This window comes from Streptomyces sp. NPDC005302 (assembly GCF_040607345.1).
In the GTDB taxonomy this organism is placed as follows: domain Bacteria; phylum Actinomycetota; class Actinomycetes; order Streptomycetales; family Streptomycetaceae; genus Streptomyces.
Window position 1 is genome coordinate 57,672 of the sequence record NZ_JBEXGN010000005.1, and the last position, 115,343, is coordinate 173,014.

The 115,343-nt window shown below is 72.8% G+C and carries 96 protein-coding genes and 1 tRNA gene (2 of these 97 cut by a window edge); 55 read left to right on the top strand and 42 right to left on the bottom strand.

Translation table 11 applies throughout. From position 1 onward, the window contains the following. On the bottom strand, window positions 1-216 hold the 5' portion of the coding sequence (locus tag ABZT74_RS08985; RefSeq protein WP_356172824.1) for a TIGR03767 family metallophosphoesterase. The gene continues 1,569 nt to the left of window position 1, outside the view; only the first 216 of its 1,785 coding nucleotides appear in the window; it begins with the start codon at window positions 214-216; the stop codon falls past the left edge of the window. A 598-nt stretch (window positions 217-814) separates the two neighbouring features. Between ABZT74_RS08985 and ABZT74_RS08990 the strand changes: the two genes are divergently transcribed. Beyond that, window positions 815-4,123: a S8 family serine peptidase gene (locus ABZT74_RS08990; RefSeq protein WP_356434069.1), complete on the top strand. Its 3,309-nt coding sequence runs from the start codon at window positions 815-817 to the stop codon at window positions 4,121-4,123. Between the two features lie 188 nt (window positions 4,124-4,311). Here the strand turns inward: ABZT74_RS08990 and ABZT74_RS08995 are convergent, their stop codons facing one another. Both ABZT74_RS08995 and ABZT74_RS09000 read right to left on the bottom strand, forming a co-directional pair. Further along, complete coding sequence (locus tag ABZT74_RS08995; protein ID WP_356433843.1) at window positions 4,312-5,124, bottom strand: hypothetical protein; 813 nt, start codon at window positions 5,122-5,124, stop codon at window positions 4,312-4,314. 1 nt (window position 5,125) lies between these two features. Next, window positions 5,126-5,653 (bottom strand): sigma-70 family RNA polymerase sigma factor, encoded by a 528-nt coding sequence (locus ABZT74_RS09000; RefSeq protein ID WP_355863386.1) that lies wholly within the window; start codon window positions 5,651-5,653, stop codon window positions 5,126-5,128. Window positions 5,654-5,958: 305 nt separating this feature from the next. On the opposite strand from ABZT74_RS09000, the gene ABZT74_RS09005 reads away from it, so the two are divergent. The 3 genes from ABZT74_RS09005 (at window position 5,959) to ABZT74_RS09015 (ending at window position 9,563) form a co-directional block, all read left to right on the top strand. After that, window positions 5,959-6,984, top strand: a complete 1,026-nt coding sequence (locus ABZT74_RS09005; protein ID WP_356172819.1) for an aspartate-semialdehyde dehydrogenase — start codon at window positions 5,959-5,961, stop codon at window positions 6,982-6,984. A 236-nt stretch (window positions 6,985-7,220) separates the two neighbouring features. After that, entirely contained in the window at window positions 7,221-8,615 is a 1,395-nt protein-coding gene (locus tag ABZT74_RS09010) for a sigma-70 family RNA polymerase sigma factor (RefSeq protein WP_356433844.1), read from the top strand. A gap of 171 nt (window positions 8,616-8,786) precedes the next feature. After that, window positions 8,787-9,563 carry an SDR family oxidoreductase gene (locus ABZT74_RS09015; RefSeq protein ID WP_356433845.1) on the top strand — a complete coding sequence of 259 codons (777 nt, stop codon included), beginning with the start codon at window positions 8,787-8,789 and terminating at the stop codon, window positions 9,561-9,563. 133 nt (window positions 9,564-9,696) lie between these two features. Here the strand turns inward: ABZT74_RS09015 and pepN are convergent, their stop codons facing one another. Further along, the gene (pepN, locus tag ABZT74_RS09020; RefSeq protein ID WP_356172110.1) at window positions 9,697-12,276 is read right to left on the bottom strand and encodes an aminopeptidase N; all 2,580 of its coding nucleotides are present in this window, start codon (window positions 12,274-12,276) and stop codon (window positions 9,697-9,699) included. A 112-nt stretch (window positions 12,277-12,388) separates the two neighbouring features. On the opposite strand from pepN, the gene ABZT74_RS09025 reads away from it, so the two are divergent. Continuing rightward, window positions 12,389-12,865 (top strand): DUF1203 domain-containing protein, encoded by a 477-nt coding sequence (locus ABZT74_RS09025; protein ID WP_356172107.1) that lies wholly within the window; start codon window positions 12,389-12,391, stop codon window positions 12,863-12,865. Window positions 12,866-12,930: 65 nt separating this feature from the next. Here the strand turns inward: ABZT74_RS09025 and ABZT74_RS09030 are convergent, their stop codons facing one another. Next, window positions 12,931-13,896 carry an EamA family transporter gene (locus ABZT74_RS09030; RefSeq protein WP_356433846.1) on the bottom strand — a complete coding sequence of 322 codons (966 nt, stop codon included), beginning with the start codon at window positions 13,894-13,896 and terminating at the stop codon, window positions 12,931-12,933. 154 nt (window positions 13,897-14,050) lie between these two features. On the opposite strand from ABZT74_RS09030, the gene ABZT74_RS09035 reads away from it, so the two are divergent. Continuing rightward, the gene (locus tag ABZT74_RS09035; RefSeq protein WP_356172101.1) at window positions 14,051-14,548 is read left to right on the top strand and encodes a MarR family transcriptional regulator; all 498 of its coding nucleotides are present in this window, start codon (window positions 14,051-14,053) and stop codon (window positions 14,546-14,548) included. Window positions 14,549-14,671: 123 nt separating this feature from the next. Here ABZT74_RS09035 and ABZT74_RS09040 read toward each other — a convergent pair whose 3' ends face one another. From ABZT74_RS09040 to ABZT74_RS09050, 3 genes are read right to left on the bottom strand one after another with little or no spacing between them, the layout of a single operon-like run. Beyond that, window positions 14,672-14,911, bottom strand: coding sequence for a hypothetical protein (locus tag ABZT74_RS09040; RefSeq protein WP_355863369.1), 240 nt, complete (start codon window positions 14,909-14,911; stop codon window positions 14,672-14,674). A gap of 57 nt (window positions 14,912-14,968) precedes the next feature. Next, window positions 14,969-17,140 (bottom strand): 4-alpha-glucanotransferase, encoded by a 2,172-nt coding sequence (gene malQ, locus ABZT74_RS09045; RefSeq protein WP_356433847.1) that lies wholly within the window; start codon window positions 17,138-17,140, stop codon window positions 14,969-14,971. After that, entirely contained in the window at window positions 17,141-17,410 is a 270-nt protein-coding gene (locus ABZT74_RS09050; protein WP_355863365.1) for a hypothetical protein, read from the bottom strand. A gap of 308 nt (window positions 17,411-17,718) precedes the next feature. On the opposite strand from ABZT74_RS09050, the gene ABZT74_RS09055 reads away from it, so the two are divergent. The 4 genes from ABZT74_RS09055 (at window position 17,719) to ABZT74_RS09070 (ending at window position 23,664) form a co-directional block, all read left to right on the top strand. Continuing rightward, window positions 17,719-20,961, top strand: a complete 3,243-nt coding sequence (locus ABZT74_RS09055) for a beta-N-acetylglucosaminidase domain-containing protein (RefSeq protein ID WP_356433848.1) — start codon at window positions 17,719-17,721, stop codon at window positions 20,959-20,961. 110 nt (window positions 20,962-21,071) lie between these two features. Further along, a complete protein-coding gene (locus tag ABZT74_RS09060) occupies window positions 21,072-21,605 on the top strand; it encodes a PadR family transcriptional regulator (RefSeq protein WP_356172096.1) in 534 nt (177 codons plus the stop codon). Continuing rightward, window positions 21,602-22,321, top strand: coding sequence for an ABC transporter ATP-binding protein (locus ABZT74_RS09065; protein WP_356433849.1), 720 nt, complete (start codon window positions 21,602-21,604; stop codon window positions 22,319-22,321). Before ABZT74_RS09060 ends, ABZT74_RS09065 begins: the two co-directional genes overlap by 4 nt. Continuing rightward, window positions 22,318-23,664, top strand: coding sequence for an FtsX-like permease family protein (locus tag ABZT74_RS09070; protein WP_356433850.1), 1,347 nt, complete (start codon window positions 22,318-22,320; stop codon window positions 23,662-23,664). Before ABZT74_RS09065 ends, ABZT74_RS09070 begins: the two co-directional genes overlap by 4 nt. Window positions 23,665-23,778: 114 nt before the next feature. On the opposite strand, the gene ABZT74_RS09075 is transcribed toward ABZT74_RS09070, so the two are convergent. Further along, entirely contained in the window at window positions 23,779-24,315 is a 537-nt protein-coding gene (locus ABZT74_RS09075; protein ID WP_355863356.1) for an HNH endonuclease, read from the bottom strand. A 271-nt stretch (window positions 24,316-24,586) separates the two neighbouring features. Between ABZT74_RS09075 and ABZT74_RS09080 the strand changes: the two genes are divergently transcribed. The 14 genes from ABZT74_RS09080 to ABZT74_RS09145 all read left to right on the top strand — a co-directional run bounded on the left by ABZT74_RS09080 (window position 24,587) and on the right by ABZT74_RS09145 (window position 43,887). Next, the gene (locus tag ABZT74_RS09080) at window positions 24,587-25,690 is read left to right on the top strand and encodes a mechanosensitive ion channel family protein (protein WP_355863354.1); all 1,104 of its coding nucleotides are present in this window, start codon (window positions 24,587-24,589) and stop codon (window positions 25,688-25,690) included. Between the two features lie 366 nt (window positions 25,691-26,056). Continuing rightward, complete coding sequence (locus ABZT74_RS09085; RefSeq protein ID WP_356433851.1) at window positions 26,057-27,268, top strand: ROK family transcriptional regulator; 1,212 nt, start codon at window positions 26,057-26,059, stop codon at window positions 27,266-27,268. Between the two features lie 92 nt (window positions 27,269-27,360). Continuing rightward, a complete protein-coding gene (locus tag ABZT74_RS09090; RefSeq protein ID WP_356172081.1) occupies window positions 27,361-28,698 on the top strand; it encodes an ABC transporter substrate-binding protein in 1,338 nt (445 codons plus the stop codon). Between the two features lie 7 nt (window positions 28,699-28,705). Next, window positions 28,706-29,647, top strand: coding sequence for a sugar ABC transporter permease (locus ABZT74_RS09095; protein ID WP_356172078.1), 942 nt, complete (start codon window positions 28,706-28,708; stop codon window positions 29,645-29,647). A gap of 3 nt (window positions 29,648-29,650) precedes the next feature. Continuing rightward, window positions 29,651-30,544: a carbohydrate ABC transporter permease gene (locus tag ABZT74_RS09100; RefSeq protein WP_355863346.1), complete on the top strand. Its 894-nt coding sequence runs from the start codon at window positions 29,651-29,653 to the stop codon at window positions 30,542-30,544. Window positions 30,545-30,546: 2 nt separating this feature from the next. Beyond that, complete coding sequence (locus ABZT74_RS09105) at window positions 30,547-31,812, top strand: 6-phospho-beta-glucosidase (RefSeq protein ID WP_356433852.1); 1,266 nt, start codon at window positions 30,547-30,549, stop codon at window positions 31,810-31,812. Further along, window positions 31,809-32,831: a BadF/BadG/BcrA/BcrD ATPase family protein gene (locus ABZT74_RS09110; RefSeq protein WP_356433853.1), complete on the top strand. Its 1,023-nt coding sequence runs from the start codon at window positions 31,809-31,811 to the stop codon at window positions 32,829-32,831. The genes ABZT74_RS09105 and ABZT74_RS09110 overlap by 4 nt, the downstream gene beginning before the upstream one ends. Window positions 32,832-33,156: 325 nt before the next feature. Beyond that, on the top strand, window positions 33,157-34,587 hold the full coding sequence (locus ABZT74_RS09115; protein WP_356434071.1) for a hypothetical protein: 1,431 nt from the start codon (window positions 33,157-33,159) through the stop codon (window positions 34,585-34,587). Between the two features lie 14 nt (window positions 34,588-34,601). Further along, window positions 34,602-35,606, top strand: a complete 1,005-nt coding sequence (locus ABZT74_RS09120; RefSeq protein WP_355863338.1) for a glutamate ABC transporter substrate-binding protein — start codon at window positions 34,602-34,604, stop codon at window positions 35,604-35,606. 77 nt (window positions 35,607-35,683) lie between these two features. Continuing rightward, window positions 35,684-37,018 (top strand): hypothetical protein, encoded by a 1,335-nt coding sequence (locus ABZT74_RS09125; RefSeq protein ID WP_355863336.1) that lies wholly within the window; start codon window positions 35,684-35,686, stop codon window positions 37,016-37,018. Between the two features lie 88 nt (window positions 37,019-37,106). Next, window positions 37,107-39,590, top strand: coding sequence for a tetratricopeptide repeat protein (locus ABZT74_RS09130; RefSeq protein WP_356434072.1), 2,484 nt, complete (start codon window positions 37,107-37,109; stop codon window positions 39,588-39,590). After that, window positions 39,591-41,000: a PP2C family serine/threonine-protein phosphatase gene (locus ABZT74_RS09135; RefSeq protein ID WP_356433854.1), complete on the top strand. Its 1,410-nt coding sequence runs from the start codon at window positions 39,591-39,593 to the stop codon at window positions 40,998-41,000. A gap of 99 nt (window positions 41,001-41,099) precedes the next feature. Continuing rightward, window positions 41,100-42,446, top strand: a complete 1,347-nt coding sequence (locus ABZT74_RS09140; protein ID WP_356433855.1) for a VWA domain-containing protein — start codon at window positions 41,100-41,102, stop codon at window positions 42,444-42,446. 73 nt (window positions 42,447-42,519) lie between these two features. Further along, a complete protein-coding gene (locus ABZT74_RS09145; RefSeq protein ID WP_356433856.1) occupies window positions 42,520-43,887 on the top strand; it encodes an FHA domain-containing protein in 1,368 nt (455 codons plus the stop codon). Window positions 43,888-44,004: 117 nt separating this feature from the next. Here the strand turns inward: ABZT74_RS09145 and ABZT74_RS09150 are convergent, their stop codons facing one another. Then, on the bottom strand, window positions 44,005-44,994 hold the full coding sequence (locus tag ABZT74_RS09150; protein WP_355863328.1) for a methyltransferase domain-containing protein: 990 nt from the start codon (window positions 44,992-44,994) through the stop codon (window positions 44,005-44,007). Between the two features lie 154 nt (window positions 44,995-45,148). On the opposite strand from ABZT74_RS09150, the gene ABZT74_RS09155 reads away from it, so the two are divergent. The 4 genes from ABZT74_RS09155 (at window position 45,149) to ABZT74_RS09170 (ending at window position 52,890) form a co-directional block, all read left to right on the top strand. After that, window positions 45,149-45,562: a globin gene (locus ABZT74_RS09155; protein WP_179165238.1), complete on the top strand. Its 414-nt coding sequence runs from the start codon at window positions 45,149-45,151 to the stop codon at window positions 45,560-45,562. Between the two features lie 150 nt (window positions 45,563-45,712). Then, a complete protein-coding gene (locus tag ABZT74_RS09160; RefSeq protein ID WP_356433857.1) occupies window positions 45,713-49,000 on the top strand; it encodes an FtsX-like permease family protein in 3,288 nt (1,095 codons plus the stop codon). A 1-nt stretch (window position 49,001) separates the two neighbouring features. Beyond that, complete coding sequence (locus ABZT74_RS09165; RefSeq protein ID WP_356433858.1) at window positions 49,002-51,809, top strand: FtsX-like permease family protein; 2,808 nt, start codon at window positions 49,002-49,004, stop codon at window positions 51,807-51,809. Between the two features lie 85 nt (window positions 51,810-51,894). Further along, window positions 51,895-52,890 carry an ABC transporter ATP-binding protein gene (locus ABZT74_RS09170; RefSeq protein ID WP_356172048.1) on the top strand — a complete coding sequence of 332 codons (996 nt, stop codon included), beginning with the start codon at window positions 51,895-51,897 and terminating at the stop codon, window positions 52,888-52,890. Window positions 52,891-52,914: 24 nt separating this feature from the next. Here ABZT74_RS09170 and ABZT74_RS09175 read toward each other — a convergent pair whose 3' ends face one another. Genes ABZT74_RS09175 through ettA form a run of 3 tightly spaced genes read right to left on the bottom strand, consistent with a single transcriptional unit; the run spans window position 52,915 to window position 55,724 of the window. After that, entirely contained in the window at window positions 52,915-53,646 is a 732-nt protein-coding gene (locus ABZT74_RS09175; RefSeq protein ID WP_356433859.1) for a hypothetical protein, read from the bottom strand. Beyond that, complete coding sequence (locus ABZT74_RS09180) at window positions 53,643-54,053, bottom strand: thioesterase family protein (protein WP_355863317.1); 411 nt, start codon at window positions 54,051-54,053, stop codon at window positions 53,643-53,645. The genes ABZT74_RS09175 and ABZT74_RS09180 overlap by 4 nt, the downstream gene beginning before the upstream one ends. A gap of 6 nt (window positions 54,054-54,059) precedes the next feature. Further along, window positions 54,060-55,724, bottom strand: coding sequence for an energy-dependent translational throttle protein EttA (gene ettA, locus ABZT74_RS09185; protein WP_355863315.1), 1,665 nt, complete (start codon window positions 55,722-55,724; stop codon window positions 54,060-54,062). Window positions 55,725-55,998: 274 nt separating this feature from the next. Between ettA and ABZT74_RS09190 the strand changes: the two genes are divergently transcribed. Next, window positions 55,999-56,283 carry a DUF1876 domain-containing protein gene (locus ABZT74_RS09190; RefSeq protein ID WP_355863313.1) on the top strand — a complete coding sequence of 95 codons (285 nt, stop codon included), beginning with the start codon at window positions 55,999-56,001 and terminating at the stop codon, window positions 56,281-56,283. Between the two features lie 218 nt (window positions 56,284-56,501). Here the strand turns inward: ABZT74_RS09190 and ABZT74_RS09195 are convergent. After that, window positions 56,502-56,577 (bottom strand) — tRNA-Arg (locus tag ABZT74_RS09195). Between the two features lie 310 nt (window positions 56,578-56,887). Between ABZT74_RS09195 and ABZT74_RS09200 the strand changes: the two genes are divergently transcribed. The 4 genes from ABZT74_RS09200 (at window position 56,888) to ABZT74_RS09215 (ending at window position 63,041) form a co-directional block, all read left to right on the top strand. Further along, on the top strand, window positions 56,888-58,495 hold the full coding sequence (locus tag ABZT74_RS09200; RefSeq protein WP_355863311.1) for a dynamin family protein: 1,608 nt from the start codon (window positions 56,888-56,890) through the stop codon (window positions 58,493-58,495). Between the two features lie 5 nt (window positions 58,496-58,500). Beyond that, a complete protein-coding gene (locus ABZT74_RS09205; protein ID WP_356172041.1) occupies window positions 58,501-60,759 on the top strand; it encodes a YfjP family GTPase in 2,259 nt (752 codons plus the stop codon). A gap of 133 nt (window positions 60,760-60,892) precedes the next feature. Beyond that, a complete protein-coding gene (locus ABZT74_RS09210; RefSeq protein ID WP_356433860.1) occupies window positions 60,893-61,369 on the top strand; it encodes a single-stranded DNA-binding protein in 477 nt (158 codons plus the stop codon). A 259-nt stretch (window positions 61,370-61,628) separates the two neighbouring features. Continuing rightward, complete coding sequence (locus tag ABZT74_RS09215; RefSeq protein ID WP_356433861.1) at window positions 61,629-63,041, top strand: Cys-Gln thioester bond-forming surface protein; 1,413 nt, start codon at window positions 61,629-61,631, stop codon at window positions 63,039-63,041. Between the two features lie 81 nt (window positions 63,042-63,122). Here ABZT74_RS09215 and ABZT74_RS09220 read toward each other — a convergent pair whose 3' ends face one another. Both ABZT74_RS09220 and ABZT74_RS09225 read right to left on the bottom strand, forming a co-directional pair. Beyond that, complete coding sequence (locus ABZT74_RS09220) at window positions 63,123-63,896, bottom strand: YcnI family protein (protein ID WP_356433862.1); 774 nt, start codon at window positions 63,894-63,896, stop codon at window positions 63,123-63,125. A 30-nt stretch (window positions 63,897-63,926) separates the two neighbouring features. After that, window positions 63,927-64,511, bottom strand: coding sequence for a hypothetical protein (locus tag ABZT74_RS09225; protein WP_356172031.1), 585 nt, complete (start codon window positions 64,509-64,511; stop codon window positions 63,927-63,929). Window positions 64,512-64,639: 128 nt separating this feature from the next. Between ABZT74_RS09225 and ABZT74_RS09230 the strand changes: the two genes are divergently transcribed. Beyond that, window positions 64,640-65,599 carry a D-2-hydroxyacid dehydrogenase family protein gene (locus ABZT74_RS09230; RefSeq protein ID WP_356433863.1) on the top strand — a complete coding sequence of 320 codons (960 nt, stop codon included), beginning with the start codon at window positions 64,640-64,642 and terminating at the stop codon, window positions 65,597-65,599. A 42-nt stretch (window positions 65,600-65,641) separates the two neighbouring features. Here the strand turns inward: ABZT74_RS09230 and ABZT74_RS09235 are convergent, their stop codons facing one another. Next, the gene (locus ABZT74_RS09235; RefSeq protein ID WP_356433864.1) at window positions 65,642-66,307 is read right to left on the bottom strand and encodes a DUF2087 domain-containing protein; all 666 of its coding nucleotides are present in this window, start codon (window positions 66,305-66,307) and stop codon (window positions 65,642-65,644) included. Window positions 66,308-66,483: 176 nt separating this feature from the next. Here ABZT74_RS09235 and ABZT74_RS09240 point away from each other — a divergent pair, with 176 nt between their 5' ends. Continuing rightward, window positions 66,484-66,777, top strand: coding sequence for a chaplin (locus ABZT74_RS09240; RefSeq protein WP_356172023.1), 294 nt, complete (start codon window positions 66,484-66,486; stop codon window positions 66,775-66,777). Window positions 66,778-66,852: 75 nt separating this feature from the next. Here ABZT74_RS09240 and ABZT74_RS09245 read toward each other — a convergent pair whose 3' ends face one another. From ABZT74_RS09245 to chpG, 9 genes are all read right to left on the bottom strand, one after another. Continuing rightward, window positions 66,853-67,719: a tyrosinase family protein gene (locus ABZT74_RS09245; RefSeq protein ID WP_356172021.1), complete on the bottom strand. Its 867-nt coding sequence runs from the start codon at window positions 67,717-67,719 to the stop codon at window positions 66,853-66,855. Beyond that, window positions 67,703-68,287 carry a tyrosinase family oxidase copper chaperone gene (locus ABZT74_RS09250; protein ID WP_356433866.1) on the bottom strand — a complete coding sequence of 195 codons (585 nt, stop codon included), beginning with the start codon at window positions 68,285-68,287 and terminating at the stop codon, window positions 67,703-67,705. The genes ABZT74_RS09245 and ABZT74_RS09250 overlap by 17 nt, the downstream gene beginning before the upstream one ends. Window positions 68,288-68,408: 121 nt before the next feature. Then, the gene (locus ABZT74_RS09255) at window positions 68,409-68,927 is read right to left on the bottom strand and encodes a hypothetical protein (protein ID WP_356433868.1); all 519 of its coding nucleotides are present in this window, start codon (window positions 68,925-68,927) and stop codon (window positions 68,409-68,411) included. A 118-nt stretch (window positions 68,928-69,045) separates the two neighbouring features. Then, window positions 69,046-69,678 carry a vitamin K epoxide reductase family protein gene (locus ABZT74_RS09260; RefSeq protein WP_356433870.1) on the bottom strand — a complete coding sequence of 211 codons (633 nt, stop codon included), beginning with the start codon at window positions 69,676-69,678 and terminating at the stop codon, window positions 69,046-69,048. After that, entirely contained in the window at window positions 69,678-70,175 is a 498-nt protein-coding gene (locus ABZT74_RS09265) for a DUF5949 family protein (protein WP_355863241.1), read from the bottom strand. The genes ABZT74_RS09260 and ABZT74_RS09265 overlap by 1 nt, the downstream gene beginning before the upstream one ends. Window positions 70,176-70,339: 164 nt before the next feature. After that, window positions 70,340-70,579, bottom strand: a complete 240-nt coding sequence (locus ABZT74_RS09270; protein ID WP_356172013.1) for a chaplin — start codon at window positions 70,577-70,579, stop codon at window positions 70,340-70,342. Between the two features lie 85 nt (window positions 70,580-70,664). Further along, window positions 70,665-70,967: a hypothetical protein gene (locus ABZT74_RS09275; protein WP_356433872.1), complete on the bottom strand. Its 303-nt coding sequence runs from the start codon at window positions 70,965-70,967 to the stop codon at window positions 70,665-70,667. A 250-nt stretch (window positions 70,968-71,217) separates the two neighbouring features. After that, entirely contained in the window at window positions 71,218-71,883 is a 666-nt protein-coding gene (locus ABZT74_RS09280) for a hypothetical protein (RefSeq protein ID WP_356172007.1), read from the bottom strand. A 230-nt stretch (window positions 71,884-72,113) separates the two neighbouring features. Further along, window positions 72,114-72,353, bottom strand: a complete 240-nt coding sequence (chpG, locus tag ABZT74_RS09285) for a chaplin ChpG (RefSeq protein ID WP_339129423.1) — start codon at window positions 72,351-72,353, stop codon at window positions 72,114-72,116. Window positions 72,354-72,670: 317 nt separating this feature from the next. Here chpG and ABZT74_RS09290 point away from each other — a divergent pair, with 317 nt between their 5' ends. The 9 genes from ABZT74_RS09290 to ABZT74_RS09330 all read left to right on the top strand — a co-directional run bounded on the left by ABZT74_RS09290 (window position 72,671) and on the right by ABZT74_RS09330 (window position 83,795). Beyond that, window positions 72,671-73,837, top strand: a complete 1,167-nt coding sequence (locus ABZT74_RS09290) for a DUF3344 domain-containing protein (RefSeq protein WP_356433874.1) — start codon at window positions 72,671-72,673, stop codon at window positions 73,835-73,837. A 40-nt stretch (window positions 73,838-73,877) separates the two neighbouring features. After that, window positions 73,878-75,077, top strand: a complete 1,200-nt coding sequence (locus ABZT74_RS09295; protein WP_356172001.1) for a glycosyltransferase — start codon at window positions 73,878-73,880, stop codon at window positions 75,075-75,077. Next, the gene (locus ABZT74_RS09300) at window positions 75,074-76,507 is read left to right on the top strand and encodes an exopolysaccharide biosynthesis polyprenyl glycosylphosphotransferase (RefSeq protein WP_356433876.1); all 1,434 of its coding nucleotides are present in this window, start codon (window positions 75,074-75,076) and stop codon (window positions 76,505-76,507) included. Before ABZT74_RS09295 ends, ABZT74_RS09300 begins: the two co-directional genes overlap by 4 nt. Window positions 76,508-76,511: 4 nt before the next feature. Further along, window positions 76,512-77,915 (top strand): O-antigen ligase family protein, encoded by a 1,404-nt coding sequence (locus tag ABZT74_RS09305; RefSeq protein WP_356433878.1) that lies wholly within the window; start codon window positions 76,512-76,514, stop codon window positions 77,913-77,915. Between the two features lie 281 nt (window positions 77,916-78,196). Then, entirely contained in the window at window positions 78,197-80,140 is a 1,944-nt protein-coding gene (locus ABZT74_RS09310) for a lipid II flippase MurJ (RefSeq protein ID WP_356434074.1), read from the top strand. Window positions 80,141-80,192: 52 nt separating this feature from the next. Continuing rightward, window positions 80,193-80,885, top strand: coding sequence for a polysaccharide deacetylase family protein (locus ABZT74_RS09315; protein WP_356434076.1), 693 nt, complete (start codon window positions 80,193-80,195; stop codon window positions 80,883-80,885). Further along, window positions 80,885-81,997, top strand: a complete 1,113-nt coding sequence (locus tag ABZT74_RS09320; RefSeq protein ID WP_356433880.1) for a glycosyltransferase — start codon at window positions 80,885-80,887, stop codon at window positions 81,995-81,997. Before ABZT74_RS09315 ends, ABZT74_RS09320 begins: the two co-directional genes overlap by 1 nt. A gap of 17 nt (window positions 81,998-82,014) precedes the next feature. Then, a complete protein-coding gene (locus tag ABZT74_RS09325) occupies window positions 82,015-82,671 on the top strand; it encodes a lipopolysaccharide biosynthesis protein (protein ID WP_356171984.1) in 657 nt (218 codons plus the stop codon). After that, entirely contained in the window at window positions 82,668-83,795 is a 1,128-nt protein-coding gene (locus ABZT74_RS09330) for a GNAT family N-acetyltransferase (protein WP_356171983.1), read from the top strand. The genes ABZT74_RS09325 and ABZT74_RS09330 overlap by 4 nt, the downstream gene beginning before the upstream one ends. A gap of 22 nt (window positions 83,796-83,817) precedes the next feature. Here ABZT74_RS09330 and ABZT74_RS09335 read toward each other — a convergent pair whose 3' ends face one another. Beyond that, on the bottom strand, window positions 83,818-85,176 hold the full coding sequence (locus ABZT74_RS09335; protein WP_356171981.1) for a glycosyl hydrolase: 1,359 nt from the start codon (window positions 85,174-85,176) through the stop codon (window positions 83,818-83,820). 237 nt (window positions 85,177-85,413) lie between these two features. On the opposite strand from ABZT74_RS09335, the gene ABZT74_RS09340 reads away from it, so the two are divergent. Both ABZT74_RS09340 and ABZT74_RS09345 read left to right on the top strand, forming a co-directional pair. Beyond that, window positions 85,414-86,862, top strand: a complete 1,449-nt coding sequence (locus ABZT74_RS09340) for an ATP-grasp domain-containing protein (RefSeq protein WP_356171978.1) — start codon at window positions 85,414-85,416, stop codon at window positions 86,860-86,862. Continuing rightward, window positions 86,862-88,133, top strand: a complete 1,272-nt coding sequence (locus ABZT74_RS09345; protein ID WP_356171975.1) for an FAD-dependent oxidoreductase — start codon at window positions 86,862-86,864, stop codon at window positions 88,131-88,133. Before ABZT74_RS09340 ends, ABZT74_RS09345 begins: the two co-directional genes overlap by 1 nt. Window positions 88,134-88,207: 74 nt before the next feature. Here ABZT74_RS09345 and ABZT74_RS09350 read toward each other — a convergent pair whose 3' ends face one another. The 3 genes from ABZT74_RS09350 to ABZT74_RS09360 form a co-directional block, all read right to left on the bottom strand. Continuing rightward, on the bottom strand, window positions 88,208-89,185 hold the full coding sequence (locus ABZT74_RS09350) for a chaplin (protein WP_356433882.1): 978 nt from the start codon (window positions 89,183-89,185) through the stop codon (window positions 88,208-88,210). 133 nt (window positions 89,186-89,318) lie between these two features. Further along, window positions 89,319-89,576 (bottom strand): chaplin, encoded by a 258-nt coding sequence (locus ABZT74_RS09355; RefSeq protein WP_356171969.1) that lies wholly within the window; start codon window positions 89,574-89,576, stop codon window positions 89,319-89,321. Between the two features lie 356 nt (window positions 89,577-89,932). Beyond that, a complete protein-coding gene (locus tag ABZT74_RS09360) occupies window positions 89,933-90,349 on the bottom strand; it encodes a rodlin (protein ID WP_356171967.1) in 417 nt (138 codons plus the stop codon). A gap of 250 nt (window positions 90,350-90,599) precedes the next feature. On the opposite strand from ABZT74_RS09360, the gene ABZT74_RS09365 reads away from it, so the two are divergent. Both ABZT74_RS09365 and ABZT74_RS09370 read left to right on the top strand, forming a co-directional pair. Further along, window positions 90,600-91,013: a rodlin gene (locus ABZT74_RS09365; protein WP_355863205.1), complete on the top strand. Its 414-nt coding sequence runs from the start codon at window positions 90,600-90,602 to the stop codon at window positions 91,011-91,013. Between the two features lie 203 nt (window positions 91,014-91,216). Beyond that, complete coding sequence (locus tag ABZT74_RS09370) at window positions 91,217-91,627, top strand: rodlin (protein WP_355863203.1); 411 nt, start codon at window positions 91,217-91,219, stop codon at window positions 91,625-91,627. Between the two features lie 80 nt (window positions 91,628-91,707). Here the strand turns inward: ABZT74_RS09370 and ABZT74_RS09375 are convergent, their stop codons facing one another. The 4 genes from ABZT74_RS09375 to ABZT74_RS09390 form a co-directional block, all read right to left on the bottom strand. After that, a complete protein-coding gene (locus ABZT74_RS09375; protein ID WP_356433884.1) occupies window positions 91,708-93,627 on the bottom strand; it encodes an AMP-dependent synthetase/ligase in 1,920 nt (639 codons plus the stop codon). A 109-nt stretch (window positions 93,628-93,736) separates the two neighbouring features. Further along, window positions 93,737-95,311: a von Willebrand factor type A domain-containing protein gene (locus ABZT74_RS09380; protein WP_356434077.1), complete on the bottom strand. Its 1,575-nt coding sequence runs from the start codon at window positions 95,309-95,311 to the stop codon at window positions 93,737-93,739. Between the two features lie 245 nt (window positions 95,312-95,556). Beyond that, window positions 95,557-96,420, bottom strand: a complete 864-nt coding sequence (locus tag ABZT74_RS09385) for an ABC transporter permease (RefSeq protein WP_355863197.1) — start codon at window positions 96,418-96,420, stop codon at window positions 95,557-95,559. Then, entirely contained in the window at window positions 96,417-99,101 is a 2,685-nt protein-coding gene (locus ABZT74_RS09390; RefSeq protein WP_356433885.1) for an alpha/beta fold hydrolase, read from the bottom strand. Before ABZT74_RS09390 ends, ABZT74_RS09385 begins: the two co-directional genes overlap by 4 nt. Window positions 99,102-99,217: 116 nt before the next feature. Here ABZT74_RS09390 and ABZT74_RS09395 point away from each other — a divergent pair, with 116 nt between their 5' ends. Then, the gene (locus ABZT74_RS09395) at window positions 99,218-99,628 is read left to right on the top strand and encodes a GNAT family N-acetyltransferase (RefSeq protein ID WP_356171957.1); all 411 of its coding nucleotides are present in this window, start codon (window positions 99,218-99,220) and stop codon (window positions 99,626-99,628) included. A 45-nt stretch (window positions 99,629-99,673) separates the two neighbouring features. Here ABZT74_RS09395 and ABZT74_RS09400 read toward each other — a convergent pair whose 3' ends face one another. The 6 genes from ABZT74_RS09400 to iolC form a co-directional block, all read right to left on the bottom strand. Further along, window positions 99,674-101,083 (bottom strand): APC family permease, encoded by a 1,410-nt coding sequence (locus ABZT74_RS09400; protein ID WP_356433887.1) that lies wholly within the window; start codon window positions 101,081-101,083, stop codon window positions 99,674-99,676. Between the two features lie 375 nt (window positions 101,084-101,458). Continuing rightward, window positions 101,459-102,970: a CoA-acylating methylmalonate-semialdehyde dehydrogenase gene (gene mmsA, locus ABZT74_RS09405; RefSeq protein ID WP_356433888.1), complete on the bottom strand. Its 1,512-nt coding sequence runs from the start codon at window positions 102,968-102,970 to the stop codon at window positions 101,459-101,461. Window positions 102,971-102,984: 14 nt separating this feature from the next. Then, window positions 102,985-104,868, bottom strand: a complete 1,884-nt coding sequence (iolD, locus tag ABZT74_RS09410) for a 3D-(3,5/4)-trihydroxycyclohexane-1,2-dione acylhydrolase (decyclizing) (protein ID WP_356433889.1) — start codon at window positions 104,866-104,868, stop codon at window positions 102,985-102,987. After that, window positions 104,865-105,707 (bottom strand): 5-deoxy-glucuronate isomerase, encoded by an 843-nt coding sequence (gene iolB / locus ABZT74_RS09415; RefSeq protein ID WP_355863185.1) that lies wholly within the window; start codon window positions 105,705-105,707, stop codon window positions 104,865-104,867. Before iolB ends, iolD begins: the two co-directional genes overlap by 4 nt. Before the next feature lie 7 nt (window positions 105,708-105,714). Further along, window positions 105,715-106,569: a deoxyribose-phosphate aldolase gene (locus tag ABZT74_RS09420; RefSeq protein WP_356172122.1), complete on the bottom strand. Its 855-nt coding sequence runs from the start codon at window positions 106,567-106,569 to the stop codon at window positions 105,715-105,717. Window positions 106,570-106,691: 122 nt separating this feature from the next. After that, window positions 106,692-107,642 (bottom strand): 5-dehydro-2-deoxygluconokinase, encoded by a 951-nt coding sequence (gene iolC / locus ABZT74_RS09425; protein ID WP_356433890.1) that lies wholly within the window; start codon window positions 107,640-107,642, stop codon window positions 106,692-106,694. Between the two features lie 122 nt (window positions 107,643-107,764). Here iolC and ABZT74_RS09430 point away from each other — a divergent pair, with 122 nt between their 5' ends. From ABZT74_RS09430 to ABZT74_RS09440, 3 genes are all read left to right on the top strand, one after another. Further along, complete coding sequence (locus ABZT74_RS09430; protein WP_356433891.1) at window positions 107,765-108,730, top strand: sugar phosphate isomerase/epimerase; 966 nt, start codon at window positions 107,765-107,767, stop codon at window positions 108,728-108,730. 337 nt (window positions 108,731-109,067) lie between these two features. Beyond that, entirely contained in the window at window positions 109,068-109,268 is a 201-nt protein-coding gene (locus ABZT74_RS09435; RefSeq protein ID WP_081217364.1) for a MerR family transcriptional regulator, read from the top strand. Window positions 109,269-109,392: 124 nt separating this feature from the next. Next, window positions 109,393-109,968: a GNAT family protein gene (locus ABZT74_RS09440; protein WP_355863178.1), complete on the top strand. Its 576-nt coding sequence runs from the start codon at window positions 109,393-109,395 to the stop codon at window positions 109,966-109,968. Between the two features lie 49 nt (window positions 109,969-110,017). Here ABZT74_RS09440 and ABZT74_RS09445 read toward each other — a convergent pair whose 3' ends face one another. Both ABZT74_RS09445 and ABZT74_RS09450 read right to left on the bottom strand, forming a co-directional pair. After that, a complete protein-coding gene (locus ABZT74_RS09445) occupies window positions 110,018-111,061 on the bottom strand; it encodes a zinc-dependent alcohol dehydrogenase family protein (protein ID WP_356433892.1) in 1,044 nt (347 codons plus the stop codon). Between the two features lie 52 nt (window positions 111,062-111,113). Then, a complete protein-coding gene (locus ABZT74_RS09450; RefSeq protein ID WP_356433894.1) occupies window positions 111,114-113,465 on the bottom strand; it encodes an MMPL family transporter in 2,352 nt (783 codons plus the stop codon). Between the two features lie 167 nt (window positions 113,466-113,632). Here ABZT74_RS09450 and ABZT74_RS09455 point away from each other — a divergent pair, with 167 nt between their 5' ends. From ABZT74_RS09455 to ABZT74_RS09465, 3 genes are all read left to right on the top strand, one after another. Then, a complete protein-coding gene (locus ABZT74_RS09455) occupies window positions 113,633-114,307 on the top strand; it encodes a TetR family transcriptional regulator (protein ID WP_356433896.1) in 675 nt (224 codons plus the stop codon). 235 nt (window positions 114,308-114,542) lie between these two features. Then, window positions 114,543-114,782 carry a heavy-metal-associated domain-containing protein gene (locus ABZT74_RS09460; protein ID WP_356171938.1) on the top strand — a complete coding sequence of 80 codons (240 nt, stop codon included), beginning with the start codon at window positions 114,543-114,545 and terminating at the stop codon, window positions 114,780-114,782. 87 nt (window positions 114,783-114,869) lie between these two features. Continuing rightward, a protein-coding gene (locus ABZT74_RS09465; RefSeq protein WP_356171935.1) for a heavy metal translocating P-type ATPase crosses the window boundary here: on the top strand, window positions 114,870-115,343 show its beginning. Its footprint extends 1,770 nt past the window's final position; only the first 474 of its 2,244 coding nucleotides appear in the window; its start codon is at window positions 114,870-114,872; its stop codon lies beyond the right edge, outside the window.

Sequence of the window (115,343 nt, forward strand, 5' to 3'; positions counted from 1 at the left end):
TTCGGGCGGGGCGAGCGGAGTGACGGCCGCCGACCGGGCCTCGGACTGGGCGACGGAGTCGGCGACGGTCTCCCGTCCCGGGGTCGCGGCGTGCGCCGGGGCCCCCGGGCGCAGGGCGAGGCCGACGCCGGCGGAGAGCGACAGGGCTCCGGTGGCGGCCAGCAGGGTGCGGCGGTTGAGAGCGGGTACGGCGGCGACAGAGCGTGTGCGCGACATGGCGCGGTCTCCCCGAGTGCGAACGCGTCGGCTGTGGTCGCGGGGCGGTCGAGACGAACACCCCGCTCACCATGGATGGTTGGCAGCGGGGGTGACCTGCGCGTTAACTCGGCAGCAACGCCCGGCGCCGATCACCGTACGTGGATCTTGGCGCACCCTGTGCGTCCATGGAGCCCTGTCCGAACCGCCCGGGGCCGGTCACTCCGCGTTCATCTTGCGGGGTAGGGGGAGCCTCATCGCCTCCGCGCGGCGCGGCTCCCGCCCCTCGGGACGGCGCGCGCGACGACGCCCAGGCGCGTCCCGCGGTCACCGCACGGAAGGGTCCAGCCACCGCACGTGCACGAAAGAGCGCCGAATCGACAAAGGCAGACACCTGTATCACGCCGCATATCCAACCATAACGGTGTATCAGCGACGTGACGCATGGCGGAAGTACGCCATGGCTTCATCCCGCCTCGGTCAACTCTCCCCAAACAACTGCCCCTTAGGTAAAGCTGAGCGGTCATCCGGGTCCACATACCGGACTGTCGCGACCGGTCCGTCACAACCGGCGGAACCGGACGCTCCACGCTCGTTCCTTTACCTACAAGGGATGCAGATGATCTCCGACCCTCAGCGAGCTCCGATATCCGGCGCGAGACGCGTGGCCCGCATCGCCGTGGCCGCGGGCCTGGTGGCCGCCCTCTCCGCGGCCGGGCCGATACCCATGGCCTTCTCCGCGGCCCAGGCGACGCCCACGGCCGACCCGGGCACCAAGTCCGCCGCCGCCAAGCTCGGTTCGAGCGACGCGGACCTCCTCACCGAGGCCAAGGCCAACGGCGACAAGAACGTCACCATGATGATCGCCACGGCTCCCGGCCGGACCGAAGAGGTCGCCAAGGAGCTGGACGCGGTCAAGGGCGGTTCGGTGGGCCGCTCCTACGACAAGCTCGGCTACGTCCGGGCGACCGTCCCGACGGGCCGGGCGGACGCGGCCATCGCCGCCGCCGCGAAACTGTCCTCCGTGCACGGGATCGACCTGCGCCAGGAGATCGCGCTGGACGACCCGACGCCGAGCGCCGACACCGCGAAGCACGGCAGCAACACCGCCACGGCCACCACGTACCGGGCCCCCGGCAAGAGCACCCCCGCCGAGAACCCGTACAACCCGTCCTTCGAGACGGGTGCCGTCGACTTCGTGAAGGACCACCCGAAGGCGGACGGCCGCGGGGTCACCATCGGCATCCTGGACTCGGGCGTCGACCTCGGCCACCCCGCGCTCCAGAAGACCACCACGGGCGAGCGCAAGATCGTCGACTGGGTGACCTCGACGGACCCGATCCTCGACAGCGACGCGACCTGGCGCCCGATGACCACCCCGGTGGCCGGGCCCACCTTCACGTACAGCGGCCGGACCTGGACGGCGCCGGCGGGCTCGTACGAGATCAGCACCTTCCGCGAGTCGGCGACGGCGGGCGGCGACGCCAAGGGCGACGCGAACCGCGACGGCGACACCACCGACGCGTGGGGCGTGCTCTACGACGCGGCGGCGGGCACGGTCACCGTCGACCTGAACAACAACGCGGACTTCACCGACGACAAGCCGATGAAGCCGTACAAGGACGGCTTCCAGATCGGCTACTTCGGTACCGACAACCCGGCGACGGACGTCGTCGAGCGCCAGCCCTTCGTCGTGGAGATCCGCAAGGACGTCCCGATGGACCCGTACGGCGGCGACTGGGTCGGCCAGAAGCGCGACTTCGTCAACATCGGCGTCATCGAGTCCGAGCACGGCACCCACGTCGCGGGCATCACCTCCGCGAACGGCCTGTTCGGCGGGAAGATGAACGGTGCCGCGCCCGGCGCGAAGATCGTCTCCTCGCGCGCCTGCACCTGGACCGGCGGCTGCACCAACATCGCGCTCACCGAGGGCATGATCGACCTCGTCGCCAACCGCGGCGTCGACATCGTCAACATGTCCATCGGCGGTCTGCCGGCGCTCAACGACGGCAACAACGCGCGCAGCGAGCTCTACACGCGCCTCATCGACACCTACGGCGTGCAGCTGGTGATCTCCGCGGGCAACTCCGGCCCCGGCGCGAACACCATCGGCGACCCGGGCCTGGCCGACAAGGTCATCTCGGTCGCCGCCTCCATCTCCAAGGAGACCTGGGCGTCCAACTACGGCTCGCAGGTGGAGAAGAAGTACGCGCTGCTGCCCTTCTCCTCGCGCGGCCCGCGTGAGGACGGCGGCTTCACGCCGACGCTGACCGCGCCCGGCGCCTCCATCAACTCCACCCAGACCTGGCTGCCGGGCTCCCCGGTCGCCGAGGCGGGCTACACCCTGCCGGCCGGCTACTCGATGCTCCAGGGCACCTCGATGGCGTCGCCGCAGGCCGCGGGCGCCTCCGCCCTGCTGATCAGCGCCGCGAAGCAGAAGGGCCTCGGCCTCACCCCGGCCACCCTGCGCACCGCCCTGACGTCGACCGCCGACCACATCAAGGGCGTCCAGGCGTACGAGGAGGGTGCGGGTCTCATCAACATCCCCGACGCCTGGGACTCGATCCGTGACGGCGCCACCGCCCACGACTACACCGTGAAGGCGCCGGTCGACACCGCGATCGACTACGCGCTGAAGACACCGGGCTTCGGCACCGGCCTGTACGACCGCGAGGGCGGCCTCAAGGCCGGCGAGCGCAAGACGTACGACGTCACCGTCACGCGGACGTCGGGCGAGGACCGGGCGATCCGGCACGAGCTGCACTTCGAGAACAACGCCGAGGGCACCTTCCGCATCGTCGGCTCGGACGAGGTCAGGCTCCCGCTGAACCAGCCGGTGACCGTCAAGGTCCAGGCGGCCCCCCGGTCGGCCGGTCTCAAGAGCGCGATCCTCGAGGTCGACGACCCGCGGACCGAGGGCGTCGACAAGCAGATCCTGTCGACCGTCGTCGTCTCCTCGCCGGTCAAGTACACCTACAAGGCGTCCGGTTCGGTGCAGCGCAACAGCACCACGTCCTACTTCGTCACGGTCCCCGAGGGCGCCTCGGCGCTCGAGGTGGCCATCGGCGGGCTGAAGGACAAGAGCCAGACCCGGTTCATCTCGATCCACCCGTACGGCGTTCCGGTCGAGGACACCGGCACCCCGTACTGCTACAACAACTACCTCGACGGCAACGGCTGCAAGCCCGACGTGCGTTCGTACGCGGACCCGCAGGCCGGCGTCTGGGAGATCGAGGTCGAGGCGCGCCGCACCTCGCCGCTGCTCGACAACCCGTACAAGCTCGACGTCGCCGTGCTCGGCGCGGCGTTCGACCCGGCGGTCGTGACCGTCCCCGAGGCCAAGGTGGGCGTCCCGTCCACCGCCTCCTGGAAGGTGACGAACAACTTCGCCGCGATCGACGGCAAGCTGAAGGGCGGTCCGCTCGGCTCCTCGAAGAGCACCCGGCCGACCATCGCCGACGGCGCGACGCAGACCACCACGGTCGAGGTGCCCGCGGGCGCCGCGTCGCTCGACGTGTCCATCGGCAACGTCTCGGACACCGCCGCCGACCTGGACCTGACGGTGTACGACGCCGCCGGGACGGTCGTCGGACAGTCCGCGGACGGTGACTCGGAGGAGGCCGTCTCCATCGCCTCCCCCGCCGCCGGCACGTACACCGTCGAGGTCGCGGGCTACTCGGTCCCGTCGGGCTCGACCGCGTACGACTACCTGGACGTGTTCTTCTCCAGCGCGCTCGGCGCGGTCACGGTCGACGACTCCACCCCGGTGAAGCTCGCCACCGGCGCCTCGGCCACGGTGTCCGGTTCGGTCACCGCCGCCGCGGCCGCGCCCGAGGGACGCGAGTTCTTCGGGCAGGTCCAGCTGGTGAACGCGCACGGCACCGTCGCGGGCACCGGCAGCGTGAAGATCGAGAAGGTCACGCCGTGACGGCGTAGGCCTCCGGCCGCATGAGCGGTACGGGCACGGGGCGGGCGTCCGGAAACGGGCGCCCGCCCTGTCGTGTGCGCACGGCCGCCACGCGGCACCGGGGCCGTCCGTCACGTCCGCGCCCCGGGCCACCCGTCACCGCCCGCGGCCCGTGCCGGCCGTTCGCCGGCCGCGGGACGGGCGGCCTCTCACTCCCCGCACTCCATACCGCGGGACTCGGGCAGAGCCTTGACGATCCAGGAGCGTTCGCGGGCGATGGCCTCGTCCCCCGTGGTCCAGATGTCGGGGCCGGCCGCGTCGCGCGGGATGCCGACCAGCACCTCGTCGCCCTGGTGCAGCCGGGGGTCGACGTTCCTCTCCATCAGGAAGCTGACCTGCTTCTCGCCCTTGGCCGGCTTGTAGTAGTGGTAGACGTCGAGGGTGATCCGGTCCTGCCCGGTGCCGGGCTCCTGGCTCACCCGGGCGACCGTGCCCTCGGCGATGAGCCGGGAGCAGGCGATGTAGCCCGGCGCGCTGAGCAGACTCCCCGCGCTGTCGCCCCGACCCGTCTTGGCGTCACTGGTGGCGTCTCCGACCCCGGCCCCGCCCTGCGCGACCAGCCAGCCCATGCCGACGACCAGCGAGGCCACCGCGGCCGCCGCGAGGGCGCCGACGGCGAACGCACCGCGTCGCCGGGAGCGGCCCGGGGCACCCGCGGGACGGCCCTGTCCCGGCCGCCCGGTGGCCGTGGACGTCCTGGACCCGGCCGGCCTCCCGGACTTCTCGGACTCCTTCGCCTTCTCGGCCTTCCTGGCCTTCTTCGCGGCGCCGGCGGGTTCGGGGCTGTTCCCCGGGTCCGCCAGGGCGTCCCCGATGATGATCAACTGCTCCCGGAGCATGTCCACGTCCTCGCGGGCCGCACGATGCTCGGCCATGAACACGACGTCGTCGCGGGCGCCCTGGGGCAGTGACGCGTCCGTGATCGCGGCCAGCAGCGCGTCGACCCCTTCGTAGTCGGCCACGTCACACCACCTCGTCCTCGTGCAGGCGGGCGCGCAGCGCGCGGACCGCCGTGTGCAGCCTGCTCTTGACCGTGCCCTCGGGTACGCCGAGTTCGTCGGCGATCTCGCGCACGGGCAGATCGGCGTAGAACCGCAGGACGACGACCTGACGCTGGGCGTCCGGCAGTTCGTCCAGGCCCTGTGCGACGGCGAGCGCGAGCACGCTGGACTCCTCGTCGGAGGGCTGCTCCAACTGTCGCAGCGAGGCGAGGCGTTCCCCCAGCCGCTCCTGCCGGCGCTTGGCCCGGTGCCAGTCCATCGCCAGGTTCGAGGCGACGACCGCCGCCCAGGCCGACACGTCGCGTGGCGCCTCGTCCCCCTTGGCCGCCCGCTCCAGCAGCCGCAGCCGCACCTGTTGGACCCCGTCCGGCAGGTCCGCCTGGGGCACTCCGCCGAGCGCGAGCACGGCCCGCACCCGGCGTTCCTGCGCCGCGTCCAGGGGGTCGTCCGCCCCCGGTGCGCGGCGTGGCTTTCTGCGCAGCACAGCCACCCTCCCCTCCCGCGTTTCCCCTAGGACGCCGGTGCGGGCCGAAACGTTCGGCCCGCTTCGAGTCGTACGTCACACCGGACCGGAAACCATGACGGGTCCCACACCGTACGGCTTGCGGTTCCCCGTCGTCGCGGGACGATTTCCTCGTACCCGGGCGTCCTGCCGCCGCAGGATCGGGCTCCCGGGGCCCTCCGGAGGCGTCCCGTCCCTCGGACGGCGCGACGAAAGGATTGGACACGCGGGCCCGGGTCAGACGCATGATGGAAACGCTGGACCACGTAAAACGCACGCAGAGGGAGTTCGCCGTGAGGGTCGGAATCGTCGGAGCCACCGGTCAGGTCGGCACAGTCATGCGCAGGATCCTCGTCGAGCGGGACTTCCCGGTCGACGAGCTGCGCCTGTTCGCCTCGGCCCGCTCGGCCGGGACGGTCGTCGACGGGATCACGGTGGAGGACGCTTCCACGGCGGACTACTCCGGCCTGGACATCGTGCTCTTCTCCGCGGGCGGCACGACCGCGAAGGCACTGGCCGAGAAGGTCGCCGCGCAGGGCGCCGTCGTGATCGACAACTCCTCCGCCTGGCGCAAGGACCCCGAGGTCCCCCTCGTCGTCTCCGAGGTGAACCCGCACGCGATCGCCGACCGCCCCAAGGGCATCATCGCCAACCCGAACTGCACGACGATGGCCGCGATGCCGGTCCTGAAGCCGCTGCACGAGGAGGCGGGCCTGGAAGCGCTCGTCGTCGCCACCTACCAGGCGGTGTCCGGCTCCGGCGTCGCGGGAGTGGCGGAACTGCACGGCCAGGCCCTCAAGGTCGTCGCCGAGGCGGACAAGCTGACCCACGACGGCGAGGCGGTCGACTTCCCCGAGCCGCAGGTCTACAAGCGCCCCATCGCGTTCAACGTGCTCCCGCTCGCCGGCTCCGTCGTCGACGACGGCCTGAACGAGACCGACGAGGAGCAGAAGCTCCGCAACGAGTCCCGCAAGATCCTGGAGATCCCCGCCCTCAAGGTCTCCGGCACCTGCGTCCGGGTCCCGGTCTTCTCCGGCCACTCCCTCCAGGTGAACGCCCGCTTCGCCCGCCCGCTCTCCGCCGAGCGCGCCACCGAGCTGCTCGCCGGCGCCCCGGGTGTCGTCCTCTCCGACATCCCGACGCCCCTCCAGGCCGCCGGCAAGGACGCCTCGTTCGTCGGCCGTATCCGCCCGGACGAGACCGCCGAGAACGGCCTCGCCCTGTTCGTCTCGGGCGACAACCTCCGCAAGGGCGCCGCGCTGAACGCGGTCCAGATCGCGGAGCTGGTCGCGGCCGAGCTGAAGGACCGCCGGGGCTGACATCGCGGGCCACCGGACGGACGCGGGAGGGGCGGGGCGCTGGTCGGCGCCCCGCCCCTCCCGCGTCCGGCGGCCCGGCACGGTCTCCGGTCCGCGCGGACCTCCGGGCACCCCCGAACGCCTCGGACATCCCCGGCGCCTCGGACCCGGCCGATACGGCGCTTGTGCGGTGCGCCGGGCGCCGCAGCCGATACCGTCACGTCGTCCCCGCGTGACGAAGGAGCCCGGAGGTCCCCGTGGTCGCCGACACCGTGTGCCGCAGCTGTGGGAAGCCCCTGCCCGGACGGGCCGGCCGTACGGGACGCGCCTCCGTGTACTGCTCGGCGGCCTGCCGGCAGAAGGCGTACCGGGACCGCCGGGCGGCACCCGCCGACACCGTGCGCGGACTGATCGACGCGATCGGCCGGCAGGTCGAGGACCTGGTGCCGCAGCCCGCGTCGGTCTTCTACTCCGGCGTGACCGACCTGGCCTCCTCGGTCGGACAGCTGCGCCGCATCGCCCGGGTCGCCCGGGACAGCGCGAAGGCCGATTCCGTCACATCCGACTCCGTGACGAAATCGCCGCCGCCACGCGATCCCGCGGAACCGGCCCCCGACGCCTCCCCCGGACGTGCGGGTGCCCTGCGGCACGGCTCCGGGGCGGACCCCGTCCTCGCCGAGAGCGACTTCGCCGTGCTCGTCGAGCCGTACCGGCGCGAACTGCGCGTGCACTGCTACCGCATGTCGGGGTCCTACGACGACGCGGAGGACCTCGTGCAGGAGACGTTCCTGCGCGCGTGGCGGGCCCGCGAGGGCTACGCCGGGAAGGCGAGCGTACGGACCTGGCTGTACCGGATCGCCACCAACGCCTGTCTGGACCTCCAGCGGCGCACGGCCCGCCGCCCGCAGCGCTACGAGCCGCTCCCCGGCATGAACCACGGCAGCGCCGAGCCGCCGGCCCGCGTCACCTGGCTGCAGCCCTACCCGGACGAGGACCTGCCCTCGGCCGAGGAGCAGCCGGACGCCCACGCCGTCTCCAGGGAGACCCTGGAGCTGGTCTTCCTGGCCGCCATCCAGCATCTGCCGGCCCGCCAGCGCGCCGTGCTGGTCCTGCGGGACGTCCTCGGGCTGTCCGCCGCCGAGACGGCCGAGGCCCTGGAGATGACGGTGGCCTCGGTCAACAGCGCCCTGCAGCGGGCCCGGCCCACCCTGCGTGACCGGCTGCCCCGCCGCCGCACCGAGTGGACCACCGGGACCGACGCCCGGGAGCGGGAGGTCCTGCGCCGCTACATGGCCGCCGCCGAGAGTCTCGACCTCACCCGGTTCACCGACCTGCTCAGCGAGGACATCGCGCTCACCATGCCGCCGAACCCGTTCTGGTTCGTGGGCCGCGACGCGATCACCGAGTTCCTGCGGATCAGCCTGGACCCCGCCTCCCCGATGTTCCTCGGACACTGGCGCCACCTGCCCGCACGGGCCAACGGACAGCTCGCGGCCGGAGGTTACGTGCGGCGCCCGGGCACGACCGTCCACCGCGCCCAGGTCCTGGACGTCCTGCGCATCGAGGGCGACCGCATCGTGGAGATCACCTCGTTCGAGCCGCACCTGTTCCCCGCGTTCGGGCTGCCGCTGCGGCTCCCGGCGGACCGCTGAGCGGTCCGCCGGGAGCCGTCCGGTGAACGGGGCGGCGCCGCATGCCGGGCGCCGACCGATGAGTGGGGCGGGGGCGCGGCGTCTGTATGACCGACACGTACGGCCGACCGGCACGGCCGGCCGAACAGGTCACAGGACCCATACGGCGAACGAACACCTCAGGAGATCACCATGCTGCTCACCGACAAGACCGCGGTCGTCTACGGCGCGGGCGGATCCATCGGCGGCGCCGTTGCCCGCACCTTCGCCCGCGAGGGCGCCCGGGTGCACCTGGTGGGGCGGACGGCGGACACGCTGGAGACGGTGGCCAAGGACATCACGGCGGCGGGCGGGTACGCCGAGACCGCGGTGCTCGACGCGCTGGACGAGGCGGCCGTCGAGGCGCACATCGCCTCGCTGGACGCCCTCGACATCTCCTTCAACCTGGTGACGCGCGGCGACGTGCAGGGCCGGCCGCTGGTCGACCTGTCCGTCGAGGACTTCGTGCGGCCCGTCGAGACCGGCATCCGCACCACCTTCATCACCGCCCGCGCCGCCGCCCGGCGCATGGCCCGGTCCGGCTCGGGCGTGGTCCTCACCCTCGACAGCGGCTCCGCGCACGGCAGTCCGATGATGGGCGGCACCGGTCCGGCGGACGCGGCGATCGACACCCTGGTGCGGAACCTGGCGACCGAGCAGGGACCGCACGGCCTGCGGGTCGTGGGCCTGTGGGCGGCCGGGGTGCCCGAGACGCTGACCCGGGAGAAGCTCGCCGCCGTCGACAGCGACATGAACCTGGACGACGCGGCCCTCCAGGGGCTGCTCGCGAACCTCGCCGGGATGCGCATGACCCGCCGCAACCCGACCCTCGCCGAGATCGCCGCCACGGCCGCGTTCCTCGCCTCGGACCTGGCGGGCGGCATCACGGGCACGTTCGTCAACGTGACGGGCGGGATGGTCCCCCACTGACGGTCGCCCACCGGCGGGGTGACAACGGCGGGCGGAACACGACGGCGGGCGGACGACGGCGGGCGGACGACGGCGGGCGGGGAGACCGGTCCGGTCCCCCCGCCCGCCGTCACGGTTTCCCGTCGGGCACGTCCTAGGCGGTCGCCGCCCGCGCGTCGGCCGCCTGGGCCTTCAGCGCGCGCTCGACGCCGGAGCGGGACTCCGAGACGAGACGGCGCAGGGCGGCGCTGGGCTCGGCCGAGGCCAGCCAGTCGTCCGTCCTGGCGAGGGTCTCCTCGGAGACCTGCACGGACGGGTAGAGGCCGACGGCGACCTGCTGCGCGATCTCGTGCGAGCGGCCGTCCCAGATCTCCTTGACCACGGCGAAGAACTTGTCCGTGTACGGGGCGAGCAGCTCGCGCTGGTCGGTCTGGACGAAGCCGCCGATCACCGCTTCCTGCACGGCGTTGGGGAGCTTGTCGGACTCGACGACCGAGGCCCACGCCTCCGCCTTCGCCTCCTCGGTCGGCCGGGCCGCCCGGGCGGTGGCCGCGTGCCGCTCACCGGCGGCGGTCCTGTCCCGCTCGTACTCGGCGGCGATCTCCGCCTCGTCGAAGCGTCCGACGGCGGCGAGCCGCTCCACGAACGCCCAGCGCAGCTCGGTGTCCACGGCGAGGCCCTCGACCGTCTCTCGGCCCTCGAGGAGCGCCTCCAGGAGGTCGAGCTGCTCGGGCGTACGGGCGGTCGCCGCGAAGGCGCGCGCCCAGGCGAGCTGGTGGTCGCTGCCGGCCTCGGCCGCGCGCAGGTGGGCAAGCGTCGCGTCCGTCCAGCGGGTCAGCAGCGCCTCGCGGGCCGTCGGGTCGGCGTACAGCTCGATCGCGAGCTTCACCTGACGGTGCAGCGACTGGACGACACCGATGTCGGACTCCTTGCCGATGCCGGACAGCACCAGGGCGAGGTAGTCGCGGGTGGGGAGTTCGGCGTCGCGGGTCATGTCCCAGGCCGAGGCCCAGCACAGGGCGCGCGGCAGGGAGGACTCGAAGTCGCCGAGGTGCTCGGTGACGAAGGCCAGCGAGTCCTCGTCGAGGCGGACCTTGGCGTACGAGAGGTCGTCGTCGTTGAGCAGGATCACGTCGGGGCGGCGCTTGCCGACGAGCTGCGGCACGGCGGTCAGCTCCCCGTCGACGTCCAGCTCGACGCGCTCGCCGCGGACCAGCTTGCCGCTGCCGCCGTCGAGGTCGTAGAGGCCGACCGCGATGCGGTGCGGGCGCAGCGTGGGCTCGCCCTGGGCGCCGGCGGGCAGCGCCGGGGCCTCCTGGCGGACGGCGAAGGCGGTGATGACGCCGTCGGCGTCGGTCTCGATCTCCGGGCGCAGGATGTTGATGCCGGCGGTCTGGAGCCACTTCTGCGACCAGGTCCCGAGGTCGCGTCCGGAGGTCTGCTCCAGCGCGCCGAGGAGGTCGGACAGACGGGTGTTCCCGAACGCGTGGGCCTTGAAGTAGGCCTGGACGCCGCTGAAGAACTCGTCCATGCCGACGTAGGCGACGAGCTGCTTGAGGACCGAGGCGCCCTTGGCGTACGTGATGCCGTCGAAGTTGACGAGCACGTCGTCGAGGTCGCCGATCTCCGCCATGATCGGGTGGGTGGAGGGCAGCTGGTCCTGCCGGTAGGCCCACGTCTTCATCGAGTTGGCGAAGGTGGTCCAGGAGTGCGGCCACCGGCTGTCCGCGTGGTGGGCCTGGCAGGCGATGGAGGTGTAGGTGGCGAACGACTCGTTCAGCCACAGGTCGTTCCACCACTCCATGGTGACGAGGTCGCCGAACCACATGTGGGCGAGCTCGTGCAGGATCGTCTCGGCGCGCAGCTCGTAGGCGGCGTCGGTGACCTTGGAGCGGAACACGTACTGGTCGCGGATGGTGACCGCGCCCGCGTTCTCCATCGCGCCCGCGTTGAACTCGGGCACGAAGAGCTGGTCGTACTTCTTGAACGGGTACGCGTAGTCGAACTTCTCCTGGAACCAGTCGAAGCCCTGCCGGGTGACCTCGAAGATCGCGTCCGAGTCGAGGAACTCGGCGAGCGAGGGACGGCAGTAGATGCCCAGCGGCACGGACTGTCCGTCCTTCTCGTACACGCTGTGCACCGAGTGGTACGGGCCGACGATCAGGGCGGTGATGTACGACGAGATCCGCGGCGTCGGCTCGAAGGCCCAGACGTCGTCCTTGGGCTCCGGCGTCGGCGAGTTGGAGATGACCGTCCAGCCGGACGGCGCCTTCACGGTGAACTGGAAGGTCGCCTTCAGGTCCGGCTGCTCGAAGGACGCGAAGACACGGCGGGCGTCCGGCACCTCGAACTGGGTGTAGAGGTAGGCCTGCTGGTCGACGGGGTCGACGAACCGGTGCAGACCCTCACCGGTGTTGGTGTACGCGCAGTCCGCGACGACACGCAGGACGTTGCGGCCCTGGAGCAGCGAGGGCAGGGCGATCCGCGAGTCCTCGAAGACCTGGGCCGGGTCGAGCGGGTCGCCGTTGAGGGTGACCTCGTGGACGGTCGGGGCGACCAGGTCGATGAACGACTCGGCGCCGTCCTCGGCGGAGTCGAAGCGCACCGTGGTCACGGACCTGTAGGTGCCGCCCTCCTGCGCGCCGGAGAGGTCGAGATCGACCTCGTACGAGTCAACGGTGAGCAGCTTCGCGCGCTGCTGCGCCTCTTCGCGGGTCAGGTTTGTGCCAGGCACGCGGTCATCTCCTCGTTATGTGTGGGTTGCGCCATCCTTCCACGGGACCCGCACGGAAGGCGATGTCCGTTTCCCGCCGGTGCCCGGCCCGCGCGGGCGCGAGCCTGGAGCCATGACGACGTACACCGCGCGACCCATCCCCCCGACCGTCCTGAAGGAGCTCCTCGACAGCGACGACGCCGGCCGTCCGGCCGCCCCGCTGACCGATCCGGAGGGCGGCGCGCCGCTGCGCTGCTGCCTGCGCCGCAGCGAACCCGGCGAGCGCATCGCCCTCGTCTCCTACGCCCCGCTGCGCCGCCGGGCCGCGGAGACCGGCACCGACCCGGGCGCGTACGACGAGCAGGGTCCGGTCTTCGTCCACGCCGGCGACTGCGCGGGCCCGGCCGGCGGGGAACTCCCCTTCACGAACGCCCACCGCGTCCTGCGCCGCTACTCGGCCGAGGGGCACATCCTGGGCGGCGAACTGGTGGAGACACCCGACGCGTTCCAGCAGGCCTTCACGACGGCCTTCACCGACCCCGGGGTGTGCCTCGTCCAGGTGCGGGCGGTGGAGTACGGCTGCTTCCTGTACGAGGTGGAACGGGGCTGACGGGCCCACCCCGGGGTGGGGCGTCCGCCCACGGTCCTGGAGCCGCACGCCGGGGACCGCCGGGTTCAGCGCATCCTTTCGGGCACCCTGCCGAGCGGAACCGCGGCGTCGGGGGCCTGCCGCGTGTCCTCGGCCTCCGCCTCGGCGGAAGCGGCGACGGTGGCGGTGGCGGGCCCGCGGGTCCTCAGCTGGCCGAGGACCGTGGCCCCGAACGCCAGCCCCATGCCGGCCAGTTGCGGCGGGGTGAGGCTCTGCCCCAGGGCGGCCCAGCCGATGACCGCGGCGGTCAGCGGCGAGAGCGGTCCGAGGAAGGTGACCTGAGTGGCGGTCAGCCGGCCGATGCCGCGGAACCAGAGCCAGTACGCGATCGCCGTGTTCGCCAGCGCGAGGTACAGGTAGCCGCCCACCGCGCGGCCGTCCAGGGCGGGCGGAGCCCCCTCGGCGACGAGGGCGAGGGGCACGATCAGCAGCCCGCCCGCGGTCAGCTGCCAGGCGGTCAGCGCGAGCGGGCCGACCCCGTCCGGCCGGCCCCAGCGCTTGGTGAGCACCGTGCCCGCGGACATCGACGCGGCGGAGGCGAGCGCCGCGAGGGCCCCGACGGGGTCCAGCGCACCCGCGGTCTTCAGGACGACGAGGCTGACGCCGAGCGCGGCGGCGACGCCGGTGAGGAGCGTGCGCGGGGTCGGCCGCTCGCCGAGCAGCGGCACGGAGAGCCCCGCCACGAACAGCGGCCCGACCGAGCCCACGACGGCCGCCATGCCGCCGGGCAGCCGGTACGCGGAGAGGAACAGCAGCGGGAAGAACGCGCCGATGTTCAGCGCGCCCAGCAGGGCCGCCTTCCCCCACCAGACGCCCCGCGGCAGCACACGGGCGAGCGCGAGGAGCAGCAGCCCGGCGGGCAGGGCGCGCAGCGCGGCCGTGAACAGCGGCCGGTCGGCGGGCAGGAACTCGGTGGTGACCGCGTAGGTGCTGCCCCAGGAGACGGGGGCGAGCGCGGTGAGCGCCGTCAGGGCGAAGCGGTTCGTGGCCATGTATTTAGCTTAGCCCTAAGCTAATCAGCCGCAAGATGCTTGATACTGATCAAGTTGCCGGTGATCCGCTTTCCGGTGACCCACTTGCTTCCGATCCACTCCCTTGCGAGCTACTTTCTTGCGGGCCACCTGCGACGCGGCGGATACTCGCCCCATGAGCACCCCCCAGGACCCCGTCGACGCGATCATCGAGCAGTGGGCCACGGTCCGCCCGGACCTCGACACCGCCGCGATGGAGGTCTTCGGGCGCGTCTTCCGTATCTCGCGGACGCTGGGCGACCGCATGGAGAAGGCCTACGCGCGGTACGGGATCTCGCGCGGGGAGTTCGACGTCCTGGCGACCCTGCGCCGCTCGGACGCCCCGTACACGCTCTCGCCCCGTCAGCTCTCGGCCACGCTCATGCTCACCACCGGCGGCATGACCGGGCGGCTGGACAAGCTGGAGCGCGCCGGGCTGCTCCGCCGGTCCCCCGATCCGCACGACCGGCGAGGCCTCCAGGTCACCCTGACGGACGAGGGCCTGCGGCTGATCGACGAGGCGGTGGGCACCGGACTCGCCGTCCAGACGGCCGCGCTCTCGGCCCTCGACGGCGACCAGGCCACCCAATTGGCCGCCCTGCTGCGCCCGTTGCTGGCCGCGACCACCGACTGAGGCCGCCCGGGAACGCCCGAGGCGCAGCCCCCGGAGGACCCGCGCAAACGCGTCGAGGGAGTCCCCGCACCCGGTGGGTGTGGGAACTCCCTCGACGGAGAGAGGCGGTGGGGCGAGCGGCGCTCAGCCCTGCTTCGGCTGCTTGTGGGACTTGTCCAGGACCATCACCAGGCCGGCGATGACCAGGAACAGCACGATCGGCGCCGCGACATAGAGACCCAGCGTGTCGAGCACGCTCAGCCCGTGGCCGGGGTCGTCACCGTCGTCGCGGGTCAGCGCGAGCGCGGGGGACGACATGAGCAGCATCATCAGCGTCGTACCGGCGGCCAGGGCACCGGCGCGCAGAGCGTTCTTCTTGTCCACGGTGCAAACGTAGCGAACACCTGAATGACGCGCGCGCCCGGGGGTGCCGTACGGAGGTCACGGCCCCCCTCCCGACCCCTGCGAGGGCCCCGCGCCCACGTCGCCGCCGACGGCCCCTCCCGGGCCGCTCTCCGCCCGGACGACCTCCAGGAGGGCGTGCAGCCGGGGTGACGCGGCGAGGTCCTCCAGGGTCACCGGACGGCCTTCGGCGTCGGCGATGGGCAACCGCCAGTTGGGGTACTGGTCCCAGGTGCCGGGAAGGTTCTGCGGGCGCCGGTCCCCGACGGCGTCCGGCAGCCAGACGCCGATCATGTGGGCCGGGGTGCGCAGCAGGAAGCGGTGCACGGCCTGGATCTCGGCCTCCTCGGCCGACGCGGGGCTGCCACCGGTCGTGCCGCGCAGCAGCCCGAGCCGGCCCAGCACGGCGAGCCACTCCCGGGTGTCCGCCGCGGCGGCCGCCCGCTCCTCGTCGAGCGAGCCGAGCAACAGGCCGAGACTGGCGCGCAGTTCGACGTGTTCACCGGTGAGCCGGGCCGCGGTGGACGGCAGGTCGTGGGTGGTGACGGTGGCCAGACAGTCGGCGCGCCAGCTCTCGGGAGGCAGCGGGTGCCCGTCGCCCTCCCAGTCCCGCTCGAACCACAGCACGGAGGTGCCGAGCACACCGCGTTCCTGGAGCGTCTCGCGCACGCCGGGTTCGACCGTGCCGAGGTCCTCGCCGATCACCAGGGTCCCGGCCCGCGAGGCCTCCAGGACCAGGATCGCGAGCATGGCCTCGGCGTCGTAGCGGACGTAGGAGCCCTCGGTCGGCGGCTGCCCCTGGGGGACCCACCAGAGCCGGAACAGGCCCATGACGTGGTCGATGCGCAGCGCGCCCGCGTGCCGCAGGAGGGCGCGCAGGAGGCGGCGGTAGGGGGCGTATCCGGACGCGGCGAGCCGGTCGGGCCGCCAGGGCGGCAGACCCCAGTCCTGGCCGCGCGCGTTGAAGGCGTCCGGGGGCGCGCCCACGGACATGCCGGCCGCGAAGTGCTCCTGCTGCGCCCAGGCGTCGGCCCCGTCCGGGTGGACGCCGACGGCGAGGTCGTGGACGAGACCCACGGCCATGCCCGCGTCGCGCGCCGAGCGCTGGGCGGCGGCGAGCTGGGCGTCGGTGAGCCAGGCGAGCCTGCTGTGGAAGTCGACCCGGTCCATCAGCTCGCCGCGCGCGCGGGCGGTCTCCGGCGAGCGCGGATCGCGCAGCCCGGCGGGCCAGTTCCGCCAGTCGGAGCCGTGCGCCTCGGCGAGCGCGCACCAGGTGGCGTGGTCCTCCAGCGCCTGGCCCTCCTCAGCGAGGAAGTCGGCGTAGGCGGCCCGCCGGCCGGGGCCGAGCGGCACGGCGTGCACCGCTTCCAGCGCCTCGCACTTGAGTTCCCAGACGGCGTCACGGTCGATCAACGCGCCCTTGCTCAGCACGGATTCGCGCAGCTGCTCGGCCCGCTCCAGCACCGTGCGCAGCCGCTCGCGGTCCTCGGCGTACGGGTACTCGGGAATGTCCTCGACGCGCAGGTGCACGGGGTCGGGGAAGCGCCGGGAGGAGGGCCGGTAGGGAGAGGGGTCGGTGGGGTCGCCGGGCACGGCCGCGTGCAACGGGTTGACCTGCACGAATCCGGCGCCGAGCGCGCGTCCCGCCCAGGCGGTCAGCTCGGCGAGGTCCCCGAGGTCGCCCATGCCCCAGGAGCGGCGGGAGAGGAGGGAGTAGAGCTGGACGAGCAGGCCGTACGTGCGTCCGGGCGGCGCGGGCAGCCGGGTGGGGGCGACGACGAGGTGGGCGTCGGCGGTGCGGCCGTCGGGCGCGGTGGCGTGCAGGGTGTGGACGCCGGGGGGGAGGCCCTCGGCGGAGGCGCGGGTCTCGCCCTGTTCGGTGGTGACGCGCAGCCGGGTGCCGTCGGGCAGCGCGTCGACCCCGGCGGGGGCCAGGCCGCCCCAGCAGACCACGGTCGGCGGCAGCAGGCGGCGGGACGCTTCGGTCTCGTGGCGGGCGAGGGAGGCGGTGACGGCGTCCGGGGTGCTCGCGTCGACGCCGAGGGCGGCGAGGATCGCGACGAGCGCGGCGTCCGAGGCGGCGACCGTGCGGTCCGGGGAGGGGCTGTAGGCGGGGGCGACGCCGTGCAGTTCGGCGAGCCGGGACAGGGGTGTCCGCGCTGCCGGTTCCGATGGCGTCCGCTGCGGCTCGGCGGGCCCACTCGATGCCATCTAGAACCCCGACGCGGCGCCGGTGGAGGTGGGCTCGCTCGTCAGGTGCGCGGCGTCGGCCAGCGGCGGCTCGCTGGTCAGGGGTTCCGCGTCGGGCAGCGGGGGTTCGCTGGTCAGCGGCAGCTCCGTGCGGGCGCCCTCCGCGCTGAGCAGGCAGAGGCCGGCGCCCTCGGGCTCGGCGGACGCGCGTCCGCCGCGCTGGCCGGGGACGGACGGCTCCGCGTCGCGTTTGGACAGGGCCGAGAGAAGCAGGTGAGCCGATGCGGCCACGGGGGCCTCCTTGGTCGAGTCGGGTACGGCATCCGAGGGCATTCCGGCGGTCGGCGGCGTGCCGCTGCCGGAAAGGCATGCCCAGGCGGTCACCGCAGCCCTACCCAGTGGGCGCGACGGCAGACGTACACGGACGAACAACGTGCTTCTGGTCACACTCCGCCGCCGTCCCGTCCCTCCGGGCCGCCCTTCCAGGCTGGGGTAATCCTGACACTTCGGCCACTCTCGTTGACACCCTCACCACCCGGATGGTGGGCTCGTCGCCGATCCGGCGCAGTCGCCGGGGAGGCGAGCTACGAGGGGGAAGCGTGCGGCTCCGGCGGGCGAAGGGAACGACCGCACTCGCGTTCGCCGTGGTCGCGAGCGCTCTCGGGACGGCTCCCGTCGCCGTCGCGGCGCCCCCCGACGCGGGTCCCGCGGCCTCCGCTGACGACGCCGGGTCCACCGACGGGGCCGTGCCCTCCGTCTGGCCCCGCCCGCAGTCCGTGCGCACGCACGGCTCCCCGGTCGCGGTCCCCGACGAGGTCGTCCTGGTCACCGGTCCGGCGGGCGCGACCGCGGCCCCGTACGCCCCCGGCACACCGCACACCCCGTTCGCGCCCGGCGTCACCACCGACCAGTACGCGCCGGGACCGCCCACCGCGTCCGACGCCTCCGACGGCACGCTCGATCCGTACGCGGTCCAGGCCTTGCGCGCGGTGCTGCGGGAGGCGGGCGCGCGGAGGATCAGCACCGTGCGCGAGGGTGACGTGCTTCCGGCGCACGCCCTGGTGGTGCGGGTGGGCACCGAGGCGGCGCGCACCGGACGGTGGGGCGCGAACTCCGTCCCCGGCGCCCGGCCGAGCTCCCTGGAGCGTGCCCTCACGGCGCTCGGCGCGGCACCCCGCGCCGATCTCCCCACCGGCGGCTACCGGCTGGCCGTGGGCCGGGTCGACGGCCGCGACACCCTCGCGCTCGCGGGAGTCGGCGAGGACGGCCTGTTCCACGCGGTCCAGACGCTCCGTCAACTCGTGCGCACGGACGGCAGGATCGCCGGCGCCGTCGTCCGGGACTGGCCCGGCACCGGCGCGCGCGGCACCACCGAGGGGTTCTACGGCAGCCCGTGGACCACCGAACAACGCCTCGCGCAGCTCGACTTCATGGGGCGGACCAAGCAGAACCGGTACGTCTACGCCCCCGGTGACGACCTCTACCGGCAGGAGCGCTGGCGGGAGCCGTACCCGGCGGCACAGCGCGCGCACTTCCGGGACCTGGCGGAGCGGGCACGGCGCAACCATGTGACGCTGACCTGGACGGTGGCCCCGGGGCAGGCGATGTGCTTCTCCTCGGACGCCGACGTGAAGGCTCTCACGCGCAAGCTCGACGCCATGTGGGCGCTCGGATTCCGGGCGTTCCAGGTCCAGTTCCAGGACGTCAGCTACAGCGAGTGGCACTGCGGGGCTGACGCGGACACGTTCGGCTCGGGAGCCGCGGCGGCGGCACGGGCGCAGGCGCGGGTGGCGAACGCCGTGGCCCGGCATCTCGCCGCGCGTCACCCGGACGTGGCCGCCCTGTCCCTGATGCCGACGGAGTACTACGAGGACGGGTCGACGGACTACCGGCGCGAGCTGGCGAGCGCCCTGGCCGAGGGCGTCGAGGTCGCCTGGACGGGCGTCGGGGTGGTGCCCAGGACGATCACGGGCGGCGAACTCGCCCGCACCCGCGAGGTGTTCGGCGGCCACCGACTCGTCACCATGGACAACTACCCGGTCAACGACTACGCGCAGGACCGTGTGTTCCTCGGCCCCTACGAGGGACGCGAGCCCGCGGTCGCCACGGGTTCGGCGGCGCTGCTGGCGAACGCGATGCCCCAGGCCGAGGCCTCCCGCATCCCGCTGTTCACCGCGGCCGACTACGCGTGGAACCCGCGGGACTACCGCCCGAAGGAGTCCTGGAAGGCCGCGATCGAGGACCTCGCGGACGGGGACGCCCGGCGGGCCGGCGCCCTGCGCGCGCTGGCCGGGAACGAGGCCTCGTCGGTGCTGGGCGGCGAGGAGTCGGCCTATCTGCGCCCGCTGGTCGAGGCGTTCTGGCAGGCGCGGACGACCACGGACCGGGCCGCGAACGCGACGGCGGCCGGGCGGCTGCGCGCCGCGTTCACGGTGATGCGCGAGACCCCGGAGCGGCTGGCCGGACGCCCGGTCGCGACCGAAGTGGAGCCCTGGACGACTCAGTTGGCCCGGTACGGGGAGGCCGGCGAGACGGCCGTCGACTTGGCCGCCGCCCAGGCGCGGGGTGACGCGACGGCCGCGTGGACGGCGTACCGCGCCCTGGAGCGGCTGCGCGCCGAACTCGCGGCGAGCGGGGTGACGGTCGGCAAGGGCGTGCTCGACCCGTTCCTGTCCAAGGCCCGCTCGGCGTACCAGAGATGGGCGGGGCTCGACAACGATCCGTCGGCTCGGCCCGGCGGACGGCCGAAGCCCGGCGGGGCGACGGACGGGGCGGCACCGAAGGGTGACGGCCGGGCGGACGGCGGCGGGGACGCCCGCGGCGACACCGGCTCCGCGCGGGGCGACGCGCCCCGGGACAACGGCGGGGAGGGGGACGGCGGGACCCGCGGGGAGGCCGACCCCCGCACCCTCACGCTCCCGCACCCCCGCACGCTGACGGCCGTGAGCGTGCTCACCGACCCGGCCGCCACGGGATCCGTCGAGGCGCACGTGCCCGGCGAGGGCTGGCGGCGCCTCGGCCCGCTGGCGGCCGGGGGCGCGACGGAGATCCACACGTCCGATGTGCGCACTGACGCGCTCCGGGTCAGCGGGCCCGCCCGGGACCAGGTACGGCATCTGGTGCCGTGGTTCGCCGACTCCCCCGCCGCCGGGCTGGAGTTGACCCGTTCGACGGCGGACGTGGAGATCGGCGGCACGCGGCGGGTGACGGCCCGGATCACCTCGCTGCGGCCCTCCGACGTCCGCGGCGAGCTGACCGCGAAGGCACCCAAGGGCATCCGGGTCGAGGTGCCGCGAGCGTCCTCGACGCTCCCGCGCGGCGCGGTCGTCGACACCCCGGTCGAGGTCACGGTCGCGCCGGGCACCCCCTCGGGCACGTACGAGGTGCCGGTCACCTTCGGCTCCGAGACCCGCACCCTGACCGTCCGCGCCTTCCCCCGCACGGCGGGCCCCGACCTGGCGCGCACCGGCACGGCCTCCTCGTCCGGCGACGAGACCCCGGACTTCCCGGCCTCCGCGGCCAACGACGGTGACCCCGCGACGCGTTGGTCCTCTCCCGTCGAGGACGGCGCCTGGTGGCAGGTGCGCCTGGCCGAGCCGGCCCGCCTCGGCCGCCTCACCCTGCACTGGCAGGACGCCCACCCTTCCGCCTACCGCGTCCAGGTCTCGACCGACGGCCGCGTCTGGCGCACGGCGGCCACCGTGAACAACGCCCCCGGCGGCCACGAGGAGGTCCGCTTCGACGAGCGCGACGTCCGCTTCCTCCGCGTCCAGGGCGTCGAACGGGCCACCCGGTACGGGTATTCGTTGTGGTCGGTGGGGGTTTACGGGGTCGCGGACTGACCTCCGGTCCGGATCCGCCGACGGGCCACAGCCGCTCTCCCGGTGATCGATTTCGGCGATCTTCCGGCTAGCTATTCACTCAGTACATATATTGAGTACATACTCGCTTCATGAGCACCCGTCACATCTTGCTGGGGCTGCTCGCCGGAGGACCCAGCCATGGGTACGACCTCAAGCGACGGCACGACGAACGCTTCCCGCAGGCACGCCCGTTGGCCTACGGGCAGGTCTACACGACACTGCAACGGCTGGTCCGCGACGGACTCGCGGCCATCGACGGCACCGACTCGGACGGCGGTCCGGAGCGGACGCTGTACCGCTCGACCGGCGACGGCTCGCACGAACTGGCCCGGTGGGCGGGCGAGATCACCCCGCCCGCTCCCTTCGTCACGAACGAGATCTTCGCCAAGGTCGTCGTCTCGATCCTCGCCTCGGCGGATCCGGCCGACTACCTCCGGGCCCAGCGCACCGCGCACATGGAGCGGATGCGCGAACTCACCGCTGTGAAGACGGAGCCCGGCGCCGACCTCGCGACCGTCCTCTCGGCCGACTACGCCCTCAACCACCTGGACGCCGACCTCCGCTGGATGAACACCACCGCGGCCCGGCTCACCCCTCTGACCGCGGAGGTCGACACAGCATGAGCAACCCCCTTCTGGCCGCCCACGGCCTGGTCAAGGCCCACGGGCCCACCCGCGCCCTGCGCGGTGCCTCGATCGAGCTGGCCGCCGGCGAGGTGGTCTCCGTCACGGGACCCAGCGGCAGCGGCAAGTCCACGCTGCTGCACTGCCTGGCGGGCATCGTGCGGCCCGACATCGGCACGGTGGAGTACGACGGTGCGCGCCTCGACCTGCTGCCCGAGAAGCGGCTCAGCGAACTGCGCAGGACGGAGTTCGGGGTGGTGTTCCAGTTCGGACAGCTGATCCCCGAGCTGACGGCCGCCGACAACGTGGCGCTGCCTCTGCTGCTCGCGGGCACACCCCGCTCCGCCGCCCGCGAGCGGGCGGGTGACTGGCTGGAGCGGTTCGGTGTCCGGGAGCAGGAGGCGAAGCGGCCCGGCGAGATGAGCGGCGGCGAGGCCCAACGGGTCGCGCTGGCCCGGGCCATGGCGACGGATCCGAGGATCGTGTTCGCGGACGAGCCCACCGGCGCGCTCGACTCCCTCGCCGGGGAGCAGGTGATGGGCGCCCTGATCCGGACCGCCCGGGAGTCCGGTACGGCGGTCCTGCTGGTCACGCACGACGCCCAGGTGGCGGCGTACGCGGACCGGGAGGTCTCGTTGCGGGACGGCACGGTGCTCGACCACGGCCTCCCGTCGACGGCCCCCGCCGCGCTCCGGGCCCAGGAGGTGTCCCGGTGAGAACGGACCTCGGGCTCGCCCTGCTCCTCACCCGCGGCTCCGACCGGCGGGAGTGGTGGCGCGTGACGCTGACGGCGGCCGGCGCGGCCCTCGCCACCGGACTCGGCCTGACCGCCGCGGCGGTCGTCTCGATCCGCGGAGACCGCTCGGTGCCGGTGGCGCACGGCCTGCTCGACCACCCCGGCGAGCGTTCCGGCGTGGTCCTGGCCCTGTTGCTCCTGCTGGTGCCGGTGCTGGGCTTCCTCGGGCAGTGCGCCCGCGTCGGTGCCGTGCACCGTGACCGAAGGCTCGCCGGGCTGCGCCTCGCCGGGGCGGCACCCGGCCAGGTACGGCGGATCGCCGCCCTGGAGACCGCCCTGGCGTGCCTCGCCGGCTCGGTGCTCGCCACCGGCGCCGCCGCTTCGTACCTGTGGCGCGGCTGGCCGGACCCGCCCGCTCTCCTCTGGGTGGCGTGCACGCTGGTCGCGGTGGCCGTTCCCGTGCTCGGCGCCCTGGTGAGCACCTTCGCGTTGCGCCATGTCGTGGCCTCACCGCTGGGCCACGTGCGCCGGACACGTCCGGCGGCCGGGTGGGGCCCGGGCCGTGTCGCGGTCGTGGTGGCGCTGGTGATCCTTCTCACCGTCCTCGCCCTCGTCCTCGGCCCGAGCCGCTTCGGCGGGTACGAGACGACCCAGGGGTTCGTCCTGATCGTGGTGACTCTCACCGGACTCGGCGCCGTCCGGGCGGCCGGTGTCGCGGCCCGTCTGATCGGCCGCCTGCTCGCGGAACGGACCGAGAACCCCGCGACCCTGATCGCGGCCGAACGGCTGCGGGACGATCCGTGGGCCGGCGCCCGCACCCACGCCGCGGTGCTGCTCGTGACCGTCGTGGCGACCGGTTTCGTCGGTGTACGCCAGGTACTGCTCGACGGCCTCACGGAGCGCGACCCCGGGACGCTCGGCTCGAACCTGTCCTTCTACACCACGGGGGTCGACCTCACCGGTGCGGCGATCCTGATCGCGCTCGCGCTCGCGCTGTCCGGGCTCGCCGTGGGCACCGCCGAGTCGCTGGCCACCCGGCGCCGCGGCCTAGCCGCGCAGGTCGCGGCGGGCGTGCCGCGGAGCGTGCTCGGCCGGGCTCTGCTCCTGGAGACGGCGCTGCCGCTCGCCCCGGCCGTCGCGGTCGCCGGTGCCGGAGGTCTCGTCGTCGGCCTCTGGTACGGACAGCTCGCGGGCCACGGAGCGGTACCGCTCACGCCGCTCGTCGTCCCCCCGGCCGTCTTCGCGGCCTGCCTGCTCGCCGCGGCCACCTCGCTGCCCCTGCTGCGCCGCTCGATGCGGCCCGCGGAGCTGCGCCACCTCTGAGCGGCGCGCGGTCGCCCACGCCCGCCCTCCGGGAGGCACGGGGGTCCTCCCGGCGGGCCGGGCACGGCGTGCCGCGGGTGCGGGTGCGGTGTGCCAACAACAAAGCCCGGATCGTCAGGCTGAAATGCCGTCGATCCGGGCCATCGCGTCGTCCGCGCCGTAAGGCTGCAGGTAGGGCAACCAGCGCGGGTCCCTGTGCCCGGTTCCGATGATGCGCCAGGCGAGCCCCGTCGGCGGGGCGGGTTTGTGGCGCAGGCGCCAGCCGATCTCGACCAGGTGGCTGTCGGCCTTGGTGTGGTTGCAGCGGCGGCAGGACGCCACCACGTTGTCCCAGGCGTGCTGACCCCCGCGGGAGCGCGGGATGACGTGGTCGACGCTGGTTGCGACGCCACCGCAGTACATGCACCGGCCGCCGTCACGGGCGAACAGAGCTCGCCTGGTCAGCGGGACGGGCCCTCGGTAGGGAACCCGTACGAACCTCTTCAGCCGGACCACGCTGGGTGCGGGGACAGTAACGGTCGCGCTGTGCATGAAGGCGCCGGATTCCTCGAGGGAGACCGCTTTGTTCTCCAGGACGAGGACGAGCGCGCGGCGGAGCGGTACGACGCCGAGCGGCTCGTACGACGCGTTGAGGACCAGGACGTGCGGCACGGATGCCTCCTTGTACGCCGGCGGCGCGTGGCTCGCGCCGGGACGATCTGTAGCCAGTCTCTCCTCATGCCTGGTGGAAGCGCCACCATGTCCCGGTAACGGGCTGGGAGTGTTTTCGACCACACCCCCTACATCCCCAGGTGAGCACCGTCTCTCCCCCGCTGAACACAACGATCCACACACGATGCCCCGTTAGTGTGGTGGTTCTGCCCGAACGGCGCCTCTTATGTCCCCGGCCGTGGGCGGACCGCTACGCCTGGAGGTACCTGCTGTGTCCCTGACCGTCCTATCGGCCCTGGCCGCCGCCCCGACCCCGTCGCCGTCCCCGTCGACGACCGGTCGGGTCGCCCCCACGCTTCAGGACGCCCAGGAAAGCGCGACCAACGCCGCGAGCTGGGTCGAGGAGAACTGGTCGACCTGGCTCGCGATAGGTCTGCGCGTGCTGCTCATCGTGGTCATAGCCGCGGTGCTGAGAGTGGTGGTGCGGCGGGCGATCACCAAGCTCATCGATCGCATGAACCGCACGGTGCAGGCCGTCGACGGCACCTCGCTCGGCGGTCTGCTGGTGAACGTGGAGCGCCGCCGTCAGCGCTCGCAGGCCATCGGCTCGGTGCTGCGCTCGGTCGCGTCGTTCCTGATCATGGGCACCGCCGCGCTGATGATCCTCGGCACGTTCGCGATCAACCTGGCCCCGCTGCTCGCCTCGGCCGGTGTGGCCGGTGTGGCCATCGGTTTCGGCGCACGCAACCTGGTCACGGACTTCCTCTCCGGCGTCTTCATGATCCTGGAGGACCAGTACGGCGTCGGTGACACGATCGACGCCGGCGTCGCGTCCGGCGAGGTCATAGAGGTGGGCCTGCGCGTGACGAAACTGCGCGGCGACAGCGGCGAGATCTGGTACGTCCGCAACGGCGAGGTCAAGCGCATCGGCAACCTCTCCCAGGGCTGGGCCACGGCCGGCGTGGACGTCACCGTCCGCGCCTCGGAGGACCTGGACGAGGTGCAGTCCGTCCTGAACAACGTCGCCGAGGCCATGAGCAAGGAAGAGCCCTGGAACGAGCGCCTGTGGGGCCCGATCGAGATCCTCGGCCTGGACAGCGTGCTGCTCGACTCCATGGTGGTCCGGGTCTCGGCCAAGACCATGCCCGGAAAGGCCCTGTCGGTCGAGCGCGAGCTGCGCTGGCGCATCAAGCGGGCCTTCGACGAGGCGGACATCCGGATCGTCGGCGGAGTGGCGGCGGCCCACGAGGAGGAACCGGTCGACCCGTCGGAGAGCGTGGCGGCCCCCTCGGCCCACGCGAACCCGACCTCCGCGCAGTCCCTGGCCGCGGCCCCGATCGTGCCGAGCCCCACACCGCCGAGCACGACCAAGTAGCGCGACAGGACCCGCCCCTAAGAAGGAGGCGGCACCCGGGCACCCCGGGCGCCGCCTCCTTTCGCGTGCGCCTGGGTTCGCGTGCCGCCGTCCCGCGAACGGAAGCGCACGCCCCGTCCCGTCGAACCAGCACCCTCGAACAAGCGCGCCCCGTCTCGAACGGCAGCGCCCCGACCTCGAACAGCGCCGCCCCCGCAGGTAACGAGTCGGTTGCCGCGGGGGTGGTTTCTCTTGACGCCCCCACCCCACCCGGCCTACTTTCCTCGCACCAGCAATAGGAAACTTTCCTAACAATGATCTTGCGGTGGACTTCCGGAAGGCACCCCTGGGAAGCTGGTCGGCCAAGAAGGGCAGGTGGCGACAGACATGGCAGGATCCGCCGGTACGCCGGGCACCCCGCGCGTCCTGCGCGCCATGAACGACCGGGCCGCACTCGACCTGCTGCTCGCGCACGGCCCTCTCTCCCGGACCCGCATCGGCAAGCTCACCGGGCTGTCCAAGCCCACCGCCTCGCAGCTCCTCGCCCGCCTGGAAGCGGCGGGCCTGGTGCTCGCCACCGGCACGAGCGAGGGCCGCCCGGGCCCCAACGCGCAGCTGTACGCGGTCAATCCGGGCGCCGGCCACGCGGCGGGCCTGGACGTCACCCCCGACCGCGTCCTCGCCGCCGTCGCCGACATCACCGGCCGGACGGTCGGCGAGTACGAACTGCCCACCCCCGGCCGCCACCCCGCCCAGCCCGTCGTACGCCAGGTCACCGACGCCCTCGACGGCGCGGTCAAGGCCGCCGGACTGGCCCGGGACGACGTCCGCCGCCTGGTCATCGGAACGCCCGGCGCCTTCGACCCCAACACCGGCCGGCTGCGGTACGCCTCGCACCTCCCCGGCTGGCACACCCCGACGCTGCTCGACGAGCTGGCGGCCGCGCTGCCGATGCCCGTCGAGTACGAGAACGACGTCAACCTCGTCGCCATCGCGGAGCAGCGGCTCGGCGCCGCCCGCGGGCACGAGGACTTCGTCCTGCTGTGGAACGAGGGCGGACTCGGTGCCGCGCTCGTCCTCGGCGGCCGGCTGCACCGCGGCTGGACCGGCGGCGCGGGCGAGGTCGGCTTCCTGCCGGTGCCCGGCGCGCCCCTGGTGCGCCAGGTGACCAAGGCCAACAGCGGTGGTTACCAGGAGCTGGCCGGTTCCCAGGCGATCCCGAAGCTGGCCCGCGCACTCGGCATCAAGGACCTGCCCACGGGTTCGTACACCGAGGTCGCGGCAGCCGTCGTCGAGCGGGCCGCGACCGTCGGGGACGGCCCCTACCGACAGCTCCTGGAGACCTACGCGACCGGTCTCGCCACCGGTCTGGCCTCGCTGGTCTCCGTGCTGGATCCCGAACTGGTCGTGCTCAGCGGCTCGTCGCTCACCGCGGGCGGCGAACCACTGCGCGCCCTGGTCCAGGCCGAGCTGGAGGAGCTGGCCGCGTCCCGGCCGCGCCTCGTGGTCGGCGGCGTCCACGAACACCCCGTACTGCGCGGCGCGTTGGAGAGCGCGCTGGCAGCCACCCGCGACGAGGTCTTCGACACCTCCCGCTGATCCGCACCACCTCTCGACACCCGCACGCCCCCTCGCCTCACCGTCCCGCCCGTCCCCCCTTTCCGCCCCGTCCTTCGCAGGGAGACCTCGCCATGCCCGGAATGTCCCGAAAGGCGGCTGTCGCGCTCGCCGCCTCCGCCTCGATAGCCCTCTTCGCCACCGCGTGTACCGGCCAGTCCGACGGCGGCGGGAGCGACGACGCGTCCAAGGAACAGACGATCAACTTCTGGCACGCGTGGAGCGCGCCGGGCGAGGTCAAGGCCGTCAAGTCGCTGGTCGCCGGCTTCGAGAAGGCGCACCCCAACATCCACGTCAACGTCGTCGCCAACATGACGGACGACAAGATCAACCAGGCGCTGCGGGCCGGCGGTGGCAAGGCGCCCGACGTGATCTCCTCGTTCACCACGAACAACGTGGGCAAGTTCTGCTCCTCCGGCGCGCTCGTCGATCTCAACCCCTTCTTCAAGAAGTCGGGCATCGACCCCGAGACGACGTTCCCGAAGGCGATGAACGAGTACACCCAGTTCGACGGCAACCGCTGCACGGCGCCGCTGCTCGGTGACGCGTACGGCCTCTACTACAACAAGACCGCCTTCGAGAAGGCCGGGATCTCCTCGCCGCCGAAGACCTGGTCGGAGTTCGCGAAGGACGCCAAGAAGCTCACCGTCACCAAGGGCGACTCCTACTCCCAGCTCGGGTTCATGCCGAACTACCACGGCTGGGAGTCCACCACCGAGCACTACTTCGGGCAGTTCTCGCCGACGTACTTCGACAGCAGCGGCAAGTCGAACATCGCCAAGGACCCCGCCTTCACGGCCGGTTTCACCCTCCAGAAGAAGCTGGTCGACGAGCTCGGCGGCTTCAAGAAGCTGGAGACCTACCGCTCCAAGCTCGGTGACGAGTGGGGCCCCAAGCACCCCTTCCACACCGGTCAGGTCGCCATGCAGCTGGACGGCGAGTGGCGGCTCGGCATGGCCGAGGAGGCCAAGCCCGGCTTCGAGATCGGTGTCGCCCCGCTGCCGGTGCCGGACGACCAGGCGGACCAGTACGGCAAGGGCTACACCACCGGCACGATCGCGGGCATCGCGGCCACCAGCAAGAAGCAGAACGCGGCCTGGGAGCTGGTCAAATACATGACCACGGACACGGACGCGGTGGTCGGCTTCGCCAACGACATCCACAACGTGCCCTCGACCCTCGCCGCCCTCAAGTCGCCGAAGCTGAAGTACGACCCGCGGTTCAAGACGTTCCTGGACATCGCGTCGAACCCGAACTCCACGACGACGCCGGCGTCCATCAACGGCGGCACCTACCTCGTGACGCTCCAGCAGTTCGGATACGACTACGAGAGCGGCAGGACGAAGGATCTGAAGGCGGGCCTGGAAGCCACCGCCAAGCAGATCGACACGGACATCGCGCAGGCGAAGTAGCCACGCGATGAGCACAGTCACGCTGGCTTCGAAGCGCCGCCGGACGGCGCTGCGGACCCTCGCCTTCATGTCGCCCTGGTTGATCGGGTTCGCGGTCTTCTTCGCCTACCCGCTGATCTCGACCGTCTACTTCTCCTTCATGCACTACGACGGCTTCAAGCCGCCGACGTGGGCGGGGACGAAAAACTGGACGTACGTCTTCGAGAACTACCCGCTGTTCTGGCCCGCGTTGCGCAACACCCTGTGGCTGGTCCTCGTGATGGTGACCCTGCGAGTCCTGTTCGGACTCGGTGTGGGCCTGCTGATCACGAAGATCAAGACGGGCACGGGTGTCTTCCGCACGCTCTTCTACCTGCCCTACCTCGCCCCGCCGGTGGCGGCCACCATGGCCTTCGCCTTCCTCCTCAACCCCGGTACGGGACCGGTCAACTCGATCCTGGAGAAGGTCGGCGTCCCGGCCCCCGGCTGGTTCAACGACCCCTCCTGGTCCAAGCCGGCCCTGACCCTGCTGGCCCTGTGGGGCATCGGCGACCTGATGGTCATCTTCATGGCCGCGCTGCTCGACGTCCCGACGGAGCAGTACGAGGCCGCCGAACTCGACGGCGCGTCCGCCTGGCAGCGCTTCCGGTACGTGACCCTGCCGAACATCTCGCCCATCGTGATGTTCGCCGTGGTCACCGGCGTGATCCAGACCATGCAGTACTACACGCAGCCGCTGATCGCCGGGAAGGTCGCCTCGGGCGTCATCCAGGGCGCCGGCACGCAGTTCGAGCCCGGCTATCCCGACAAGTCGACGCTCACCCTGCCCCAGCTCGTCTACAACCTCGGCTTCCAGCGCTTCGACTACGGCTCCGCCTGTGTGGTCGCGCTCGTGCTGTTCGCCCTGTCCATGGTGTTCACCGCGTTCCTGATGCGGCGCCGGGGCGGTCTCATCCAGGCAGGTGACTGACCGATGACCCACGTACTCGACAAGCCGGCGGAGCTGACGAAGCCCGTCTCCCCCGCCGAACGCACCGCCCGCCGCAAGGCGCTCCTGGAGTGGGTGGCCATCCACTCGCTCGGCGTCGCCGCCGCCCTCTTCTTCGTCCTGCCCTTCGTGTTCGTGCTCCTGACCTCGCTGATGAGCGACAGCCAGGCCCTGAGCCGCGACCTGATCCCGCACACCTGGGAATGGGGCAACTACAAGAAGGTCTTCGACACCCCGGGCTTCCTCACCTGGTGGAAGAACACCCTGCTGTACGCGGGCTTCGGCACCGTGCTGACCGTCGTCTCGTCGATCCCGGTCGCCTACGCCCTCGCCAAGTTCCGCTTCCGCGGCCGGAATCTGTCCCTGATGCTGGTCATCTCGATGATGATGCTGCCGCCGCAGGTCGTGATCATCCCGATGTACCTGTTCTGGGCCAAGCAGCTGGACCTGTCGGGCACCCTGTGGCCGCTGATCATCCCGATGGCGTTCGGGGACGCGTTCTCCATCTTCCTGCTGCGCCAGTTCCTGATGACCATCCCCAACGAGTACCTGGACGCCGCCAAGGTCGACGGCTGCGGGGACCTGCGGACCCTGCTGAAGGTCGTCCTGCCGATGGCGAAGCCCGGTATCGCGGCCGTCGCGCTGTTCCAGTTCTTCTACGCCTGGAACGACTACTTCGGACCGCAGATCTACGCCTCGGAGAACCAGGGCGCCTGGACCCTGTCCTACGGCCTGGAGTCGTTCAAGGGCGCGCACCACACCGACTGGAATCTCACCATGGCCGCGACCGTTCTGGTCATGGCCCCCGTGATCCTCGTGTTCTTCTTCGCGCAGAAGGCGTTCGTCGAGGGTGTCACGCTCACCGGAGTGAAGGGTTAACCATGAAACTCACCGTGGTCGGCGGAGGGTCGACCTACACCCCCGAACTCATCGACGGCTTCGCCCGGTTGAGGGACACCCTGCCGGTCGAGGAGCTGGTCCTCGTCGACCCGGCGGCCGACCGTCTGGAGCTGGTGGGCGGCCTGGCGCGGCGCATCTTCGCCAAGCAGGGCCACCCCGGCCGGATCGTCACGACCTCCGACCTGGACGCGGGCGTGGAAGGCGCCGACGCGGTGCTCCTGCAGCTCCGGGTCGGCGGCCAGGCGGCCCGCCAGCAGGACGAGACCTGGCCGCTGGAGTGCGGCTGCGTCGGACAGGAGACGACGGGCGCCGGCGGTCTGGCCAAGGCGCTGCGGACCGTTCCGGTGGTGCTGGACATCGCCGAGCGGGTCCGCCGCAGCAACCCGGACGCCTGGATCATCGACTTCACCAACCCGGTCGGCATCGTCACCCGCGCCCTCCTCCAGGCGGGCCACAAGGCGGTCGGCCTGTGCAACGTGGCGATCGGCTTCCAGCGGAAGTTCGCCGGCCTGCTCGGCGTCTCCCCCGCCGACGTGCACCTCGACCACGTCGGCCTCAACCACCTCACCTGGGAGACCGGGGTACGCCTCGGCGGCCCCGAGGGCGAGAACGTCCTGCCCAAGCTGCTCGCCGAGCACGGTGACGCCGTCGCCGACGACCTGCGGCTGCCCCGCAGCCTCGTCGACCGGCTCGGCGTGGTCCCCTCGTACTACCTGCGCTACTTCTACGCGCACGACGCCGTCGTCGAGGAGCTGCGCACGAAGCCCTCGCGCGCGGCCGAAGTCGCCGAGATGGAACGGCAGTTGCTGACGATGTACGGCGACCCGGCGCTCGACGAGAAGCCGGAACTGCTGGCCCGTCGCGGCGGCGCCTTCTACTCGGAGGCCGCCGTGGACCTCGCCGCGTCGCTGCTCGGCGGAGGCGGCAGCCCCTACCAGGTGGTGAACGCGTACAACCGCGGAACCCTGCCGTTCCTGCCGGACGACGCGGTGATCGAGGTCCAGGCCGCGATCAACGCCAAGGGCGCCACGCCCCTCGCGGTGCCCGCCGTGGACCCGCTGTACGCGGGCCTCATGGCGAACGTGACGGCGTACGAGGACCTCGCCCTGGAGGCCGCTCTGCGCGGGGGCCGCGACCGGGTCTTCCGAGCCCTGCTCGCCCACCCCCTGATCGGCCAGTACGCCTACGCCGACACCTTGACCGACCAGCTGATCGCGCACAACCGGGAGCACCTCGCGTGGGCATGACCTCGACGGAACCCGGCGCCGGGACGGCCGCCGGGTCCGGCCCCGCAGACCCCACCGGCCTCGTGCTGGCCATCGACGCGGGGAACAGCAAGACCGACGTCGCCGTGGTCACCACGGACGGCCGGGTGACCGGCACCGCGCGCGGCGGCGGGTTCCGGCCCCCGGTGGTCGGCGTCGAGACCGCGGTCGACGTGCTCGCCGACGCCGTGCGGCGGGCCTTCGCGGAGGCGGGCGTCACCGCGGTCGAGCACGTCTCCGCCTGTCTCGCCAACGCCGATCTGCCCGTCGAGGAGGAGCAGTTGGCGGCGGCGCTGGACGCGCGCGCGTGGGGCGCCAGTGTGGAGGTGCGCAACGACACGTTCGCGATCCTGCGGGCCGGGATAGCCGACCCGCGCGGTGTCGCCGTCGTGTGCGGCGCCGGCATCAACTGCGTCGGCATGCGGCCCGACGGCCGTACCGCCCGCTTCCCGGCCATCGGCCGCATCTCCGGTGACTGGGGCGGCGGCTGGGGCCTGGCGGAGGAGGCCCTGTGGCACGCGGCACGGGCCGAGGACGGCCGGGGCGGACCCACCGCCCTGACGCGCACCCTGCCCGCGCACTTCGGCCTGGACTCCATGTACGCGCTCATCGAGGCGCTCCACCTGGAGCGCATCGGCAACGCGCGCCGGCACGAACTGACCCCGGTCCTCTTCGCCACCGCGGTGGACGGCGACCCGGTGGCCCGCGGGCTCGTCGACCGGCTCGCGGAGGAGGTGGTCGCGATGGCCACCGTGGCGCTGACCCGCCTCGACCTGCTCGCGGAGGAGACCCCGGTCCTCCTCGGCGGCAGCATCCTCGCCGCCCGGCACCCGCAGCTCGACGACCGGATCGGCGAACTCCTCGCCGCCCGCGCCCCCAAGGCGGTCCCGCAGGTGGTCGCGGCCCCGCCCGTGCTGGGTGCGGCGCTGCTGGGCCTGGACCGGGTGAGCGCGGGGCACGACGTCCACGCGCGCGTGCGGGCCTTCTACGAAGGGGGCTGACCGGACCGGTGAACGCGGGGGCGCGCGGGCGGGCGCCCCCGCGTTCCGGCGCGCCGGCGCGGGAACCGAACCGGACCGGAACACGTGTTCATGGGCAGGGGGGCGGTGCCGGGCAATTCGTGCTGCGCCGTGATCCGAACAAGATCCAGGCAAGGCCTGTGCGGATGCCGGTCCCGGCGGCGATACTTGCCGCCGTGCACCTACGCCGTGCGGCCGCGCCGGCCGCGTCCGCGGCGAGCGTGACCGGACGGATGACCATGGGGGAGGTCACGTGACACAGCCGCCGAAAGGCAGTGCGGCGCCACCGGGGCGGGGCGCGCCGACGATGCCGGCCGTGCCGCCGCAGGCCGGACCTCCCGTGCCGCAGGCCGGGCCCGGCGCTCCCCAGGGGATGCCGCCGGCCGCCGCCGCGGCACCGGCCGCTCCGCCGCGGCGTACCGCGTGGGCGGAGGGTGTGGACCGGCTGCGGGCCGGCGCGACGACGGAGCCGGGACGCCTGCGGATCATCGGCGCCCTCCTGGCCCTGCTGGTCGTGGCCTTCGGTGCGGTCACCGCCCTGCAGATGACGCAGCGTTCGGACGCCGCGGACAACGTGCTGAACAGCAGCCAGCCGCTGAGCGCGAGCGCCGCCGACATCTACCGCTCCCTCGCCGACGCCAACACCGCAGCCGCCAGCGGCTTCCTGGCCGGCGGCCAGGAGACGAAGGAGTCCCGCGACCGCTACGACCGGGACATCCGGACGGCTTCCGCGAAGCTGGTCACCGCGGCCAACAGCAGTGAGCCGGGCTCCCCTTCGGCGGCCACGATCTCCCAGCTGAACAGACTGCTGCCGGAGTACACGGGGCTGGTCGAGCGCGCCCGCGCCAACAACCGGCAGGGCTTCCCGCTGGGCGGCGCCTATCTCCGGTACGCGAACGAGAAGATGCAGGACCAGATGCTGCCGAAGGCCCAGCAGCTCTACACACGCGAGAACCAGCGGCTGAGCGCGGACTACGCCGAGGCAACGCCCTACCCGTGGGCGGCGATCGCCCTCGGCCTCGTCGCGCTCGGCGCCCTCGTGTGGGCGCAGCGGCGCAACTACCGCCGGACGAACCGGGTGATGAACCAGGGCATGGCCGCGGCGACCGCCGCGTCCGTGGTGGTCCTGCTGTGGCTCGCCGTCGGGCACACCGTCGCCCGGGCCGGGCTCGACGAGTCCTACGACCACGGGGTCCGGTCCCTGAACGTGCTGCACGCCGCGCAGATCGCGTCCCTGAAGGCGCGGGGCAACGAGAATCTCACGCTGGTCAGCCGGGGCGCGGAGACCAAGACCCTGGCCGACGGCAAGACGACGGTCGACCTGTACGACAGCGAGTTCGACACGGAGATGAAGCAGCTCACCAAGGGCCTCGCGGTGGCGGAGAACCTCGCGGACGACGCGGCGGGCGAGAAGCCCGTACAGACCGCGACGTCCAACATGAAGGAGTGGAAGGCCCGGCACAAGGACGCCCGCGCGTTCGACGAGCAGGGCAAGTACCAGGACGCGCTCGACAAGGTCATCGGCTCCCCCGACAAGAAACCCACGGGCGCGTGCTTCGACGGTGTCGACAAGAACCTCACGCTCGCGCTGACGCACGAGCAGACCGAGTTCAAGCAGGCGGCGAGCGACGGTCTGGGGGCCATGAGCGGGCTTCCGGCCGGCGCGGCGGTCCTCGCGGTCCTGGCCGCGGCGGGCGCGGTGTTCGGCGTCGGGCGCAGGCTTTCGGAGTACCGGTGAGAGGGGGAGCGGCGATGATCGCACGACGCCTGAGGGCGAGCCTGCGCGGCTGGGGCGGCGTGGGCGCGATGGCGGTCGCCTGCGCGGTCGCGCTCGTCTTCGCCCTGCTGCTGCCGCTGAGCGACGCCCACGGGGAGGGCGGTGCGGACGTCGGAGGCCAGGGCCTCGGCCGGGGCACCCAGGCCAAGGCCGAGAAGTGCACCGACCCGCAGGACCGGAGCCCCGCCCCGTCGAGCGCGGACGGGCCGACGATCGAGGCCATCAAGGCGCGCAAGGACCGGCGGCTGATCGTCGGCGTCGACCAGAACAGCTACCGCTGGGGCTACCGCGACCCGAACAACCCGAAGGCCGGCAGTGACCTGGAGGGCTTCGACATCGATCTGGTCCACGCCATCGCCAAGGACATCCTCGGCGACCCGGACGCCGTCCAGTTCCGCGCCATCCCCACCAGTCAGCGCATCTCCGCCGTCAAGGAGGGCACGGTCGACATGGTCGTGCGCACCATGACGATCACCTGTGACCGCCTTGCCGACGTCGCGTTCTCCGCGCCCTACTTCAAGACGGGGCAGCAGGTGCTCGCCCCGGACAAGTCCTCGATCACGGGGTACGACAAGAGTCTCGCCCACCAGAGGATCTGCGCGGCGACGGGTTCCACGGCCTTCGAGAAGCTGACGACCGACAAGCCGGTCGCGTCCGCCACCGTCATCGCCGTCCCCAACCAGCTCGACTGCCTGGTGCGGCTCCAACTGGGTGAGGCCGACGCGGTGGTGACCGACGGCGCGCTCGCCGCGAGCCAGGCGGCGCAGGACCCCACGGTCAGGCTGAAGGGGGGCACCTTCACCACGGAGTACTACGGCGTGGCCATGCGCAAGACGTCGGACGACCTGGTCCGCCGCGTCAACCGGATCCTCGCGGACTACCGCAAGGACGGCTGGCGCCAGTCCTACGACAAGTGGCTCGCGCCGACTCTGAAGGACGACTCCCCCTCGAAGGAACCGCCCACCGCCCAGTACCGGTAACCGACCTGATACCACTGGAGAGTTGCCCCGGCGCGCCGCCGAGCGCGCGGGGACGGACAGGAAGCGAGAGGTGATCGATGGGCGCCACGGAGCCCCCCGGGCCGGTGATGGACCGGGACGAGGCGGACCGTGCGCTGGCGCGCCTCGGCGCCGAGCACGAGGCCATCGAGACCTCCCTCCTCGCCCTGCAGGACCACGCGGGCCGCAGGCTCCTCGAAGGCGCCGAGCTCACCGGCACCACCAAGGAGCGCTGGACGTCCGCGGACGCCTCGATCACCCTGCTGTGGGCGTACTTCGACGCGTACACCGACGCGCTGCGCTCCGCGCGCGAGATCCGCTCCCGCAGGCGCTGGTCCAGCCGTGAGGACCTGGTCGAACTGACCGAGCTGCTGCGGGGATCGGGCATCACGGTCGCCGGTTCCGCCACGGCCACGGCGAACGCGCCGACGCTGGCCGGCAGCGGCAAGCTCAGCGAGCGGTTCACGCCGGCCGCGCTGGTGGACCGGATGAACGAGCTGTACGCGTCCTCGCTCGACATGATCGTCAGCGCGGACGCCGTGTGGTCCGCGCTGCCCGCCCGGATCGATTTACTGGCCGCCGAGCTCCAGCGCACCCGCGGGCTCGCGCACTCCGTGGGCGTGCGCCCCGGCGAGCATCCCTCGGGCGACGACCTGGAGCGGATCACCCGCACCCTGACCACCCTGCGCGAGCAGGTCATCTCCGACCCGCTCGCCTTCTGGACGCCACAGAAGGGCAGTTCGGCCCCCGGTGGCGGCCGGCCGGACACGACGGCGTACGACCGTGAGGCGCGCGCCCTGGAGGAGGTGCGCCGCGAGATCGACGCGGTGCTCACCGTGCGCCAGGACGCGGAGACGCGGCTGGTGAAGCTGCGGGACGTGCTCAGCCGGGCCGACCGTACGCTCGCCGAGGCGCGCAGTGCCCGCGGCGAGGTGCTCGCGAAGATCGCCGCGTCCGAGGTGCCCGCCGTGAGCGGTCCGCCGACGGCGTTGCAGGAGCAGCTGGCGGCGGCCGCGGAGTACCGCAGGCACGCCCAGTGGCACCGCCTGTCACCGCTGCTGGAGGCGCTGGAGGAGAAGGCGGAGGACGAACTGCTGCGCGCCCGCGAGTCGTTGTCGGCCGTCACCGCGCCGCTCGCGGTCCGGGCGGAGCTGCGCGGCCGGCTCGACGCGTACAAGGCGAAGGTCGCGCGTCTCGGCTTCGCCGAGGATCCGTTCCTCGTGGAGCGCTACGACGCGGCCCGGCGCATGCTGTGGAGCGCTCCCTGCGATCTTCGGGTGGCGGAGGAGGCGGTGCTGCGGTATCAGCGGGCCGCGGCGGAGGCGCTGAGCCCGAGGGTGCCGGAGCAGGGCGGCCCGCAGGACCGGGCCGAGCACAGGGGGCCCGACGCGTGAGCGGGGATGGGGGTGCGGCGTGAGTGAGCACGCTGAGGGTGAACGGAAGAGATGCCAGCGGCCCGGTTGCGAGGGGTCGTACGAGGACATGGGCGGTGGCGAGCTGTACTGCGACACGTGCGGGCTCGCCCCGGTCGTGTCCGCGAAGGGGACGGTGAACTCGCCTCCGACGGGGGTGACGGCGGGCGGCGGCGCCTCGCGCGGCTCCACCAGCGGGAGCGTGCGCGGGAGTTCGCGGGCCAGCTCGCGGACGTCGTCGCGCTCCTCGCAGTCCCGGCGCTCGGTGTCCGGCCGGCTGTCGCGGTCGCTGTCCGGCGGATCGACGAACCGTTCGGTGTCGGTGCGCAGTTCCGGTTCGACGGCGGGTTCCTCCGGCCGGGGCCGGCTCGGCGCGGGTCTCGTCGAGGTCCCGGGCGTGCCGCGCCCCGATCCGCGCGGGATGGTGCAGGAGAACCCGGAGGTCCCCGAGCGCAAGCGGTTCTGCTCGCGCTCCGACTGCGGTGCGCCGGTGGGCCGTTCGCGCGGTGACCGGCCCGGCCGCACCGAGGGTTTCTGCACGAAGTGCGGCCACCCGTACTCGTTCGTGCCGAAGCTGCAGACCGGTGACATCGTGCACGGCCAGTACGAGGTGGCGGGCTGTCTCGCGCACGGCGGGCTCGGCTGGGTGTACCTCGCCGTGGACCGCGCGGTCTCCGACCGCTGGGTGGTCCTGAAGGGTCTGCTCGACACGGGCGACCAGGACGCGATGGCGGCGGCCATCTCCGAGCGGCGCTTCCTCGCGGAGATCGAGCACGCCAACATCGTGCGGATCTACAACTTCGTCGAGCACCTCGACCAGCGGACGGGTTCGCTGGACGGGTACATCGTCATGGAGTACGTCGGCGGCAAATCGCTGAAGGAGATCGCCAACGGGCGGCGCACGCCGGACGGCAAGCGCGACCCGCTGCCGGTGGAACAGGCCTGCGCGTACGGCATCGAGGCGCTGGAGGCCCTCGGCCATCTGCACAGCCGCAACCTGCTGTACTGCGACTTCAAGGTCGACAACGCGATCCAGACCGAGGACCAGCTCAAGCTGATCGACATGGGCGCGGTGCGCCGCATGGACGACGACGAGTCGGCCATCTACGGCACGGTGGGCTACCAGGCGCCCGAGGTCGCCGAGGTGGGCCCCTCCGTCGCCTCCGACCTCTACACGGTCGCGCGGACCCTCGCGGTCCTCACCTTCGACTTCCAGGGCTACACGAACGTCTTCGTGGACTCCCTGCCCGACCCGGGACACATCGAGGTCTTCCGCCAGTACGAGTCGTTCTACCGGCTCCTGGTCCGCGCCACCGACCCGGATCCGGCACGCCGGTTCGCATCGGCGCAGGAGATGTCCGAGCAGCTGACCGGCGTGCTGCGCGAGGTGGTGTCCCTCCAGACGGGGCGGGCACGGCCCGCGCTGTCGACGCTGTTCGGGCCGGAGACGAAGGTCACCGACACGGAGCTGTTCGGGACCGTGGCCGAGGACGTGTCGCGGCTGGGGGCCCGGGTGGCCCCCGTCCGTGGGAGGAAGGCCGCGCCCCGACTGCCCGCGGGCGGCAACGGCGCGGCACCCCTGCCCCCGGCTCCGGACTCCCCCGCACTGGTCAAGCCCGTTCCCGCGGCGGCCGCCGCGCTCGCGCTGCCCGTTCCCCGGGTGGACCCGGGCGACCCGAACGCCGGTTTCCTCGCGGGACTCATCGCGTCGGCGCCCGCCGAGCTGATCGCCGCGCTGCACGCGGCCCCGACAGGCTCCCCGGAGCTGCGGCTGCGCGAACTGCGGGCCCGTCTGGAGATGGGCGAAGTGGCCGCCGCGCACCACGGGGTGGAGGCGCTGGAGTCGGACCACCCGGACGACTGGCGGGTGGTCTGGTACCGCGGTGTCACGGCGCTCGCGACGGGCGGGAACGAGATCGCGGCGCTGTCCTTCGACGCGGTGTACGACGCCTTCCCGGGCGAGCCCGCGCCGAAGCTGGCCCTCGGCCTGTGCGCGGAGGTGCTCGGCCAGCTGGACAACGCCGCGGAGTACTACCGCCTGGTCTGGACGACGGACCCCAGCTATGTGAGCGCGGCGTTCGGACTGGCCCGCGTGCAGCTCGGCGCGGGCGACCGCCGTGCCGCCGTACGCACCCTGGAGTCCGTACCGGAGTCGTCGATCCACTACACGGCGGCGCGGGTCGCCGCCGTGCGGGCGCGGCTGCGGCAGCGCCCGGTCGCGGACGCCGCGGCACCGCCGTTCCTGGACGACCTGACGGCCGCCGCGGGGCAGGTCGAGGCGCTCGACGGGTTCGGTCTCGACGCGGTGCGACGCGAGCAGTTGTCGACGGAGGTCCTCGGTTGCGCCCTGGACTGGGTACTCTCCGGTAGCCAGGGTTCCGCTCCGGCCTCCGGAGGCGGACATGTGCTGCTCGGCAGCGCGTTGGACGAACGCGGCCTCCGTTTCGGCCTCGAACGTTCGTACCGGACGCTGGCCCGGCTCGCGCGGGGCGGCGAGGAGAGGATCGACCTGGTGGAACGTGCAAACCGTTACCGCCCCCGGACGTGGGTGTGATTGATGTCCCAGATGCCCCAGCCCACGGCCCTTTCGCGGTGCCCCAGTTGCGAGGAGCCGCTGGAGGCGGGTGACCGTTTCTGCGGTGCGTGCGGCTACGACCTGTCGACGGTGCCGGAACCACCCCAGGACCACCCCACGATCGCCATCAACGGCGTCGGCGCGGACGCCTCCGCGCCCGCGCGGGCGGCGCCTTCCGTGGACTGGCCCGTGGCGCCGGAGGTCGACACCTCCGACGTCCCCGCGCCGGTGCACCACGCCGCCGACATCCGGGGCACCGACTCCGGCGGATCCGAACTCCCGCACCCGGAGCACCCGGAGCACCCGGAGCACCCGCACGGAGATTCCCCGCCGGGCGTACGGTTCGACCGGCCCCCGGAGCCCGACGAGTACCCTCTCGCCCCGCCGGCCGCCGAGAGCGTCGCGGCCGCCCCCGGGGCGCCCGCGGTGCCGGCCGATCCCCGCACCGCCGACCTGCCGGCACCCCCCGCGGGAGGCAGGACGTGCGTGGCGTGCCGGTCCGGCCAGGTCGACACCGACGGGTACTGCGAGAACTGCGGGCACGCGCAGCCGCGTGAACGGGACCACATGGAAAAGGAGTTGGGCGCGGTCGCCGCGGTCAGCGACCGCGGTCTGCGCCACCACCGCAACGAGGACGCGTTCGCGATCTCCTCGACCGCGCTGCCCGACGGCTCTCCCGCCGTCGTCGCGATCGTCTGCGACGGCGTCTCCTCCGCGACCCGCCCCGACGAGGCGTCCCTCGCGGCGTCCCGCGCGGCGAGCGAGTCGCTCATGGCGGCCCTGCCGCTCGGCACGCACCCGCAGCAGGCCATGCACGAGGCGATCGTCTCGGCGGCGGAGGCCGTCAACGCGCTGGCCGACCCGTCCACCGCGCAGGGCGACCACGCCCCGCACGTGAACGCGCCCGCCTGCACCATCGTCGGCGCCGTCGTCACCCCGGCCCTGCTGATCATCGGCTGGGTCGGCGACAGCCGCGCCTACTGGGTTCCCGTCGACCGCACCTCGCTGCCCGCCCGGCTCACCGAGGACGACTCGTGGGCCGCGCAGATGGTCGCCGCGGGTCTGATGAACGAGGCGGAGGCGTACGCCGACGAGCGCGCCCACGCGATCACCGGCTGGCTGGGCGCCGACGCCTACGAACTGGAGCCGCACACCGCGTCCTTCAAGCCGGACCGGCCGGGTGTGGTCGTGGTCTGCACCGACGGGCTGTGGAACTACGCGGAGGCGGCCGAGGACATGGCCGGGGCCGTGCCCCTCGACGCCGCCGAGCGTCCGCTGCACAGCGCCCAGGTCCTGGTGGGCCACGCGCTGGACGGCGGGGGCCACGACAACGTAACAGTGGCCGTCCTGCCGTTCCCCGCCCCCGTCCAGGGGGCAGGATCGGCCTGAGGCCGACGAACGGACGGGGACGGCCGAGGACCGCAGGGGACCGGTCCGCACAGTCATGGCCTCCGCCGGTGGCGGGGGCGCGAGGGGGACACACAAGGCATGGCCAATTTCTCGAAGTCGAACGTGCCGCAGTTCTCGGTCGACGTGTACCAGAACGAGTACCTGCCCGAGGGCGGGCGTGAGGTCAACGCGATCGTCACGGTGAGCGCGACCGGCGGCGGCACCGTGGGCACCGCGGTCGCCGCGCCGCATCTGTACACCGCGGGCCAGGCGCCGGACGCCGCGGTGGTGGTGATGGTCGACTGCTCGGGCTCGATGGACTACCCGCCGACCAAGATGCGCAACGCCCGTGACGCGACGGCCGCCGCGATCGACACGCTGCGCGACGGCGTCCACTTCGCGGTGATCGGCGGCACGCACGTCGCCAAGGAGGTCTATCCGGGCAGCGGCCGGCTGGCCGTCGCCGACGCGGCCACCCGCGGACAGGCCAAGCAGGCCCTGCGCAAGCTCAGTTCGGGCGGCGGCACGGCGATCGGCACCTGGCTGCGGCTCGCCGACCGCCTGCTGTCGTCGGCGGACGTGGCCATCCGGCACGGCATCCTGCTCACCGACGGCCGCAACGAACACGAGTCGCCCGAGGACCTCAGGGCCGCCCTCGACTCCTGCGCCGGGCGCTTCACCTGTGACGCGCGGGGCGTGGGCACCGACTGGGAGGTCAAGGAGGTCACCGGTATCGCCTCGGCGCTGCTCGGCACCTCCGACATCGTCGCCGACCCGGCCGCCCTGGCCGCCGACTTCACGCAGATGATGGAGACGGCGATGGGCAAGGAGGTCGCCGACGTGGCGCTGCGGCTCTGGACGCCGGTCGGCACGGAGATCAGGTTCGTCAAGCAGATGGCGCCCACGGTCGAGGACCTGACGGACCGACGTACCGAGGCGGGCCCCCGCGCGGGCGACTACCCCACCGGCTCGTGGGGCGACGAGTCCCGCGACTACCACGTCTGCGTCCAGGTCCCCACGGCCGGCATCGGCCAGGAGATGCTCGCGGCCCGGGTCTCGCTGGTGATCCCGCAGGCCGACGGCAGCGTGCAGAACCTCGGCGCACAGGGTCTCGTGCGGGCCGTGTGGACCGACGACATGGTCGCCTCGACGTCCATCAACCCGCAGGTCGCGCACTACACAGGTCAGGCCGAACTGGCACAAGTCATCCAACAGGGTCTGGACCTGCGCAAAGCGGGAGATGTCGACGGAGCAACGGCCAAGCTGGGACGGGCCGTTCAGCTCGCCGGCGCCTCCGGCAACGCCGATACTGCGAAACTGCTTGCGAAGGTGGTGGACGTGGTCGACGTCGCTGCAGGTACTGTGCGATTGAAGGCCCGGGTCGAGGAGGCCGACGAGATGACCCTCGAGACACGGTCCACAAAGACTGTTCGTGTAAAGAAGTAGCGAGCCCGGTTCCCGAAGGGAAGCGGAGAAACCCGGTCATAGCGACCGGAAAAGGAGAGGGGGAAGCGCCGACATGCCGACCTGCCCGAACGGACACCAGTCGGGTTCCGACGACTGGTGCGAGGTCTGCGGTCACCGCATGGCCGGTGCCGTGCCCCCGTTGCCCCCGCCGCCCCCCGGCGCCGGATACGGCTATCCGCCGCCCGGTTCGCCGCAGCAGGGCGGAGGCCGCACCCATCCGTCCGCCGTACAGGGCGGCGAGCCCGAGCTCTGCCCGCAGTGCCGCACGCCCCGTGAGGGCGCCGCGCCGTTCTGCGAGGAGTGCCGGTGGAACTACCTGACCAACACGGCGACGTCCTACACCCCGGCGGCGCCGCGGCCGACCGGTTCCGCTCCGGGCGGCCCCGGCGGACCCTCGGCGTTCGGCGGCCCCGGTCAGCAGGGTGGTCCCGGTATGCAGGGCGGCCCCGGTATGCAGGGCGGCCCCGGCAACCAGGGCGTCCCGCCGCGCTTCCAGCAGCAGGGTCCCGGCGGCCAGGGCGGTCCGGGTCCCGGCGGCCCCGGACACGACCCGTTCGACTACCAGAGCTCGCGGCCCTCGCAGATGAACCGGCCCGCCGAGCCGATCCCGCCGGGCCCGCCCGGCCAGCAGTACGGCGGCCCCTCCCCCTTCGGCGGGGATCAGGCCTTCGGCGGGGATCAGGCCTTCGGGGACCCGGCACGTCCGGTTCCGCCGCCGCCCGGGCCCACGCCCGGCGGCCACGGCGCTCCGCAGCAGGCCTACACCCAGCAGCCCGCCGCTCCCTTCACCCAGGGCCGGCCGCCGCAGCAGGGCGGCCCGCAGTCCGGTGGTCCGGGATTCGGCGGCGGTGACGACGACTGGGTGATCTCCCCGCCGACGGCCGGTTCGCCCGGCGGTCAGGGCGGTCCCGGCCAGGGCGGTCCCGGCCAGGGCGGCGGCTACGGATACCCGCAGCCCGGTGCCACCCAGGCCCCGCCCGGTCCCGGCTACCAGCAACAGCAGCAACAACAGCCGCTGTCGTGGAGCGCGACGATCGGTCCGGACCGCGAGTACTTCATGGCGATGATGCAGCGCTCGGGCCCCGAGGCCGCGGGCCTGAACCTGCCCGCGTACTCGCCCGAGCAGCAGCGTCCGCTCACCGGCAACCAGCTGACCATCGGCCGTCGCCGGCACTCCACCGGTGACACCCCGGACATCGACCTGTCGGTGCCGCCGGAGGACCCGGGGGTCTCGCACCAGCACGCGATGCTGGTGCAGCAGCCGGACGGCAGCTGGGCGGTCGTGGACCAGAACTCGACGAACGGCACCACGGTCAACGGCGGTGAGGAGCCCATCCAGCCGTTCGTGCCGGTGCCGCTCCAGGACGGCGACCGGGTGCACGTGGGCGCCTGGACGACGATCACGATCCGGCGGGGCTGAGCCCCGGCCCCACGGGGCCCGGCAGATCTGTGACGCAGGCGGTGTTCCGGAGGAGTCCGGGGCACCGCCTCCGTGCGTCCGGGGCCCCGGACCAGGCCGCGCCGGCGGGGCGCCGCCTCACGTCAGCGGCCAGACGTATCGCCCCCGCGGATCGTCCAGCCAGGCACGGGCGCGCCCGTCGCCGACCGTGACCCCGTACCGCTCGCGCTCCGGCCGGCCCTCACGCTCCCACAGCGCGTACGCCTCCCGCGGGTCGAGGCGGCCCGCGGTCAGGGTCAGCAGGAACCGGAGCAGGTCCTGGCCCCGGGCCCGTCGCGGCAGCCCGCCGAGCTGTTCGGGCCGCGGGCCGGGCGAGGTGTCGCCGCGCAGCGGCACGAAGTAGGCGGGCGTGTGCAGGAAGTTGCCCTCCGCGTGCCCGGGGCCCCGCACGCGCAGCGCGATCAGTCCGGTGGCCAGCGGGGCGAGGATGCGGGCGTCGGGCGCGCACTGGGGCAGCCAGGCGGGCGGGATCGTGGTGAGCGTGCAGGTGGCGATGATCCGGTCGAAGGGGGCCCGTTCGGGCACCCCGCGGGCGCCGTCGCCGGTGACGACGGCCGGGTGGTGTCCGGCCCGGTCCAGGTGCCGGCGTGCGGCCTCGGTGATCTCCGCGTCGAGGTCGATGGTCGTCACCCGGGAGTCGCCGAGGCGGTGCGCGAGCAGGGCCGCGTTGTAGCCGGTCCCGGCGCCGATCTCCAGGACGTCGTGCCCGTCCCGTACGTCCAGTTCGGCCAGCATCCTGGCCATCAGCGACGGCTGGCTGCTGGAGGAGACGAGTTCGCCGTCGCGCACCCGGGTCGCCAGCGGGGTGTCCTCGTAGGCGCCGCGCAGCCAGTCGTCCCGGACCCGCGGGTCCGGGTCCTCGCTCCACACCCGCTCGAAGCCGCCGGTGCCGGCCGCGCCGCCGACGTAGTAGAAGGGCACGAAGAGATGGCGCGGGACGGCCTCGAAGGCCTCCCGCCAGAGCGGGTCGGCGGCGAAGGACCCGCTCCGGTCGATCTCGCGGACGAGGGCCGCCCGCGCCCGGCAGGCGAGGTCCTCCGGTCCGGTCTCCAGAGCATGCGCACCCATACCTCCACTGTGCTGCCGTACGGCTCCCGGAGCGAGCGGCCGCACCCGCGGCGGCTCCCCCGCGATCCGCCCGAAGTCACCGCGGGGACGCCGTACCCCGCTGTTCCCGGGGGTGGTCCTAAGCCCTCGGTCCTCGGTCACCGGGTCTGAGAGCATGGGGGACGTGAATGAGATTCGGCGCGGCACGTTGCAGGAGCAGACCTTCTACGAGCAGGTCGGCGGCGAGGAGACCTTCCGCCGCCTCGTGCACCGTTTCTACGAGGGGGTCGCCGAGGATCCGCTGCTGAAGCCCATGTATCCGGAGGAGGACCTGGGCCCGGCCGAGGAGCGGCTCACGCTGTTCCTGATCCAGTACTGGGGCGGCCCGACGACGTACAGCGAGAACCGCGGACACCCGCGGCTGCGGATGCGGCACGCGCCCTTCAAGGTCGACCAGGCCGCGCACGACGCCTGGATCCGGCACATGCGCGTCGCGGTCGACGAGCTCGGCCTCTCCGAGGAGCACGAGCACACCCTGTGGAACTACCTGACGTACGCGGCCGCCTCCATGGTGAACACGGCGGGCTGATCACCGGTCACTGACGGGCGCATTCCGGTCGTTCGACGTCGGATTCCGGTCACGATCCGGTCAAGGCAGGTCTACAAGCGCTTACCCGCGGGCCCTCCGCTCTGACAGCATCGCGATCGTCCGAGATCCGGAACGACGGCGGGGGGCCGGGTGACGGGGTTCGTCCTACTGCGCGCACGGGCGCACCGCCTGCTGCTGGCAGCCGCGCTGCTCACGGTCCTGCTGACCACGGCCGTCCTCGCGACGCTCACCGCCTACTCCGCCGCCATCGGCGACGCCTCGCTGCGCCACGCGCTCCGGGACCCGGGCAACACCGCGGACACCGCGCTCGTCGTCCGGGCCGACCTCCCCGCGGACCAGCGGGCCGCCGCGGACACCGCCGTCCGCGAGGGGGCCCGGCGCACCTTCGCCGGATACCCGGTGACCGTGCGCACGCTGGTGCGGTCGGGCTCCTACGCACTGCCCCGGTCCCTCCAGGAACCCGCCGCGCGGGCCGGGGATCCCGACCTCACCCACTTCGCCGCCCTCGACCGCACCCAGGTCGACATCACCGCGGGACGGCTGCCCGGACCGGCGACCGGTCCCGGCGGCTCGGCGATCGAGGTGGCCCTGCCCGTGTCGGCGGCCGAACGGCTCGGTCTGAAGCCGGGCGCCCGCCTCGCCCTGGTCGACCGGCTCGGCGGCCCCGGGCGCAAGGTCCTGATCACCGGGCTGTACCGGCCCGCCCGGCCGGACGCGCCCTACTGGCGGCTGGACGAGCTGGGCGGACGCGGGATCAAGAAGGTCGACTTCACGACGTACGGTCCCCTCCTCGCCGATCCCGGCGTCCTCACCGGCGGCCGGGTCAGCGCCGGGGAGTCCGCGTGGCAGGCGTCGGCGGACTTCTCGACGCTCTCGCCCGGCGGCATCGAGGCCCTGCGGGACGCCGCTCGGGACGCCCAGCCGGCCCTGCGCGCGAACCACGCGCTGAGCGGTGCGACCGCCGTGACGACCGCGCTGCCCGAGATCCTGGACAGTGTCGAGCGTTCGCTGCTCGTGTCGCGCTCCACCCTCCTCATCGTCGCCCTGCAGCTGGCCCTCCTGGCCGGATACGCGCTGCTGCTGGTCGCCCGGCTGCTGAGCGCCGAACGGGCGGGCGAGACACGGGTGTTGCGGGCCCGGGGAGCCTCCCGGCGACGGATCGCCGGGCTCGCCGCCCTGGAGGCGCTGCTGCTGGCCGTGCCGGCCGCCCTGTGCGCGCCGCTGGTCGCCGGCCCGCTGACCCGGCTGCTCGCCGGGCAGGGGGCGCTGGCCCGCATCGGACTGCGCCTGGACGTCGCCCAGGGCCGGGGCGGGGTGTGGCTGGTCGGCGCGGGAGTGGCGCTGGGATGCGCCCTCGCGGTGACCCTGCCGGCGCTCACGTCGGGCGACGGCCCCGCGGGGCGGGCACGGGCGCTGCCGGCTCCGGTGCGCGCGGGCGCCGACATCGGCCTGCTGGTGATCGCCGCCGTCGCCTACTGGCAGCTGGACCGGCAGACCTCCGGCGCCCTGAACGGCGGTTCCACCGGGCCGGGCACCACCGCGGGAACCGGCGTGCGGTCGCTCGGCATCGATCCGCTCCTGGTGGCGGCGCCCGCCCTCGCGCTGCTCGCCGGAACCGTGCTCACCCTGCGGCTGCTGCCGCCCGTGGCGCGGCTCGCCGAGCACCGGGCGGCGAGCGGCCGCGGGCTGCCCGCGGCGCTCGCGGGCTGGCAGCTCAGCCGGCGCCCGATGCGCGGCGCGGGACCGGTCCTGCTGCTGGTCCTCGCCGTGGCGATGGGCATGCTCGCCATCGGCCAGGGCGCCTCCTGGAACCGCTCGCAGGACGACCAGGCGGACTTCCTCGCCGGTACGCCGGTGCGCGTGAGCGCGGACAGCGACGCCGGACCGGGCGAGGCGGCCGTCCTGACCGCGCTCCCGGGCGTCCGCGCCGCGGCGCCCACCCTGCGGACGACCCTGCCGCTGTCGGGCGGCCGGACGGCGGCGGTCCTCGCGATGGACACCGCGCACGCCGCGGACGGGATGCTGCTCCGCGGCGATCTGGCCGCACGGCCCGCGGGACCGCTGCTGAAGGGGCTCGCGGCGAGGGGCGCCACGAAGGGGGTCGCGATCCCGAAGGGCTCGACGCGACTCGGTCTGGTGATGCGGCTGCGCAGCTCGAACTCCCGCGTGGAGGTGGACGTTTCGGCGACGCTGGAGGACCGCTTCGGGACGCCGTACACCGAGCGCATCGGTCAACTGCCCGCCGACGGACGGCCGCACGCCCTGTCCCTCGACCTCGCGGCGGGGCCCCTGACACTGACCGGCGTCCAGCTGGACATGACCCAGCCCGTCGACACGGCACAGCGACACCAGGTGGACCTGCGGGAGGTGAACGTGAGTGACGCCGGCGGGACACGGCGGCGGCTCGCGCTGCCGGCCGGCTGGAAGGCCGACTCCCAGACCAGCAGCACCGCGGCGGCGTCGGACGACGGCACGAGACCCACCCGCCCGAAGCTGGTGACGTCCTCCGGCACGGCCCTGTCCGTCCGCTACGGCACCGGTTACGTGCCGCGGGATCTGGCCTGGCAGGTCACCGCGGTGACCGTCCGGCTGCACCCGGACCGGTCGACCGCCGCGCAGGTCACGGCGGTCGCGACCGACCGCTTCCTGAAGTCGGCGGGCGCGCGGAAGGGGCAGCAGCTGGACGTGCCCTTCGCGGGCGAGACGGTCCCCGTGACGATCGTGGACACCGTACGGGCCCTGCCGACCACCTCGGAGGCCGACGGCGGTGACGGTGACGGCGGGGCGCTGCTGGTCGATCTGCGAGCCGTGAACCGGGTGCTGCAGGCGCACGAGGGGCAGAGCGTCCCGCCCACCGAGTGGTGGCTGGACACCGCGCCGCGCGACGCGGCGCGGGTCGCCGCGGCCCTGCGCAAGCTGCCCGGCACCGAACCGTCGCAGGTCGTCGTGCGGGACGAGGTCGCCGACCGGCTGCGCGACGACCCGTTCGGGGCGGGCCCCGAGGCCGCGTTCGCGGCGGCGGCCGTCGTCGCGGCGGCGCTGGCGGCGGTCGGGTTCGCGGTGAGCACGGCCGGTTCGCTGCGCGAGCGCCGGGACGAGTTCGCGGTGCTCCGGGCGCTGGGCGCGCCGCGCCGCCAGCTGGCCCGGCTGATCGCCGCCGAACAGGGCGTCCTGGTGGGCCTGGCGCTGGTGGTGGGGGTGGTGCTCGGAACGGTGCTGACCCGCGCGGTGGTCCCCCTGATCGTCCTGACCTCGGAGGCCACCCGCCCGGTGCCCGCCGTCCTGGTGCGGCTCCCTCTGCCGCATGTGGCCGTGCTGCTGGCGGGCGTCGCCGTGACACCTCTGGCCATCACGGCGTTCATGGCGCTGCGCCGCCCGGACGCGGACAGTTCGCTGCGCCGGCAGGGAGGCGAGTGACATGACGGGCACGGACGACGGCACGGATGCCGGAGCGCGCGGGCGCACCCGCCCGGACGGGCCGAGGGTGGTGGCCCCCTGGGTACGCACCCGGCTGCGGGCAGCCCCCGGGGCGGCTCTCGCGCTGGCCCTGCTCGTCGCGCTCACCGCCACGCTCGCCGCCGCCTTCCCGCGCGCGGTCGACCGGTACGAGGACGCCGGCCTGCGCCGCACCCTCGACGAGGCGGCACCCCGGCTGACCACCGTCCAGCTGTTCGCCCCGCGGCCCGACGTCGAACTCTCCCGGCAGGAAGGGGAGAACGCGCTGCGCGAGACCGCACTGCGCAAGGGCTACGCCGCCGTGCTGTCCGCCGTCGAGAAGCCCCTGGTCGCCGACCGCGCCCAGTCCTCGTACGGGGTGCGCACCGCCAACCCCCCCAGCGTTCCGGACTCCTTTCTGGCCCGGCCGAGCGGGCTGCCGCCCCGTATCGCGCTCGTGGCCCAGAACGCCCTCGGCGATCACTCCCGTACGGCCTCGGGCCGTCTGCCCCGCGCGACGGGCTCGGTCACCGCGACGACTCCCGAGGTGGAGGCGGCCGTCACCGCCGAGACCGCCGAGGCCCTGCACATCGTGGTCGGTTCGGTGATCCACGTGCCCGGTCTGGAGCGCGCGCCGCTGGCCGTCCGGGTCACCGGCATCGTCGCGCCGCGCGAGCCGGACGGCGCGTACTGGATGTCCACCCCGCTGATCCGCGATCCGTCCCTCATCCAACTGCCCAGCGACGGCGGCACGTACTGGATCGGCGCGCTGCTGCTGGCGCCGGACGCGGGACCGGTCCTGCTCGGCACGCCCGGTAAACCCGAGCGGTACTGGCAGGTGGCGCCCGACACGTCCGGTCCGACCGCGCACGACGTGTCCCGGCTCGCCTCCGCGGTCGCCGCGCTGGAGTCGGGCCCCGGTCTGTCGCGGATCCGTGAGCGCGTGGACCCGCTGACGGACGCGACGACGGATCTCGACGAGGTCCTGGCGTCCTTCACCGAACTGCGCTCCGGCATCGCCCCGTTGGTGGCCGTCGCCGCCTTCGGCGCGGGCACGGTCGCCGCGGTCGTCGTCCTCATGGCGAGCGGTCTCGCCGCCGAGCGCCGCCGCGGCGAGCTGGCCCTGCTGCGCGCCCGCGGCGGCTCGCTGCGCGGCCTCCTCGGGCGACTGCTGGCGGAGACGGCCGTCGTCGCCGTCCCGGCGGGGGCGCTCGGCCTCGGCTTGGCCCTGCTCGCCGTCCCGCACGGCCGCGTCTCCTACGCCGTGGCCGCCGCCCTCGCGGTGACCGCCCTCGCCTGCGCCGCCCTGCCGGTGCGTGCCGCGTTCGCCCATCGCGCGGTCCTCGTCCACGGGGGACGCGAGGACATCGCGTCCGTACGTCCCTCACGGCGCCGCACGGTCGCGGAACTCACCGTTCTGGTGCTGGCGACGGCCGCGGTGGCGGGCCTGCGGCGCGGGGGGACCGACGGCGCCGGCTCCCCCGGAGGGTCCGGCGACCAGCTGGTCGCCCTGGCGCCGGTGCTGGTCGGCGTCATCGCGGCCCTGGTCCTGGTCCGGCTCTATCCGTTCCCCCTGCGCCGGCTGTCCGGGCCCGCCGGGCGGCTGCGCGGAGTGGTCGCCCATCTCTCGCTGGCCCGCGCGGGCCGCACCTCGGCCTCCACGGCACTGCCCCTGCTGGCCCTCCTCACGGCGCTCACCACGGCGGCCTTCGGCGGTTCGGTCCTCGCGGGCGTGCACACCGCCCGCGACCACGCGGCCCTCCTCACCACCGGCGCCGACGCCCGCGTCGAGGCGACCCACGCCCTGCCCACCGCTCTCCCCGACCGCATCCGCGGCACCCGGGGCGTGCGCGAGGCGGTCCCCGTGAGCGTCGCCTACCGGGCCCAGGCGGCCAGGGGGTCGGGCACCGCGGGCGAGACGGCGGCGTTCGTGGGCGTCGAACCGGGCGCCTACGGACACCTGGCCCGGGAGCTGGGCCTCGGAGGGTTCCCGGCCGGAACACTGCGCTCCGCCGGAGCGGGCACCGACAGGACCGTGGTCCCCGCCATCGCGTCCCCCTCCCTCGCCGACCGCTTCGGCACCGCCCCGTTCTCCGTGCGCCTTGAGGACGACAGCAAGGTGACGGTGCGGATCGCGGCGGTACGGGACGTGACGCCCGCCGTGACCGATCTGGACTTCCTCGTCGTGGACCGGGAGGCCCTCACCGTGCGGGCCGCGCGGCCGACCGCGGTGCTCCTGACCGGGAACCACCTCGACGGGGCGGCGCTGCGCAGGGCGGCGGGCAGCGGCGTGGACGTCCGGCTGCGCGCGGAGGTACGGGCGGCGTACGTCGACTCGCCCCTCCAGTCGGGCGCGGAGCGGATCTACACGGCGGCGGTCGCGGCAGGCGCCGGATACGCCGTGCTGGCCCTGCTGCTGGCCCTCGTCCGGGCCGCCCCGGAACGTTCGGCACTCCTCGCCCGGCTGCGCACGATGGGCCTCACCCGGGCCCAGGGGCGCCGCCTCCTGGTCCTTGAGTCCCTGCCCCAGGCCCTGCTGGCCGCGGTCGGCGGCGCGCTCACGGGCTGGGCGGCCATCCGTCTCCTGTCCCCCGGGCTCGATCTGACGGCGATCGCGGTGGCGGGCCGCCCCGTGCCCGGCGGAGCGGCCCGGCTCCGCACGGACGCGCTCTCGTTGCTCGTCCCGTCCCTGGCCGTACTGGCCGTCGCCACGGGTGTCGCGCTGGCGCAGGCGTGGTGGACGGGGCGGCGCGGCTCGGTCCGGGAACTGCGGGCGGGGGACGGACGATGACGGCAGCACTCCCGCACCGCGGGCCGCCCGCGGGCTCGGCCGCCACCTCGCGCATCCCTTCGACGAGCAGCACCGGGAGTCGCCCATGACCACCGCCGACCCGACTCGGACCGCGGGCTCCGCACAGCCCGCAGGACCGACGTTCGCCGACCTCGCGGACCGCGCCGCCGCCCGCCGGGACCGTCCCGCCTACGGCCACGACGCCCTGATCACCTGCGACCGCCTGGTCCGGATCTTCACCACGGACGGGGTGGAGGTGCAGGCGCTCCAGGGTCTCGATCTGCTGGTCCGGGAGGGCGAGCTGATGGCTCTGGTGGGGGCGTCGGGCAGCGGCAAGTCGACCCTGATGAACATCCTGGCCGGACTGGACACCCCGACGGCGGGCGCGGCACGGGTGGCGGGCCGCGATCTGCTCACGATGAACGCCAAGGACCGGCTGCGCTACCGCCGGGAGGTCGTCGGCTTCGTCTGGCAGCAGACCGCCCGCAACCTGCTGCCCTACCTGACCGCGGCCCAGAACGTGGCTCTGCCGATGCAGTTGGCGGCCCGCCGGACGAGCCGCCGCGCGCAGTCCGAACGGGCTCTGGAGCTGCTGGAGTTGCTGGGGATCGGCGACTGCCGTGCCCGGCGGCCGCACCAGATGTCGGGCGGTCAGCAGCAGCGGGTGGCCATCGCGGTGGCCCTCGCCAACGCGCCGGCCGTCCTGCTCGCGGACGAGCCCACCGGTGAACTCGACTCGCACACCGCCGAGCAGATCTTTTCGGCGTTCCGCACGGCCAACGAGCGGCTCGGGACGACCATCGTGATCGTCACGCACGACCAGGCGGTCGCCTCGGAGGTCCGCCGCACGGTCGCCATCCGCGACGGGCGGACGTCCACGGAGGTGCTGCGCCGCACGGAGGTCGACGCGGCGACGGGCCAGGAGGCGGTGGTGGCCCGCGAGTACGCGATGCTCGACCGGGCGGGGCGCCTGCAACTCCCCGCGGACCACACGCGGGCGCTGGGCATGCGGGACCGGGTGGCCCTGGAGCTGGAGGCGGACCACATCGGCGTGTGGCCGGACGACAGCCGTCCCGAGTGACCCTGCGGTTCCCGGAGTACCGGGTCAGTGGACGCTGATGTCCAGGGCGCCGAGTCCGGCCCTGCGGACGGCTATCGACCCGAAGGGCGTGCGCAGCCGAAGCCACGCTCCCGACGAGTACAGCCCCAACTCGCCCTCGCCGGAGGGGAGTCGCCGGTCGTCCGCGGCGCGGGCCGGGACACGGGGGGCGGTGGGAGCGGCGGGACGCAGGAATCCCAGCGCCTGGGCGGCGTGCGCGGCCCTGACGGGCAGCGCGGTGTCACCGAGCGGCCGGGACCAGATCTCCCGCCCGAGGCGGTCCAGTTCGGCACGGGTCCGCAGCTCGGGCGCCAACTCCCCTGTGCGGGAGCGGAATTCGGCGACCACGGCGGCGACCGTGGCGCGCACCGCGTCCGGGGAGGGCAGCCCTGGCTCCTGCCGCCAGCCGCCGCGCGGCGGCAGCACCCCGGCCCAGGGCGGTCCGGTGACGGCGCCCGGGACGGTCGCGGTGGCCGCCGGCTCGTCGACGGACTCCAGGAGTTCGCCCGCGGAGACGGTCACGTCGAGGGTGTCGTCGAGACCGTGCTCGTAGGGCTTGGCCAGCCGTGCCGTGCGGATCGCGAGGACCTCGAACGACGGGGGCCGGCCGAACACGGCGAGGGTGGTGCCGTGCGCCTGGAGGCGCACGGCGGCCGCACGGTCGTAGTGGACCAGCCGGGCGAGGAAGGCGCCGAGATCGGCGGCCTCCCCCGCGTCGGCGAGGTGCAGGACGGTCATGCCGCGACGGCCTCGTCCTCGTCGTCCCGGTAGGACTCCAGGAAGTCGCGCTCGTCGGCGGTGATCCGGCGCGGGCGCTGCTGCTCGAAGTCGAACGGCACGATCACCGTCGAGGCCGTGACGTAGACCTGGTCCGGGTCCTTCACCTCGTAGGTGATGGTGAAGGACGCCGCCCTGATCTGTGTCACCCACAGCTCTACGTCCACCGGCGCGTGCCGGTGGACCAGCTGCCGCTTGTAGTCGATCTCGTGGCGCGCCACCACGGACCCCTGCTTGAAGTCCTTCTCCGGGCGGAACAGGAAGTCGATACGGGCTTCCTCCAGGTAGCGGAGGAACACCACGTTGTTGACGTGGCCGTACGCGTCCATGTCAGCCCAGCGCAGCGGGCAGCGGTAGATGTGGCGCAAGACCGATCAGCCCCGGGTCAGCTTCTTGTAGGTGGCGCGGTGCGGGCGGGCCGCGTCGGCACCGAGACGCTCGACCTTGTTCTTCTCGTACGACTCGAAGTTGCCCTCGAACCAGTACCACCTCGACTCGCCCTCGTACGCGAGGATGTGCGTCGCGACCCGGTCCAGGAACCAGCGGTCGTGGGAGATGACCACGGCCGCACCGGGGAACTCCAGCAGCGCGTTCTCGAGCGAGGACAGGGTCTCCACGTCGAGGTCGTTGGTGGGCTCGTCGAGGAGCAGCAGGTTGCCGCCCTCCTTGAGGGTCAGCGCCAGGTTCAGCCGGTTGCGCTCACCGCCGGAGAGGACACCCGCGGGCTTCTGCTGGTCCGGGCCCTTGAAGCCGAAGGCGGACACGTAGGCCCGGGACGGCATCTCGACCTGGCCGACGTTGATGTAGTCGAGCTCGTCGGAGACGACGGCCCACAGCGTCTTCTTCGGGTCGATGTTGGCGCGACTCTGGTCGACGTAGCTGATCTTGACCGTGTCGCCGACCTTGATCGCGCCGGTGTCCGGCGTCTCCAGGCCCTGGATCATCTTGAACAGCGTGGTCTTGCCGGCGCCGTTCGGGCCGATCACGCCGACGATGCCGTTGCGCGGCAGCGTGAAGCTGAGGTCGTCGATGAGGACCTTGTCGCCGAACGCCTTGGAGAGGTTCTGGACCTCGACGACGATGGAGCCGAGGCGCGGGCCCGGCGGGATCTGGATCTCCTCGAAGTCCAGCTTCCGCATCTTGTCGGCCTCGGCCGCCATCTCCTCGTAACGGGCGAGGCGGGCCTTGGACTTGGTCTGGCGGCCCTTGGCGTTGGACCGGACCCACTCCAGCTCTTCCTTGAGCCGCTTGGCGCGCTTCTCGTCCTTGCGGCCCTCGACCTTGAGGCGGCTGGCCTTCTTGTCGAGGTACGTGGAGTAGTTGCCCTCGTAGGGGATCGCGCGGCCGCGGTCCAGTTCGAGGATCCACTCGGCGACGTTGTTCAGGAAGTACCGGTCGTGCGTGACGGCGACGACGGCGCCCGCGTACTTCGTGAGGTGCTGCTCCAGCCAGTTCACCGACTCGGCGTCGAGATGGTTGGTGGGCTCGTCGAGGAGGAGCAGGTCCGGAGCCTCGATCAGCAGCTTGCAGAGCGCCACACGGCGCTTCTCGCCACCGGACAGGTTGGTGACCGGCCAGTCGCCGGGCGGGCAGCCCAGCGCGTCCATGGCCTGCTCGAGCTGCGCGTCGAGGTCCCAGGCGTTGGAGTGGTCCAGGTCGTCCTGGAGCTTCCCCATCTCCTCCATGAGCGCGTCCGAGTAGTCGGTCGCCATCAGCTCGGCGACCTCGTTGAAGCGGCTGAGCTTGCCCATCAGCTCGGCGGCGCCGTCCTGGACGTTCTCCAGCACCGTCTTCGACTCGTCCAGCTCCGGCTCCTGCATGAGGATGCCGACGCTGAAGCCGGGCGACAGGAACGCATCACCGTTGGAGGGCTGCTCGAGGCCCGCCATGATCTTGAGAACGGTGGACTTACCCGCACCGTTCGGACCGACCACGCCGATCTTCGCACCCGGGAGGAAGCTCAGGGTGACGTCGTCGAGGATCACCTTGTCGCCGTGCGCCTTGCGCGTCTTGCGCATGGTGTAAATGAACTCAGCCAAGAGAAACCGTCCGGACGCTTGAAATCGGCAGTGGGCAGATACACCCCATCTTGCCTGACGGCCACCCCTCGGGGGAAACCCGTTCGGTCCAGGGCCCGTGACCTGGCCGTTCACCGTCCGTGCCGGTAGCGGGACCGTCACCGCCCGTCTCCACCCCCCGCTCCCGGTCCCCGGGATCCGGCCCGTCTCGTGCGGGAGGGGCCGAAGGAGGACACTTTCAGGAGAGGGTTCATCGGGGGGTCGGCGGGGGGACGCGGCTCCGGAGGTGATCGCGATGACACAGACCCGGCCACGGACCACGGTCGGCTGGCACGTCGAGATGGAATTCGAGGAGGACGAGCACCGCACGCGCGCCGCGGCCCTCGTGCGGCTCCCCGACGGCAGCGAGATGCGTGCCCACGGGTACGCCAGCCGCCATCCGTCCGACGCGAACCAGCCGCGGGTCGGTGAGGAGGTCGCCGGCGGGCGGGCGCTGAACGAGCTCGCCATGCGTCTGCTGACCAAGGCCCACGACGAGATCGACGACGCGTCGGGCAGGACCTCGCACACGCTCAGGTGACCGGCACACTCCGCGGGACGGGCGGTGGCGGAGAGCGGCTGCGCCGTTCGGCCGTACGGCGAGGTGAATGCCGTACGCCGAAAGGATCACTGTTGTGCCGCTTTTCGCGCCGCCGGAACGGTCTCGGAGGGCTGTACGGCGGGCCGGGGAGGGCCGCGCGGCGGGGCCGACGGGCCGGACCGGAACAGCAAAAGGCCCTCCCGAGGGAGGGCGGAGACTGGCGCCCCCGGCAGGACTCGAACCTGCGGCCAAGCGCTTAGAAGGCGCCTGCTCTATCCACTGAGCTACGGGGGCCGGTTGTGTCGGCCGGTGTCCTGGTGCCCTGGTGCGGGCTGATCCCTGACCTTGCCGGGGACAAGAATAGGGCTCCCGCATCCCTGTCCCTCATGCTTCACCTCCGTGGCTCAATGTGGAGGTTCAGTGAAGCGGTCCTGATAATCGCAGGCGGGTACGAATCGTGCACCGCTTTTGGCGCCTCACGCATCGGGTGTTGTGCACTCGTTATGCCTGCGCCCCAGTCATCCCTTCCGCCCCCTGTGTCCGGTCGGCGCGCAGGCATACCCATATGCTTCAGAAAGCCTCCAAAATTGGGCATTCTTCGCATGTGGTGACCTTGGACGTACGGCCTCAGCTGCTCGACGCACTTTCCGCCCTGCGCGACCGTGTCGCCGCCGCACGCTTCCCGCTGCCCCTGGCGGGGGCTCCCCGCGCGCGTGCCAACCGCGACGAACTGCTCGCACAGCTCGACGACTACCTGGTGCCCCGGTTGAGAGAACCCGAAGCACCGCTTCTCGCCGTCATCGGGGGGTCCACCGGAGCCGGCAAGTCGACACTCGTCAACTCCCTTGTGGGGCGCCGGGTCAGCGAGGCGGGCGTGCTCCGCCCGACGACCCGCACGCCGGTGCTGGTGTGCCATCCCGAGGACCACCACTGGTTCAGCGGGATGCGTGTGCTGCCCCAGCTCACGCGTGTGTGGGTACCCCATCAGGAGCCGGGCGACGAACTCCCCGCCCTCGGCGACCGCGGGGAGCGGGTCCTGCGCATCGAGACCGCCGACACCCTCCCCCGCGGACTCGCCCTCCTGGACGCGCCCGACGTCGACTCCCTGGTGGCCGACAACCGCGTCCTGGCGGCCGAACTCATCTGCGCGGCCGACATCTGGGTGATGGTCACCACGGCCTCCCGCTACGCCGACGCCGTTCCCTGGCATCTGCTGCGCACCGCCAAGGAGCACAAGGCGACGCTGGTGACCGTCCTCGACCGGGTGCCGCACCAGGTGGTGTCCGAGGTCTCCCGGCAGTACGGCGCACTGCTCACCAAGGCCGGACTCGGCGACGTCCCGCGCTTCACGGTGCCCGAACTCCCGGAGTCCGCCTGGGGCGGGGGCCTGCTGCCCGCGACCGCGGTGGCGCCGCTGCGCACCTGGCTCGAGCACCATGTCCAGGACCCGGGGGCCCGGCAGGACGCGATGGCCCGCACGGCCTACGGAGTGCTCGACTCCATGAAGTCGCGGATGCCGGAGCTGGCGAGCGCCGCGGCCGCCCAGTACGCGGCGGCGACCCGTCTCACGGCGGCCGTCGACGGGGCGTACGACAGCGAACACACGCGCGTGAAGGGCCGTTTGCAGGCCGGCGCCGTGCTCTCCGGGGACGCCCTCAAGCGGTGGCGGGCCTATCCCCTCGACTGCAGCGCCGACGAACTGCTGGACGCGCTCGTGGAGAGCCTGTCCGCCCTGCTGCTGTGCTCCGTGACGGCCGCCGACGAGCGGGTGGACGACGCGTGGCGCCGTGAACCCGCCTCGGACTCACCGGGGCTGACGGACCGTGACCCCACGCTGGAAAGCGCCGAGCACCGGATCGGCATGGCCGTACGCCGCTGGCGGCGCGTCCTGGAGGAGTACGCCGAGGAGGAGGTGCGCGACCTCGACAAGAGTGTCGCGCCGGACCCCTCGGTGGTGGCCGCGCTCGTCGCGACCGCCCTCCTCGGCGGACGCAGGGCGCGCAACGCCGGTGAGGGGCTCGCCGAGCGGATCGGCGCGCACGGCGCGCTGCGGCTGCGCGACAAGGGCGGCCGGATGCTCACGGAGCTCATCGACAAGGCCCTGCACACCGAGCGCGAGCGCCGGCTCGCGCCGCTCGACGCGCTCGACGTCCATCCGGAACCCCAGGCCGAACTCATCGCCGCGCTGTCCGTACTGCAGAAGGAGAGGTGACCGCGGTGACTGCCGTCACTGACCACACGGATCACGCCGACCGTCCCGGAGACGACCCCTCCGGCGGCGCACGCCCCGGAGAGGACCGCTCCGGCGAGGACCGCTCCGAGGAGGTCCGTCCCGAAGGGACCCGCTCCGAAGGCGTCCGCTCCGAGGAGGTCCCCGAGAAGGCATCCCCCGGGGACACCGCCGCGGGTGCCGAGGGCTCCGGTGACGGCGCTCGCTCCGAGTCCCCGGGCGAGAACGGCACCTCGGCGAGGGCGGCTTCGGCGGCCGGGGCCGGGGCCGGGAAGGGCGCCGGGACGGACGGCGACGGCGACACGCGGACGGAGGGCGCGCGTACCGGGGGCGTGTCCGGTGCGGCCGCCTCGAAGAGCGCCCCGGCGGCCGGGCCCCGCGCGCGCGGCGAGGGCGACGACGCCCCGTCCCGCGCGAACGGCACCCCCCGGGACTCCGGCCCCAACGGGAAGGGCGACGCTCCCCGGGGCGACGGCCCGGCCCGGGCCGGCACCCCCCGTACCGGCGACTCCTCCGCGCGCGCGGAGGACGGCCCGGTCTGGGACGACGGCCTGATCGCCCGGCGCGTGAACGAGTCGGCCCCCGTCCGCTACCAGACGCCGGTGGTGGAGACCCGGGCCGCCGTACCGGCCGCGCCGGCGCCGCTCGCGTACGACGGACCGCTGCGCTCGCGCCTGGACGCGCTGCGCGAACTGGTGGGCCTCTCCCGCACCCGGCTGGACAGCAGGACCCTCGCCGAGGCGGGCCGTGTCCTGGACGAGGCGGCGGCGCGCCGCAAGCTGTCCGGGGAGCACACCGTGGTCGCCATCGCCGGGGCCACCGGCAGCGGCAAGTCCCAGCTCTTCAACGCGCTGGCCGGCGTGGCCATTTCGGAGACCGGCGTCCGCAGGCCGACCACCTCTGCGCCGATCGCCTGCAGCTGGAGCGACGGCGCGGCCACCCTCATCGACCGGCTCGGCATCCCCGGCCGGCTGCGCAGGCGCCCGCTGCAGAGCGCGGAGGCGGAGGCCCAGCTGCGCGGCCTGGTCCTGGTCGACCTGCCCGACCACGACTCCGCCGCGGTGCAGCACCGTGAGCAGGTGGACCGCGTCCTGGCGCTGGTCGACGCGGTCATCTGGGTGGTGGACCCGGAGAAGTACGCGGACGCCGTCCTGCACGAGCGCTATCTGCGGCCGCTGGCCGGGCACGCGGAGGTCACCTTCGTCGTCCTCAACCAGGTGGACCGGCTCCCCGGCGAGGCCGCCGACCAGGTCCTCGACGATCTGCGGCGTCTGCTCGACGAGGACGGCATCGCGCTCGGCGAGTACGGCGAGCCGGGCGCGACCGTCCTCGCGCTGTCCGCGCTCACCGGTGACGGCATCGGTGAACTGCGTGAGTGTCTGGGCCAGTTCGTGGGGGAACGCGGCGCGGCGGCCCGGCGAATTTCGGCCGATCTCGACGCGGCGGCCGCGCGGCTGCGTCCGGTCTACGCGACCGGGCGCCGGGTGGGGCTCAGCGAGGAGGCGCGCGACGAGTTCGCGGACCGGCTCGCGGACGCGGTGGGTGCCGTGGCGGCCGGTGAGGCGGCCGAGCGTGCCTGGCGCCGCAACGCCAACCGCGCCTGTGGAACCCCCTGGCTGCGGCTGTGGCGCTGGCACCAGGACCGGCGCGAACCCCCGACCGGCCGACTGCCCGTGCGGGCCCCGGCGGACGAGGAGGCCACCGCGCGGCAGCGGGTGGAGCAGGCCGTGCGGACGGTCGCGGACCGGGCGGCGTACGGGCTGCCGCTCCCCTGGGCGCAGGCGGTGCGCGAGGCGGCCGTACGGGGCGCGCAGGGGCTGCCGGAGGCACTGGACGACATGGCGGCGCGGGCGGTCACTCCGGTGGGCCGGCCGCCGCGGCCCGGCTGGTGGCCGGTCGCGGTGCTCGCGCAGGCCATGATGACGATCGTCCAGGTCGTCGGCGGGCTCTGGCTGGGGGCGCAGATCGTCGGGATCGCCTCGCCCAACCTCGGGGTTCCCGTGCTGCTGATGGTGTGCGGGATCGTCGGCGGTCCGGCCGTCGAGTGGAGCAGCAGAATGGCGGCCCGCGGGCCCGCCCGGCGCTACGGCCTCGAAGCGGAACGCCGGCTGCGCGAGGCGGCGGCCGGGTGCGGCAGGGCCCGGGTTCTCGATCCGGTGGCGGCGGAGCTGCTGCGGTACCGCGAGGTGCGGGAGCAGTACGGGCGGGTCATGGGTGTGGCGCCGGCGGGTGCCCCGGTCGGGTGACGCGGATTTCCACCACCGCCCCGCGGTGCACAGGCCCGGGCGGGCCCGGCCCGGCGAAGGCAGTCTGATCTCGCGGCGACCGCAGCGCATGCGGTCGCCGCGACGGACGCATTCGCACGGGAGGGACTTCGCGATGAACGAGACGATGGTGTGCGCGGTGGGCAACGTGGCGACACGGCCCGTGTACCGGGAACTGGCGAACGGCGCGTCGGCGCGGTTCCGGCTGGCGGTGACCTCGCGGTACTGGGACCGCGAGAAGAGCGGGTGGACGGACGGGCACACCAACTTCTTCACGGTGTGGGCGAACCGGGCGCTCGCGACGAACGTGGGGGCCTCGGTGTCGGTGGGTGATCCCGTCATCGTGCAGGGCAGGCTGAAGGTGCGCACCGAGACCCGTGACGGGCAGAGCTGGACGTCGGCGGACATCGACGCGGTGGCGATCGGCCACGACCTCTCCCGCGGTACGTCGGCGTTCCGGCGTCCGGCCAGGGAGAGCGAGCAGGCCGGGGGCGCGGCGGGCGGCCGCCCCGAGCCGAGTTGGGAATCGGAGCCCGATGACACGGCGCGGGAGCCGGCCCAACAGTCGGCCGAGCCTGCCGGGGTGACGTGATGTCAGAGGCGGTCACGCTCTGACCGGACTGCGGCTTATCGGCGGATGCGCTCTCGAACAGACCGCGTGGATTTGTCGATAAGCGCAGCTCACAGCCGTACGGCGATAACGATTCCGAGTCGGATCGGTTATCGGACGACATCACCGGGGAGAGCGTTGTGCCGCTTCCTTAGGATGCCGAACACAGCTCTCGGGGCTTCTGATTCTGCTGGCGGGACCGTCCCCCCATGTCAACGGGTCCTGCACGAAGGGGAATTCTGTGCTTTCCGCGTTTTCTGCGTTGTCCGCGTGCAGGCGAGGGGCAGCCCGCCTCGCCGCCGCGACGTTGGTGTCGGGCCTCGTCGCCACGGTGGCGATCGCCACCGCCGGCACGGCCGTCGCCGACGAGACGCCGCAGAGCCCCGGCGGGGCGACCGCCACCCTCGGCGACCTGAAGACGTACGGGTCCGCGGTCATCCACGACAACGGCGAGGACTCCTGGGTCTCCGCCGGGCTCTTCGAGATGTCCGTCGACGACGGCGGAACCCTGCAGACGTACTGCATCGACCTGCACAACCCGACGCAGCGGGACGCCCGCTACCAGGAGACCTCCTGGAGCGGCACGTCACTGAGCGGCAACAAGGACGCGGGCAGGATCCGCTGGATCCTGCGGAACTCCTACCCGCAGGTGAACGACCTGACGGCGCTGGCCGAGAAGGCCGGCGTCAGCGGGCTCACCGAGCAGGACGCGGCGGCGGGCACGCAGGTGGCCATCTGGCGCTACTCGGACGGCGCGGACGTGGACGCGGCGGACCCGCGGGCGGAGAAGCTCGCGGACTATCTGCAGAAGAACGCGCGGAACCTCCCGGAGCCCGACGCCTCGCTCACCCTGACCCCGGCCGCGGTCTCGGGCCACGCGGGTGAGCGGCTCGGCCCGGTCACGGTCCACACGGACGCGGACGGCGTGACGGTGACACCGCCCGCGGACACGGCCAGCGGGGTGAAGGTGGTCGACAAGAACGGCAGGCCGGTCACCTCCGCGGCCGACGGCAGCCGTCTCTTCTTCGACATACCGAAGGACAGCGCGGACGGGTCGGCGTCCCTGACGGTGAACGCGTCCACGAGCGTGCCGGTCGGACGGGCCTTCGCCTCCGAGTCCCGCAGCCAGACGCAGATCCTGGCGGGCTCCAGCGAGTCCAGCGTCTCCGCCACGGCGACCGTGGACTGGGCGGCCAAGGGTGCGATACCGGCGCTGACCGCCGAGAAGAACTGCGCCGACGGCGGGGTGGACATCACGGCGGTCAACAAGGGCGACGCGCCGTTCACGTTCGAGCTGATGGGCGTCGAGCACACCATCGCGGCAGGCGCGGCCCAGACGATGACGGTCCCGCTCCAGGAGGACCAGGCGTACGACTTCACGATCAGCGGTCCGAGCGGCTTCGCGAAGCGGTTCAAGGGCGTACTGGACTGCCGGACCCAGGGCGGCGCGAGCGACATCACGACCCAGACGGTCAGTGAGCCGAGTCCCGCGTCGGTGGGGGGCACCGGGGGCAGCGACCTCGCGGAGACGGGCGGTTCCGACGCGACGCCGGTCATCGCCGGCGTCGCCATCGCGCTCGTCGTCATCGGCGGCGCGGCGGTCCTCTTCGTCCGCAGGAAGCAGACACCCGAGCAGGGACCGGCGCGGGACTGAGGCCAGGGACACGTGATCCCCATGACGCCGCCCGCGCCGCCGTCCGGAGGCTCCGGTCGGCGAAGCGGGTGACGCGGAGCGTCAGGGGCGGGCGTTCCGGCCGCGGGCGATGGCGAACCCGGCCGCGATCAGGCCGAGGACGCCGACGACCAGGCCGGCCGTTCCGAGGGAGCGCGCGGTGGAGTCACTGGCCTTGTCGCTCGCGGTGGACTCCTCGCTGTCCTTCGAGGACGACGCGGACGACGGGGCCGCCTGGTCGGCGTCCGAACCGGCGGCTCCGCCGGATCCCTCCGCGGCCTCGCCCCCCGCGCCCTCGGCGGTGAGCGTCAGCGCGGGAGCGGGGTTCTCCGGCTCGTCGGCGCCCGCCTTCGCCTCCTCGATCCAGCGGACGACGCTGCCGTCCGAGTAGGTCTGGAGCGTCTTGAAGCTCAGCCGGCCGGTGTCGTCGGGCAGTTGACCGAAGGCGACGTCGAAGTCCTGGAACTCGCCGTGGCGGATCCGGCCGCCGGTCCAGGTGATCTCGGAGACGGCGTCGGTGATCGTGCCGTCGTCCGTCTTCACCGGCTTCTTCAGCCTGGTGGTCGTCACCTTCGCGGTCCAGCCCGCCTGCGGCGTGACCAGGACTCCGAGGACGGGGTGGTCGGTGGGCAGGAACACCTGCACCTTGGTGGTGCTCGCGGTGTCCTCCTCGTTGGGGACGCGGAAGCTCAGGACACCGTCCGTGGCGCCCTTGGCGTAGCTCTCGGGGTGGACCGTCACATGCGCGGAGGCCGCGCCCGCCGCGGCCAGGACACCCGCCAGGGTGAGGGCGGCGACGGTGCCGGTGCGGCGCAGGGTGGTGCTCGTCGGGGACATCTGGGGAACTCCGTACGGGAGGGGATGTGGTCAGGGCGTGGACACGAGCCCTGCCGGCGGTCCCCGGCGGGAGACGGCGTGCCGCAGCAACACCTGGCGGAGCGGGCGCGGTTCGGCCGGACGGCCCGCGGCATCCCCGTACGGCCGTGCGGGGGCGAGTCCCGTGCGCCCCTTCCACCAGGCGGCGAGCCCGGGCACGAAGGCGACGGCCCGGCGCAGCAGCGACCACAGGGCCGCCTCGCCGCGCCGCAGCCACCAGGTCACGAGGAGGGCGGCGGTGACGTGGGCGGCCGTGGCGTGGGGTGTCAGGGCGTGGGCGTGGGTGTACGTCATGTGCGCCCCGTGCATGGTCATCGTCATCCGGGGGCGCCCGGCCCCGAACCCGAGGTGGAGTCCGGCCTGCGCGACCAGCATCGCGCCCGCTATCCCGAGCAGCGACCGCTCCCTGCCGCACAGCAGACAGCCGGCGGCGAAGACGGCGAGGAGTCCCGCGCAGACGGCGCCGCGCGTGGGGGCCACCCCGGTGGCGAGCACATGTCCGCCGGCCGCCAGCAGCACGCAGAGCACGGCGAACACCGCCGCGCGCAGGCTCCGTACCGCCGGGGACGCACTCATGAAGCCCAGATACTGCCATGGGGAGGGAGTGACCGTAGGGGCTTCCGGATGAGCCGTCCGTCACGGGGCGCCAGGCTCACCCCACAGCCGCTCGGGTAGGGTCCGGCTGAGCCTGGGAGGGATACGACATGCGACTTCGCTGTGCCGTGCTGGACGACTATCAGCGTGTGGCCACCGAGATCGCCGACTGGTCGCCGGTCGCGGACCGCGTCGAGGTCGTCTCCTTCGACCGGCACTTCGCCGACGAGGACACGCTGGCCGCCGCCCTCGCGGAGTTCGAGATCGTCGTGACGCTGCGCGAGCGGGTGGCCTTCCCCGCCTCGCTGCTGGCCCGGCTGCCCCGCTTGAAGCTGCTGATCGCGTCCGGGATGCGCAACAGCGTGATCGACTACGCGGCAGCCGAGGCGCACGGGGTGACCGTGTGCGGCACGCCGAGTTCCTCGACGCCTCCGGTCGAGCTGACCTGGGCGCTGCTGCTCGGTCTCGCGCGGGGCATCGTCACCGAGCACGAGGCGGTGCGCTCGGGCGGCCCCTGGCAGAGCACCGTCGGCGCCGATCTGCACGGCCGCCGGCTCGGCCTGCTGGGGCTCGGCAAGATCGGCGCCCGGGTGGCCCAGGTGGGTCTCGCGTTCGGCATGCGGGTCGGCGCCTGGAGCCAGAACCTCACGAAGGAACGGGCCGAGGAGGTGGGGGTGGAGCTCGCCCCCTCCAAGGAGGAGCTGCTGGCGGGCAGCGACTTCGTCTCCGTGCACCTGGCGCTAGGCGACCGCACCAGGGGCCTCGTCGGCGCCGCCGAGCTGGCTCTGCTGAAGCCGACGGCCTTCCTCGTCAACACCTCGCGTTCGGCGATCGTCGACCAGGAGGCGCTGCTCACCGCGCTGCGCGCCGGGCGGATCGCCGGAGCGGGCATCGACGTCTTCGACGTGGAGCCGCTGCCCGCGGATCACCCGATGCGGTCGGCCCCCCGCCTGCTCGCCACCCCGCACCTCGGCTACGTGTCGCGGTCCAACTACGCGACGTACTACGGCGCGGCGGTCGAGGACGTGCAGGCGTATCTGGCGGGCAGTCCGGTACGCCGCCTCGGCTGACCGGCCCGCCCCGCCCCGCCCGTCACCGGGAAGGGACGCGGCTCAGACGGCCGTCGCGGGCCGCCGGTAGATGCCGACCCGGCGGTGGAGGTGGTGCAGGTCCACGAGGTATCGCCGGAGCGTCACATGGTCGACGGGAGCGTCCTCGCACCAGGCGCGCAGCTTCTCGTTGACCGTCCGCTCCGGATACTCGACGCCCGGCTCGAAGGTCCGCTCGGCGATGTGCCGCAGGACGACCAGCTTGCGCTCCCACTGGGCGGGCAGCCGCACGAGACGGCCGTCGCGCACGAAGGTCCGCAGCACCGTCTCGGACCGCTCGTCACCGGAGCCGTAGCTCGCGGCGGCGGGCTTCGACGCCCGTGCGGAGCGAGCGAGTTGGCGGAAGCGGTCGTAGACGACGGCGAGTCCGTCGCCGCCCTCCGCGATCACGCCCTGGTCACGCAGCCTGCGCAGCGCGGTGGCGGCGTCCTTCGGGGACAGGCCCGTCCGCTCGGTCACCTGTGCGGGGGTGGCCGCGCCGAGGACGACGGCGGCGAACGCGCGGGCCCGGGACTCCTCCGCGAAGAGACCGACCGCGCCGCCGAGGTCGGCCGCCTCGACCGGGTCGGTCCGCCCGGCGGGTGCGGCAGGTGGGGCGGACGGGGCGTGGGCGGTCGGCCGTTCGGGCCCCTCGTCGCTGGTCCGGTCGGTGGATCGTTCGGTCGGCATGCCCGGCAGGCTAGTTGAGCGGGCGGGGCGGACCGAAGCGAATTTCCGCCGCCCGTCCGGTGCCGGTCGATGGGTGATACCCCGATGAACGCCCGTGACCAGGCGTGGGCGGACGCGTTGAAGGGGAGTGCGGTCGCGTCCGTGCCACCGCACTCATCGAACCAAAGGAGAACGTGATGTCTCGCATCGCGAAGGTCGCCGCTGTCGCCCTCGGCACGGGTGCCGTTGTCATCGGCGGAGCCGGTTTCGCCATGGCTGACGCCGGCGCCCAGGGCGAGGCCGTCGGCTCGCCCGGCGTCCTCTCGGGCAACGTCATCCAGGTGCCGGTCAACATCCCGGTCAACGTGTGCGGCAACACCGTCAGCGTCATCGGCCTGCTGAACCCGGCCTTCGGCAACCACTGCTCGAACGACGGTGGCCACGGCAAGGACAAGGACAAGGACCGCGGCGGCTACGGCTACGGCCGCTGACCCACGCCACGCGAAAGGCCCCCGGCAGGAAGTCACTGCCGGGGGCCTCGCCGCTTTCGCGCGTACGGACGGCCGTCAGGCGTACCGGTAGACGGCGCTGTGGTCCTCCATCGACTGCGGTGTCACGCCCCACGGGGGCATCTCCTCGTTGCGGGCGATGATCCGGCCGTGCTGGGAGTTCCCGAGGCCCGGCGGGCGCTCGGGCAGATAGCGGGCGCCGCGGTGCCGCTGCTGCCAGCGCGACCACTGCAGGTCGACGAAGGCGTGGTGCAGCCAGAACACGGGATCGTTGACGGAGGCGCCGCCCAGCATGTGGCCGCCGACCCAGCGGTGGACGCGGTTGTGGTTGGCCCAGGCCGCGTTGCCGGACCCGCGCCCCCACCCCTCCAGCTTGTTGCGGAAGCCGCGCGTGGACGTGGAGTTCCAGGGCGACGTGTCGTAGACGGGGTCCTCCAGGGCGGTGTTCAGGTCACGTGCCGTGGGCAGTTGGAGTGGCTGCCGCGGCCGGCCGAACTCCCGTGTGAGGAACTTCCCGTCCGTCACCCCCTCCCTGATGGTCCACTTGCCCTGCGCGTAGGCGAACGGCCCGGTCATCACCTGGCGGTCGGAGCGCCGCCCGTCGCCGCCGAGCAGGTCCTTGGTCCACGGAGAGGACGTCGGCGTACGGTCCCGTGTCCAGTCCCAGTAGGGCACGCTCACCGACGGGTCCACCCGACGCAGCGCACCCTCCAGCTCCAGCAGGAAGCGGCGGTGCCAGGGCAGGAAGGACGGCGTCATGTGGGCCGCGCGCAGTCCGTCGTCGCCGTCCGCGACGTAGTAGTCGACGTGCGTGCGCACGAACTCGTCGTACTCGCCGCGGCGTTTGACCTCCAGCATCGCGGAGACGAATCGGCGCCGCTCCGCGCCGGTCAGCGTGCTGACGTCCTTACGCGTGTACACCATGGTGGTGGCCGCCCCCTTCCGTACCGCTGCCGTGCGTGGTGCTTCCGCCCCCGCGGTGCCGCCCGGCGCCCATCCCGTCCGTGCCCGGCATGCCGTCCATGCCGTCCATGGACCGCAGGTGTTCGGCGGGGTCCAGTTCGTCGACGGCGGCGCGCGCGGCCTCCAGCGCCGTCGGGTACGACACGTAGTGGTCCACCATGCTCAGGTAGCCGCCGTCCGCGCGGCGCATCAGGTGCAGGGGCCCGCCGTCCACCGTGACCAGCCACGCTCCGCCGGAGAACGCGACCCGGCCGTCCGAGCCGGCCCTTTTGCCGAGCAGATGCCGGCCGCGGTACACCTCGTCGAAGGAGAGGTCGTCGGAGCGGGCCGGGCGCGAGGACCGTGAGGCGGCGACGACCGGGGCCAGTGCCATGGTGACGGCCGAGACCAGCAGTCCCCGCGTCACACCGCGCCGGGTCACCGCCACCGTGCCCGCCACGCGTTCCGCGCCCCGGCCCGGCACCCGCACCACCGGTGCGCGGCTCGGTCCGCGTCCCCGTAATCTGCTCGACACCCAGCTGACGAACATGCTTGTCTCCTCCACGGATTGAGGCGGATGCATCGTCTTCAGCAGGGTTCAACGACGGCGGCCCCCGATGGTTCGGGCGGCGGACCCGGGCCGGACTCCCGGGACCGCGCCCGCGCGGGTGTCAGGCGCCGGAGCCCGTCTCCACGTTCGCCCCGGGGACGGTCTGCAGCAGCGGCGTGAGTACGGCGGCCTGCGGCAGCTTCGCGTCGGGGAGACCGAAGTGGTCGCCGTTCGGGGCGCCGAGCGGGGCCTCCAGCGACACCCCGGGGGTCAGCGCCCTCAGGTCGGCGGCGGGCGCCGAGACCCCGAGGTGGTCGAAGCCCTCTCCCAGGATGTGCGGAAGGGGCGCCCGCAGGTCCGCGCCGGGCAGCCCGCCGGCGAGCGGGAGCTGGGGCAGCGCGTGGTCGGGCAGCATCCGGCCCTCGACGTACCGGGGCCCCTCGGGTGAGCCGGGCACCGGCACCGGCAGCTCACCCGCGATGTGGGGCGTCCGCAGGTTGAGGGCCTGCTCGACGCCGTTGAGCGGCACGGGGATGGGGACCGTGCCCGCCGCGACGGCGGGGGTCGCGGCGGCGGCACCCACCACCACCGCCACCCCGGTCATGACGGCGGCGAGAGTTCCTCGTGTGGTCGGCTTCATCTCAGGTACGGTCCCTTTCAGGATTCGATGGCTCTGCGTCCGTACCGCGTAACGATGCCGGGAACGCCATCAGCGAAAGATTCCCCCGACGGACGCAATAGTCGTCCGATACGAATGATCAGCTCGTCCAGAAATCCCACCAGCGGGTCAGGATCAGCATGCCGATGACACCGATATGCAGAACCGGAACGACCCAGGTGAATTCGGCGAGAAACGCCTTCAGCCATTTCGGCGCCGGCAGGAAATCATTTCGTACGTTGAACGACGTGACGTACCAGAACATGATGATCGTCGCGACCCACGCCAGACAGCACCAGAGGCACAGCGAGTTGATCCGGTAGAACGACTGGAACTGGAGCCAGGTGCAGAATCCGACGCCGAAGAGCATTCCGGCGTCGAGGATCAGCCAGTACCAGCGCGGGAACGCGGCCCGGGCGAACAGGCTCACGCCGACACATGTGACCACGGCGTACGTCACCAGGCCCAGCATCGGGTTGGGGAACCCGAAGGCCGAGGCCTGGTCGCTCTTCATGATGTTGCCGCAGGACACGACCGGGTTCAGGCTGCACCCGGGAACGAAGCTGGGATCCTCGAGCAGCTTGAACTTGTCGATCGTGATGACCCACGCGGCGAGCAGACCCGCCGCGCCCGTGATCACCAGCAGCAGGGCGAGGGCGCGGCTGCTGCCCACGGACCGACCGCGCGCACCGCTGCCCGCGGCGCCGTCCCCCGGCCCTGCGGCGGCCGTCATCAGCCGCGCAGGCTGCGCGCGGGCAGCAGCACGTGCGCCGCGCTGAGCAGGGTGTCCTCGTCGCCGGCGAAGGCCGTCAGGTCCTCCGGCGCGACGGGCTCGCCGGGCCGGCCGACAGGCCAGGCGCTGGTGGCGAACAGGAAGTAGGCGTACCCGCGTTCACCCACCGCCGCGAGCCACTCCGGCGGGGCGACGCACTGGGCGTTGAGGTGGGGCATCCTGACGACGGCCTGGCCGCCCTCGACGAGCAGGGTGAGCGGCAGGCTCGGGTGCTTGGACCCGTCGATGAGGGTGTCGCCCACCGGGATCCCGTTGTCGGTCAGCAGCTGCCGGATGGCGGCGGCGGACCCGTCCGGGCCGCCCTCGCCGTCGCCCAGGGAGTAGGCGAGGAGATAGGGCATGTCGCCGTCGGGGGCTTCACCGCTGAATGCCATGACGGCGAGCGTGCCGAGATCGGCGACCCGAAGAGGGCTCATTTGACTTGAGGTTGAGGTCACCGCGGAACCTTATCGGCGCATCCGTTCGGGCCCCTTGCCGATCTCACCCGCCCGGGCGATGACCGGCGGCGCGACCACACGAACGAGGGACCCCACTCGAACAGCGCGAAGGACCGATTCCACGGCTGCGGAATCGGTCCTTTCGGCGCATCGGCCGTACGACGTCAGCCGTTGACGCAGGTGTTTCCGAACGCCGGGTTCAGCACGCCGATGACGTCGACGGTGTTGCCGCAGACGTTGACCGGAACGTGCACGGGGACCTGAATGACGTTTCCGGAGGCGACGCCCGGGGACTTGACCGCCGCGCCCTCGGCACCGGAGTCGGCGACAGCGCTGCCCGCGGCGGCACCGGCGGCCATTCCGGCGGTGGCGATAATCAGCGCGGCCTTCTTGGCAGAGTTCATCGTCAGCCCTTTCCTCGGAGATTTGCGACGAGCCTAAGGAAATGCCCGCGAGCGTCGGGGAAAGACACGCGACGCATTCGATCGACTACTTCTGAAGGGGAAGTCCGCCGAGCAGCTGCGAGGGGCCGCCGACCGTGTTGAGCGCCTTCGTCGTACCGCTCACCGTGCTGAGCAGAGAGTTCTTGTTCTCGGTGTCGAGCGCGTTCGACTGGTGCTGCAGGGGCATGGCGTCCTGCACGCTGAGCGAACGCTGGCTGGTGATGGTCTCCAGGGCGCCGTTGAGGCTGGAGGGCGTGAGGCCGGAGGCTCCGGCGGCGAACGCGGGTGCGGCGGCACCGGCGACGGCCAGGGACCCGGCGACTACAGCGGCGGCCTTGAGGGACTTCATCGTGTTCCTTTCTTCGGCGACTCATGTCACCAGAGGGAATTCCTCTTCGACCTTGCTAACGAGCCCCGAACCCGACGGAAACCCCGCGTGCAGAAAATTCCTGCACCCACCCGAATGACCGGCGTGTCGCATTCTCATATAAGAGTCGGGGGCCGAGGTGCGCAAACACGAAGCCGGCCGCCGCGCCGCCCCTCGGAGGGGGCGGCACGGCGGCCGGTGGGCGGTGATGCCCGGTTCGCGCGGCGGACCGTCAGGAGACCGGCAGCGAACCCGTCGGGAGGGCGCTGGTCGGCAGCGCCGGAAGGGCCGGGAGACCCGGCAGGTTCGGCGCCGGCAGGCCGCCGCCGAGAACGGTGGCGACGACGAAGTTGACGAGGCCGGTCACCACGGCGGTGGCCGCGGGGACGACCGACGCGGCGTCGCCCGACGTGACCGCCTTGACCAGCGAGTCGACGGCGGTCTGCAGGGCCGTCAGCGCGTCGGCCTTGACGTCCGCGGCCGCGAGCGCCCGCGGACGCTCGGCACCCTTGGCCACCGGGGGCACGGCCGGGAGCGCGACGGGCGGGACGGCGGGGACGGCGGCCGGCGGCGCGACCGGAGCCGCGGCGGCGACCTTGGCGATGGCGTCCTTCGCGGCCTGGCCGAGTGTCGTCGCCTGGTCGGCGGGAAGCTGGCCGTTGTCCGCCTTGAGCGCGGCGTCGACCAGGGCGGTGACCGGGGCCAGGACACCGCCTATGTCGGCCAGGGTCTTGGTCTGCGCCAGAAGCGCGTCCGCGCCGGGTACGGGCGCCGCCGCATGGCTGTGGCCACGCGACAGGTCGCTGTCGGCGGCCATCGAGGCCGGTGCGGCGATCCCGATCAGAAGCGTGGCACAGAGTGCGGAGGTGGCGATGCGCCGGACGGGCAGAGCACGCATGGATGTTCCCTTCGGTGGTGCGTCGGATCTTGACTCCACCGTGCGAGCAGCAATCGCTCTCTGCAACTGTTCGAATGCCCTGCGTAACTGACCGGCGCCCCTACCACCGCTATCGCCGCAGGTGAGGAGCCATGCCGAACCCCGACGCCGGCGTCCCCCGTTCGGGGCAACGCGAACCGGCCGCCCTCCCGTTGGGGAGGACGGCCGGCAGAAGGATCCGCGCGGAGACGTCAGCCGTTGACGCAGGTGTTGCCGAACGCGGGGTTCAGCAGGCCGATGACGTTCACGGTGTTGCCGCAGACGTTGACCGGGATGTGGACGGGAACCTGCAGGACGTTGCCCGACAGGACGCCCGGGGAGTGGGCGGCCGCACCGTGCGCTCCGCTGTCGGCGGCGGCGATGCCGGCGGTGCCGGCCACGGCGGCGGCGGCAACGGAGGTCAGGGCCAGGCCCTTAGCGATACGCGACATGGAGAAATGCTCCTTGGAAGTCGACACAACATCCGGGCGGGTTGCCCGGCTCTGCATTCAACGCGCGGCGGCCACGCTGGTTGTGGCTCCAAAGGGGTGATCTCGCAAACGGTCGGGCTTCACGAATCCGACACACATCCCAGGTTTCACCCATAAATACGGACAAGAGCTAGAGTCGGCAGCCTCCCGAGTGCGTCTGTGCCCAGACGCCGACAGGCGCCGGAAGAGGGACGGGGAGCGGCGCGCACCGAACCGATCCGCAGATGTCCGTCTCTCCGCTGGTCCAGAACCTTTTCCCCGAAAGGGCACCGCCGGTCATGCCTATTTCTCCGGGTCTGCTGCTGCGCCGTGCGATGGTGGGCTGCTCGGCCCTCGCCACCCTGTGGGCGCCGGCCGCCGCCGCGACCGCCGCCGGACCCGCCACGGAGGCGGAGAGTCTGGCCTTCACGCAGCGGTACCACGCACTCCAGCACGGCGGGATCGTGCGGGCCGCGAACTCCTCGATCAGCTGCCGGAGTTCCGCGAAGGCCAAGCACTCCGAGACCCCCGCCAGGACCTCCGGCCCCAAGGGCCGGACGGCGACACCCCGCGTATCCCACGCCGCGCCGACCGCGTGCTCCACCGCCCGCGCGGGCGGCCGGGCCGCCAACGGCCAGTTCGACATGTCCTACATCGACGTCGACAAGGACCCGAACACCTACAACTCCAGTCGCTCCGAGGTCCGTCTGCCCAAGGGGGCGCACGTCTCGTACGCGCGCCTGTACTGGGGCGGCAACCTTCGCGTCGGCGAGCAGAAGCCGCCGAAGGACAACGGCCGGGTGCTGATCGCCGAGCCCGGCGGCCAGTACAAGGAGCTGCTCGCGGACAGCGTGGTCGGGCACCGGGTGGCGCACGGGGCCGACGCGTTCCAGGCCTCGGCGGACGTCACCCGGCTGGTGAGGGCGAGCGGCGCGGGACTGTGGACCGTGGCCCAGGTCAACGTCGCCAAGGGCAGGACGGCCGCCGGCGCGTGGGGCGGCTGGACGCTGATGGTGGCGTACGAGAAGAAGGCGGAGCCGCTCAGGCATCTGTCCGTGTGGGACGGCTTCGGGACGCTGGGCCCGGACGAGGAGCGGTCCGTGCCGCTGGGCCCGATGTCGGTCCCCGGGACCGTGAGGGGCCGGGTGGGCCTGGTCGCCTACAACGGCGACCGCGGGAGTACGGGTGACTCGCTCGCCCTTTCGACCGGTCCCGGCGCGCCGACCGTGCTGAGCGACTCCGCCAACCCTCGTGACGATGTGCTGAATTCGACCATCAGCGACCCCGGACCTGCGGTGACGAAGCGGGTGCCCGCGTACTCGAACACGCTCGGTTACGACTCGGATGTTCTCGAATTCGGCAAGGGGATCCGTTCCGGGGGTGACCAGTTGGCCTTCCGGATCGTTTCGCACCGGGACGCGGCCTGGGTCGGGGCACTGTTCGCCGCCGTCGACGCGAAGCAGTGACGCGCGCCCCGGCGCGCCGCCCGTGAGCAAGGAACCGCGCATGTATCTGTCAACCGACCCTCCGCCGCGTGTCCTTCATGTCACGCAGCCGGTCGACGGCGGCGTCGCCCGGGTGGTCGCCGACCTCGTCCGGGCGCAACTGGCCGCCGGAACCCGGGTGACCGTCGCCTGCCCGGACGGCAACGCCTTCGCCCGGGAGGTGCGGGAGCTCGGCGCCGACGTGCGGCCCTGGCAGGCGACGCGCGCGCCGGGGCGGCTGCTGCCGCAGGAGGTGCGCCGGCTCGGGCGGGTGCTGGCGCGGGTGCGGCCCGACGTGGTGCACGCGCACAGCGCGAAGGCGGGTCTCGCGGCCCGGCTCGCCCTGCGCGGACGGGTGCCGACCGTGTTCCAGCCGCACGCCTGGTCGTTCGAGGCGGTCGACGGCACCGCGGCCGCGCTGGCGCTCCGGTGGGAGCGGTGGGGGGCACGTTGGGCCTCCCGGGTGGTGTGCGTGAGCGACGCGGAGCGCGCGACCGGCGTGCACGCCGGAGTGCGCGCCCAGTGGCGGGTGATCCCGAACGGGGTCGACCCGGAGCGCTTCCGCCCCGCGCCCGCGGACGTCGTCCGCGCGGGTCTCCCCCAGCTCGCCGGGGTCGACCCGGCCGCCCCGCTGGTGGTGTGCGTGGGGCGGCTGTGCCGGCAGAAGGGGCAGGACGTCCTGCTTCAGGCGTGGGACGCCGTGCCGCGCCGGGTCCCCGGGGCCCGGCTGGTACTCGTCGGGGACGGCCCGGACGCCGCCCGGCTGCGGGCCGAAGCACCACGGGACGTGCTGTTCGCCGGCGCCGCCGACGATGCCGTGCCCTGGTACCAGGCCGCCGATCTCGTGGTCCTGCCGTCCCGTTGGGAGGGCATGGCGCTCGCCCCGCTGGAGGCCATGGCCTGTGGCCGCCCGGTCGTGATGACGGACGTGGACGGCGCCCGGGAGAGCCTCCCGGCCGGCCACGACCCCCGCTGCCTGGTCCCCGCGCGGGAGCCGGAACCGCTCGCCGAGTCGATCGGCGCACTGCTGTCCGAACCGGAGCTGCGCGCATCGCTCGGTCACCAGGGGCGCCGCCATGTACTGACCACGCACGACGTGCGCCTCACGGCCGACGCGGTCGCGGGGGTGTACCGCGAACTGCTGGCCGGCGTACCGGCGCAGCACGCCGGGAGCGCCACGTGCGGGGACCACACCGAGTGCAGGGAGTCCATCCACTCGTGACTGCGGAAAGCACCGTTCCCTCCCCCGGCGGACAGCCACGGGAGTACGGATTCTCGCCCGTCTCGGTCATCCCTCCACGCGGGGCCGACGGCGGCTTCAGATTTCCGGCCGGCCGGCGGACCGCGGCCCGGAGTGCCGCCTGGGTGCCGCTGGTCGCCGTGGACGCCGTCGCGGCCATGGCGACCGGCCAGGCGCTCACCGGGAGCCGGCACCCGCTGTTCGTCGTCGGACTGCTGGTCGGTGTGGTCGCTCTGAACGCGCGGGCGTCGCTGTACCGTCCGGCGCCCGTCCCGGTCCTGCTGGACGAACTGCCCACCCTGTGCGCGCGGATCGTGGTCACCTGGTGCACCCTCGCCGCGCTGGTCGCCGCGTTCGTCCCGGACGCCGCGCTCTCCGCGCGGACGCTCGCCCTGGGCTGCGCGGCACAGTCGGCGATCAGCTGCGCGGGCCGCGGCACGGTGCACTGGCGCCGCCGCCGGGCCCTCGTGCTGCGCCCCGGCGCGGCCCTGGTCGTCGGCCCCGCCGCGACGGCTCAGCGTGTGGCGGCGGCCTTCCATCGCCACCCGAACTGCGGGGTCAGGCCGGTCGGTGTCGTCGCCGACCAGCCGGCCGGCGTCGAGGGCCTGCCGGTCCTGACGACCGGTGAGGAGGTGCAGCGGGCCCTCATCCAGAACGGCGTGCGGTCCGTGCTCGTGGTGGAGCCCGCCGCCGCACGCGCGCCGATGCTGCGGGCGTTGGCGGAGGCGGGCTGCGAGCTGTGGGAGGTCGACGCGGACTCCCCGTCGTACGAGCGGGACGGGCGGCACACGCTGGCCGGCTTCGCCTGCCGCAGGCTCTCCATGACGCTGCGCCGTTCGAGCGTCGGCAAGCGGCTGCTGGACGTCGCCGTCTCCGGAACCCTCCTGCTTATGGTCAGTCCGCTGCTGCTGCTGTGCGCGGTGGTCCTGCGGCTCAGCGACGGACCGGGCGTGGTCTTCCGTCAGGAGCGCATCGGCAAGGACGGCCGGCCCTTCACCCTGCTGAAGTTCCGCACGCACCGCCCGGTCGACGCGCACGAGGCGGCGACCCGCTGGAGCGTGGCCAACGAGCTGAAGATGAGCCCGTTCTGCCACTTCCTGCGGCGCACCTCGCTGGACGAGCTGCTCCAGCTGTGGAACGTCTTCTGGGGCGACATGAGCCTGGTCGGGCCACGCCCCGAACGCCCGTACTTCGTCGCCAAGTTCAGCCAGACGTACCCCGGATACGCCGCGCGGCACCGGATGCGGACCGGCATCACCGGGCTCGCCCAGGTGCACGGGCTGCGCGGCGACACCTCGATCGAGGACCGCTGCCGGTTCGACAACGCCTACATCGACAACTGGTCGCTGTGGCAGGACATCTGCATCCTGCTGCGCACGGCCGCCGCGCTCGTCCGTCCGACGGGAAGCTGAGCCGATGAGCGACGCCTCGCACGTCACCCCCCTGGGCAGCGTGATCTCCGTCCTGCGGCGCGCGCTGCCGGTGCTGCCGGTCGTCGTCGTGATCGCCCTGCTCGGACTGCCGATCGCGCCGGGCGGCGAGGGCGGCGCGAACATCGCGGACGCCATGTCCGGTGTGGTCGTGGTGAGTTGTGCGATCCGTCTCGTGCGGGCCCGCCTGCGGCCGCTGTCCGCGACCGCCGCGCTCGTCCTCGGGCTCCCCGTGGTCGGCATCGCGGTCGCGGCCGCCGGGGCGGCGGACCCGGGAGCCGGCATCACCGGCCTCGCCCGCTACCTCCAGATCTTCGTGCTGGTCCCCGCCGCCGTCCTGCTCTCGGTGCGCGACCGGCGCGACTTCCGGCTGCTGGCCTGGTCGTTCGTCGGCCTGGCGCTGTGGCAGGGGGCGGTCGGCGTGCAGCAGTACGTCACCGGGACCGGCGCCTCGTACCAGGGCGAGGACGTACGCGCGGTCGGCACCTTCGGGCCGACGGACGTGATGGGGATGGCGACGGTCGTCGCGTTCGGGCTGGTGTGCGCGGTGGCGCTGGCCCTCGGGACGAGCGCGGCCCGACAGCGCGCGGTCGCCCTGGCGTGCGCGCTGGCCCTGCTGCTGCCGCTCGCCCTGTCGTTCAGCCGGGGTGCCTGGATCGCCACGACCGTGGCCTGCGGAGGGCAGCTGGTCCTCGCGGGTCTGCGGCGTGCGGCCAAGGTGGGCGCGGTGGTTCTCGCCACCGGGGTGATCCTGGTGGGCGGCCTCGGCGTCGGCACCGCGATGCTCCAGGAGCGCATCGCGAGCATCACCCAGGTCACGGACGCGCCGGACCAGTCGGTAGTCGACCGCTACACGATGTGGGCCGCCGCCACCGACATGTGGAGCGAACACCCCCTCACCGGCGTCGGGTTGAAGGGATTTCCCGACAACCGTGACGGCCACGCCTCGCTCGCGCTCTCGGCGGGCAGCGACATCGCGGGCGCGGGCGCGGCCTTCCACAAGCAGGCTCTGCTCTCGCCGCACAACATGTACCTCCTCGTCCTCAGCGAGCAGGGCCTCATCGGGCTGCTCTCGCTGGTCGGCAGCTGGCTCGCGCTGCTGGTGTGCGCGCTGCGCGGGCTCGTCCGGGTACGCCGCACGCACCCGGGAACCCCGTCCACCGGGGCCCGGATCCCGGCGGGCACGGACTGCGCGCTCGTCGCGTGCGGGCTGCTCGTCTGGCAGTTGACCGACTTCGTGTACGCGGACATCGGCGGCCCCTCCACGGTGCTGACCGCCGTCGTGTTCGGCCTCATCGGCTGGTGGGCGCTGGTCGACCCGGCGACCCCGGCAGGCCCGGAGGCCACGGTCGTGACCCCCTCCGTACCCGAGGAGGCCACGGCGCGATGACGGTCACGCCGCCCAGGGCGGGGGAAGACGCGGACACGGACGCGAACGAGGGCGCGAACACGGGGGTGGCGGCGGGCACGAGGGGCGAGAGCGCCCCGCCGGTCACGGACATCGAGCCGGACGACGGACCGGCCGTCGGAAGGGAGGCCGCCCGTCTGGCGGCCACCGGGACCGCCACCGGGACGGCGGCGGATTTCTCGACGGTCGCGGCACTCGCCGCAGCCCCTGAACCGGGCACGCCCGCAAGCGTGGGCACAGCCACGGAACCGGTGCCGGCTGTCCTGTGGGGCGGTCCCGGCGGTCCGACCTCAGCGGTCAGCGGAACCGGCATCGGGATCGGGGCCGGGATCGGGACCGTGACCGGGACCGGGACCGGGGACACGACGGGCAGCGGCCCCGGCAGCGACAGCAACAGCAACAGCAACAGCAACAGCAACAGCAACAGCCGAGCCTCCGCGGAACAGGCGGAACGGCCAGTCAGCGACACCTCGCCAGGCAACCCGTACGGAAGCGGCGGACGGTCCGCCGGCGCCGCGCCCACCGCGGAACCCCTTTCCCTCCCCACCGCCCGCACCGGTCCGCCGTCCTCCACCGGACCCGGCGGACCCGCTGGACCCGGTGGCAACGCCGAGTCCCCGAGCGCCGGGAAGGAGGAGGGCCGCTCCGAAGCGGCCGTCTCCAACCGGTTCCTCGCCAAGGCCGCGCTCGTCACCATCGCGCTCTCGATCGCCGGAGCCGTCCTCGGCCTCGGCCGGGACCAGGCGCTCGCCCACCTGTTCGGAGCCGGATCGGACACGGACGCGTTCCTGGTCGCGTGGACGGTCCCGGAGTTCGCGGCGACGCTGCTGATCGAGGACGGACTGGCCTTCGTGCTGGTCCCGTTGTTCAGCGTGGCCGTCGCCCGGCGTGCGCGGGGGGACGCGGGAGATCCCGTACGGGCCCTGGTCGCCGCCACGCTGCCGCGGCTGACGCTCGCCTTCGCCGCGGTCGGCGCGGTGCTGATCGCCGGAGCCCCCTACCTCGTCGAGGCGCTCGCGCCCGGCCTGCCCGACCCCCGGCTCGCGGTGAACTGCACCCGGCTGACCGCGACCTGCGTGTTCTCCTTCGGACTGGCCGGCTACTGCAGCGCGGCCCTGCGGGCGCACCGCCGGTTCGTCGCTCCGGCGGCGATCTACGTGGCGTACAACGCAGGGATCATCGCGGCGATGTTCGTGCTCGGCAGCCGCTGGGGCGTGCGGTCGGCAGCCCTCGGCGTCGCGGTCGGCGGCGCCCTGATGGTGGTGGCGCAGCTCCCCTCGGTGGGGCGGCAGCTGCGGCGCAAGGAGTCGGCCGGCGAGCTCCTGGAGGGCGAGCCGGCGCGCCCGATGGATCTGACGCTCGTCAGCACGGTGCTGCTCTTCGCGCTCTGCCGGCAGTCCCAGGTCCTCGTCGAACGCTTCCTGGCCTCCTCGCTGCCCGCCGGGGCCATCTCGCATCTGAACTACGCGCAGAAGGTGGCGCAGATGCCGATGGTCCTCTCCCTGATGCTGTGCACGGTCACCTTCCCGGTGGTCGCTCAGGCGATCGCCGAGGGGGACACGGAGCGGGCCCGTGACCGGGTGGAGCGCGATCTGGCGCTGGTGTCCTGCACGGTGCTGCTGGGCGCGGCGGCGGTCGTCGCGTGTGCCCCGCAGATCATCCAGCTGCTGTTCCAGCGGGGCGCGTTCACCGCCGCGGACACGGCCGCCACGGCATCGGTCATGCGCGTGTACGCGCTCGGGCTGCTCGGCCACACCCTGGTCGGCGCGCTCGTGCGGTCGTACTTCTCCTCGGGCCGCCCCACCTGGTACCCGCTGTTCGCGATGACCGCCGGGATCATCGCGACCTCCTGGATCGGCGTCCTGGCCGTCGGCCCGTGGGGGGTGTGCGGCATCGCCGCCGCCAACGCCACCGGCATCACCCTCAGCGCCGTGCTCCTGCTGTACGGCACGGGTCCGCGCAGTGTGCCGATCCGCACCCGCCGGGTGCTGACCGAGATCGGCAAACCGCTGCGGGCCGCGCTGGTCGCCGCGGTGGCCGGGGGTCTGTGCGCGAGCCGCCCGGACTCCCCGCTCCTCGGCCTCGTCCTCGGCGGCACGGTCGTGACCGTCGTCTTCGCCCTGCTGGCCTGGATCCTCCGGGTCGAGGGGTTCGCACCCGCACTCCGTTCCGTGACACGAAGGGTTCCGCATGCCCGTTTCCGCTGACAGCAGCAGACGTACCGGCACGAACTCCCTCGACGCACCGCCCTGGGTGGCGATGTACCACTCCGTCGGGGACTGCTCCGACGACCCGTACCGCATCACGGTCTCCCCGGACCGCCTCGACCAGCAGCTGAGCTGGCTGCGCCGCCGCGGACTGCGCGGGGTGGGGATGACCGACCTGCTCGCCGCCCGCGCCCGCGGCGAGGGCCGTGACCTGGTGGGCCTCACCTTCGACGACGGGTACGCGGACTTCGTCGACGCGGCGCTCCCCCTCCTGCACCGGTACGGCTTCGGCGCCACCCTCTTCGTGCTGCCCGGGCGGCTCGGCGGCGACAACGGCTGGGATCCGCTGGGCCCCCGCAAGCAACTGCTGTCCAAGCAGGGCATCCGGCTCGCCGCCGCCTCCGAGGGCGTCGAGGTCGGCTCGCACGGGCTGACCCACGTCGACCTGACGAAGGCCGACGACACGGTGCTGCAGGCCGAGGTCGTGGAGAGCAGAGCGGTGCTCTCGGAGTTGATCGGTGCTCCGGTCGAGGGCTTCTGCTACCCCTACGGGACCATCGACGAGCGGGTCGTCGAGGCGGTCCGCGACGCCGGCTACGGCTACGGGTGCGCGATCGACCCCGGACCGCTGACCGGCCCGCACGCCCTTCCCCGCGTGCACGTCGGCGAGAACGACACTCCCGTACGCCTGCTCCTGAAGCACAAGCTGCACCGTCTGCGACGGCGCCCCGTCGAGGGGGTCTGATGAAGGCGCTGCACATCATCACCGGTCTCGGGGTGGGCGGCGCCGAGCAGCAACTGCGGCTGCTGCTGCGCCACCTTCCCGTCGAGTGCGACGTCGTGACGCTCACGAACCCGGGTGCCGTCGCCGCCGGACTCACCGACGACGGTGTGCGCGTGATCGACCTCGGCATGGCCGGCAACCGTGACCTCGGGGCGCTCCCCCGGCTGGTGAAGGTGATCCGCGCGGGTCGCTACGACCTCGTGCACACCCACCTCTACCGGGCCTGCGTCTACGGCAGGCTCGCCGCACGGCTGGCCGGGGTGAAGGCCGTCGTGGCCACCGAACACTCCCTCGGCGACTCCCAGATGGAGGGGCGCCGGCTCAGTTCCGGCGTCCGCGCCCTCTACCTGGCCAGTGAGCGGCTCGGCCGCTCCACCGTCGCCGTGTCCCCCACGGTCGCCGGCCGGCTGCGCCGCTGGGGCGTGCCCGGGCCGCGCATCGAGGTCGTGCCGAACGGCGTCGACGTCGACCGCTTCCGCTTCGACCCGGTGCTGCGCGAACGCACCCGCCGCAGGCTCGGGCTGCCGGAGGGCGCGTACGTCGTCGGCGGGGTCGGGCGGCTCGCGGCGGGCAAGCGGTTCGACGTCCTGATCCGGGCGCTGGCCGAACTGCCCGGCGACTGCTGGCTGCTGCTCGTCGGCGGCGGCACGGAGGAGAGCGTGCTGCGGCGGGCCGCGCACGAGGCCGGGGTCGCGGACCGGGTGCTGTTCACCGGCGAGCGCCCCACCGGGGGCTCCCCCGGCGCCGACCTGCCGTCGCTGATAGGGGCCATGGACGTCCTCGCCTCGCCCAGCCCCGAGGAGGCGTTCGGGCTGGCCGTGGTGGAGGCGATGGCGGCCGGACTGCCGGTGCTGTACGTCTCCTGCCCGGCCGTCGAGGACCTGCCGCCCGAAGCGGCCCGCGGCGCCGTGCGGGTCGGGGGCGACCCGGACTCGTTCGTCCGCGCCCTGGCCCGCGTCCGTACGGAGGGCCCGGCCCCCCGCGCGGCCGCGGACGCCGCCCACCACTACTGCATCACCCGCAGCGCCGCACAGCTCATGGACGTGTACGCGGCCGCTGTCTCGCGCACCTGAACTGGAGTGAGTTCCTCATGTCCGAAAACCTCACCAGGGGCCACCGTTCCGCCGGAACGCGCCTCGCCCGGGCGAAGACCATGCCGCCGTGGTCGCTGCTCGCCGCCGGAGCCGTGCTCGGCGGACTGCTCGGCGGCGCGTACGGCGTGGTGAAGACCCCGACCTACACGGCGACGAGCTATGTCATCGCCGTGCCGACCGACAAGGGCGACCCGTCGGCCGCGCTCGGCTTCGCCCAGGCGTACGGCCGGGTCGCGACCCAGCTCGCGGTCCTCGGCGACGCGCAGGTCTGGGCCGGTGTTCCCGTCAAGACACTGCAGGCGGACGTGCGGACGGCGACCTCCCCGGACGCCCCGATGGTCGCCGTCTCGGCCACCTCCTCGCGCCCCGACCGCGCCGCCGACATGGCCAACGCGGTCACGCGCTCGCTGACCCAGCACGCCAACGACAGCCAGAAGGACACGCACGTCCAGCTGCTGTCGTTCTCCCGCGCGGTGAAGCCGGCCTCGGCGTCCTCCGCGTCGCCGACGGTGACCGGTCTGGTCGGCGCGAGCGCGGGCGGTCTGCTCGGCGGTCTCGTGCTGCTGGTCCGCCCCCGCCGGTCCACCGACGCGGCCGGGCCGGCCTCCGTGCCGAGCCCCGCCATCGCCGCCGATGTGCACGGAGCGCTGTGACCGAGACGCTCCGGACCGATGTACGGAGGACCGCGCGAGCGGAACTCATCACCGACGAGCGGGAGTTCGCGGCACTGGCGGCCGCCTGGGACCGCCTGTACCGGCGGTGCGGCGCCGTCACCGCGTTCCAGAGCCACGCCTGGCTGCACTCGTGGTGGCTGTCGTACGGGACACCCGGCCGGCTGCGTCTGGTGGTCGTCCGCGAGGACGGTGAGCTGCGGGCGGTCGCACCCCTGATGCTGGTCCGCCGCCCCCTGCCCGCCCTCGTTCCGCTCGGCGGGGCCATCTCCGACTACGCGGACGTGCTCCTCGACGACGAGCAGGCCGACCGGTGGGCCGCGACGCTCACCGAGGGCCTGTCGGCCGCCGCCCGCACCGCGCTGATCGACTTCCGCGAGGTCCGTCCCGGCGGAGCGGTGGAACGGATCTACGAGCGCTGGAGCGGCCCGCGCCGCCGGGTCGGCGACTCGCTGTGCCTGGAGCTGCCCGCCGCCTCCATGGAGGAACTGGTGGGCCGGCTGCCCTCGTCCAAGGCCCAGCGTGTCCGGGCGAAGCTGCGCAAGCTCACCGCGCTGGGGGTCGAGCAACGGGACGTCGGCCTCGACGAGGTGGACGCGGCGCTGCGCCGGCTCCTCGAACTGCACCAGCTGCAGTGGCAGGGCCGGAAGGTGACGACCGAGCACCTCCAGGAGCGGTTCGCCGAGCATCTGGTCCGCTCGGTGGTCCCGATGGTGCGCTCCGGGGACGCGGTGGTCACCGAGTTCCGCCTCGACGACATGGTGGTCGCCGTGGACCTCACGCTGCTGTCGCCCCGGCTGGCGGGCGGCTATCTGTACGGTGCCCATCCACGGCTGCGCGAACGCAAGGCGGACGTCGCGGTGATGCTCCTGAACGCGTGCTCCCGGCACACCGAGGCGGGCGTCCGCGGGACCCTGAGCCTGTTGCGCGGCGACGAACCGTACAAACGCCACTGGCGTCCGGAGCCGGTGGTCAACCAGCGCCTGCTCCTCGCCCGCCGGTTCACCGCGCCGCTGATGTCGGCGGTCGTCTGCGACGTCGCCGCGCGCCGGCGGGGCAAGGAGCTGCTGCGCAGTTGGAGGGAACGCGGTGGCGGCAGGCCCTGAACGACCCGCCGCCACCCGGGGTTCACCGGTCGCGCGACCACCAGTCGAAGCGCAGGCACAGCTTCCCGCCCATCCAGTACTCCACCCAGTCGCCCAGGTCCAGCGGCGAACAGTTCGGCGGGGGAAGGGGAACGGGCGTGACCGGCTTGGTCGGCTCGGGCTTGGGAGTGGGCTTCGGCGTCGGCTCGGGACTCGGCTCGGTCGTCGGCGGGTCCGTCGGATCGGTCAGGCCGGACAGCACGGAGCGGTAGACCTGGGACGCCTTCGGGTTGTCCTCGCACTGCCACACACCGTGCGGACAGTAGTCGGTGAGGGTGTTGTACAGCGGCTTGTGCTCGTCGATCCAGCCGAGCATGCGCTTCATGTACTCCGCGTTGTCGCCGTTGCGGAAAAGCCCCCATTCGGGATAGGAAATGGGCTTGCCGTGGGCTTTCGCGAAGTCGACCTGCTCCTGAAGCCCGTACGGCTCCTTCACCTGCTCGTCGAATGAGAGCCCCGACGGCTGGTCGTACGAATCCATGCCGATGATGTCGACCGTGTCGTCCCCGGGATAGCACTGTGTCCAGGGAACGCCGTCCCGGCCGCGGTTCGGGGCGAAATCGAACTTGAATTTCTGCCCCGGCACCGCGCGCATGGTGGTGACGATTCTGTTCCAGTACTTCTTCCAGGCCTCCGGGTCGGGACCGCAGCGATGGGTGTACGTGATGCCGTTCATCTCCCAGCCGAGCACGATGACGGTGTCCGGCACCTTCAGCTCGACAAGACGCTCGGCGAGCGCCCGGAAGTGGCTGTCGAACGCTCCGGAGGCGCCCTCGGCGAGCAGGCTCCGGACCTCGCTGTCGGAGACCCCGTCCTCGTTGCGTTCCATCATCGGGACGTTGAGGACGAGCATCCGGTCGGCCTGTTCGCGACGCCAGTCCGCCCAGGCGTCCAGGAAGCCGGGCGCGCCCTCGATGTTGCTCCAGCGGTCGCCGGGCAGATACGTGTGCCCGACGCGCAGCTCGGTCCCGCCCAGCCACTCGCTGAGCTGGGCGATCCGGGCGATACCCCTGGCGCCGTAGTCCAGGTAGGCGCCGAAGGCGGGCTGCTGGACGGCCGGTTGTGCGGTGGGCGTGGGTGTCGCGGCCGCCGCGGGCTTGCCGGACGCGGCGGGCGTGCCGACCGGTGGAACGACCGGGGGCGGGGTCTGCGCCCCGCCGGTGGTCGGGGAGGCCGCGGGCGGTGCCACCACCGTGGGTGTGGGAGCCGGCGGATCGCCGACCCGACCCACCCCGGCGCCCACGGCGTATCCCGGACCCGACGCGAGCGCGACCGACGTGACGATGCCGGCCGCGACGAACGCCAGCCTTCTGTTCCGGGGCCGATGCTGCTGTGGGGCCATGCCTGCTCCTCTCTCCCTCTTGTTTCTCGGATTTACATCTCCGATTACTGACACTCAGTCATACGAATACCCATTCCGCCAACCGAGGCCCCTGCCTTCGGACCTGATGATCACTCGCACGGGTGACCCACCCGTCCGCGCGTCCATCACGGAACCTTCCGGCCCTTTCCCGAGAACGCCCCCCGGAGCGTTCCCCACCTCTACAACGACCCCGTCGCCGATCCGAAGGAAAAGCCTGTGCAGATTCTCGACTCCCGGGTCCCCGCCGTTCTGCTGCGCATCGACCGGAACCCCTTTCACCACGGAACTCTGGGAGCCGTGCGCTCCCTCGGCAGAGCCGGTGTGGAGGTTCATGTCGTGGCCGACTCGGAGGGAAGTCCCGTCCGCAGATCGCGCTTCGTGTGCGAGATGCACCCCCCGCCGCCGCCGGGTTCGTCCACCGCGGACATCGCCGCGGTGTTGCGCCGAGTGGCCGCCCGGGTGTCCCGGCCGGCCGTGCTGGTCCCGATGGATGACGCGAGCGCGCTGGCGGTGGGCCGCATGGGCGAGGCCCTCGCCGAGGGGTACCTGCTGCCGCAGCAGCCCGGTGACCTCGCCGAACGTGTCGCCGACAAGGCCGAACTGGCCGCCGTCTGCGCGAGTGTGGGTGTCCCGCACCCGGTGACCCTGATCCCGGAGAGCCCGGCACAGGCCGCCGCCGCGGCCTGGCAGCTGGGGCTGCCGGTGATGGCCAAGTGGAGCCGCCCCTGGCTGATCCCGGCCGGGACCGGACTGCGCAGCACCGTCGTGGTCCGCTCGGCGCAGGAGGCGCAGGACCTCTATCTGCGCAGCGCGGAGGCGGGCAGCCCGCTGCTGCTCCAGGCGTTCCTGCCGCCGGGGCCCGACCGCGACTGGTTCTTCCACGGATACGTCGGCCGGTCCGGAGCGACGCACGGCGGTGGCGCCGGCCGCAAGCACCTGTCCTGGCCGCGCGGCGCGGGTCTCACGGCAGTCGGCCGCTGGACGCCCAACCCCGAGCTGCAGACGCTGGTCGAACGGCTCACCGGCGCGCTCGGCTACCGGGGCATCTTCGACCTCGACTTCCGCAGGGACGGCACGACGGGCCGCTACCACCTGCTCGACTTCAACCCCCGCCCCGGCGCGCAGTTCCGGCTCTTCGAGGACGGCGGCGGCCTGGACGTCGTCCGCGCCCTGCACCTGGATCTGACCCACCGTCCGCTGCCCGATCCGGTCCCGCTCCCGGGCCGAGCGTTCGTCGTGGAGAACTACGCTCCGCTCGGCGCCCTGCGGCCCCGCGCCGGGGGACGCGAACTCGCCTGGCACGCACCGGACGATCCCGCTCCGGGCCGGGCGATGTGGAGCCTGTGGACCCGGCACGTGCCGCGCCGTCTGACCCAGCGCGCCGGCCGTCTGCTCTGCGGACCGGCCACGCCCCGGGAGACCGAGGACGCGACGGCGGGTGGCACGGAGCGGGAGCCGTCGGCGGTGACCGACGCGCTCGAGGAGATCGCGCTCCCCGTGGGCGGGCCGGTCGCCCCGGGACCGGACCCGACGGTCGTCCGTCCGCGCGGCGAAGCGGTCCCCCGGGCCGAGGCCGGAACCGTCCCTCTGCCCGCTCCACCCGCCCCGTCGGCCGACCCTCCGGCCGGCCCCCTTGCCGACGACGAGAAAGCGAGCAGCCGCTGATGTACGACCTCCTGGTGGTGGGAGCCGGACCCTACGGCCTGTCCATCGCGTCCCACGCCGCGGCTGCCGGGCTGAGCCTGCGAGTCTTCGGCCGCCCCATGGCCTCCTGGCGTGACCACATGCCCGGCGGCATGTTCCTGAAGTCGGAGCCCTGGGCGTCGAACCTCTCCGACCCGGAGGGCCGCTGGCGCCTGGAGACGTACTGCGCCGGCCGCGGCGTGACCGCCCGGCACGGCGAACCGATCCCGGTCGGGATGTTCGCCTCGTACGGCCTGTGGTTCGCCCGCAACGCCGTTCCCCATGTCGACGAACGCACGGTCGTCCGTGTGCGGACCTGCCCCGGCGGGTTCGAGGCCCTGGTCGACGACGGTGAGGTGCTGCGCGCCCGGACGGTCGCCCTGGCCGTCGGCGTCATGCCCTTCGTCGAGATGCCTTCCGTGCTGCGTGACCTCGGTCCCGAGCAGGCGTCGCACAGCAGCCACCACGGCGACCTCTCCCGTTTCCGGGACCGCGACGTCACGGTGATCGGAGGCGGCCAGGCCGCGCTGGAGACGGCGGCACTGCTCGCCGAACAGGGCACCCGCGTCAGGGTGCTGGCCCGCGCGGGCCGGCTGAACTGGAACGACGTGCCGCCGGTCCGGGACCGGCCGTGGTGGCGGGCGGCCCGTGCCCCGCACAGCGGTCTCGGCTGCGGCTGGCGCAACTGGTTCTACGCCGAGCGCCCCGGCCTCTTCCGGCGGCTCCCGGAACCCACCCGGACCCGGATCGCGGCCACCGCGCTGGGGCCCGCGGGCGCCTGGTGGGTGCGCGACCGCGTCGAGCCCGCCGTCGAGCTGATGCTGGGTCATGAGGTGACGTCGGCCTACGCGTCGGGGATCGGCCTGCGCGTCGAGACGGTCGACGCGGACGGGACGCCGACCTGTCTGGAGACCGACCACGTCATCGCGGCCACCGGCTTCCGGGGCCGGCGCGACCGGCTCGGCCTGCTCGCCGACGAACTGCGCGCGAGCGTCACGGCCCTGCCCGACGGTTCCCCGGCCGTCGGCCGGGACTTCGAGTCCTCGGTGCCGGGGCTGTTCATGGCGGGCCTGGTCACCGCGTCAGCCTTCGGACCCGCCATGCGGTTCGTGCACGGCGCCGGCTTCACCGCGGACACCCTCGTACGGGGTGTGGGGCGCCGGCTGCGCACGGGGCCGGTCGGCGCACGGGTTCCCGCGCCCGCGTCACGCCAGCCGAGGGGATCGGACGAGGGCCTCGGCGCGCGGAACTGACCTGACGGGCCCGGGGACCGGGGGCCCGACAATCCGGGTGCCGGACGCGAGGACGCGTCCGGCACCCCGTGGCGTCACGCGCGGGACGCGACCCGGCTCCGCCGGTACATCACCGTGCCGCCGGCGAGCAGGAACAGGCTGACGGCCGCGGTCGCCGGCAGGCCCGCACCGCCGGTCTCCGCCAGCTCGGCGGGGTGCGTGGAGCGGTGGTGCTCCGGGGCGGGCGGCGCGGGCGGCTGCTCGTGGACCGTGGTCGGCGGCGTGTACGAGACGGGCGTGAGCGGCGTCTCGGTCGGAGGGTGCTCGTGCGTCCGCGGGGGCGTGTGCGGCGGGGTGCAGTCCTCGTCCGGGGTGGAGCCGTAGCCGGCCGGGGTGTGCTGGTGGCCGCATTCGTTGCCGAACACCGGGTTCCCGATGCCGATCACGTCGACGGTGTCGCCGCACAGCTCGACCGGGACGTCCACCGGGGCACCCGCGTGGTTGCCGGAGAACACACCGGGAGAGCCGTGGGCCCCGCCGTGTGCGGAGGAGCCGCCGTGACCACCGGGGTGACCGTGGCCGTATCCGCCGTGGCCGGAGTCCCCGTACCCGGAGCCGCCGTAACCCGAGTCGCCGTAACCCGAGTGGCCATGACCCGAGTCGCCGTAACCCGAGTGGCCATGGCCCGAGTCGCCGTACCCGGAGTGACCGTAACCTCGGTCCCCGTGGCCGGAGTCGCCGTGGCCGCCGCCGTACGCTCCGCCGCCGTGGCCGCCGGCCGAGTGGCCCGAGCCGCCGTGGCCCGAGCCGGTGTCCTGCTGGGCGGGGATGCGCGGCGCGGCGTGCCTGCCGTGCGAACCCGCCCCGTTGGCGCAGGAGTTGCCGAAGGCCGGGTTCAGCGCCGCGACCACGTCGACCGTGTTGCCGCAGGCGTTGAGCGGCACGTTCACCGGGACCTGGACGTTGTTGCCCGACGCGACGCCCGGCGAGCCCGACGCGGCCGACACCGCGCCGGAGTCCGCGAACGCCGGGCTGGCGTACAGGGACATGATGCTTGTCGCGGCCGCTGCCACGACCACTCCCCTACTCAGGTTCTGTCGCACTCTTGTTGTCTTCCTGCTGGTAGAAGTGAGGAAGCCGGCCTCGGGCCGCACTGCGGTCCAAGGCCGGCCGTGGCACAGCCGGGGGGCTGAGGTGCCGAGAGCGTCAGTCGTTGACGCAGGTGTTGCCGAGCGCCGGGTTCAGCAGGGCGATCACGTTGATCGAGTTGCCGCACACGTTGACGGGGATGTGGATCGGAACCTGGATCACGTTGCCCGAGAGGACACCGGGAGAGTGGACCGCGGCACCCTCGGCACCCGCGTCCGCGAAGGCCGGGGCAGCCATGCCCAGGGCCATGATCGCGCCGGCGACGACAGCAGCGCTCTTCTTGTGCTTCACGTGCTTTCCCTTCTCTGCGGTCATGCCCCTTTGTCGGCCGAAACCGAGCGAGCACAACTTGAACGGCTCGCACCATGACCTGCAGGCTGTAAACGAGGGATGGACGACCGAAGAAACTGCGCAGCGCGCGCCGCTTGGTAATTCACTCGAATCGCCCTGAGCGGAAGTGACGCACGAGCGGCCGCAACAGGAGAAACGCTTCTTTCGGAAGCGGAGCGAATCAGAAGCGTTTCCCTGCAAAGAGAAAGACGATTCCCGGGGAGTGTTCACGCACGGGTATTTCAGCGGGGAATGGGGGCCTCACCGTACGGGTGGGAGCGCGAGGACGGGCCCGGGCCGCGCGCGTCGGACGGAGCGCGCGACCCGGGCCCGTCCGGGGGTCAGCTGCCGAGGGAGCCGTTGCCCGACAGGACCGGGATATTGTCCGCGATGTGCGACAGCGGCTCGTCACCCTTGGCCTGGGTGGAGTTCTCGGCGCACTGCTGGTTCTGCGGCGCGGAGAGGACCGGCACGTCCTGAAGAACGGTGACCGGGACGAGGATGCCGACGAGCGAGCCCGCGTTGGCCTTGACGGGGACACCGAGGCAGAGCTTGTTCAGCGAGCCCTGCACGAGCGAGGACTGCGGGCTCAGGTCGCCCTTGGTGACGGCGTTACCGTACGACTGCTCGGCACCGTTCCCGTTGGTGGTGGTGACGCCGTCGTCGTTGCCGATGGCCAGCGCCTGCGGGGCGGCCGCCGCCGAGACACCGACGACGGAAGCCGCGACAGCCGCCACGGCCATTGCCTTCTTGAGCATTTCTCCGGGTTCCTTTCCTGCTGCGAAACATATTCCTGCTCCCACATCAACCGGAGCCGGCGGGATTGGTTTCGCGACATCACCCGATCGGACCGTTCACGGCGTCCGAATTCACGGAACCTCTGGCCCGAGCACGTGACGTTCACACCCCGCATATGGGCCATTGGGGTGAATCGCAGCAACTATGCGAGCCGGGTTCAGTTGTCCAGGTCGCTCCGGTGGACGGGGTTACTCCAGAAGGGATCAGCAAGTGATCAAGAAGGTTATGGCTGCTGCGGCGATCGCCGCTTCCGTCGTCGGAGCCACGGCTGCCGCCGCGCCGCAGGCGCTGGCCATCGGCAACGACGGTGGTGTCACCACCACCAACGGCAACGGCGCCGCGCAGATCTACGGCAACCAGGCCACGTACGGCAACATGAGCCCGCAGATGGCGCTCATCCAGGGCTCCCTGAACAAGCCCTGCATCGGCCTGCCCGCCAAGGCCAACCTCGCTTCGCTGGTCGGCCTCATCCCGGTCACCGTCGCCCAGGACGTGCCGATCCTGTCGGCCCCGCAGAACCAGCAGTGCACCGAGAACTCCACCCAGGCCAAGGGCGACGAGCCGCTGTCGCACGTCCTGGACAACATCCCGGTCCTGTCGGGCAACGGCTCGGCCCACAGCTGACCCGTCGCCGCGTACAGCGGGCCGCCGGCACCTGCGGCGGCCCGCTGCCGCTGTCACCTCCCCGACGACAGCGGCGGCGACGTCCCGGCCCGGAAACACCCCGTGGGCCATTCGGGGCACTCCCCGCAACCCCACGATCCGCAGCACTGTTGATCATGACGCGGCTCCGCTCGGAGTCCGCTCTCCGAAAGGGCAAAACGAACATGAAGAAGCTCTGGGCGACCGCGGCCATTGCCGCTTCCATCGCCGGTGTCTCGGCTGCCGCCGCGCCGCAGGCGCTCGCCATCGGCAACGATGACGGCGTCACCACCACGAACGGCAACGGCTCCGTCCAGAAGTACGGCAACCAGGCCACGCACGGCGACATGAGCCCCCAGCTCTCGCTCGTGCAGGGCTCGCTGAACAAGCCCTGTGTCGGCCTGCCCGTCAAGGCGAACCTGGCCTCGCTGATCGGCGTCGTCCCGGTCACCGTTCTCCAGGACGTGCCGATCCTCTCCGCGCCGCAGAACCAGCAGTGCACCGAGAACTCCACCCAGGCCAAGGGCGACGAGCCGCTGTCGCACATCCTGGACAACATCCCGGTCCTGTCGGGCAACGGCTCCCTCGGCAGCTGATCACCCCCGGTTCCACGGACAGCGGGTCGCTCCTCGGAGCGGCCCGCTGTTCCCGTGTCCGGGGCCGACCCGCTGGTCCGTCAGTTCCCGTACAGCGCCTCGATGTCGGCCGCGTGCGCCGTCGTCACCGCGTGCCGCTTCACCTTCAGGGACGGCGTGAGCAGGCCGTTGTCCTCGGTGAACTCCCCCTCCACCAGGGCGAAAGCGCGGATGGACTCCGCCCGGGAGACGGCCGCGTTGGCGTGATCCACCGCCTTCTGGACGTCGGCCCGCATCCGGGGGTCGTTCACGAGGTCGGAGAACGGGGTGTCCGCCGGGAGTCCGCGGACGGCGAGCCAGTGCGTCACCGCCTCCGGGTCGAGGGTGATCAGGGCCGCGACGAACGGGCGGTTGTCGCCGACGACGAGACACTGCCCTACGGGGGCGCGGCCGCGCAGCCGGTCCTCCAGAACGGCGGGAGAGACGTTCTTGCCGCCCGTGGTGATGAGGATGTCCTTCTTGCGGCCGGTGATGGTCAGGTACCCGTCCTGGTCCAGGGCGCCGAGGTCGCCGGTGGCGAACCAGTCGTCGGTCAGGGCGGCGTCGGTGGCCGCCGGGTTGTTCCAGTAGGCACCGAAGACGACACCGCCCTTGATGAGCACCTCGCCGTCGTCGGCGATCCGCACGGCGGTGCCCGGGACCGGCAGGCCGACTGTGCCGGGGCGCGGGCCGAGCGGCGGGACGACGGTGGCGGCGGCGGTCGTCTCGGTGAGGCCGTAGCCCTCGTGGACGAGGATTCCGGCGGCGTAGAAGAACAGGTTGAGGTCGCGGTCGAGCGGGGAGCCGCCGCTGATGGCGTAGTGCGCGCGGCCGCCGATCTCGTTGCGGATACGGCGGTAGACCAGCAGGTCGTAGAGCGCCCAGGCGGCGTACAGGCGGATGCCGGGGCCCTTGCCGGTGCCGAGGAACTTGTTCAGGTACGCCTCTCCGAAGCGCACGGCGACGCGGTCCGCGCGGTCGAAGGAGGCGGCCCGGCCCATCCTCTCGGCGGTGGCGCGTCCGGTGGCGTGGATCTTCTCGAAGAGGTACGGCACGCCGACCAGGAAGGTGGGCCGGAACTCCTTGAGCGCGGGCCGGAGTTCGTCGGGCTTGATGCTCGGGCAGTGGCCCAGCTCGATGCGGGCCATCAGGCAGGCGATCTGCAGGGTGCGGCCCATGATGTGGGCGAGCGGCAGGAAGAGGAGGGTGGACGCGGTCTGGCCGGTGACCTCCTTGAACAGGGGGTGCAGCAGCTCGACGGTGTTGGCGGCCTCGGCGTGCAGGTTGGCGTGGGTGAGGACACAGCCCTTGGGCCTGCCGGTGGTCCCGGACGTGTAGCAGATGGTCGCGACGGTGTCGGGGGTGAGCGCGGCGCGGCGCTTGCCCACCTCTTCGTCGGTGATGTCCCGCCCCAGAGAGGCGAGTTCGCCGAGGGCGCCCGCGTCGAGCCGCCAGACGGTCGGGGGTTCGGGGTGGCCGGCAGTGCCGGTGGTCAGGGTGTCCGCGTTGCCGGGGGTCTCGACGATCACGAAGCGGGCGCCGGAGTCCCGGACGATCCACTCCACCTGTTCGGCGGAGGAGGTGGGGTAGACGGGGACGGTCTGGCCGCCGGCCGCCCAGACGGCGAAGTCCAGCACCGTCCACTCGTAGCGGGTACGGGACATCACGGCGACCCGGCCGCCCGGTTCGAGGCCGGCCGCGATCAACCCCTTGGCCGTGTCGGTGACTTCGCGGGCGAAGGCGGCGGCGGTCACCGGGGTCCACGCGCCGTGGTCCGGCCGGCGCAGGACGATCGCGTCGGGGGCCTCCGCCGCGTTGGTGAACGGCAGGTCGGCCGTGCTTCCGGTGGTGGGGGCCGGTGCCAGACGGGCGGTACGGGCCTCGCGGACCGTACCGCTCTCGTCCCTGACCAGTTCCACCTGACCGCGGTCCGGCAGACCCGCACGCCGCTTCGCCCGCTTCAGATCCTTGCGTACGCCCATCACGGCTCCCGGTCGCAGGGTCCTTACTCCCGGGTCAACTTACCCGTGCGTAACAGGATTTCAATGGGTCGCGCACGATCGGTTGCCGGGGCGCCCCCGACCCGGCCCGCTACCGGATGCAGTCCGGGTCGCAGACGTTCAGGTCGTCGGCCTGGCCGATCGCGGTGGCGAGTGCCTCGACGTCCTTGTCGTCGGTGGCACGCGCCAGGTCCTTGGTGCGGGAGGCGAGTTCGCCGAGCGGACGCCCCCCGGGCAGCGCGCTCCAGCGGGCGTCGCCCGAGCGGAGGGCGTCGGCGAAGTAGGCGGCCACGGCCGTGATCTGGAAGGCGGGCGGGGCGGCCCAGACGTCGGCGCGCAGCGAGCCGGTCTCCAGCCGGCCGGAGTTCTCGTGCGGGGTGCGGCTGTCGGGGTCGAGCCAGCGGACGGTCGCGGTGGCGAGCCGGCCGGAGGCGCCGGGGCGCGTACGGACGGCGTAGAGCGCGGTGACGGTGTGGCCGGGGCCGACCTCGCCGCCGTCCACCCGGTCGTCGCGGAAGTCGTCGTCGGCGACCTTGCGGTTGTCGTAGCCGATCAGCCGGAACCGCTCGACGGCCTCCGGGTCGAAGGCGACCTGTGCCTTGGCGTCGCGGGCGGTGAGGTCGATGTTCTGCGGGAGCTGGTCGCAGAAGACGGTGTAGGCGTCGTCGCGGCTGGAGACGTACGTCGTGTGGCCGTCGCCCTTGTCGGCGAGGCGTTCCATCAGCGCGTCGCCGTACTCGCTGCCGACCCCGACGCCGAAGAGGGTGATGCCGTGCTCGCGGCGGGCGGAGGAGATCCGTTCGAGGATGCTGTCGGCGTCGGTGTCGCCGGTGTTGGCGAGAGCGTCGGAGACGAGGACGACGCGGTTGGTGGCGCCCTTGCGCAGGCCCTCGACGGCGGTCGCGTAGCCGGTCCGCACGCCCGCCCCGAGGTTGGTCGAATCGGTCGGCTCCAGGCGGTCGATGGCCTTGTGGACGCGGTCGCGGTGGTCGCCGATCCGGGTCATCGGCAGGACGGTCTCGGCCTCGTCGCTGAAGGTGACCAGGGCCACCGAGTCGTCGTCGCGCAGCCGGTCGGTCATCACGTCGAGGGAGGCGCGGGCCAGGTCGAGGCGGCCGGGTTCGGACATGGAGCCCGAGATGTCGATGACGAAGGTCAGGGCGGCGGGCGGGCGGCGGCTCTCGGTCTCGGCGGCGCGGGTGGCGAGGCCGACGCGGACGAGGGACCAGCGCGCGTCGTCGGTGCGGGCGCCGTCGACGGTGACGGAGAAGCCGTCGCCCTCGGGGCGTTCGTAGTCCTGGCGGAAGCTGTTGACGAACTCCTCGGGGCGGACGGTGGACGGATCGGGGGCCCGGCCGCTCGCCAGGGAGCGGCGGGCGTAGCCGTACGACGCGGTGTCGACGTCGAGGGCGAAGGTGGAGAGGTAGTCCGCCGACGGGGTGGCGTCGGGAGCGTCCGACTGTTCGCCCTCCTGGTCGCGCTCGGCGCTGCCGCCGGTCGGCTGGCCAGGGAGCGGCAGGTTGTGGCGCGACTTGCCGCCGTCGGAGGAGTTGTCGCCGCTCCCCGCGCCGCATCCGGTGAGCAGGACCGCTCCGGCAGCGGCGAGGGCGAGCAGCGGAACACCCAGGCGCCGTCGGCCCGTCGTCCGGGCGGTGCCGGACCCCATCCCTGCGCCGGATGCCGTGCGTATGTGGTTCTTCCCCATCCCTGCCCCCTCGGTCGTACGGCCCGGTGCGGCCGACGTCTGTGACTGTGACGGCCGAGGGGGCCCGGACGAGCGCTCAGGAGCGTTGCGGAAGAGTCTCGAACCGGCCACGGCGGCGGGGCTTCGAGACCGGTGGGTGATCTTCCGGAGACCTGGGGGTGTCGTCGGGTGCCACCGGCTCCGGCCGGCGGCACCCGACGGCGCCGCTACGACACGATGTCCTTGTGCCGGAAGCCGCGGAAGGCCAGGGCGAACAGCACGAGCGCGTACGTCACCGAGATCGCCGTGCCCTGGATCATGCCGCCCCACTCCGGGGTGGACTGGACGGCGTCGGCCCACGCGAACTGCCAGTGGGCGGGCAGGAAGTCGCGCCAGTGGCCGAGGGCGGTGACCGCGTCCAGGACGTTGCCCACGATGGTCAGGCCGACCGCGCCGCCGACCGCGCCGAGCGGGGCGTCCGTCTTCGTCGACAGCCAGAACGCGAGCCCCGCGGTGACCAGTTGGGACACGAAGATGTACGCGATCACGACGAGGAGGCGCTGGGCGGCGGTGCCCGCGGAGAGCGCGCCGCCGGTCGGGATCTCCAACGGGCCCCAGCCGTAGGCGGCGGTGCCGACGGCGAGCGCGACGATCGGCAGCAGGACCATCGCGGCGAGGCTGAGGCCGAGCGCCACGGTGAGCTTGGACCACAGCAGCCGCGTTCTCGGCACGGGGGCCGCCAGCAGGTAGCGCAGGGAGGACCAGCTGGCCTCCGAGGCGATGGTGTCGCCGCAGAACAGGGCGACCGGGATCACCAGGAGGAAGCCGGCGGAGACGAACAGGTTCACCGCGGCGAAGTTGGCGCCCGACGCGGTGGCCGTGTCCATCAGGGTGACCTGGCCGTTGCGGCCGCCCGGCTGGCCGCCGATCGCGAACGCCGCGACGAGGACGAAGGGCAGGAGCGCGAGGACCGCGCCCATCACCAGGGTGCGGCGGCGCTTCAGCTGGCGGATCAGCTCCACGCGCAGCGGCAGGGTACGGCGCGCCCGGTACCCGTCCGCGGTCTCGGTCCGCTCGACGAGCGTGCTCATGCGGAGCCTCCGATCAGGGTGAGGAACGCGTCTTCCAGCCGTCGGTGGGGTCCCACCGACGCCACCGGCACGTCGAGCCGCACGAGTTCGGCGACGAGCCGCTGCGCGCTGCCGTCGGCGCCGAGGCGGACGAGCAGTCCGTCGTCGGTGGCGAGGGCCGACACGACGCCCGGGAGGGCGCCGACCTTCTCGACGAGAGGTGCGTCGACGGGTGTTCCGGTGCCGACGAGGAGGGTGTCCCCGGAGCCGATGATCTCGGCCACCGGGCCCGCCTGGACGAGCCGGCCGCGGTCCATGACCACGAGGTGGGTGCAGGACTGCTCGACCTCGGCGAGGAGATGGCTGGACACGATGACGGTGCGGCCGGCCGCCGCGTACCGGATCATCACCCCGCGCATCTCGCGGATCTGCGGCGGGTCGAGGCCGTTGGTCGGTTCGTCGAGGATCAGCAGGTCCGGGAGGCCGAGCATGGCCTGCGCGATGGCGAGGCGCTGGCGCATGCCCTGGGAGTAGGTGCGCACGGCGCGGGCCAGCGCGTCGCCGAGGCCGGCGATCTCCAGGGCCTCTTCGAGGTGGGCGTCCTCGGCGGGCCGGCCGGTGGCCTGCCAGTACAGCTCCAGGTTCTCCCGGCCGGAGAGGTGCGGCAGGAAGCCGGCGCCCTCGACGAACGCGCCGACCCGGGAGAGGACGGGGGCACCGGGGCGGATGGCGTGCCCGAAGACCCGGATCTCGCCGTCGTCGGGCTTGATGAGTCCCATCAGCATGCGCAGGGTGGTCGTCTTGCCCGCGCCGTTGGGCCCGAGCAGGCCGAGGACCTGGCCCTTCTCCACCCGGAAGGACAGGTCGCGCACGGCGTACCGGTCGGCGGACTTCGCGTACCGCTTGCCGAGGCCGGTGATCTGGAGCGGGACCTCGGCGAGCGCGGGGTCGGGCGCCGGGGCGGTGGTGCGGCGGCGGCCGGTGACCAGCAGGGCCAGCGCGGCGAGCGCGCCGGCGACCGGCAGCCACCACACCCAGGACGGGAGCGGAGCCGCGGCGGTCGTCACTCCGGGAGCCGTCGGCACCTGGAGCGCGCTCTTGAGCGACACGGTGTACGTGGCCGGGGCCGCCGGTGAGGCGTAGCCGAGGTCCGTCGAGGCGAGGACCAGGCGGAGCCGGTGGCCCTTCTGGACCTCGTGGTCGACGGCGGGGAGGGCGAGGCGGACGTCCTTGCCGGACTTCGCGCCCTCCACGCGTACGGGGGTGACGAGTTGGGAGGGCAGCACCTGTCGCTTGCCGTCCGGGCCGACGTCGTAGACCTTTGCGAACAGGACCGCGTCGTCGGTGCTGGACCGCACGTGCACCGTCACCGTGGGCGAGCCGGTGACGCGCAGGTCGTCCCGGAAGGGCGCGGACTGGAAGTGGGCGTACTGGCCGGGGAAGTCGATGCCGATGCCGACGCCGAGGGAGGAGAGCTGGGTGAGGCCTCCCGAGTCGCCGAGCCCGGGCAGGGCGGAGATGGCGGGCGGGCTGGCGCCGGCCGGGTTCTGGAAGGTCTGCTCCCGGCCGGTCAGCGCGACGGTGTGCCGGCCGCTCTCCAGTCCGGGGTAGTGGTCGGCGCTCGCGCCGCGCAGCAGGGCGGCGCCGTCGGTGGAGTCGATGCCTCCGGTGCGGGTGACGCGGAAGGCGGGACCGGTGTCGGCGCCCTTGTCGTCCTTCAGGTAGCGGTCGAACCAGGAGGCGGCGCGGGAGCTGACGCGGTCCGCCTCCATGTCGCCGCCGTCGTGTCCGCCGGAGATCCAGTCGACCTTCACGGGTGCGCGGTTGGCGCGGAGCGCCTTCTCCATCTTGTCGGCCTGGCCGAGCGGGAAGAGGGAGTCCGTCTGGCCCTGCGCGATGAGGGTGGGCACCTTGATGCGGGAGGCGACGGCCTCGGGGCTGCGCTCCTGGAGGAGCTTCTCCGCCGCGGCGTCGGGCTTGCCCGACTCGGCGACCCGGTTGTACATCGCGCACAGTTCGGCCTCGAACCGCTGGCAGCCGCCGCCGGAGTTGATGAAGAGGCCGGCCCAGACCTTCTTGAACACACCGTCCGGGAAGAGGGCGTCGGCGAGGTTCCAGTACGTGATGGAGGGGGCGATGGCGTCGACGCGCGGGTCGTGGGCGGCGGTCAGCAGGGAGACGGCCCCGCCGTAGGACGCGCCGGCCATGCCCACGCGCGGGTCGCCGCTCTTGTCGAGCCGGACCTCGGGGCGCTTCGCCAGCCAGTCGATGAGCCGGGAGGCGTCGGCGACCTCGCCGTGCGCGTCGTTCAGTCCGATCCTGCCGTTGGACCTGCCGAAGCCGCGGGCGGACCAGGTCAGTACCGCGTATCCGTCGCGGGCGAGCTTCTCGGCCTCGCCGCGGACGTCCGCCTTGCTGCCGCCGAAGCCGTGCGCGAGGAGGACGGCGGGCCGGCGCTGTGTGGAGGGACCGGTGGTGAAGTAGGAGGTGTCGATCCGCACGCCGCCGCCCATGGACATCATCCGGTCGCTGCGGTGCACGCCCTTCGGGTCGTCGGAGGCGACGGCCGTCCACGTGCCCGCGCCGGCGAGCACGACGAGGGCCGCGCCGGCGGCCGCCCACCTCCAGCGGGCTCGCGCGTCCGTCCGGGCGGGCAGGCGTCCCCGGCGCGGCAGACGCGGCCGGGGCAGTCGAAGATCCATGCCTCAACGGTACGGGTGCCCACGGACATCCGGGGCAGCCGCCCGGCTGAACCGGGGCCCCTCCCACGGGAGTACGGCACGGCCCCCGTGTACCGCGTCCGTGGTACGAACGGGCCATGGAGATGCGCCGTGCCACCACGGTCGGGGAACTGACCGCCGCCGAGTACCTCTTCGACAACCCCGTGCGTCCCGAGTGGGCGCGGCGGTTCCTGGAGACCCAGGGGCACCATCTGTACCTGGCCTACGAGGACGCGGAGCCCGTCGGCTTCGTCAGCGGCGTCGAGACCGTCCACCCGGACAAGGGGACGGAGATGTTCCTGTACGAGCTGGCGGTGGCGGAGCCGTACCGGCGGCGCGGGACGGGGCGGGCGCTGGTCCGTGAACTCGCCTCGCTGGCGCGGGAACGCGGCTGCTACGGGATGTGGGTGGGCGTGGACACCGGCAACGACGTCGCCCTCGCCGTGTACCGCAGCGCGGGGGGCGAGGACGACGGGACGTGCACGGTGGTGACGTGGGACTTCGGCTGAGGCGGCCGCCCGTCCCGCGCGGGGCCGGGCGGGACGGGGTGCCGGTCAGACCTGCTCGTCCTCCGGGATCGACACCAGCCAGCGGGTTTCGCGGCGCGGGCGCAGGTAGAAGGCCCAGTACAGGGTGGCGACCGCGGTGATGCCGCCGGTCCACACCAGGTAGACCGTCTCCTGCTGGGTCAGGATGTAGGCGAGGACCGCGATCAGCAGGACCGGGACGGCGGGCCACAGCGGCATCCGCCAGGCGGGCGTGTGGCGGTGCTGGCCGCGCCGGGCGAGCAGCGCGGCGACCGCGACGAGCAGGTACATCGCCGTCACGGAGACGCCCGTCACGCCGTACAGCGTGTCCAGGTTGACGAAGCAGAGGGCCGCACCGGGGACGCCGACCAGGAGGGTGGCGACCCAGGGGGAGCCGAAGCGGCCGAGCCGGGACAGTCCCTTGTTGACCGGGCCGGGCCACGCCTTGTCACGGGCCGAGGCGAACAGGACGCGGGAGTTCTGGATGACCATGACGATGCCCGCGTTGATGATCGCGAGGGCCACGCAGAGGCTGACGAAGGTGCCGACGGCGGAGTTGGACCAGGCCGTGACCATGGTGCTGATGTCGCCGCCGGTGAGGGCGGACAGGTCGGGGGCGCCCATCGTGATGGCGACGACAGGGACCAGGATGATGACGGTGGAGATGGCGAGCGTGGCGAGGACCGTGCGGGCGACGTTGCGGCGCGGGTTCTCCAGCTCCTCGGAGAGGTAGACCGCGGTCGAGAAGCCCTGGGTGATGAAGAGGGCGATGGCGAGCCCCGAGACGACCAGCATGGCCGTCACGGTGTCCGTGTGGCCGCCGGAGCCGGAGACCTGCATGGAGACGAGGCTGCCGGCGCCCCGCTCGCTGTGCGCGAAGCCGAGGACGGCCACGACCGCCGCGGCGATGACTTCGAGGACCAGGAAGACGCCGGTGATCCAGGCGTTGGCGCGCAGGTCGAGCAGGCCCGCCAGGGTGGCCAGGAGCATCACCGCGGCGCCGGCGATCGAGGGGTTCAGATGCACGATGGGCGCCAGGTAGTCCGCGGTGCCCATGGCGATCACCGGCGGCACGATCATGACGACCAGCAGGGAGAGCACGAAGACCAGCCAGCCCGCGAGGCGTCCGGCCATCGTGGAGACCATGGCGTACTCGCCGCCGGCGCTGGGGATGAGGGTGCCCAGCTCCGAGTAGCAGAACGCCACGGCGATACAGAGGACAGAGCCGATCGCGATGGTGAGCGCGGTGGCGGTGCCGAGGGACGAGAACAGGTCGGGAACCACGACGAACAGCGTCGACGCGGGGGTCACGCACGAGAGCGTCAGCAGGGTGCCGCCGACGATGCCGATGGAACGCTTGAGCTTTTGGGGGTTCCCGGTCGCCGTGGGCGCGGCGTCCGGGACGGCGGTCTCGACAGGGCGGAGCGTGTCGGTCATGAAGCGGTTCCGATCGACTCGTGCGTCAGGTGGTTCGGGCGGGAGCGTTATCGCCTCCGGCGGCTCGTCTCGTACGTCTGGTCGTCCGCTCCCGCGCTGATGGAACCTTGACGGAAACCGTTGCGTCAATGGCCGTTTACCTACGGAATCCGCAATCGTAAAGCGACGGAGGTCACATCGCTTTCAGAGGTGTTGACGGCCTGGCACATCAATCAGCAAGCCCTTTTTGAATGTGACCATGCTTTCGAAGGCTTCCGTCGAACATCCCCTGCGCCACCCGATTCCTCCCCCCTCCACGGGAATCGTTGCGGGCGTGTCAAAAAAAGATGAAGCCGTCCGCTATGCGGACGGCTTCATCGAGTGGTTCGGCGGGGCTCAGTGGTTGCGCGGGAAGCCCAGGTCGACGCCTGTGGGGGCCTCGGAGGGGTCGGGCCAGCGCGTGGTGACGACCTTGCCGCGGGTGTAGAAGTGCGTGCCGTCGTTGCCGTAGATGTGGTGGTCCCCGAAGAGGGAGTCCTTCCAGCCGCCGAAGGAGTGGTAGCCGACCGGCACCGGGATCGGCACGTTCACGCCGACCATGCCCGCCTCGACCTCCAGCTGGAAGCGGCGGGCGGCGCCGCCGTCCCGGGTGAAGATCGCGGTGCCGTTGCCGAAGGGGGACGCGTTGATCAGCGCCACGCCCTCCTCGTAGGTGTCCACGCGCAGCACGCACAGCACCGGGCCGAAGATCTCGTCCTTGTACGCGTCCGCCGTCACCGGCACCCGGTCCAGGAGCGAGAGGCCGATCCAGTGGCCGTCCTCGTGCCCCTCGACCGTGTAGCCCGTGCCGTCGAGGACGACCTCGGAGCCCTGGGCGGCGGCGCCCGTCACGTACGAGGCGACCTTGTCGCGGTGGGCGGCGGTGATCAGCGGGCCCATCTCGGACGTCGGGTCGTTGCCGGGACCGATCTTGATCTTCTCGGCGCGCTCACGGATCTTCGCCACCAGCTCGTCGCCGATGGAGCCGACCGCCACGACCGCGGAGATCGCCATGCAGCGCTCGCCGGCCGAACCGTAGGCGGCGGAGACGGCGGCGTCGGCCGCCGCGTCCAGGTCGGCGTCGGGGAGGACCAGCATGTGGTTCTTGGCGCCGCCCAGCGCCTGTACGCGCTTGTGGTTGGCGGCGGCCGTGGTGTGGATGTGCCGGGCGATCGGCGTCGAGCCCACGAAGGACACGGCCGCGACGTCCGGGTGCTCCAGCAGGCGGTCGACGGCGACCTTGTCACCGTGCACGACGTTGAAGACGCCCTCGGGCAGACCGGCCTCGGCCAGCAGCTCGGCGAGCTTCATCGCGGCCGAGGGGTCCTTCTCGGACGGCTTGAGGACGAAGGTGTTGCCGCACGCGATGGCGATCGGGAACATCCACATCGGCACCATGGCCGGGAAGTTGAACGGCGTGATGCCCACGACGACGCCGAGCGACTGGCGGATCGAGGACACGTCGACCCGGGAGGCCACCTCGGTCGACAGCTCGCCCTTCAGCTGCACGGTGATCCCGCACGCCAGGTCGACGATCTCCAGGCCGCGCGCGACCTCGCCGAGCGCGTCCGAGTGGACCTTGCCGTGCTCGGCGGTGATCAGCGCGGCGATGTCGTCGCGGTGGGCGTCGAGCAGCGCGCGGAACTTGAAGAGGATCGAGGTCCGCCTGGCCAGCGACGAGGTGCCCCACGTCGCGTACGCGTCCTTCGCGGCGGCGACAGCGGCGTCGACCTCCTCGACGCTCGCGAAGGCGACCCGCGTGGTCACGGCCCCGGTCGCCGGGTCCGTGACCGGCCCGTACGTACCCGAGGCGCCCGCGGCGTTCCCGACGGGCTTGCCACCGATCCAGTGGTCGACGGTCTTCGTCATGGCCAAAAACTCCTTCACAGATGGCGGCGTCGGGCGGCGACGTGCCGGTCGTACTCCTCGCGGGCCGCCACCGCCGACGATCGGGTCGCGGTCTCGGCCACGGGTACATCCCACCAGGCCTGGGCCGGAGGCGCGCCCGACACTGTGTCTGCCGTTTCGGTCTCCACGTAGACACAAGTGGGAGTGTCCGCGGCGCGCGCCTCGGCGAGGGCGGCCCGCAGGTCACGCACGGTCTTCGCGCTCAGAACCCGCATGCCCAGGCTGGCCGCGTTGGCCGCGAGATCGACCGGCAGCGGCGCCCCCGTGAACTTACGGTCCGCCGCGCGGTAGCGGTAGGCGGTGCCGTACCTCTCGGCGCCCACCGAGGCGGAGAGGCCGCCGATGGACGCGTACCCGTGGTTCTGCAGGACGACGACCTTGATCGCGACGCCCTCCTGGACGGCGGTGACGATCTCGGTCGGATTCATCAGATACGTGCCGTCCCCGACCAGCGCCCACACCGGCCGGTCCGGGGCGGCCATCCGGACGCCGATCGCGGCCGGGATCTCGTAGCCCATGCACGAGTAGCCGTACTCGACGTGGTACTGGTCCCGTGACCGCGCCCGCCACAGTCTGTGCAGGTCGCCCGGGAGCGAACCGGCCGCGTTGATCAGGATGTCGTCCTCGGTCACCAGCTCGTCGAGGACGCCCAGGACCTGCGGCTGGGTGGGCCGGATGTCGACGTCCTCGGCCTCGTAGGCCGCGTCGACGCGGTACTCCCAGCGCTCCTTGTCGTCCGTGTACTCGATGACATAGGCGGGCTCGACGCGGTGCCGGTGGGGCAGCAGCGCCCCGGTGAGGGCCTCCAGGCCGGAGCGCGCGTCGGCGATCAGCGGGATGCCGGAGAGCTTGTGACCGTCGTACGCGGCGACGTTCAGGTTGAGGAAGCGGACGCCGGAGGCGCCGAACAGGGTGCCCGAGGCGGTCGTGAAGTCGGTGTAGCGGGTGCCGACGCCGATCACCAGGTCGGCGGTGCGGGCCAGCTCGTCGGCGGTCGCCGTGCCGGTGTGCCCGATGCCGCCGACGTCCTGCGGGTGGTCCCAGCGCAGCGAGCCCTTGCCCGCCTGGGTGGAGGCCACCGGTATGCGGGTGGCGGAGGCCAGTTCGGCGAGGGCCTCCTCGGCGCGGCTGTGGTGGACCCCGCCGCCCGCGACGATCAGCGGACGCCGGGCCGCCCGGACCGCGGCGACGGCGGCGGCCAGCTCGCCGGGGTCGGCGGCCGGGCGCCGCACGGTCCAGGTCCGCTCGGCGAAGAACTCCTCGGGCCAGTCGTACGCCTCCGCCTGCACGTCCTGCGGCAGCGCGAGCGTGACGGCACCGGTGTCGACGGGGTCGGTGAGCACGCGCATCGCCTGGAGCGCCGCCGGGATCAGCGCCTCGGGGCGGGAGATCCGGTCGAAGTAGCGCGACACCGGGCGCAGGCAGTCGTTGACCGACACGTCGCCCGCGAAGGGCACTTCGAGCTGCTGGAGCACCGGGTCGGCGGGGCGGGTCGCGAAGACGTCGCCGGGCAGCAGCAGGACGGGCAGGTGGTTGACCGTGGCGAGGGCCGCGCCGGTGACGAGGTTGGTGGCGCCGGGGCCGATGGAGGTCGTCACGGCGTGCGCCGACAGCCGGCCGCTCTGCCGTGCGTAGCCGACCGCGGCGTGCACCATCGCCTGTTCGTTGCGGCCCTGGTGGTACGGCATCACGTCCGCGTACTCGACGAGCGCCTGACCGATCCCGGCGACGTTCCCGTGCCCGAAGATCCCCCAGGTGGCACCGATCAGCCGGTGTCGCGCGCCGTCCCGCTCGGTGTGCTGGGCGGCCAGGAACCGCACCAGCGCCTGCGCGACCGTCAGCCTCGTCGTCGAGGTCATCGGTATCCCCTTGTGCTCTCTGCGTGTCCCGGGTGGAAGCGGATCCGCCACTCCCTGTCCCTGCCCGGCCCCGCCATGACGTTCAGGTAGTACATGGCGTGGCCGGGCTGGGCGACGGACGGGCCGTGCCATCCGTCGGGGACGAGGACGGCATCGCCGGTGCGGACCTCGGCGAGGACGTCCGAACCGCCCTCACGGGAAGGGAATACGCGCTGATAGCCGAATCCGTTCGGGCCGTCGATCTCGAAGTAGTAGATCTCCTCCAGCCGGGACTCGACCCCGGGCACGTCCTCGTCGTGCTTGTGCGGCGGGTACGAGGACCAGTTGCCGCCGGGGGTGATCACCTCGACGGCGATGAGCCGGTCGCACGCGAAGACGTCCGCGGCGGCGAAGTTGCGCACCTGGCGGGCGCAGACGCCGCTTCCGCGGTGCTCGACGGGAACCTCCGGCGCGGGGCCGTAGCGGGCGGGGAGTCGGCGCTCGCACTTCGCTCCTGCCAGGGCGAAGCGGCCTCCCACGCCGGAGGCGATATGGGCCAGGGCGTCACGGGGCACGTAGGCGAAGTCGGTGACTCCGTCGAACACGCCCTCTCTGCCCCGGAGATGGAACTCGTTCTCGTCCATGCCGTCCTTGGTGCGCACCGTGCAGCCGCCGGCGAGCGGGAGCACGATCCACTCGCTGTCGCCGGCGGTGAAGGTATGGGTACCCCCCGGTGCCAGTTCCACGATCCTCAGGGCGCTGTGGGTCCAGCCGGCCCGCGCGGGGTCGATGTCGAGCACGTAGTGGGCGTCGGCGGTGGTGCCTCTCGGCACGTGCAGCCCGGCGCCCGGACGGCTCACGCGCTCCTCACAGGAGCCCCACGGCGGTGTCCACGGCCGCGGCGACATCGCCGTCCGCCGGGTACAGCAGCGAACGCCCGACCACCAGGCCCCGCACGGTGGGCAGTTGGAGCGCACCGCGCCACTTCTCGTACGCGCCCTCCTGGTCCTCTCCGACGTCTCCGCCCAGCAGCACCGCGGGCAACGTGGTCGTCTCCATGACACGGGCCATGTCGTCGGGGTTCTCGGTGACCGGGACCTTGAGCCAGGTGTACGCCGAACTGCCGCCCAGGCCGGCGGCGACGGCGAGGGACTTGGTGACGGCCTCGGCGCCCAGATCGTTGCGCAGGGTGCCGTCTTCCCGGCGACGGCAGAGGAACGGTTCCACGAAGACCGGGAGTTGGCGCTCCGCCATCGCGTCGATCACGCGGGCGGCGGACTCCAGGGTGCGCAGCGAGCCCGGGTCGTCGTAGTCGATGCGCAGCAGCAGCTTCCCCGCGTCGAAGCCGAACCGTTCGATGTCCTGGGGCCGGTGTCCGGTGAACCGGTCGTCCAGTTCGAAGGCCGAGCCGGCGAGGCCGCCCCGGTTCATCGACCCGATGACCACCTTGTCGTCGAGCGCGCCGAGCAGCAGCAGGTCGTCGAGGATGTCGGCGGTGGCGAGGACGCCGTCGACGCCGGGGCGGGAGAGCGCGAGGCAGAGCCGCTCCAGCAGGTCGGCGCGGTTCGCCATGGCGAGCGCGCGGTCCCCGACGGCCAGCACGCCGCGCGCCGGATGGTCGGCGGCGACGATCATCAGCCGGCCGGAGTCGTCGAGCAGGGGTCTGCGCACCCGTCGTGCGGCGGCCTCCGCCACCGCCTCGGGGTGCCGGGCCCGGGTCAGCGCGAGGCGGGCGACGTCGACGCGCGGGGACGGCGGGCGGAGCGGGGCGTAGGCGCTGGGCGGGGCGGCGGGGTCGGCGTCACCGCCTTGTTCCTGGCGCGCGCCTCCGACGTGGCCCGCCCTCACCGCACCGCTCCGGCGGCGATCGCGTCCTCGACCTCGCGCGCGGTCGGCATCGCGGAGGAGCACTCCAGGCGGGAGGCGACGATGGCGCCCGCCGCGTTCGCGTACCGCATGATCCGCTCCAGGTCCCAGCCGGCGAGCAGCCCGTGGCAGAGGGAGCCGCCGAACGCGTCGCCCGCGCCGAGGCCGTTGAGGACCTCGACCGGCAGCGGCGGGACCTCGGCTGAGGTGCCGTCGCGGTGGACGGCGAGCACGCCCTTGGGGCCCTGCTTGACCACGGCGAGTTCCACGCCGGCGTCCAGCAGGGCGGCGGCGGCGGTGTGCGGGTCGCGCTCCCCGGTGGCGATCTCGACCTCGTCGACGTTCCCGACGGCGACGGTGGTGTGGCGCAGCGCGTCCTTGTAGAAGGGGCGGGCCGACGCGGGGTCCTGCCAGAACATGGGGCGCCAGTCGAGGTCGAAGACCGTCGTACCGGACCGGCCCCGGTGGGCCAGCGCCGCGAGCGTGGCCGTGCGGCTCGGCTCCGCGCACAGCCCGGTGCCGGTGACCCAGAAGACCCGGGCGTCCCGGACGGCTTCGAGGTCGAGTTCGTGCGCGTCGATCTCCAGGTCGGGGGCCTTGGGCAGGCGGTAGAAGTACAGCGGGAAGTCGTCCGGGGGAAAGATCTCGCAGAAGGTGACGGGGGTCGGCAGTCCGGGGACCGCGGTGACCCAGCGGTCGTCGACGCCGAAGCCGCGCAGCGCGTCGTGCAGATAGACACCGAAGGGATCATCACCCGTCCGGGTGATGACGGCCGTACGCCGTCCGAGTCTCGCGGCGGCCACCGCGACGTTCGTCGCCGAGCCGCCGAGGAACTTGCCGAAGGACGTCACCCGGGCGAGCGGCACCCCCGCCTGCAACGGGTAGAGGTCCACCCCGATCCGCCCCATGGTGATCAGCTCGTACGCCATCCCGTTCCCTTCCCTCCGGCTGTCCCCAGGTGTAGTGCCGCGCGGGGAGCCCTGTCAACGTTTTGTCCGGACATTCGGACGAGCCCTTGACACCTCTTCGGAGCCGCCGGAAGCTGACGCCCATGACGTCGTTGTCACCTCAGTCATCGCCGCGGTCCGAGCACCAGCCGTCGCCGGTGCCGTCGCCTTCGTCCTCACTCTCGCGCATCCGGATCGGTTCAGCTCCCGACTCCTGGGGGGTCTGGTTCCCCGACGACCCGCGGCAGGTGCCCTGGCAGCGCTTCCTCGACGAGGTCTCAGGATCCGGGTACGAGTGGATCGAGCTGGGCCCCTACGGCTATCTGCCGACCGATCCCGCCGTCCTCAGGGAGGAGACGGCCCGGCGCGGGCTCACCGTCTCGGCGGGCACGGTGTTCACCGGGCTGCACCGGGGGCCCGAGGTCTGGGAGTCGACCTGGGAGCACGTCGCGGACATCGCGGCGCTGACCCAGGCGATGGGCGCGGAACACCTGGTCGTCATCCCGGCGTTCTGGCGCGACGACAAGACGGGCGCCGTGCTGGAGGACAGCGCGCTGACGCCGACGCAGTGGCGCAGTCTCACCGCGCAGACCGAGCGGCTCGCCCACGAGGTGCGCGAGCGCTTCGGGCTGCGGATCGTCGTCCACCCGCACGCCGACACGCACATCGACAGCGAGGAGAACGTCACGCGTTTCCTCGACGCGACCGACTCGTCGCTGGTCTCCCTGTGCCTCGACACCGGGCACTACGCCTACTGCGGCGGCGACAGCGTCAAGCTCATCGAGACGTACGGCGAACGCATCGGCTATCTCCACCTCAAGCAGGTGGACCCGCTGGTGCTGGCCTCGGTGCGCGCCGAGGAGGTCCCGTTCGGGCCGGCGGTCGCGCGCGGCGTGATGTGCGAACCGCCCTCGGGGGTACCGGCGCTGGAGCCCGTCCTGGCCGCCGCGCAGCAACTCGGCGTCGACCTCTTCGCGATCGTCGAGCAGGACATGTACCCGTGTCCGCCGGACAAGCCCCTGCCGATCGCCCGGCGCACCCGCGCGTTCCTGAGGTCCTGCGGGGCCTGAGGACTTCGGGGCCTGAAAACCTCCGGGGCCTGAGTACTTCGGGGGCCCGAGGGCCGGCGGGGCAGGGGTCCGAGGTCCTCCGGGGCCCCGAGGCCCGGCACAGCCTCAGGAGTTGACCTCACACGGCCAATGCGTCACCCGTGTCACAAAAAACACCTCCGTGTCACAGATGTCGCGTGTACGCGGGTCTTGCGTCACACCCGGTCGACAGGCACTGCCCGGCGCTCACTCCGTGTCGTTCAAGGGGCACACGCTTTGTGATCACCAGCGCAGCGCCCCGGCTCCCCCGCCGGCCGCCCCCGGCCGCCGCCGCGGCGCGCGCAGGGAGGTGCCCCGCATGACCGACCCCAGACTCTGGTCGTACAAGGAGATCGCCGCGCACATCAAGGTGCAGCCGGACACGGTGCGTTCCTACCGCAAGCACGGGCTGCTCCCTCCGCCCGACCACGTCGAGAGCGGCAAGCCCTACTGGTACGCGGACACCGTCCGCGCCTGGGTCGCCTCCCGCCCGGGGAACCGGGGACGCAGGACCGACTGACCGCCCCTGGCCCGGCGCCCGTTTCCGGCGGGCACCGGGCCGGGGCGGACCCGCTTCCGCCTCGGCTCCCGGGCCGGACCTAATTCGATTGCCGCACCGCCGCGCGTCCGTCGATGATCCACCGATGAGCTTCTCCGAGAAACCCGTCCTCACCGGCGAGAAGACCGTGCTGCGTCCCTTCACCGTGGACGACGTCCCGGTGATGGCGGAGATCCTGCGCGACCCCGACGTCCTGCGGCTCACCGGCAGCCCCGTCGAGGAGTTCGGGGCGGAACGGCTGCGCCAGTGGTACGGCAGCCGCTCGGAGCAGCCCGACCGGCTGGACCTCGGCGTGGTGGACCGCGCCACCGGTGAACTGGTCGGCGAGGCCGTGCTGTTCGAGTGGGACACCCACAACCGCAACTGCACGTTCCGCGTCCTCGTCGGTCCGCGCGGCCGCGACCGCGGTCTCGGCACCGAGGCCACCCGGCTGATCGTGGGCCACGCCTTCGAGCAACTGGGCCTGCACCGTGTCTCGTTGCACGTCTTCGCCTTCAACCCGCGGGCCCGGCGCGCCTACGAGAAGGCCGGCTTCGTGGCCGAGGGGGTCGAGCGGCAGACGCTGCTGCACGACGGGGAGTGGATCGACGCCGTACGGATGTCGGTCCTGGCCCACGAATGGGCCGCCCACCGGGGCCGTCCCACCGCACCCGCGGCCTGACGGCCGGCCCGCACCCTCACACCCTCGGCCGCTCGGGCCGGCTCCGCGCTCACCCCCAGGGTTCGACGACCGTCACACCCGAGCCCGACGCCGACCCCATGGCCGCCAGCGCTGCCGGGGCCGCGTCCAGGGCGATGGTGGACGTCACGAGAAGATCGGGCCGCAGGACTCCGGCGCGGACCAGCTCCATCATCGCGGGGTAGGCGTGGGCCGCCATGCCGTGGCTGCCGAGGAGTTCGAGCTCCAGGCCGATGACCCGGGCCATCGGGACCGGGGTGACGCCATCCGGCGAGGGCAGCAGGCCGACCTGGACATGGCGTCCGCGACGGCGCAGTCCGTTCACCGAGGCGGCGCAGGTGACGGGCGACCCGAGGGCGTCCAGCGACAGGTGCGCGCCGCCGCCGGTCAGGTCACGCACCGCCTCGGCAGGGTCGGCCACGGCGGAAGCGTCCACACACTCCGCCGCCCCGAACTTCCGTGCCAGGTCGAGCGCCGCCGGGGACACGTCGACGGCCACGACCCGCGCTCCGGACGCCGCCGCGATCATCACCGCCGACAGGCCGACGCCACCGCACCCGTGCACCGCGACCCACTCCCCCGCGCTCACCCGCCCCTGGACGGCGACCGCGCGGAACGCCGTGGCGAACCGGCAGCCCAGCGACGCGGCCGTCCCGAAGGACATCCCCTCCGGGACCGCGACCAGGTTCACGTCGGCGTGGTCCAGCGCCACGTACTCGGCGAAGGAGCCCCAGTGCGTGAAGCCCGGCTGGGTCTGCCGCTCGCACACCTGCTGGTCGCCCGCCGCGCACGCCGGGCAGCTCCCGCAGGCGCAGACGAACGGGACGGTCACGCGGTCGCCGGCACGCCAGCCGGTCACCCGTGGCCCCACCGACTCGACGACGCCCGCGAGTTCGTGACCCGGCACGTGCGGCAGGGCGATGTCCGGGTCGTGGCCCATCCAGCCGTGCCAGTCGCTCCGGCACAGGCCGGTGGCCCCGACCCGCACCACCACTCCGTGCTCCTCCGGCTCCGGGTCCGCGACCTCCCGGACCTCGGCCGGTTCCCCGTACCGCTCGAACACCACTGCCCGCATGGGTCCCGCCCTCCTTGGGAGATGACCTTCCGCGGGGAACCCTAAGGGCTCCTCAGCGGGCCTCCACCGGATCCCGGTCGGGCTCCGGCTCCCCCGCGGGCGCGGGTGACGGCGCGGGTGCCGCCGCGGCCCCCTCCCCTTCGCTCAGCCCGAACCGGTCGTGGAAGCGGCGCAGCGGTCCGGGTGCCCACCAGGTGGCGCGGCCGGTGAGGCGCATGACCGCCGGGACCAGCAGGCTCCGGACGACCATCGCGTCCATCAGGACGGCGAGCGCGATGCCCAGTCCGAGCATCTTGGTGTTGGCCACCCGCGAGGTGCCGATGGCGACCATCACCACCGCGAGGATGACGGCGGCGGCGGTGATCAGTCCGCCGGTCCTCTGGAGCCCGAAGCGGACGGCCTCCTGGTGGTCTCCGGTGTGGTCGTACTCCTCCTTGATGCGGGAGAGGAGGAACACGCCGTAGTCCATGGAGAGGCCGAAGGCGACGCAGAACATCAGGACCGGAAGCGTCGTCTCGATGGAACCGGAGCTGGTGAAGTCGAGCAGGCCGGAGAGGTGGCCGTCCTGGAAGACCCAGACCACCGCGCCGAACATCGCGGTCAGGCTGAGCGCGTTGAGCAGCACGGCCTGTACGGGGATCAGCACGCTGCCGGTCAGCAGGAACACCAGCAGCAGGGTGACGATCGCGATGAACGCGGCGGCCCAGGGGAGCCGGTCGCCTATCGCGTCCTTGGAGTCGACGAGGACGGCGGCCGTGCCGGTCACCGAGGTGGCGAACGGGGCGTTCGTGGAGCGCAGCTCACCCACCAGCCGCTGGGCGCCCTCGTCCACCGCCTCGCCCCTGGGCAGCACCGTGAAGTAGGCCGCGTCGCCCTTCACCAGGGGTCCGTCCACCCGCTGGACCTCGGGCAGCGAGGCGATCCGCTTGTCGTACTCGGCGTACTGGGTGGCGGTGGCCGGGCCCTCGGCCAGGACCTCCAGGCCGCCGCCGGGGCTGCCCGGGAAGCCGTCGCGGATGTGCTGCTGGACGACATGGGACTCGGCCGTCGAGGGCAGCTGACGGTCGTCCGCCGTGCCGAACTTCACGCCCAGGAAGGGCAGTCCGAGGACGATGAGACCGGCGGTGGTGGCCACGACGAAGAGCGGCGCCCTGCGCATCACGAGGGAGGCCATCCGGCCCCAGGCGGCCCCGTCGTCGGCGGCCCGGGGCGCGCCGCGCCGGAACAGGCGCCGCAGGTCCAGCGAGTTCACCCGGTGGCCGAGCAGCACGAGGGCCGCCGGGAGCAGGATCAGGGCGGCGCCGGCGGCCAGCAGCACCACGGCGATGCCCGCGTAGGCGAAGGAGCGCAGGAAGTACTGCGGGAAGAGCAGCATCGCGGCCAGCGACACCGCGACGGTGAGGGAGGAGAAGAGCACGGTGCGGCCCGCGGTGCGCAGAGTGGTGCCGACGGCCGTGCGCGGTGCGGCGCCGGTGGCCAGTTCCTCACGGAAGCGGCGGACGATGAACAGGGCGTAGTCGATGGCGAGGCCGAGTCCGAGGGCCGTCGTCAGGTTCATCGCGAAGACCGAGACGTCCGTGACCTCGGTGAGTCCGCGCAGTACGGCGTTGGTGCCGAGGATCGCGAAGATGCCGACGCCGAGCGGCAGCAGGGCCGCGATCGCGCTGCCGAAGACCATGACGAGCAGCAGGAGGGTCACCGGCAGGGCGATCATCTCGGCCCGGGTCAGGTCCTCGCGGATGGTCGTCTGCATCTCGTGCCGCACGGCGACCGGTCCGCCGATCTCGACCTCGACGGGCCCGCTCCGGCCGCGGAAAGAGGGGGCGAGGCGGTCCAGGGTGTCGGCGGCCGCCGTCTCGTCGCCGGTGATCCGCGCGGCGATCAGCGCCTCGTGACCGTCCCGGGCCTTCAGGGCGGGGGAACCGGACTGCCAGTACGACCCGACGCCGGTGACGCCCGGCTCGGCGGCCAGCCGTGCCGTGACGCGCTTCGCCTCGGCGGCGACGGCGGGGTCGTCCACCGAGGAGCCGCCCGCGTCCAGCAGGAGCAGCAGGTTGGGCTGCGAGGCGGGGAACTCCCGCTCCAGCGCCTTGGTCGCGTACGTCGACTCGGCGGTCGGGTCCTCCCAGCCTCCGCTGCCCAGCCGGTCGGCGACCCCGCTGCCGGCGACCACGGCGAGCGCGGTCAGCAGCAGGGCGACGAGCAGGGAGAGACGAGGCCGTGCGGTCACGAACCGGGTCCAGCCGCCGAGCCGCGCACCGGTGGCGCGGCCGTCCGCGTTCGCGTCCTCGTTCCCGTCCGCGCGCCGGGCCCCGCCGGTGTCCGTGCCCAGGTCCGCGGGCTTCCCCTTCCCCTGGCCGGGGCCCGTCCCGGGCCCGTCACCCGCGCTGTTGACTTCGGACATGATGCGGTGTCCCCTTCACCGTGACCCCGATGGCCCGCTTCCGTGCAGGCAGCATGGGTCGCCCATTGCCATAGAATTGGCAAACACGAGTTATCGCTCGCGTTTCCCAAGAATGCGAGTGGCCGCTCGTGTTTGTCAATCGCGTCCCGAGAAGCTGGGGATAACCCGTGCCCGAGAATCAGCAGACCGAGGAGTCGCCGGCGCCGCAGGAGCGCGTCGAGGAGAAGCCGCGCCGCCGTCAGGCACGCGGCGAACGCCGGATCGCCCAGCTCCTGGAGGCGGCGGCCTCGGTGTTCTGCCGGTCCGGCTACACGGGCGCGAGCACCAACGCCATCGCGCGCGAGGCGGGCGTCTCACCCGGCACGCTCTACCAGTTCTTCCCGAACAAGGAGGCCATCGCGGTCGGCCTCAGCGACCAGTTGCTGGAGCACTGGGCCACCTCGCACGGGCAGGCGCTCGCCACCGAGAACACCGGCCTCCCGCTCGACCGGATGCTCGACGCGGTGCTCGATCCGCTGATCGCGTTCAACGTGGAGAACCCGGCCTTCGGGGTCCTGATGCACGCCCCCGACACCCCGGGGCGGATCGTCGAGGAGATCAGCACCCTGCACGGCGCGATCCTCACCCGGGTGGAGGATCTGATCGCGGCCCGCCTGCCGGACAGCCCGGCCGACCAGCGCAGCCGCACCGCGAACATGACGCTCATGCTCTTCAAGGCGGGCCTCACGCTGATCATGGCCCACGAGGGCATCGAACGGGACGCGTACGTCACCGAGCTGAAGACGGTCATGTACCGCTATCTGGAACCGCTGCTCGACAGCGGAGCCACCGGCGGCCCCTGAGGCCCCCGGCGCCCGGCCGTCGCGAGCGCGCCCGCCCGCGACGGCCGCGACATCCCCGGCATCTGCCATAAGGTGCGGACAAATCAACTGCGGCCGGCGTGGTCGATCCACCCCGAGGCCGGTTGGATTCATACCCCCTAGGGGTATAGTCTGGTGACAGTGGGAGGGAACCCTGGGTTCCCGGAGTCCCCTTCCGCACCCGTACGCAGCACACGCCTCGACGAGGAGTAACGCCATGACCGCCCAGACCGACACCCCGGGTTCCGTCACCACCGTCTACCAGGTGAGCGGGATGAGCTGCGGGCACTGCGAAGGCTCCGTCAGCAGCGAGATCTCCGAGATCCCCGGTGTCGGCTCGGTGAAGGCCGTCGCGGCGACCGGCGAGGTCACCGTGGTCTCCGAGACCGCGCTCGACGAGGCCGCCGTCCGCGCCGCGGTCGACGAGGCGGGCTTCGAGCTCGTCGGCCGGGCCTGAGCGGCCCTCACCCTTCCCCTCCGCACCGGCCGTGCCGACCAGCTGATACTGCCTCCGCACGGACCGGCTGACTCCGGGAGCCGGACGATGTCCACCGCACCACCCGAGATAGCCGTCGACGGGGCCTCGCAGGTCGAGCTCTCCATCGGCGGGATGACCTGCGCCTCCTGCGCCGCACGCGTCGAGAAGAAGCTCAACCGCATGGACGGTGTCACCGCCACCGTCAACTACGCGACCGAGAAGGCCCGGGTCTCGTACCCGCAGGGGGTACGGGTCGCCGACCTGATCGCCACCGTCGTGAAGACGGGCTACACCGCCGAGGAGCCCCCTCCGCCCGCGCCGGAGGAGACCGCCCCGCCCGCGGCCGACGAGGACCCCGAGACGGCCTCCCTGCGCCGGCGGCTGACCGTCTCCGCGCTGCTCGCACTGCCCGTCGTCCTGATGTCGATGGTGCCGCCCCTGCAGTTCGAGAACTGGCAGTGGCTCGCCCTGACGCTCGCCTCGCCCGTCGTGGTCTGGGGCGGACTGCCCTTCCACCGGGCCGCCCTGACGAACGCCCGG

Bases quoted from the DNA above. Each gene is read 5' to 3' on its own strand.
- ABZT74_RS08990 (WP_356434069.1), top strand. From the start codon at position 815: ATGATCTCCGACCCTCAGCGAGCTCCGATATCCGGCGCGAGACGCGTG.
- ABZT74_RS09015 (WP_356433845.1), top strand. From the start codon at position 8,787: ATGCTGCTCACCGACAAGACCGCGGTCGTCTACGGCGCGGGCGGATCC.
- ABZT74_RS09025 (WP_356172107.1), top strand. From the start codon at position 12,389: ATGACGACGTACACCGCGCGACCCATCCCCCCGACCGTCCTGAAGGAG.
- ABZT74_RS09030 (WP_356433846.1), bottom strand. From the start codon at position 13,896: ATGGCCACGAACCGCTTCGCCCTGACGGCGCTCACCGCGCTCGCCCCC.
- ABZT74_RS09035 (WP_356172101.1), top strand. From the start codon at position 14,051: ATGAGCACCCCCCAGGACCCCGTCGACGCGATCATCGAGCAGTGGGCC.
- malQ (WP_356433847.1), bottom strand. From the start codon at position 17,140: ATGGCATCGAGTGGGCCCGCCGAGCCGCAGCGGACGCCATCGGAACCG.
- ABZT74_RS09060 (WP_356172096.1), top strand. From the start codon at position 21,072: ATGAGCACCCGTCACATCTTGCTGGGGCTGCTCGCCGGAGGACCCAGC.
- ABZT74_RS09065 (WP_356433849.1), top strand. From the start codon at position 21,602: ATGAGCAACCCCCTTCTGGCCGCCCACGGCCTGGTCAAGGCCCACGGG.
- ABZT74_RS09085 (WP_356433851.1), top strand. From the start codon at position 26,057: ATGGCAGGATCCGCCGGTACGCCGGGCACCCCGCGCGTCCTGCGCGCC.
- ABZT74_RS09090 (WP_356172081.1), top strand. From the start codon at position 27,361: ATGCCCGGAATGTCCCGAAAGGCGGCTGTCGCGCTCGCCGCCTCCGCC.
- ABZT74_RS09095 (WP_356172078.1), top strand. From the start codon at position 28,706: ATGAGCACAGTCACGCTGGCTTCGAAGCGCCGCCGGACGGCGCTGCGG.
- ABZT74_RS09100 (WP_355863346.1), top strand. From the start codon at position 29,651: ATGACCCACGTACTCGACAAGCCGGCGGAGCTGACGAAGCCCGTCTCC.
- ABZT74_RS09105 (WP_356433852.1), top strand. From the start codon at position 30,547: ATGAAACTCACCGTGGTCGGCGGAGGGTCGACCTACACCCCCGAACTC.
- ABZT74_RS09110 (WP_356433853.1), top strand. From the start codon at position 31,809: ATGACCTCGACGGAACCCGGCGCCGGGACGGCCGCCGGGTCCGGCCCC.
- ABZT74_RS09115 (WP_356434071.1), top strand. From the start codon at position 33,157: ATGCCGGCCGTGCCGCCGCAGGCCGGACCTCCCGTGCCGCAGGCCGGG.
- ABZT74_RS09120 (WP_355863338.1), top strand. From the start codon at position 34,602: ATGATCGCACGACGCCTGAGGGCGAGCCTGCGCGGCTGGGGCGGCGTG.
- ABZT74_RS09125 (WP_355863336.1), top strand. From the start codon at position 35,684: ATGGGCGCCACGGAGCCCCCCGGGCCGGTGATGGACCGGGACGAGGCG.
- ABZT74_RS09130 (WP_356434072.1), top strand. From the start codon at position 37,107: ATGGGCGGTGGCGAGCTGTACTGCGACACGTGCGGGCTCGCCCCGGTC.
- ABZT74_RS09140 (WP_356433855.1), top strand. From the start codon at position 41,100: ATGGCCAATTTCTCGAAGTCGAACGTGCCGCAGTTCTCGGTCGACGTG.
- ABZT74_RS09145 (WP_356433856.1), top strand. From the start codon at position 42,520: ATGCCGACCTGCCCGAACGGACACCAGTCGGGTTCCGACGACTGGTGC.
- ABZT74_RS09150 (WP_355863328.1), bottom strand. From the start codon at position 44,994: ATGGGTGCGCATGCTCTGGAGACCGGACCGGAGGACCTCGCCTGCCGG.
- ABZT74_RS09155 (WP_179165238.1), top strand. From the start codon at position 45,149: ATGGGGGACGTGAATGAGATTCGGCGCGGCACGTTGCAGGAGCAGACC.
- ABZT74_RS09165 (WP_356433858.1), top strand. From the start codon at position 49,002: ATGACGGGCACGGACGACGGCACGGATGCCGGAGCGCGCGGGCGCACC.
- ABZT74_RS09170 (WP_356172048.1), top strand. From the start codon at position 51,895: ATGACCACCGCCGACCCGACTCGGACCGCGGGCTCCGCACAGCCCGCA.
- ABZT74_RS09175 (WP_356433859.1), bottom strand. From the start codon at position 53,646: ATGACCGTCCTGCACCTCGCCGACGCGGGGGAGGCCGCCGATCTCGGC.
- ABZT74_RS09190 (WP_355863313.1), top strand. From the start codon at position 55,999: ATGACACAGACCCGGCCACGGACCACGGTCGGCTGGCACGTCGAGATG.
- ABZT74_RS09210 (WP_356433860.1), top strand. From the start codon at position 60,893: ATGAACGAGACGATGGTGTGCGCGGTGGGCAACGTGGCGACACGGCCC.
- ABZT74_RS09220 (WP_356433862.1), bottom strand. From the start codon at position 63,896: ATGTCCCCGACGAGCACCACCCTGCGCCGCACCGGCACCGTCGCCGCC.
- ABZT74_RS09225 (WP_356172031.1), bottom strand. From the start codon at position 64,511: ATGAGTGCGTCCCCGGCGGTACGGAGCCTGCGCGCGGCGGTGTTCGCC.
- ABZT74_RS09230 (WP_356433863.1), top strand. From the start codon at position 64,640: ATGCGACTTCGCTGTGCCGTGCTGGACGACTATCAGCGTGTGGCCACC.
- ABZT74_RS09235 (WP_356433864.1), bottom strand. From the start codon at position 66,307: ATGCCGACCGAACGATCCACCGACCGGACCAGCGACGAGGGGCCCGAA.
- ABZT74_RS09240 (WP_356172023.1), top strand. From the start codon at position 66,484: ATGTCTCGCATCGCGAAGGTCGCCGCTGTCGCCCTCGGCACGGGTGCC.
- ABZT74_RS09245 (WP_356172021.1), bottom strand. From the start codon at position 67,719: ATGGTGTACACGCGTAAGGACGTCAGCACGCTGACCGGCGCGGAGCGG.
- ABZT74_RS09250 (WP_356433866.1), bottom strand. From the start codon at position 68,287: ATGTTCGTCAGCTGGGTGTCGAGCAGATTACGGGGACGCGGACCGAGC.
- ABZT74_RS09255 (WP_356433868.1), bottom strand. From the start codon at position 68,927: ATGAAGCCGACCACACGAGGAACTCTCGCCGCCGTCATGACCGGGGTG.
- ABZT74_RS09260 (WP_356433870.1), bottom strand. From the start codon at position 69,678: ATGACGGCCGCCGCAGGGCCGGGGGACGGCGCCGCGGGCAGCGGTGCG.
- ABZT74_RS09270 (WP_356172013.1), bottom strand. From the start codon at position 70,579: ATGAACTCTGCCAAGAAGGCCGCGCTGATTATCGCCACCGCCGGAATG.
- ABZT74_RS09275 (WP_356433872.1), bottom strand. From the start codon at position 70,967: ATGAAGTCCCTCAAGGCCGCCGCTGTAGTCGCCGGGTCCCTGGCCGTC.
- ABZT74_RS09280 (WP_356172007.1), bottom strand. From the start codon at position 71,883: ATGCGTGCTCTGCCCGTCCGGCGCATCGCCACCTCCGCACTCTGTGCC.
- chpG (WP_339129423.1), bottom strand. From the start codon at position 72,353: ATGTCGCGTATCGCTAAGGGCCTGGCCCTGACCTCCGTTGCCGCCGCC.
- ABZT74_RS09290 (WP_356433874.1), top strand. From the start codon at position 72,671: ATGCCTATTTCTCCGGGTCTGCTGCTGCGCCGTGCGATGGTGGGCTGC.
- ABZT74_RS09295 (WP_356172001.1), top strand. From the start codon at position 73,878: ATGTATCTGTCAACCGACCCTCCGCCGCGTGTCCTTCATGTCACGCAG.
- ABZT74_RS09305 (WP_356433878.1), top strand. From the start codon at position 76,512: ATGAGCGACGCCTCGCACGTCACCCCCCTGGGCAGCGTGATCTCCGTC.
- ABZT74_RS09315 (WP_356434076.1), top strand. From the start codon at position 80,193: ATGTACCACTCCGTCGGGGACTGCTCCGACGACCCGTACCGCATCACG.
- ABZT74_RS09320 (WP_356433880.1), top strand. From the start codon at position 80,885: ATGAAGGCGCTGCACATCATCACCGGTCTCGGGGTGGGCGGCGCCGAG.
- ABZT74_RS09325 (WP_356171984.1), top strand. From the start codon at position 82,015: ATGTCCGAAAACCTCACCAGGGGCCACCGTTCCGCCGGAACGCGCCTC.
- ABZT74_RS09335 (WP_356171981.1), bottom strand. From the start codon at position 85,176: ATGGCCCCACAGCAGCATCGGCCCCGGAACAGAAGGCTGGCGTTCGTC.
- ABZT74_RS09345 (WP_356171975.1), top strand. From the start codon at position 86,862: ATGTACGACCTCCTGGTGGTGGGAGCCGGACCCTACGGCCTGTCCATC.
- ABZT74_RS09355 (WP_356171969.1), bottom strand. From the start codon at position 89,576: ATGACCGCAGAGAAGGGAAAGCACGTGAAGCACAAGAAGAGCGCTGCT.
- ABZT74_RS09360 (WP_356171967.1), bottom strand. From the start codon at position 90,349: ATGCTCAAGAAGGCAATGGCCGTGGCGGCTGTCGCGGCTTCCGTCGTC.
- ABZT74_RS09370 (WP_355863203.1), top strand. From the start codon at position 91,217: ATGAAGAAGCTCTGGGCGACCGCGGCCATTGCCGCTTCCATCGCCGGT.
- ABZT74_RS09375 (WP_356433884.1), bottom strand. From the start codon at position 93,627: ATGGGCGTACGCAAGGATCTGAAGCGGGCGAAGCGGCGTGCGGGTCTG.
- ABZT74_RS09380 (WP_356434077.1), bottom strand. From the start codon at position 95,311: ATGGGGTCCGGCACCGCCCGGACGACGGGCCGACGGCGCCTGGGTGTT.
- ABZT74_RS09385 (WP_355863197.1), bottom strand. From the start codon at position 96,420: ATGAGCACGCTCGTCGAGCGGACCGAGACCGCGGACGGGTACCGGGCG.
- ABZT74_RS09390 (WP_356433885.1), bottom strand. From the start codon at position 99,101: ATGGATCTTCGACTGCCCCGGCCGCGTCTGCCGCGCCGGGGACGCCTG.
- ABZT74_RS09395 (WP_356171957.1), top strand. From the start codon at position 99,218: ATGGAGATGCGCCGTGCCACCACGGTCGGGGAACTGACCGCCGCCGAG.
- ABZT74_RS09400 (WP_356433887.1), bottom strand. From the start codon at position 101,083: ATGACCGACACGCTCCGCCCTGTCGAGACCGCCGTCCCGGACGCCGCG.
- mmsA (WP_356433888.1), bottom strand. From the start codon at position 102,970: ATGACGAAGACCGTCGACCACTGGATCGGTGGCAAGCCCGTCGGGAAC.
- iolD (WP_356433889.1), bottom strand. From the start codon at position 104,868: ATGACCTCGACGACGAGGCTGACGGTCGCGCAGGCGCTGGTGCGGTTC.
- iolC (WP_356433890.1), bottom strand. From the start codon at position 107,642: ATGGCGTACGAGCTGATCACCATGGGGCGGATCGGGGTGGACCTCTAC.
- ABZT74_RS09430 (WP_356433891.1), top strand. From the start codon at position 107,765: ATGACGTCGTTGTCACCTCAGTCATCGCCGCGGTCCGAGCACCAGCCG.
- ABZT74_RS09435 (WP_081217364.1), top strand. From the start codon at position 109,068: ATGACCGACCCCAGACTCTGGTCGTACAAGGAGATCGCCGCGCACATC.
- ABZT74_RS09440 (WP_355863178.1), top strand. From the start codon at position 109,393: ATGAGCTTCTCCGAGAAACCCGTCCTCACCGGCGAGAAGACCGTGCTG.
- ABZT74_RS09445 (WP_356433892.1), bottom strand. From the start codon at position 111,061: ATGCGGGCAGTGGTGTTCGAGCGGTACGGGGAACCGGCCGAGGTCCGG.
- ABZT74_RS09450 (WP_356433894.1), bottom strand. From the start codon at position 113,465: ATGTCCGAAGTCAACAGCGCGGGTGACGGGCCCGGGACGGGCCCCGGC.
- ABZT74_RS09460 (WP_356171938.1), top strand. From the start codon at position 114,543: ATGACCGCCCAGACCGACACCCCGGGTTCCGTCACCACCGTCTACCAG.